The organism is Salmonella sp. 2020_1459 (assembly GCF_043847915.1).
Lineage (GTDB): Bacteria > Pseudomonadota > Gammaproteobacteria > Enterobacterales > Enterobacteriaceae > Salmonella > Salmonella enterica.
In genome coordinates, this window is sequence record NZ_JBCMFA010000007.1 from 1 (window position 1) to 115343 (window position 115343).

General features: G+C 51.3%; 104 protein-coding genes, 1 tRNA gene, 7 pseudogenes and 1 riboswitch (1 of these 113 running past the window's edge). Of the genes and pseudogenes, 65 read left to right on the forward strand and 47 right to left on the reverse strand.

What is annotated here, in order from left to right; genetic code table 11:
- A pseudogene (locus ACH0VJ_RS17315) lies at positions 1–106 on the forward strand (hypothetical protein); the annotation flags it as partial.
- A 43-nt stretch (positions 107–149) separates the two neighbouring features.
- Here the strand turns inward: ACH0VJ_RS17315 and narP are convergent.
- On the reverse strand, positions 150–797 hold the full coding sequence (gene narP / locus ACH0VJ_RS17320; protein WP_001115498.1) for a nitrate/nitrite response regulator protein NarP: 648 nt from the start codon (positions 795–797) through the stop codon (positions 150–152).
- A 729-nt stretch (positions 798–1526) separates the two neighbouring features.
- Between narP and pagL the strand changes: the two are divergent.
- Positions 1527–2090 (forward strand): annotated as a pseudogene (gene pagL, locus ACH0VJ_RS17325) (lipid A 3-O-deacylase PagL).
- 191 nt (positions 2091–2281) lie between these two features.
- Here pagL and ACH0VJ_RS17330 read toward each other — a convergent pair.
- Positions 2282–2485, reverse strand: a complete 204-nt coding sequence (locus ACH0VJ_RS17330; RefSeq protein ID WP_001653202.1) for a virulence protein MsgA — start codon at positions 2483–2485, stop codon at positions 2282–2284.
- Between the two features lie 146 nt (positions 2486–2631).
- Here ACH0VJ_RS17330 and ACH0VJ_RS17335 point away from each other — a divergent pair.
- The 3 genes and pseudogenes from ACH0VJ_RS17335 to ACH0VJ_RS17345 form a co-directional block, all read left to right on the forward strand.
- Positions 2632–3291: pseudogene (locus tag ACH0VJ_RS17335) on the forward strand (phage tail protein); the annotation flags it as partial.
- A gap of 956 nt (positions 3292–4247) precedes the next feature.
- Positions 4248–6614, forward strand: coding sequence for an SPI-2 type III secretion system effector E3 ubiquitin transferase SspH2 (gene sspH2 / locus ACH0VJ_RS17340; RefSeq protein ID WP_001536360.1), 2367 nt, complete (start codon positions 4248–4250; stop codon positions 6612–6614).
- An 87-nt stretch (positions 6615–6701) separates the two neighbouring features.
- Positions 6702–6924: pseudogene (locus ACH0VJ_RS17345) on the forward strand (DUF4113 domain-containing protein); the annotation flags it as partial.
- Between the two features lie 310 nt (positions 6925–7234).
- Here ACH0VJ_RS17345 and ACH0VJ_RS17350 read toward each other — a convergent pair.
- The 3 genes from ACH0VJ_RS17350 to ACH0VJ_RS17360 form a co-directional block, all read right to left on the reverse strand.
- Positions 7235–7311: transfer RNA gene (locus tag ACH0VJ_RS17350), tRNA-Pro, on the reverse strand.
- 73 nt (positions 7312–7384) lie between these two features.
- Entirely contained in the window at positions 7385–9145 is a 1761-nt protein-coding gene (gene yejM / locus ACH0VJ_RS17355; protein WP_000256151.1) for an LPS biosynthesis-modulating metalloenzyme YejM, read from the reverse strand.
- A gap of 31 nt (positions 9146–9176) precedes the next feature.
- Positions 9177–9404, reverse strand: a complete 228-nt coding sequence (locus ACH0VJ_RS17360) for a YejL family protein (protein ID WP_001135904.1) — start codon at positions 9402–9404, stop codon at positions 9177–9179.
- A gap of 179 nt (positions 9405–9583) precedes the next feature.
- Here ACH0VJ_RS17360 and yejK point away from each other — a divergent pair, with 179 nt between their 5' ends.
- Both yejK and ACH0VJ_RS17370 read left to right on the forward strand, forming a co-directional pair.
- A complete protein-coding gene (gene yejK / locus ACH0VJ_RS17365; protein WP_000050805.1) occupies positions 9584–10591 on the forward strand; it encodes a nucleoid-associated protein YejK in 1008 nt (335 codons plus the stop codon).
- Between the two features lie 27 nt (positions 10592–10618).
- Complete coding sequence (locus tag ACH0VJ_RS17370; protein ID WP_000033427.1) at positions 10619–11239, forward strand: hypothetical protein; 621 nt, start codon at positions 10619–10621, stop codon at positions 11237–11239.
- Between the two features lie 108 nt (positions 11240–11347).
- Here the strand turns inward: ACH0VJ_RS17370 and rplY are convergent, their stop codons facing one another.
- Complete coding sequence (gene rplY, locus ACH0VJ_RS17375; RefSeq protein ID WP_000494192.1) at positions 11348–11632, reverse strand: 50S ribosomal protein L25; 285 nt, start codon at positions 11630–11632, stop codon at positions 11348–11350.
- Positions 11633–11756: 124 nt separating this feature from the next.
- The gene (locus ACH0VJ_RS17380; RefSeq protein ID WP_000578121.1) at positions 11757–13517 is read right to left on the reverse strand and encodes a DEAD/DEAH box helicase; all 1761 of its coding nucleotides are present in this window, start codon (positions 13515–13517) and stop codon (positions 11757–11759) included.
- A gap of 151 nt (positions 13518–13668) precedes the next feature.
- Here ACH0VJ_RS17380 and rsuA point away from each other — a divergent pair, with 151 nt between their 5' ends.
- The 3 genes from rsuA to ACH0VJ_RS17395 all read left to right on the forward strand — a co-directional run bounded on the left by rsuA (position 13669) and on the right by ACH0VJ_RS17395 (position 16317).
- Complete coding sequence (rsuA, locus tag ACH0VJ_RS17385; RefSeq protein WP_023196637.1) at positions 13669–14364, forward strand: 16S rRNA pseudouridine(516) synthase RsuA; 696 nt, start codon at positions 13669–13671, stop codon at positions 14362–14364.
- A 27-nt stretch (positions 14365–14391) separates the two neighbouring features.
- The gene (locus ACH0VJ_RS17390; RefSeq protein ID WP_000213349.1) at positions 14392–15582 is read left to right on the forward strand and encodes a Bcr/CflA family multidrug efflux MFS transporter; all 1191 of its coding nucleotides are present in this window, start codon (positions 14392–14394) and stop codon (positions 15580–15582) included.
- A gap of 390 nt (positions 15583–15972) precedes the next feature.
- On the forward strand, positions 15973–16317 hold the full coding sequence (locus tag ACH0VJ_RS17395) for a YejG family protein (RefSeq protein ID WP_001094639.1): 345 nt from the start codon (positions 15973–15975) through the stop codon (positions 16315–16317).
- A 3-nt stretch (positions 16318–16320) separates the two neighbouring features.
- Here ACH0VJ_RS17395 and yejF read toward each other — a convergent pair whose 3' ends face one another.
- The 9 genes from yejF to yeiP all read right to left on the reverse strand — a co-directional run bounded on the left by yejF (position 16321) and on the right by yeiP (position 27340).
- The gene (yejF, locus tag ACH0VJ_RS17400) at positions 16321–17910 is read right to left on the reverse strand and encodes a microcin C ABC transporter ATP-binding protein YejF (RefSeq protein ID WP_000203619.1); all 1590 of its coding nucleotides are present in this window, start codon (positions 17908–17910) and stop codon (positions 16321–16323) included.
- Between the two features lies 1 nt (position 17911).
- On the reverse strand, positions 17912–18937 hold the full coding sequence (locus ACH0VJ_RS17405; protein ID WP_001137761.1) for an ABC transporter permease: 1026 nt from the start codon (positions 18935–18937) through the stop codon (positions 17912–17914).
- Positions 18937–20031, reverse strand: coding sequence for a microcin C ABC transporter permease YejB (locus ACH0VJ_RS17410; RefSeq protein WP_000501623.1), 1095 nt, complete (start codon positions 20029–20031; stop codon positions 18937–18939). Before ACH0VJ_RS17410 ends, ACH0VJ_RS17405 begins: the two co-directional genes overlap by 1 nt.
- A gap of 9 nt (positions 20032–20040) precedes the next feature.
- On the reverse strand, positions 20041–21846 hold the full coding sequence (locus ACH0VJ_RS17415) for an extracellular solute-binding protein (RefSeq protein ID WP_000561742.1): 1806 nt from the start codon (positions 21844–21846) through the stop codon (positions 20041–20043).
- A 106-nt stretch (positions 21847–21952) separates the two neighbouring features.
- The gene (locus ACH0VJ_RS17420; protein ID WP_000957763.1) at positions 21953–23509 is read right to left on the reverse strand and encodes a cyclic di-GMP phosphodiesterase; all 1557 of its coding nucleotides are present in this window, start codon (positions 23507–23509) and stop codon (positions 21953–21955) included.
- Between the two features lie 325 nt (positions 23510–23834).
- Entirely contained in the window at positions 23835–24407 is a 573-nt protein-coding gene (mepS, locus tag ACH0VJ_RS17425) for a bifunctional murein DD-endopeptidase/murein LD-carboxypeptidase (RefSeq protein ID WP_000241015.1), read from the reverse strand.
- Between the two features lie 413 nt (positions 24408–24820).
- Complete coding sequence (locus ACH0VJ_RS17430; RefSeq protein WP_000178091.1) at positions 24821–25540, reverse strand: phosphatase PAP2 family protein; 720 nt, start codon at positions 25538–25540, stop codon at positions 24821–24823.
- Positions 25541–25569: 29 nt separating this feature from the next.
- A complete protein-coding gene (locus ACH0VJ_RS17435) occupies positions 25570–26556 on the reverse strand; it encodes a GTP-binding protein (RefSeq protein ID WP_000169350.1) in 987 nt (328 codons plus the stop codon).
- A 211-nt stretch (positions 26557–26767) separates the two neighbouring features.
- Entirely contained in the window at positions 26768–27340 is a 573-nt protein-coding gene (gene yeiP / locus ACH0VJ_RS17440; protein WP_001136822.1) for an elongation factor P-like protein YeiP, read from the reverse strand.
- A gap of 323 nt (positions 27341–27663) precedes the next feature.
- On the opposite strand from yeiP, the gene ACH0VJ_RS17445 reads away from it, so the two are divergent.
- The 3 genes from ACH0VJ_RS17445 to ACH0VJ_RS17455 all read left to right on the forward strand — a co-directional run bounded on the left by ACH0VJ_RS17445 (position 27664) and on the right by ACH0VJ_RS17455 (position 29095).
- Positions 27664–27918 carry a YkgJ family cysteine cluster protein gene (locus ACH0VJ_RS17445; protein ID WP_001523448.1) on the forward strand — a complete coding sequence of 85 codons (255 nt, stop codon included), beginning with the start codon at positions 27664–27666 and terminating at the stop codon, positions 27916–27918.
- Positions 27919–28305: 387 nt separating this feature from the next.
- Entirely contained in the window at positions 28306–28428 is a 123-nt protein-coding gene (locus tag ACH0VJ_RS17450) for a membrane protein (RefSeq protein ID WP_001519564.1), read from the forward strand.
- A 1-nt stretch (position 28429) separates the two neighbouring features.
- On the forward strand, positions 28430–29095 hold the full coding sequence (locus ACH0VJ_RS17455) for a GNVR domain-containing protein (RefSeq protein WP_001213897.1): 666 nt from the start codon (positions 28430–28432) through the stop codon (positions 29093–29095).
- Positions 29096–29158: 63 nt separating this feature from the next.
- Here the strand turns inward: ACH0VJ_RS17455 and setB are convergent, their stop codons facing one another.
- Entirely contained in the window at positions 29159–30340 is a 1182-nt protein-coding gene (gene setB, locus ACH0VJ_RS17460; RefSeq protein WP_000551937.1) for a sugar efflux transporter SetB, read from the reverse strand.
- A gap of 367 nt (positions 30341–30707) precedes the next feature.
- Between setB and fruB the strand changes: the two genes are divergently transcribed.
- From fruB to fruA, 3 genes are read left to right on the forward strand one after another with little or no spacing between them, the layout of a single operon-like run.
- A complete protein-coding gene (gene fruB, locus ACH0VJ_RS17465; protein ID WP_000487287.1) occupies positions 30708–31838 on the forward strand; it encodes a fused PTS fructose transporter subunit IIA/HPr protein in 1131 nt (376 codons plus the stop codon).
- Entirely contained in the window at positions 31838–32776 is a 939-nt protein-coding gene (gene fruK / locus ACH0VJ_RS17470) for a 1-phosphofructokinase (RefSeq protein ID WP_000091252.1), read from the forward strand. The genes fruB and fruK overlap by 1 nt, the downstream gene beginning before the upstream one ends.
- Before the next feature lie 16 nt (positions 32777–32792).
- Entirely contained in the window at positions 32793–34481 is a 1689-nt protein-coding gene (gene fruA / locus ACH0VJ_RS17475; protein ID WP_000854417.1) for a PTS fructose transporter subunit IIBC, read from the forward strand.
- Between the two features lie 64 nt (positions 34482–34545).
- Here the strand turns inward: fruA and nfo are convergent, their stop codons facing one another.
- Positions 34546–35403: a deoxyribonuclease IV gene (gene nfo, locus ACH0VJ_RS17480; RefSeq protein WP_000873905.1), complete on the reverse strand. Its 858-nt coding sequence runs from the start codon at positions 35401–35403 to the stop codon at positions 34546–34548.
- Positions 35404–35481: 78 nt separating this feature from the next.
- Positions 35482–36531 (reverse strand): YeiH family protein, encoded by a 1050-nt coding sequence (locus tag ACH0VJ_RS17485; RefSeq protein ID WP_000137961.1) that lies wholly within the window; start codon positions 36529–36531, stop codon positions 35482–35484.
- Between the two features lie 120 nt (positions 36532–36651).
- Here ACH0VJ_RS17485 and yieE point away from each other — a divergent pair, with 120 nt between their 5' ends.
- The 3 genes from yieE (at position 36652) to cirA (ending at position 41511) form a co-directional block, all read left to right on the forward strand.
- The gene (gene yieE, locus ACH0VJ_RS17490; protein WP_000548315.1) at positions 36652–37515 is read left to right on the forward strand and encodes a DNA-binding transcriptional regulator YeiE; all 864 of its coding nucleotides are present in this window, start codon (positions 36652–36654) and stop codon (positions 37513–37515) included.
- A gap of 189 nt (positions 37516–37704) precedes the next feature.
- A complete protein-coding gene (lysP, locus tag ACH0VJ_RS17495; RefSeq protein ID WP_000535000.1) occupies positions 37705–39174 on the forward strand; it encodes a lysine-specific permease in 1470 nt (489 codons plus the stop codon).
- Positions 39175–39519: 345 nt separating this feature from the next.
- Positions 39520–41511: a catecholate siderophore receptor CirA gene (gene cirA / locus ACH0VJ_RS17500; protein WP_086048298.1), complete on the forward strand. Its 1992-nt coding sequence runs from the start codon at positions 39520–39522 to the stop codon at positions 41509–41511.
- Between the two features lie 43 nt (positions 41512–41554).
- Here the strand turns inward: cirA and ACH0VJ_RS17505 are convergent, their stop codons facing one another.
- Both ACH0VJ_RS17505 and serB read right to left on the reverse strand, forming a co-directional pair.
- On the reverse strand, positions 41555–42877 hold the full coding sequence (locus ACH0VJ_RS17505; protein ID WP_000023813.1) for an MFS transporter: 1323 nt from the start codon (positions 42875–42877) through the stop codon (positions 41555–41557).
- A 32-nt stretch (positions 42878–42909) separates the two neighbouring features.
- Complete coding sequence (gene serB, locus ACH0VJ_RS17510; protein WP_000022926.1) at positions 42910–43797, reverse strand: phosphoserine phosphatase SerB; 888 nt, start codon at positions 43795–43797, stop codon at positions 42910–42912.
- A gap of 216 nt (positions 43798–44013) precedes the next feature.
- Here serB and ACH0VJ_RS17515 point away from each other — a divergent pair, with 216 nt between their 5' ends.
- Both ACH0VJ_RS17515 and ACH0VJ_RS17520 read left to right on the forward strand, forming a co-directional pair.
- Positions 44014–45381 (forward strand): L-serine ammonia-lyase, encoded by a 1368-nt coding sequence (locus ACH0VJ_RS17515; RefSeq protein ID WP_001536597.1) that lies wholly within the window; start codon positions 44014–44016, stop codon positions 45379–45381.
- 4 nt (positions 45382–45385) lie between these two features.
- Positions 45386–45775 carry a helix-turn-helix domain-containing protein gene (locus ACH0VJ_RS17520; RefSeq protein ID WP_000876817.1) on the forward strand — a complete coding sequence of 130 codons (390 nt, stop codon included), beginning with the start codon at positions 45386–45388 and terminating at the stop codon, positions 45773–45775.
- On the opposite strand, the gene fghA is transcribed toward ACH0VJ_RS17520, so the two are convergent.
- Positions 45764–46621 carry an S-formylglutathione hydrolase gene (gene fghA, locus ACH0VJ_RS17525; RefSeq protein WP_000425488.1) on the reverse strand — a complete coding sequence of 286 codons (858 nt, stop codon included), beginning with the start codon at positions 46619–46621 and terminating at the stop codon, positions 45764–45766. The two genes, ACH0VJ_RS17520 and fghA, sit on opposite strands and share 12 nt — an antisense overlap.
- Positions 46622–46950: 329 nt before the next feature.
- On the opposite strand from fghA, the gene folE reads away from it, so the two are divergent.
- The 6 genes from folE (at position 46951) to mglC (ending at position 54125) form a co-directional block, all read left to right on the forward strand.
- On the forward strand, positions 46951–47619 hold the full coding sequence (gene folE, locus ACH0VJ_RS17530; protein ID WP_001139611.1) for a GTP cyclohydrolase I FolE: 669 nt from the start codon (positions 46951–46953) through the stop codon (positions 47617–47619).
- A gap of 14 nt (positions 47620–47633) precedes the next feature.
- Positions 47634–48776: a DUF418 domain-containing protein YeiB gene (gene yeiB, locus ACH0VJ_RS17535; RefSeq protein ID WP_001520237.1), complete on the forward strand. Its 1143-nt coding sequence runs from the start codon at positions 47634–47636 to the stop codon at positions 48774–48776.
- A 149-nt stretch (positions 48777–48925) separates the two neighbouring features.
- Complete coding sequence (gene galS, locus ACH0VJ_RS17540; protein WP_000628631.1) at positions 48926–49948, forward strand: HTH-type transcriptional regulator GalS; 1023 nt, start codon at positions 48926–48928, stop codon at positions 49946–49948.
- 498 nt (positions 49949–50446) lie between these two features.
- A complete protein-coding gene (gene mglB / locus ACH0VJ_RS17545; protein WP_001036944.1) occupies positions 50447–51445 on the forward strand; it encodes a galactose/glucose ABC transporter substrate-binding protein MglB in 999 nt (332 codons plus the stop codon).
- Positions 51446–51578: 133 nt separating this feature from the next.
- A complete protein-coding gene (gene mglA / locus ACH0VJ_RS17550) occupies positions 51579–53099 on the forward strand; it encodes a galactose/methyl galactoside ABC transporter ATP-binding protein MglA (protein ID WP_000535908.1) in 1521 nt (506 codons plus the stop codon).
- A 15-nt stretch (positions 53100–53114) separates the two neighbouring features.
- Entirely contained in the window at positions 53115–54125 is a 1011-nt protein-coding gene (gene mglC / locus ACH0VJ_RS17555) for a galactose/methyl galactoside ABC transporter permease MglC (protein ID WP_001275101.1), read from the forward strand.
- A 74-nt stretch (positions 54126–54199) separates the two neighbouring features.
- Here mglC and preA read toward each other — a convergent pair whose 3' ends face one another.
- From preA to ACH0VJ_RS17595, 8 genes are all read right to left on the reverse strand, one after another.
- Positions 54200–55435 (reverse strand): NAD-dependent dihydropyrimidine dehydrogenase subunit PreA, encoded by a 1236-nt coding sequence (gene preA / locus ACH0VJ_RS17560; protein ID WP_000956097.1) that lies wholly within the window; start codon positions 55433–55435, stop codon positions 54200–54202.
- Positions 55429–56670, reverse strand: a complete 1242-nt coding sequence (locus ACH0VJ_RS17565; RefSeq protein ID WP_001136420.1) for an NAD(P)-dependent oxidoreductase — start codon at positions 56668–56670, stop codon at positions 55429–55431. The genes preA and ACH0VJ_RS17565 overlap by 7 nt, the downstream gene beginning before the upstream one ends.
- A 204-nt stretch (positions 56671–56874) precedes the next feature.
- Positions 56875–57120, reverse strand: a complete 246-nt coding sequence (locus ACH0VJ_RS17570) for a DUF2542 family protein (protein WP_000605187.1) — start codon at positions 57118–57120, stop codon at positions 56875–56877.
- Complete coding sequence (gene sanA / locus ACH0VJ_RS17575; RefSeq protein ID WP_000920081.1) at positions 57117–57836, reverse strand: outer membrane permeability protein SanA; 720 nt, start codon at positions 57834–57836, stop codon at positions 57117–57119. Before sanA ends, ACH0VJ_RS17570 begins: the two co-directional genes overlap by 4 nt.
- Positions 57837–58012: 176 nt before the next feature.
- On the reverse strand, positions 58013–58897 hold the full coding sequence (cdd, locus tag ACH0VJ_RS17580; protein ID WP_000553526.1) for a cytidine deaminase: 885 nt from the start codon (positions 58895–58897) through the stop codon (positions 58013–58015).
- 153 nt (positions 58898–59050) lie between these two features.
- Positions 59051–59746 carry a CidB/LrgB family autolysis modulator gene (locus tag ACH0VJ_RS17585; protein WP_000989296.1) on the reverse strand — a complete coding sequence of 232 codons (696 nt, stop codon included), beginning with the start codon at positions 59744–59746 and terminating at the stop codon, positions 59051–59053.
- Positions 59743–60141: a CidA/LrgA family protein gene (locus ACH0VJ_RS17590; protein WP_000045719.1), complete on the reverse strand. Its 399-nt coding sequence runs from the start codon at positions 60139–60141 to the stop codon at positions 59743–59745. Before ACH0VJ_RS17590 ends, ACH0VJ_RS17585 begins: the two co-directional genes overlap by 4 nt.
- 131 nt (positions 60142–60272) lie before the next feature.
- Complete coding sequence (locus ACH0VJ_RS17595; protein ID WP_000024658.1) at positions 60273–61181, reverse strand: LysR substrate-binding domain-containing protein; 909 nt, start codon at positions 61179–61181, stop codon at positions 60273–60275.
- Between the two features lie 125 nt (positions 61182–61306).
- On the opposite strand from ACH0VJ_RS17595, the gene ACH0VJ_RS17600 reads away from it, so the two are divergent.
- From ACH0VJ_RS17600 to dusC, 6 genes are all read left to right on the forward strand, one after another.
- Positions 61307–62665 carry an aromatic acid/H+ symport family MFS transporter gene (locus ACH0VJ_RS17600; RefSeq protein WP_000194218.1) on the forward strand — a complete coding sequence of 453 codons (1359 nt, stop codon included), beginning with the start codon at positions 61307–61309 and terminating at the stop codon, positions 62663–62665.
- An 11-nt stretch (positions 62666–62676) separates the two neighbouring features.
- Positions 62677–63714 (forward strand): gentisate 1,2-dioxygenase, encoded by a 1038-nt coding sequence (gene gtdA / locus ACH0VJ_RS17605; RefSeq protein ID WP_001289850.1) that lies wholly within the window; start codon positions 62677–62679, stop codon positions 63712–63714.
- Positions 63715–63729: 15 nt separating this feature from the next.
- Positions 63730–64431: a fumarylacetoacetate hydrolase family protein gene (locus ACH0VJ_RS17610; RefSeq protein WP_000170621.1), complete on the forward strand. Its 702-nt coding sequence runs from the start codon at positions 63730–63732 to the stop codon at positions 64429–64431.
- 8 nt (positions 64432–64439) lie between these two features.
- Entirely contained in the window at positions 64440–65084 is a 645-nt protein-coding gene (maiA, locus tag ACH0VJ_RS17615) for a maleylacetoacetate isomerase (RefSeq protein WP_000781183.1), read from the forward strand.
- 14 nt (positions 65085–65098) lie between these two features.
- Complete coding sequence (locus ACH0VJ_RS17620) at positions 65099–66292, forward strand: 3-hydroxybenzoate 6-monooxygenase (protein WP_000150113.1); 1194 nt, start codon at positions 65099–65101, stop codon at positions 66290–66292.
- A gap of 108 nt (positions 66293–66400) precedes the next feature.
- Positions 66401–67339, forward strand: coding sequence for a tRNA dihydrouridine(16) synthase DusC (dusC, locus tag ACH0VJ_RS17625; RefSeq protein WP_001264840.1), 939 nt, complete (start codon positions 66401–66403; stop codon positions 67337–67339).
- 57 nt (positions 67340–67396) lie between these two features.
- Here dusC and yohP read toward each other — a convergent pair whose 3' ends face one another.
- Positions 67397–67480 carry a small membrane protein YohP gene (gene yohP / locus ACH0VJ_RS17630; RefSeq protein WP_000698460.1) on the reverse strand — a complete coding sequence of 28 codons (84 nt, stop codon included), beginning with the start codon at positions 67478–67480 and terminating at the stop codon, positions 67397–67399.
- A gap of 317 nt (positions 67481–67797) precedes the next feature.
- Here yohP and mdtQ point away from each other — a divergent pair, with 317 nt between their 5' ends.
- Together mdtQ and ACH0VJ_RS17640 are read left to right on the forward strand one after the other, a co-directional pair.
- Positions 67798–69234 carry a multidrug resistance outer membrane protein MdtQ gene (gene mdtQ, locus ACH0VJ_RS17635; RefSeq protein ID WP_001081457.1) on the forward strand — a complete coding sequence of 479 codons (1437 nt, stop codon included), beginning with the start codon at positions 67798–67800 and terminating at the stop codon, positions 69232–69234.
- A 65-nt stretch (positions 69235–69299) separates the two neighbouring features.
- Entirely contained in the window at positions 69300–70061 is a 762-nt protein-coding gene (locus ACH0VJ_RS17640) for an SDR family oxidoreductase (RefSeq protein WP_000169608.1), read from the forward strand.
- A gap of 47 nt (positions 70062–70108) precedes the next feature.
- Here the strand turns inward: ACH0VJ_RS17640 and ACH0VJ_RS17645 are convergent, their stop codons facing one another.
- Positions 70109–70678 carry a DedA family protein gene (locus ACH0VJ_RS17645; RefSeq protein ID WP_001523476.1) on the reverse strand — a complete coding sequence of 190 codons (570 nt, stop codon included), beginning with the start codon at positions 70676–70678 and terminating at the stop codon, positions 70109–70111.
- 158 nt (positions 70679–70836) lie between these two features.
- Between ACH0VJ_RS17645 and ACH0VJ_RS17650 the strand changes: the two genes are divergently transcribed.
- On the forward strand, positions 70837–71424 hold the full coding sequence (locus ACH0VJ_RS17650; RefSeq protein WP_001017057.1) for a Yip1 family protein: 588 nt from the start codon (positions 70837–70839) through the stop codon (positions 71422–71424).
- A gap of 165 nt (positions 71425–71589) precedes the next feature.
- A complete protein-coding gene (gene pbpG / locus ACH0VJ_RS17655; RefSeq protein ID WP_000911555.1) occupies positions 71590–72537 on the forward strand; it encodes a D-alanyl-D-alanine endopeptidase in 948 nt (315 codons plus the stop codon).
- 58 nt (positions 72538–72595) lie between these two features.
- On the opposite strand, the gene dld is transcribed toward pbpG, so the two are convergent.
- Entirely contained in the window at positions 72596–74326 is a 1731-nt protein-coding gene (gene dld, locus ACH0VJ_RS17660; RefSeq protein ID WP_000095234.1) for a D-lactate dehydrogenase, read from the reverse strand.
- Between the two features lie 266 nt (positions 74327–74592).
- On the opposite strand from dld, the gene bglX reads away from it, so the two are divergent.
- From bglX to ACH0VJ_RS17685, 5 genes are all read left to right on the forward strand, one after another.
- The gene (gene bglX / locus ACH0VJ_RS17665) at positions 74593–76890 is read left to right on the forward strand and encodes a beta-glucosidase BglX (protein WP_000871559.1); all 2298 of its coding nucleotides are present in this window, start codon (positions 74593–74595) and stop codon (positions 76888–76890) included.
- Between the two features lie 180 nt (positions 76891–77070).
- Positions 77071–77988 (forward strand): ABC transporter substrate-binding protein, encoded by a 918-nt coding sequence (locus ACH0VJ_RS17670; RefSeq protein ID WP_000155876.1) that lies wholly within the window; start codon positions 77071–77073, stop codon positions 77986–77988.
- 3 nt (positions 77989–77991) lie between these two features.
- Positions 77992–79161, forward strand: coding sequence for an ABC transporter permease (locus ACH0VJ_RS17675; RefSeq protein WP_001278120.1), 1170 nt, complete (start codon positions 77992–77994; stop codon positions 79159–79161).
- Positions 79154–80101, forward strand: a complete 948-nt coding sequence (locus ACH0VJ_RS17680) for an ABC transporter ATP-binding protein (RefSeq protein ID WP_000569166.1) — start codon at positions 79154–79156, stop codon at positions 80099–80101. The genes ACH0VJ_RS17675 and ACH0VJ_RS17680 overlap by 8 nt, the downstream gene beginning before the upstream one ends.
- On the forward strand, positions 80085–80816 hold the full coding sequence (locus tag ACH0VJ_RS17685; protein ID WP_000824854.1) for an ABC transporter permease: 732 nt from the start codon (positions 80085–80087) through the stop codon (positions 80814–80816). The genes ACH0VJ_RS17680 and ACH0VJ_RS17685 overlap by 17 nt, the downstream gene beginning before the upstream one ends.
- On the opposite strand, the gene ACH0VJ_RS17690 is transcribed toward ACH0VJ_RS17685, so the two are convergent.
- Both ACH0VJ_RS17690 and mlrA read right to left on the reverse strand, forming a co-directional pair.
- Positions 80797–80904, reverse strand: a complete 108-nt coding sequence (locus tag ACH0VJ_RS17690; RefSeq protein WP_001216964.1) for a protein YohO — start codon at positions 80902–80904, stop codon at positions 80797–80799. The two genes, ACH0VJ_RS17685 and ACH0VJ_RS17690, sit on opposite strands and share 20 nt — an antisense overlap.
- A 59-nt stretch (positions 80905–80963) precedes the next feature.
- Positions 80964–81695 carry an HTH-type transcriptional regulator MlrA gene (gene mlrA / locus ACH0VJ_RS17695; protein ID WP_001240418.1) on the reverse strand — a complete coding sequence of 244 codons (732 nt, stop codon included), beginning with the start codon at positions 81693–81695 and terminating at the stop codon, positions 80964–80966.
- A gap of 222 nt (positions 81696–81917) precedes the next feature.
- Here mlrA and ACH0VJ_RS17700 point away from each other — a divergent pair, with 222 nt between their 5' ends.
- Genes ACH0VJ_RS17700 through ACH0VJ_RS17710 form a run of 3 tightly spaced genes read left to right on the forward strand, consistent with a single transcriptional unit; the run spans position 81918 to position 84833 of the window.
- Positions 81918–83603 carry a sensor histidine kinase gene (locus ACH0VJ_RS17700; protein ID WP_000272850.1) on the forward strand — a complete coding sequence of 562 codons (1686 nt, stop codon included), beginning with the start codon at positions 81918–81920 and terminating at the stop codon, positions 83601–83603.
- Positions 83600–84319 carry a two-component system response regulator BtsR gene (gene btsR, locus ACH0VJ_RS17705; protein WP_000598637.1) on the forward strand — a complete coding sequence of 240 codons (720 nt, stop codon included), beginning with the start codon at positions 83600–83602 and terminating at the stop codon, positions 84317–84319. The genes ACH0VJ_RS17700 and btsR overlap by 4 nt, the downstream gene beginning before the upstream one ends.
- Positions 84320–84365: 46 nt before the next feature.
- Positions 84366–84833: a DUF1456 family protein gene (locus ACH0VJ_RS17710; protein WP_086048299.1), complete on the forward strand. Its 468-nt coding sequence runs from the start codon at positions 84366–84368 to the stop codon at positions 84831–84833.
- A gap of 56 nt (positions 84834–84889) precedes the next feature.
- Here the strand turns inward: ACH0VJ_RS17710 and ACH0VJ_RS17715 are convergent, their stop codons facing one another.
- The 3 genes from ACH0VJ_RS17715 to metG form a co-directional block, all read right to left on the reverse strand.
- Positions 84890–85420, reverse strand: coding sequence for a YehR family lipoprotein (locus tag ACH0VJ_RS17715; protein WP_001265356.1), 531 nt, complete (start codon positions 85418–85420; stop codon positions 84890–84892).
- A gap of 171 nt (positions 85421–85591) precedes the next feature.
- Complete coding sequence (locus ACH0VJ_RS17720; RefSeq protein WP_000703137.1) at positions 85592–86050, reverse strand: YehR family lipoprotein; 459 nt, start codon at positions 86048–86050, stop codon at positions 85592–85594.
- Between the two features lie 240 nt (positions 86051–86290).
- Entirely contained in the window at positions 86291–88324 is a 2034-nt protein-coding gene (gene metG, locus ACH0VJ_RS17725; protein ID WP_000195334.1) for a methionine--tRNA ligase, read from the reverse strand.
- Between the two features lie 164 nt (positions 88325–88488).
- Between metG and apbC the strand changes: the two genes are divergently transcribed.
- The 6 genes from apbC to ACH0VJ_RS17755 all read left to right on the forward strand — a co-directional run bounded on the left by apbC (position 88489) and on the right by ACH0VJ_RS17755 (position 95231).
- Positions 88489–89598 (forward strand): iron-sulfur cluster carrier protein ApbC, encoded by a 1110-nt coding sequence (gene apbC / locus ACH0VJ_RS17730; RefSeq protein WP_001005424.1) that lies wholly within the window; start codon positions 88489–88491, stop codon positions 89596–89598.
- A gap of 277 nt (positions 89599–89875) precedes the next feature.
- Positions 89876–90157: a YehE family protein gene (locus tag ACH0VJ_RS17735; protein WP_000760404.1), complete on the forward strand. Its 282-nt coding sequence runs from the start codon at positions 89876–89878 to the stop codon at positions 90155–90157.
- 278 nt (positions 90158–90435) lie between these two features.
- Positions 90436–90966: a fimbrial protein YehD gene (gene yehD / locus ACH0VJ_RS17740; protein ID WP_000830693.1), complete on the forward strand. Its 531-nt coding sequence runs from the start codon at positions 90436–90438 to the stop codon at positions 90964–90966.
- Positions 90967–91021: 55 nt separating this feature from the next.
- Entirely contained in the window at positions 91022–91705 is a 684-nt protein-coding gene (gene stcB / locus ACH0VJ_RS17745; RefSeq protein WP_000698775.1) for a fimbrial biogenesis chaperone StcB, read from the forward strand.
- A gap of 13 nt (positions 91706–91718) precedes the next feature.
- Positions 91719–94208, forward strand: a complete 2490-nt coding sequence (locus ACH0VJ_RS17750; protein WP_000945367.1) for a fimbrial biogenesis outer membrane usher protein — start codon at positions 91719–91721, stop codon at positions 94206–94208.
- A 15-nt stretch (positions 94209–94223) separates the two neighbouring features.
- A complete protein-coding gene (locus tag ACH0VJ_RS17755; protein ID WP_000765280.1) occupies positions 94224–95231 on the forward strand; it encodes a putative fimbrial-like adhesin protein in 1008 nt (335 codons plus the stop codon).
- A gap of 261 nt (positions 95232–95492) precedes the next feature.
- Here ACH0VJ_RS17755 and rcnB read toward each other — a convergent pair whose 3' ends face one another.
- Positions 95493–95807 carry a Ni(II)/Co(II) efflux transporter accessory subunit RcnB gene (rcnB, locus tag ACH0VJ_RS17760; RefSeq protein WP_000837534.1) on the reverse strand — a complete coding sequence of 105 codons (315 nt, stop codon included), beginning with the start codon at positions 95805–95807 and terminating at the stop codon, positions 95493–95495.
- 281 nt (positions 95808–96088) lie between these two features.
- A riboswitch (TPP riboswitch) is annotated at positions 96089–96185 on the forward strand.
- 31 nt (positions 96186–96216) lie between these two features.
- Between rcnB and thiM the strand changes: the two genes are divergently transcribed.
- From thiM to ACH0VJ_RS17775, 3 genes are read left to right on the forward strand one after another with little or no spacing between them, the layout of a single operon-like run.
- Positions 96217–97014, forward strand: coding sequence for a hydroxyethylthiazole kinase (thiM, locus tag ACH0VJ_RS17765; protein ID WP_001182156.1), 798 nt, complete (start codon positions 96217–96219; stop codon positions 97012–97014).
- Complete coding sequence (gene thiD, locus ACH0VJ_RS17770; protein ID WP_001188957.1) at positions 97001–97801, forward strand: bifunctional hydroxymethylpyrimidine kinase/phosphomethylpyrimidine kinase; 801 nt, start codon at positions 97001–97003, stop codon at positions 97799–97801. Before thiM ends, thiD begins: the two co-directional genes overlap by 14 nt.
- 35 nt (positions 97802–97836) lie before the next feature.
- Entirely contained in the window at positions 97837–98583 is a 747-nt protein-coding gene (locus ACH0VJ_RS17775; RefSeq protein ID WP_000434065.1) for a GntR family transcriptional regulator, read from the forward strand.
- Here ACH0VJ_RS17775 and ACH0VJ_RS17780 read toward each other — a convergent pair.
- Genes ACH0VJ_RS17780 through ACH0VJ_RS17790 form a run of 3 tightly spaced genes read right to left on the reverse strand, consistent with a single transcriptional unit; the run spans position 98557 to position 101791 of the window.
- Entirely contained in the window at positions 98557–99522 is a 966-nt protein-coding gene (locus ACH0VJ_RS17780; protein WP_001012659.1) for a PfkB family carbohydrate kinase, read from the reverse strand. The two genes, ACH0VJ_RS17775 and ACH0VJ_RS17780, sit on opposite strands and share 27 nt — an antisense overlap.
- Complete coding sequence (locus tag ACH0VJ_RS17785) at positions 99519–100523, reverse strand: ADP-ribosylglycohydrolase family protein (protein ID WP_000642798.1); 1005 nt, start codon at positions 100521–100523, stop codon at positions 99519–99521. Before ACH0VJ_RS17785 ends, ACH0VJ_RS17780 begins: the two co-directional genes overlap by 4 nt.
- Positions 100520–101791 carry a nucleoside permease gene (locus ACH0VJ_RS17790; protein WP_086048301.1) on the reverse strand — a complete coding sequence of 424 codons (1272 nt, stop codon included), beginning with the start codon at positions 101789–101791 and terminating at the stop codon, positions 100520–100522. The genes ACH0VJ_RS17785 and ACH0VJ_RS17790 overlap by 4 nt, the downstream gene beginning before the upstream one ends.
- 253 nt (positions 101792–102044) lie before the next feature.
- Here ACH0VJ_RS17790 and fbaB point away from each other — a divergent pair, with 253 nt between their 5' ends.
- Complete coding sequence (fbaB, locus tag ACH0VJ_RS17795; RefSeq protein ID WP_000129590.1) at positions 102045–103097, forward strand: class I fructose-bisphosphate aldolase; 1053 nt, start codon at positions 102045–102047, stop codon at positions 103095–103097.
- Between the two features lie 52 nt (positions 103098–103149).
- Here fbaB and yegS read toward each other — a convergent pair whose 3' ends face one another.
- A complete protein-coding gene (gene yegS, locus ACH0VJ_RS17800) occupies positions 103150–104049 on the reverse strand; it encodes a lipid kinase YegS (protein ID WP_001273384.1) in 900 nt (299 codons plus the stop codon).
- Positions 104050–104610: 561 nt separating this feature from the next.
- Here yegS and steD point away from each other — a divergent pair.
- Together steD and ACH0VJ_RS17810 are read left to right on the forward strand one after the other, a co-directional pair.
- Complete coding sequence (steD, locus tag ACH0VJ_RS17805; protein WP_001533113.1) at positions 104611–104946, forward strand: type III secretion system effector SteD; 336 nt, start codon at positions 104611–104613, stop codon at positions 104944–104946.
- Positions 104947–105067: 121 nt separating this feature from the next.
- Positions 105068–105484: a CesT family type III secretion system chaperone gene (locus tag ACH0VJ_RS17810; protein WP_001540404.1), complete on the forward strand. Its 417-nt coding sequence runs from the start codon at positions 105068–105070 to the stop codon at positions 105482–105484.
- Between the two features lie 9 nt (positions 105485–105493).
- On the opposite strand, the pseudogene ACH0VJ_RS17815 reads toward ACH0VJ_RS17810, so the two are convergent.
- Both ACH0VJ_RS17815 and yegQ read right to left on the reverse strand, forming a co-directional pair.
- Positions 105494–105673: pseudogene (locus ACH0VJ_RS17815) on the reverse strand (non-LEE encoded effector protein NleB); the annotation flags it as partial.
- A 451-nt stretch (positions 105674–106124) separates the two neighbouring features.
- Positions 106125–107486: a tRNA 5-hydroxyuridine modification protein YegQ gene (gene yegQ, locus ACH0VJ_RS17820; protein ID WP_001517981.1), complete on the reverse strand. Its 1362-nt coding sequence runs from the start codon at positions 107484–107486 to the stop codon at positions 106125–106127.
- Between the two features lie 163 nt (positions 107487–107649).
- Here yegQ and ACH0VJ_RS17825 point away from each other — a divergent pair, with 163 nt between their 5' ends.
- The 8 genes and pseudogenes from ACH0VJ_RS17825 (at position 107650) to ACH0VJ_RS17860 (ending at position 112680) form a co-directional block, all read left to right on the forward strand.
- On the forward strand, positions 107650–108267 hold the full coding sequence (locus ACH0VJ_RS17825) for a hypothetical protein (RefSeq protein ID WP_000977165.1): 618 nt from the start codon (positions 107650–107652) through the stop codon (positions 108265–108267).
- Between the two features lie 24 nt (positions 108268–108291).
- Positions 108292–108489, forward strand: a pseudogene (locus tag ACH0VJ_RS17830) (hypothetical protein).
- A 432-nt stretch (positions 108490–108921) separates the two neighbouring features.
- A complete protein-coding gene (locus ACH0VJ_RS17835) occupies positions 108922–109341 on the forward strand; it encodes a hypothetical protein (protein WP_000502181.1) in 420 nt (139 codons plus the stop codon).
- A 322-nt stretch (positions 109342–109663) separates the two neighbouring features.
- A complete protein-coding gene (locus tag ACH0VJ_RS17840; protein WP_001044083.1) occupies positions 109664–110098 on the forward strand; it encodes a hypothetical protein in 435 nt (144 codons plus the stop codon).
- A 390-nt stretch (positions 110099–110488) separates the two neighbouring features.
- A pseudogene (locus ACH0VJ_RS17845) lies at positions 110489–110775 on the forward strand (ISAs1 family transposase); the annotation flags it as partial.
- A 23-nt stretch (positions 110776–110798) separates the two neighbouring features.
- Positions 110799–110954 carry a hypothetical protein gene (locus ACH0VJ_RS17850; RefSeq protein ID WP_001536589.1) on the forward strand — a complete coding sequence of 52 codons (156 nt, stop codon included), beginning with the start codon at positions 110799–110801 and terminating at the stop codon, positions 110952–110954.
- Positions 110955–110971: 17 nt separating this feature from the next.
- Positions 110972–111904 carry a hypothetical protein gene (locus ACH0VJ_RS17855; protein WP_000092683.1) on the forward strand — a complete coding sequence of 311 codons (933 nt, stop codon included), beginning with the start codon at positions 110972–110974 and terminating at the stop codon, positions 111902–111904.
- Positions 111905–111951: 47 nt separating this feature from the next.
- On the forward strand, positions 111952–112680 hold the full coding sequence (locus ACH0VJ_RS17860) for a hypothetical protein (RefSeq protein ID WP_001089886.1): 729 nt from the start codon (positions 111952–111954) through the stop codon (positions 112678–112680).
- A gap of 130 nt (positions 112681–112810) precedes the next feature.
- Here the strand turns inward: ACH0VJ_RS17860 and ACH0VJ_RS17865 are convergent, their stop codons facing one another.
- Both ACH0VJ_RS17865 and ACH0VJ_RS17870 read right to left on the reverse strand, forming a co-directional pair.
- Positions 112811–113530: a tetratricopeptide repeat protein gene (locus ACH0VJ_RS17865; protein WP_000586679.1), complete on the reverse strand. Its 720-nt coding sequence runs from the start codon at positions 113528–113530 to the stop codon at positions 112811–112813.
- Between the two features lie 4 nt (positions 113531–113534).
- On the reverse strand, positions 113535–115343 hold the 3' portion of the coding sequence (locus tag ACH0VJ_RS17870; protein ID WP_000434244.1) for a DUF4034 domain-containing protein. Its footprint extends 303 nt past the window's final position; the window shows 1809 of its 2112 coding nt (coding positions 304–2112); its start codon lies beyond the right edge, outside the window; the stop codon is at positions 113535–113537.

Genomic DNA, 115343 nt, shown 5'->3' on the forward strand with positions numbered 1-115343 from the left:
TGGCGAGGCGGTGGCGGCCTGGGAGATGATGCTGAAACTGTTGCCGGCAGACGATACCCGGCGGGCGGTGATAGAGCGCAGTATCCGGCTGGCGCAGGAGAAATAAGACCCTGACGGCCCGGTGGCGCGGCGCCACCGGGCCTGGCTTGTTACTGCATTCCGCGTGTTTGTAAAAATAGAATGGTCGCCGCGACGCGCGAGCGCACGTTTAGCTTGCGAAGTAGATTACGAATGTGCACCTTAACCGTCTGCTCAGAAATATTCAGTACTGACGCAATTTGTTTGTTAGAAAGCCCCTGCGCCAGCTCATGCAAGACATCTAACTCTCGTTCGGTCAGGATACTAAAGGGATCTTCCTGCGCGCCAAACCGTTCGCGCTCACGCAGATATTCATTGACCCGATCGCTAAAGACTTTACCGCCGTTAGCGCCTTTGCGAATGGCCTCCAGCAGCACTTCCGGATCGCTATCTTTGAGCAGATAACCGTCGGCGCCGGCGTCGATCAGCGCGTAGATGTCGCTGGCGGAATCCGAGACGGTAAGAATAATAATTTGCGCCGTCACACCATCCCGGCGTAGCGCGTTCAGGGTATCTAACCCGCTCAGACCTTTCATATTCAGATCCAGCAGGATCAGATCGGGCTCAATGCGATTCGCCAGATCGATCGCACTCGCCCCGTCACCCGCTTCGGCAACGACATGAAAAGCCGGGTCCAGTTCCAGTAATTGACGAATACCTCGCCGCATAAGTGGATGGTCGTCCACAATAAGCACCTGAAAAGGTGTTACTTCAGGCATGCTGTATCTCCTGAGTTTTATTAGAATGATTATTGTTTTCAGCGCGGAAATCGTCCAGATTTGCCACATTGTCAAGCGCGTAAATTTTACCCTAATTAGTGCATGGGTAAGTAGTAAAACCTGTGACAGGCGAGTAATTAGCTGAACGATAGAAAGGATAAAACAACCCGTTGTGAGAGAAAACAGAATACTCCCTGAAGTTGAATACTGGTCTGGACGCTTTTTTCGGACAATGTGACATAACAGAAGTGTGGCATATGTTGCTGCGCCCTTGCACCCGTAAGTCCAGACTATCTTTACTGGCAGGAAATTTCTTATTAAAAGTCATAGCGTCTAAAGCTTGTCATTATTAACAAATTATTTTAACTGAATTTATTTATGGTTTTATTAATGTCAATGAAATACATCTGAGCAGAACGAATAAACCGCGACATCTGTTAAATTAAATATTAAGTCAATAGCAGAGGTATTTTTATGCGATAAAGAGATTCTGACGATATTCTTATCATAAATGAAAATGTGGTCAGAAATGAGTGTCATTCACTTATAACTTATCCTGGATGTGCCTGAACAACACTCGCGGCGTTTTGAGCACCCGTTGGGGCGACTCAAGGGGAGAACGTAGTGTGGATGCTATATCAGCCGTTTCTGTGAGCGTAAGCGTGGCGTAGAAAATTTTAAATATGTTAGCCGGTTAAAAATAACTATTGACATTGAAATGGTGGTGGAGTGTATATGAAGAGAATATTTATATATCTATTATTACCTTGTGCATTCGCATGTTCTGCTAATGATAATGTTTTTTTTGGCAAGGGCAACAAGCATCAGATCTCTTTTGCTGCGGGAGAAAGTATAAGAAGAGGAGGGGTTGAGCACTTATATACGGCTTTTCTGACATACAGTGAACCCAGCGATTTTTTCTTTTTACAGGCAAGAAATAATCTGGAGTTAGGAGGATTTAAGGCTAAGGGTAGCGATGATTGCAGTAAACATTCTGGCAGCGTTCCCTGTAATAAATATAACTAGGGCGTATTGGGTATCTCGAAGGATGTGGCGCTGGTTCATTTCGCTGGTATCTATACCGGTATTGGTCTGGGGGCTTATATAAAATCTAAGTCGCGAGATGATATGCGTGTCAATTCTGCATTTACCTTTGGAGAAAAAGCGTTTCTTGGCTGGAACTTTGGGGCTTTTTCTACAGAAGCTTATATCCGGCATTTCTCGAATGGATCACTTACGGATAAAAATTCAGGGCATAATTTTGTAGGTGCTTCAATTAGTTATAATTTCTGAAGTTGAATAACAATTAGCGAGTTGCTGGCTGAAGGAGTAATTAATCACCGTACGTTGTCTACAAAACGTGTTGTGAATAGCCGATCGTTATCGACCCTATGGCGACAGGGAGGCTAATTGTTAGCGACAAAGGCGTGGTAGGCCGTTTACCTTACCAGAACGTTTTATTATTGCTGCGACAGATTGCTTACTCATTTACCTGCCACTGCAAACATTTTTTCCAGTATAGGGTGTAGATGCGCTTTTTCTGTTTTAGTACAAACATGGTTTACGTTAGTTGCCTGCATTGACTTTACTGTGACCACTGCACAGGAAAGATGTCCAATCAGTTCATGCAAAATCAGTTCATGCAAAATAACGTCTCTGGCATCAGCTAACTTTTTAATTGTAGGCATAAAAAAACCAGCCCTGACAGGCTGGTTTTCAAGGGGAATTTTGGTCGGCAGCTTCATCCGCAGCATCTGCGGAGAGCAGCGCAGGTACGGCGACCACAAAAGCCGGGGAGGCATCAGCCAGCGCGGCGTCGGCTGACACAGCCAGAACGGCGGCAGCCGCCTAGTCATCAGCATCGGAGGCATCCACCCACGCCGCCGCATCTGATACCAGCGCATCACTGGCAGCGCAAAGCAGAGCTGCAGCCGGAGAATTGGCAACCTGAGCCGAAGAGGCCGCGAAACGGGCCGAGGATATCGCAGACGTGATTTCCCTGGAAGATGCAAGCCTGACGAAAAAAGGTATCGTTAAATTAAGCAGTGCCACGGACAGTGACAGCGAAGCGCTGGCGGCCACACCAAAGGCGGTAAAAACCGTTATGGGTGAGGTACGGACCAAAGCGCCGCTGGACAGCCCGGCATTCACTGGAACGCCGACCACACCGACGCCGCCAGGCGATGCTAAAGGGCTTCAGACAACAAACGCGGAGTTTGTCCGCAAACTGATTGCCGCGCTGGTTGGTTCCGTACTGGAGCCACTGGACACCCTGCAGGAACTGGCTGACGCGTTGGGAAATGATCCGAACTTTGCCACCACGGTACTGAATAAACTGGCGGGCAAGCAGCCGCTGGACGAAACCCTGACGGCGCTGTCAGGAAAAAGTGTTGACGGTCTTATCGAATACGTTGGTTTGCGAGAAACCATAAGTCGTGCCGCCGATGCATTACAAAAATCACAGAATGGCGGCGATATTCCGGACAAGGATTTGTTTGTGCGTCGTATCGGTGCCGCGCGAGCGTTTGATGGCGCAGTTATTATCGGCTGTGATGATAATCCGTGGACGACGGCGGAGTTTATCGTCTGGCTGGAGTCTCAGGGCGCATTCAATCACCCTTACTGGATGTGTCGTGGCTCTTGGTCTTACGCTTATAACAAAATCATCACGGATACTGGCTGCGGTAATATCTGTCTCGCTGGCGCAGTGATTGAGGTAATGGGAGTGCGTGGCGCGATGACTATTCGGGTGACAACGTCCCATTCAGTATCTGGTTGGTGATACGTGGGTGACAGCCCCAAGTGTATAAGAAGGAATAATTATGACAGCGGAAAAAAAATAAAAAGAACAAACAGTTTTTAAATATTAAAAATTTCATTCCGTATGCACCGGAACCAGATGACACATTATTCGCCGATGCGGCGTATCTTAAATCAGAGGATGGTCAGGACTGGTATGGGTGCCAGCAATTATTTTCAGCAGACACGCTGAAAATTACCTACGACGATAACGATGTTATTACGTGTATTACGCGTGATGTTTCCGGGCTGTGGCCTGCTGGCCAGAGCGTTGCAGAGTTGCCTGATACGGATGAAAACCGTCGCGCTGATATTCATGCTGCTGGCAGTTTAAAGACGGTAAAGTCGTTCAAAGGGTTTATTCGCCGGAAGAGCTGCGCAGGCAGGCAGAATCGAAAATTGAACGCCCGGGCGTTGATACCGGATGATCTGGTCATCGTGGAAAGCGACCCTGAAAAAATCGACACTTTAGCTGTAAAATGACAGTCCCGCCATCCGGTCATCATAACGGATTTTTCTTCTGCACCTTCTGAAGCCCGCCATGTCAGGACGACCATGAATCCGCCGATAACCTTATTGTGAAATTAAGACCAGGAAGAGATGATGTCTGCCGGACAGATACTATATGTAAATTTATAAAGGTTTTTTGTTATGCCCTTTCATATTGGAAGCGGATGTCTTCCCGCCACCATCAGTAATCGCCGCATTTATCGTATTGCCTGGTCTGATACCCCCCCTGAAATGAGTTCCTGGGAAAAAATGAAGGAATTTTTTTGCTCAACGCACCAGACTGAAGCGCTGGAGTGCATCTGGACGATTTGTCACCCGCCGGCCGGAACGACGCGGGAGGATGTGATCAACAGATTTGAACTGCTCAGGACGCTCGCGTATGCCGGATGGGAGGAAAGCATTCATTCCGGCCAGCACGGGGAAAATTACTTCTGTATTCTGGATGAAGACAGTCAGGAGATATTGTCAGTCACCCTTGATGATGCCGGGAACTATACCGTAAATTGCCAGGGGTACAGTGAAACACATCGCCTCACCCTGGACACAGCACAGGGTGAGGAGGGCACAGGACACGCGGAAGGGGCATCCGGGACATTCAGGACATCCTTCCTCCCTGCCACAACGGCTCCACAGACGCCAGCAGAGTATGATGCTGTCTGGTCAGCGTGGAGAAGGGCTGCACCCGCAGAAGAGTCACGCGGCCGTGCAGCAGTGGTACAGAAAATGCGTGCCTGCCTGAATAATGGCAATGCAGTGCTTAACGTGGGAGAATCAGGTCTTACCACCTTGCCAGACTGTTTACCCGCGCATATTACCACACTGGTTATTCCTGATAATAATCTGACCAGCCTGCCGGCGCTGCCGCCAGAACTGCGGACGCTGGAGGTCTCTGGTAACCAGCTGACTAGCCTGCCGGTGCTGCCGCCAGGACTACTGGAACTGTCGATCTTTAGTAACCCGCTGACCCACCTGCCGGCGCTGCCGTCAGGACTATGTAAGCTGTGGATCTTTGGTAATCAACTGACCAGCCTGCCGGTGTTGCCGCCAGGGCTACAGGAGCTGTCGGTATCTGATAACCAACTGGCCAGCCTGCCGGCGCTGCCGTCAGAATTATGTAAGCTGTGGGCCTATAATAACCAGCTGACCAGCCTGCCGACGTTGCCGTCAGGGCTACAGGAGCTGTCGGTATCTGATAACCAACTGGCCAGCCTGCCGACGCTGCCGTCAGAATTATATAAGCTGTGGGCCTATAATAATCGGCTGACCAGCCTGCCGGCGTTGCCGTCAGGACTGAAGGAGCTGATTGTATCTGGTAACCGGCTGACCAGTCTGCCGGTGCTGCCGTCAGAACTGAAGGAGCTGATGGTATCTGGTAACCGGCTGACCAGCCTGCCGATGCTGCCGTCAGGACTACTGTCGCTGTCGGTCTATCGTAACCAGCTGACCCGCCTGCCGGAAAGTCTCATTCATCTGTCTTCAGAGACAACCGTAAATCTGGAAGGGAACCCACTGTCTGAACGTACTTTGCAGGCGCTGCGGGAGATCACCAGCGCGCCTGGCTATTCAGGCCCCATAATACAATTCGATATGGCGGGAGCCTCCGCCCCCCGGGAAACTCGGGCACTGCACCTGGCGGCCGCTGACTGGCTGGTGCCTGCCCGGGAGGGGGAACCGGCTCCTGCAGACAGATGGCATATGTTCGGACAGGAAGATAACGCCGACGCCTTCAGCCTCTTCCTGGACAGACTGAGTGAGACGGAAAACTTCATAAAGGACGCGGGGTTTAAGGCACAGATATCGTCCTGGCTGGCACAACTGGCTGAAGATGAGGCGTTGAGAGCAAACACCTTTGCTATGGCAACAGAGGCAACCTCAAGCTGCGAGGACCGGGTCACATTTTTTTTGCACCAGATGAAGAACGTACAGCTGGTACATAATGCAGAAAAAGGGCAATACGATAACGATCTCGCGGCGCTGGTTGCCATGGGGCGTGAGATGTTCCGTCTGGGAAAACTGGAACAGATTGCCCGGGAAAAGGTCAGAACGCTGGCTCTCGTTGATGAAATTGAGGTCTGGCTGGCGTATCAGAATAAGCTGAAGAAATCACTCGGGCTGACCAGCGTGACGGCAGAAATGCGTTTCTTTGACGTATCCGGCGTGACGGTTACAGACCTTCAGGACGCGGAGCTTCAGGTGAAAGCCGCTGAAAAAAGCGAGTTCAGGGAGTGGATACTGCAGTGGGGGCCGTTACACAGAGTGCTGGAGCGCAAAGCGCCGGAACGCGTTAACGCGCTTCGTGAAAAGCAAATATCGGATTATGAGGAAACGTACCGGATGCTGTCTGACACAGAGCTGAGACCGTCTGGGCTGGTCGGTAATACCGATGCAGAGCGCACTATCGGAGCAAGAGCGATGGAGAGCGCGAAAAAGACATTTTTGGATGGCCTGCGACCTCTTGTAGAGGAGATGCTGGGGAGCTATCTGAACGTTCAGTGGCGTCGTAACTGATGCACCAGGTGAATGAGGTGCGGTGCGACAAAGATATTCCCGGACGAACAACATCAGACAGTACGGATGATGTACAGGTGAAATAGGGGAGACTTCTTCAGTCAGGGCGCGGCGAAACTTTTTCGATGATAACGCGCCGCGCGCCGGTAGCGAGAAGCCGATGGAAGTACTGGATCACCTGAATGCAAAGAAGGGCTGGGGAAAGCTGTACTTTGCCGGGGAGGGTATCCAGCAACAGTAGGCTATGAAGAGAAACATACTGTCATCCCGATATACCACCCGCTATGAAGACCTGCTTCAGGTTAAGTGACAGGTTTACCCTGATTTTCAAATTTCTGATGTGATGGTGTGCCGCAGCCACATTGTATGCAAGAACGGGCTGCGGCAAACTGGCGATCGTTCGATAGTGCGTGTATTGAATAGTTACCAGTCGTGGCGGATTCTACTGGTTAAGGATGACTAATCAATGTATTTAAGTCATCTGTTCAACTTTTCGCGTTGGAGGGAGCTTGAAGTCAATTTGCAGTGACCTTCGATAGCTATTTCACCATCATTTCACCATTTGCAAATTGGATATATAAAAAAACCAGCCCTGGCAGGCTGGCTTTTAAGGGGAATTTTGGTCGGCACGAGAGGATTTGAACCTCCGACCCCCGACACCCCATGACGGTGCGCTACCAGGCTGCGCTACGTGCCGACTTGTGGGTGCTAATACTACCTTTTTCCAACGCGAATGCAAGGGGAAACGGTGCTAACTGATTTATAATTAATCAGTTAGCGATAAAACGTTTCTCTTCTGTTAGCACTTGCAGCAGCAGACTGAGCTGCGGCTTCTGATCTTTGATCTTCTCGCCGTGTAAGTCATAGGTCTGATAATGACCGTTATTATTGAGCACCAGGGTCATTTGCGGCGTCGTGATAGCCAGCGTACTGCCGTCTGCCGCCGTTACCCAGTTATGACGACGTGGAACGGTAAAGATGTCCTGGCCCTGTGAATATTCGTTCGCTGGCGTGCTGACATGTAACAGGCGTTGCATCAACGTGGTCATCACATCGGTATGATCGGTAAGCACATTAATACGCTGCGCAGGCGTCCCCGGCCAGTGGATCACCAGCGGTACTTGCAGATGACCTTGCGACCAGTCGAAGCGATTTTCTTCCGGCGTCAACGGTATGCCGCGTCCTGCGGTAATGATCACGACAGTATTCTCGAATTTACCGGCCTCTCGCAGCGCGTTCAGAACCCGATTGATTTGCGTATCCACGTCGCTGGCGGCACTGGCGTAACGCTTAACAAAATTTTTCTGGTTACTGTCATCAATATTAGTACCGTTAAACGATATCCATGAGAACCAGCGGTTATCTTCCTGTGCGTAGCGCCCAAGCCAGTCTATCCACTGGCTGGCCGTTTGCGCATCAGACTGCGTTTGCGCTGCCGGCATCGAGAAATCGGACAGTAATGCCTGACGATAAAGCGGGCTGGCGAAGCCATCCGAAGAAAACAGTCCCAGTTGGTAGCCTTGCTGATTCAACGCGGTAATGAGCGCCGCAGGCGTTCTGGTGGATAACACGCCATCCATATAGCCTGGCGATATGCCATAGAACAGGCCGAAAATACCGTTATCAGTGGTATTCCCTGAACTCATATGACGGGTGAAGTCGATGTTTTGCTCGGCAAATGTAGCCAGCTCCGGCATCTGCTTCTCAAAGCGAGAATAGTTCAGGCCGTCTACGGTAATGAGCAGCACATTCTGACCGGTGCCCATATCGCGATAGTGCAAATTGCTGAGCGGGTACTGTACGGAGACCGCTTCCGGATTGCCTTGCTCTACCAGACGGCGCTGATATTCCTGCGCATCCAGCAGACCGTGTTTTTCAAGAAAACGTCGCGCCGTCATCGGATAAGAGAGCGGCAGGTTTGCCCGCTGCATGGTAATCGGCCGGTAAAAATTAGCATCTGCCCAGATGTAGATAAGATGCGATGCGATAAAGGAGACGAAAAAGAATGCCGCAAGCGGCCTTGCGAAATGGCGACGGCGCGTGAGACTGCGCAGCTTTTGCCAACTCCATGTCGCAAATAGCATCTCAATCAATAAGATAACCGGCACGCTAATAAACATAAGCTGCCAGTCGCGCGCCATTTCGTTCTGGTCAGGGTTGATGACCAGCTCCCAGACAATGGGATTAAGATGCAGGTGGAAACGGGTAAAGACTTCGCTGTCGATAAGCAACAACGTCATACCCGCGGTCGCCAGAATGGCTGATAAAAACCGCATCAGCCGCTGGGACATCACGATAAACGTGAGCGGAAAAAGAATAAGCAAATAGGTGGCGAACACCAGAAAGCTAAAGTGCCCGACAATGCTCAGGTAGGAGTATATGCGACCCGCAAGCGTTGTCGGCCAGTCGGCGACAAACAGGTAACGGCTGCCGAGCAACGTAGCCAACAGTATATTGAACAGAGCGAACCAGTGCCCCCAGCTAACCATCTGGGAGACCTTTTCACGGTAGCGCTGACGATGAGTTACCATACCTGTCGCTTGTTTCTCCGGAGTCGGCTTTTTAGTGCGCGTTGTCTTCGCTAATCGAAGACTGCAAGGCGCGGGCAAAAGAGTTCGCAATCGCCTGGCGTTGAGCCGGCGCCACGCTGGTGTTGATAAGGTTGGTGACCATATTTCCCAGTACCATCAGGGAAAGATCGGTCGGCGCCTTATGTTTTTCCAGTACACTGAGCAGTTCGCTCAGCAGTTGTTCAACATGTTCATCACTATAGCGGGAGAGTTGTGGCATAAATCAAAATCTGTTTGTTCATGAAAGGGCAACATATTACCGTAGCAACAGTTTTTTTTCTGCATTTTTATCCCCTAAATCATTCGCGTTACGGATAACGCCTGAAATGACAGGGCGATTGCTTGCGTCTTCCGGCAGGCGGTGGTTGAATACCGCCCGGTCTTAAAGGAGAGTTTATCATGAGTCTGGATATCAACCAGATTGCCCTGCACCAGCTTATCAAGCGCGATGAGCAAAATCTTGAGCTGGTCTTGCGCGATTCATTGCTGGAGCCGACAACCACCGTTGTCGAGATGGTGGCTGAACTGCATCGGGTCTATAGCGCCAAGAATAAGGCGTATGGCCTGTTTAATGAAGAGAGTGAACTGGCGCAAGCGCTGCGGTTGCAACGTCAGGGGGAAGAAGATTTTCTTGCCTTTAGCCGGGCGGCGACCGGACGCCTGCGTGACGAACTGGCGAAATACCCCTTTGCGGACGGCGGCATTGTATTGTTCTGCCATTATCGCTACCTGGCGGTGGAGTATCTGCTGGTTACGGTACTGAACAACCTGAGCAGTATGCGGGTCAATGAAAATCTGGACATTAACCCGACGCATTATCTTGATATCAATCATGCGGATATCGTGGCGCGTATCGATCTTACCGAGTGGGAAACTAATCCGCAATCGACCCGCTATCTGACGTTCCTGAAAGGTCGGGTAGGGCGCAAGGTTGCTGACTTCTTTATGGATTTCCTCGGCGCCAGCGAAGGGTTGAACGCCAAAGCGCAGAATCGCGGCCTGTTGCAGGCAGTGGATGATTTCACCGCAGAAGCGCAGTTGGATAAAGCGGAACGTCAGAACGTGCGTCAGCAGGTGTACAGCTACTGCAACGAGCAGTTACAAGCCGGGGAAGAGATTGAGCTGGAATCGCTGTCTAAAGAGCTTTCCGGCGTCAGTGAAGTCAGCTTCAGCGAATTTACCGCCGAAAAAGGCTATGAGCTGGAAGAGAGCTTTCCGGCAGATCGCAGTACGCTGCGCCAGTTAACCAAATATGCCGGCAGTGGCGGCGGGTTAACCATTAACTTCGACGCTATGTTATTGGGTGAACGTATTTTCTGGGACCCAGCGACCGATACGCTGACTATCAAAGGAACGCCGCCGAATTTGCGTGATCAGTTGCAACGACGCACGTTGGGCGGGAAATAAAGGCATACTACATAAAAGGACGCCGTAGTGAGTAAAGGAATACGTCAGAAGCCGCCTGTTAATTTCAGTTTATTTCGGCAGGTTTTGTATGCGCACATTGTCGCATTTTTGATGATGTTGATGCTCGGCATGGTGTTCACCGTTCTCTCGTTGGTACTGTTTTATACTTATGGCACCAACTGGTTACTGAGCTTGTTCATATGCCCGCTGTTCTTGTTAAGTGGTTTATTCATTACTGGATTTGCTTTTAAATCAACCTGGTCCAGCATACGTTACTATTACGACAAGGGGCAGTTGAAACGGTATGGACTCAATCTTGATGCAACTTTGACGCATAAAGAGAAGGTGGAAATACGCATCGATAATGCAAAGCGTCAAGTGCGTGTAGATGAACTGGAACTCCATGTCTTATTTGATTTTCAGTTTGATAGCAAGACATGGAGCTGCGGCGACTTACTGACCAATGAAAAGGTATTTGATGCGTTGAATGACGGGCAAACGATACCAATACGAATTCTGCCATGGAAACCGGAAAGTGCCAGCGTTCGTCAACGGGCATTATTCAATCGGCTTAAAGGTATGAATACCGCGTCGGAAACTACAGATCCTCGATTAGGGGAGGCGCTAATTGAATGTGGCGAGGTGTAAGAAAGCAGAAAAGCAAAGTGGGTTCTCGTTGCTCTGCATGTCGTCAAATTCAATTAAACGCATAAAAAAACCCCGCCGGGGCGGGGTTTTTCTTCAACTTCCAGGCGATTACGCGCGAACGAAGTCGATGTGAGTCAGCTTCGGTTTGTAAGCGTGACGCTGTACAGCCTGAGCTTTAACTTTTACTTCTTTACCGTCAACCACGAGGGTCAGAACTTCGCTGTAGAATTCAGCTTTAGCTTGCATGTTCATCACCTGGTCGTGGTCCAGTTCGATAGCAATCGGGGCTTCAGAACCGCCGTAGATGATTGCCGGGAACTTGTTAGCGGCGCGCAGGCGGCGGCTCGCACCCTTACCCTGCTCTTTACGTACTTCTGCGTTGATAGTAAACATTTAAATCTCTCTTTAATAATTCCTGCTACAGGCGACCCAGCAACAGGTAAGTGATCTGCTTTGCGTATGCAAAGGCGGGCGGGATTCTATACTCAAATCGCCGTTACATCAATGAAAAGTACAATTAACCACGTAATTCGTGCGCCCGGCGGAAGCGGCCTTCATAGTCGAACACTTTTTCACGCACCTGCCAGTACTGGCCTTTCATCCGCGCGACCACAAAATCGGGATGCCGCAACAGCGCCTGCTGCGCGACAATATCCGCCGCCGTGATCCAGCGTAAAGGAACGCCAGGCGTGCGCGTATGCGGGCGAATAAATAGCTGTTCGAAAGCGGTACGCTGGGCGGGCGTGTGCAAGCGGAAGCGCTCACTGACATCCGCGCCGTCCTCGTCATAGTAAGTGATTTTCAGCCATTCGCCTTTCTCATCCTGCCCATGCTGCATCGTCATTCCGCTACAGCGCAGGACTAACGCATCCTTGAGCCTGAGCGCCGCTTTTAACATATCGTCCGGGTCGACCAGAATGGCGTCACATTCCCGGCAGCGTCGGGCGGCAATATCGTTTTCGGCATTACACTGCGGGCAGTTTTTGAAGCGAAAGCGAAAATCGCACTGCTCGCGATGGCCGTCGTCATCCTCAAACCAGCCCTGGCAGCGACGGCCAAAGTGTTCAATCAGCGTGCCGTCGGCAGTGGTTTTCCCCCAGAAGGTGTTGGCAAAGCCGCAGGCCGGGCAAAATACCTGGACAGGGACGTTATCGCTTTTTCCCTTCGGGCTACCGACCTCCGGGGCATACAGGTCGTGCGGGTTGCCTGCGTAATCAAGAATCAGGCAATCGGTCTTTCCCGGCGCAAGGCGCAGACCACGCCCGACAATTTGTTGGTAAAGACTAACTGACTCCGTGGGACGTAGAATCGCGATGAGATCAACGTGTGGGGCGTCAAAGCCGGTGGTCAGCACCGAGACGTTAACCAGATAGCGAAAACGCTGCGCCTTGAAATTATCAATCAGCGCGTCGCGCTCGGGCCCTGGCGTATCGCCGGTAATCAGCGCCGCGTCGTCCGCCGGAAGCAGACCGACAATCTCTTTCGCATGTTCGACCGTGGCGGCGAAAATCATCACGCCTTTGCGCGTTTGCGCAAATTCCATAATCTGGCTGATGATGTGCGGCGTAATCCGCTGCTGCTTTTTCAGCTCGCGGTTCAGGTCGGCTTCGCTGAACAGCCCATTGCTTTGGGCCTGCAGGCGGCTGAAATCGTATTGGACCACTGGCATATCAAGCCGCTCAGGCGGCGTCAGATAGCCGTGTTTAATCATATAGCGCAGCGGCAGTTCATAAATACAGTCGCGAAACAGAGCGTTGTCGTTGCCGCGCACCATACCGTGATAATGAAATTGATAAATCCAGCCTTTTCCGAGGCGAAAAGGCGTGGCGGTGAGTCCAAGCAGACGTAAGTGAGGATTAACTTTACTCAGGTGAGTGAGGATTTGCTGATACTGACTGTCTTCATCGTCACCGATGCGGTGGCATTCATCGACAATCAACAGCGAAAACTCCTCCTGGAAGGCGTCAAGATTACGCGCCACCGACTGTACGCTGCCGAACACGACTTTGCCCTGACTCTCTTTACGTTTGAGTCCGGCGGCGAAAATATCTGCTTCCAGCCCCAGCGCGCAATATTTGGCGTGGTTCTGCGCGACCAGCTCTTTCACATGCGCCAGCACCAGTACCCGTCCGCGGGCGACGCGCGCCAGTTCGGCGATCACCAGGCTTTTACCTGCGCCGGTCGGCAGAACAATCACGGCGGGCGTACGGTGGCGGCGAAAGTGGCTGAGCGTGGCGTCTACGGCTTCTTGCTGGTAGGGGCGGAGTGTAAAAATCATGGTCTCACTACGTTAAACGGTTCCGGGAATAGTATGCCATGAATCATTTCCCTTGAGGGATATAGTTAGCCCGCTATACTGAGCGGATAGCAATTCCCTTTTTTCGGGTAGAATGCCCGATTTCCGTATTATTACAGGCTAAATCACACACATGCGACTTGATAAATTTATCGCTCAGCAGCTTGGCGTCAGCCGCGCTATTGCCGGGCGTGAAATTCGTGGTAACCGCGTTACCGTCGATGGCGACATCATTAAAAATGCGGCCTTCAAACTGCTCCCGGAACATGCGGTTGCGTATGACGGCAATCCCTTAGCGCTGCAACACGGGCCACGCTATTTTATGCTTAACAAGCCGCAGGGATACGTTTGTTCAACCGATGATCCCGATCATCCAACGGTACTGTATTTCCTGGATGAGCCGGTGGCGTATAAGCTGCATGCCGCAGGACGTCTGGATATCGATACTACCGGTCTGGTGTTAATGACAGATGACGGTCAGTGGTCGCACCGCATTACGTCGCCGCGCCATCACTGTGAAAAAACCTATCTGGTGACCCTGGAGTCGCCGGTGGCCGACGATACGGCAGCGCAATTTGCGAAAGGCGTGCAGTTGCATAATGAAAAAGATCTCACTAAACCCGCTACGCTGGAGGTGATAACACCTGTGCAGGTCCGTCTGACCATCAGCGAAGGCCGTTATCATCAGGTGAAGCGGATGTTTGCCGCAGTAGGCAATCGCGTTGTGGAACTGCACCGCGAACGGATTGGCGCCATTACGCTGGATGAGAATCTGGCTCCCGGCGAGTACCGCCCGTTGACTGAAGAAGAAATCGCCAGCGTCGGCTAACTATCTCGTTAAATTCAGGAGTTCGATGTGACCACCCGGCAGCACTCTTCCTTTGCCATTGTCTTTATTCTTGGCCTGTTGGCCATGTTAATGCCGCTGTCAATTGATATGTATCTTCCAGCGCTGCCGGTGATTTCTGCGCAATTCGGCGTGCCTGCCGGTAGCGCGCAGATGACGCTCAGCACCTATATTTTGGGGTTTGCGCTGGGTCAGCTTATCTATGGACCGATGGCGGATAGCCTCGGGCGTAAGCCGGTCATCCTGGGCGGGACGCTGGTATTTGCCGCTGCGGCGGTCGCCTGTGCGTTGGCGCAGACTATCGATCAACTGATCGTGATGCGTTTCTTTCACGGTTTGGCGGCCGCGGCGGCAAGCGTCGTCATCAATGCGCTGATGCGGGATATTTATCCAAAGGAAGAGTTTTCGCGCATGATGTCATTTGTCATGCTGGTCACTACGATAGCGCCGTTAATGGCGCCCATTGTCGGCGGCTGGGTGTTGGTATGGTTAAGCTGGCACTATATCTTCTGGATACTGGCCATTGCGGCGATTCTGGCGTCAGTCATGATCTTTGCTCTGATTAAAGAGACGCTGCCCGTTGAGCGGCGTCAGCCTTTTCATATTCGTACCACAATAGGTAACTTTGCCGCGTTGTTTCGCCACAAACGCGTACTGAGCTATATGCTGGCGAGCGGGTTTAGTTTTGCCGGTATGTTCTCTTTTTTGAGCGCGGGGCCGTTTGTCTATATCGAAATTAATCATGTTCCGCCGCAGGATTTCGGCTACTACTTCGCGTTGAACATCGTATTTCTGTTTGTGATGACGATTATCAACAGCCGTTTTGTCAGACGGGTAGGGGCGCTAAACATGTTTCGGGCCGGGCTATGGATTCAGTTTGCGATGGCGGTGTGGATGGTTTTCAGCGCGCTGATGGGCATTGGATTCTGGGCGCTGGTGGTCGGCGTTGCGGCGTTTGTCGGCTGTGTGTCGATGGTTTCGTCCAATGCGATGGCGGTCATTTTGGATGAGTTTCCGCATATGGCCGGAACGGCGTCTTCGTTGGCGGGCACTTTCCGCTTTGGTATTGGCGCTATCGTCGGCGCGTTGCTGTCGCTGGCTACCTTTACCAGTGCGTGGCCGATGATTTGGTCGATTGCGCTTTGCGCCGCCTGTTCCATTCTGTTTTATCTCTACGCCAGCCGTCCCAAAAAACGGTGACGGGCGCGCTGTCCCTCAATGGCGCCGAAGAATGCGCAGGCGGCGTTGGGGGACGCTATCCGCTACACGATGGCAAAGCCAAACGGCTTTCATAGTTGATGTATATCAATTACCAATTCATCATTTTCCTCCTTTATGTTTATTTTATGTAAAATCCATTTATGTAAAAAGTCACATCATTGTAGTTAAAAAGGTTGAGTTAGATCGCAGAAACGGGTACATATAGCCCGCCGCTATCTCCGCGTCGGTAAAACTATTTTAACTCCCGCTTGCTGTAGAGCCACTGACGGAGAGAAGGGCGTTAGCAATCTGTTTAAGGACGGGTTGTCAATGATGTGTTAATATAAATGTAAGTAAATTGTGAAGTAATTGTGCTTCCGGGGAAAGAAAGTGAATACATTACAGCTCTCAATTGTTCACCGTCTGCCGCAAAACTATCGCTGGTCGGCGGGTTTTGCGGGGTCAAAGGTTGAACCGATTCCGCAAAACGGGCAGAGCACCGAGAATAGTCTGGTGGCGCTTAAACTGTTGAGTCCGGCAGGCGATAGCGCGTGGTCAGTGATGCATAAGCTCAGCCAGGCGCTAAGCGATATTGAAGTTCCTTGCTCCGTGCTGGAGTGCGAAGGGGAACCGTGCCTGTTCGTTAATCGTCAGGATGAGTTTGCCGCCACCTGTCGGCTGAAAAATTTCGGCGTGGCGATAGCGGAACCTTTTTCTAACAATAATCCTTTTTAGGCGTCAGCTTAACGCGAGTAGCTGACGCGTATAGGCCTGTTGCGGTGCGGTAAACACGCGCTCGCATTGCCCCTGTTCAACCACCTCCCCCTGCCGCAGCACGATAACCTGATGGCACAGCGCGCGTACTACATGCAGATCGTGGCTAATGAAGATATAGGCCAGACGGTGCTTTTGCTGGAGCGATTTCAGGAGGGCAAGAATCTGCGCCTGAACGGTTTTATCCAGCGATGAGGTCGGTTCATCCAGAATAATAAGCGACGGTTTTAAAATCAGTGCCCTGGCGACGGCGATACGTTGACGCTGGCCGCCGGAAAACTCAGCGGGGTAACGATGCCGCGTTTCCGGGTCCAGGCCGACTTCCATCATGACCGCTTTCACCTGCTGTTCGCGCTGCGCGCCTGAAAGCGTAGGCTGGTGGACGCGCAGGCCTTCTTCGATAATTTGCAATACGTTTAAACGCGGGTTTAGCGATGAGTTCGGGTCCTGGAATACGACCTGGATACGGTGGCGAACAGGTAAAAGCTGGCGGCGGTTTAACGTATCCAGCGATTGACCGTCAAACACGATGCGGCCTTCGGAGCGGATAAGCCGTAACAGCGCCAGACCGGTGGTGCTTTTTCCCGATCCTGACTCGCCGACCAGACCCAGCGTTTCGCCTGGATGCAGGGTGAAACTGATATTGTTAACCACCACATTATGATCCACGACGCGCTTCAGAATGCCTTTGCGGATCGGGAAGGCGACGCGCAGCCTGTCCACCTCCAGCAACGGCGTCTGCCCGGCGGGGAGCGGAACCGGATCGCCTGTGGGTTCGCTGTTGAGTAGTTTTTGCGTGTACGGATGGGTCGGCGCGGAGAGCAGCGTGTCGGCGCGTTGGTTCTCTACGCACTTGCCGTGTTGCATTACCGCTACTGAATCCGCCAGTTTTTTTACAATGCTGAGGTTATGGGTGATAAACAGTAATCCCATATTAAGCTCGCGCTGGAGTTCCCGTAGTAGAGATAAAATCTGCGCCTGTACGGAGACGTCGAGGGCGGTGGTCGGCTCATCGGCGATCAGTAATTCCGGCCGTGTTAACAGCGCCATGGCTATCATGACGCGCTGGCGTTCGCCGCCGGAAAGCTGATGAGGGTAATCGCGCAGACGCTGGCTCGCCTGGCGGATACCGACCCGATCCAGACAACCGATCATCTCCGCTCTTGCCGCCTCCCGACGCATTCCCCGATGGAGCGACAGCACTTCATAGAGCTGTTTTTCCAGCGTATGCAGTGGGTTAAGTGAAACCATCGGTTCCTGAAAAATCATGGCGATTTTATTGCCGCGCACGCCGCGTAGCGTCTGCTCGCTGGCATGAAGCAATGATTCGCCGTGAAAGCGAATATCGCCGGAGAGGTAGACGGCGGGAGGGGTAGGCAAAAGACGCAGAATGGAAAGCGCCGTCACGCTTTTCCCTGACCCGGACTCGCCGACCAGCGCCAGCGTTTCCCCGGCGTTCACCTGTAACGAAATGGCGTTAACGACAGGACGCACGTGCTGTTGCTGACGGAAACCTACCGATAAATTTTCAATCGCAAGCAATGGAGATGTCATCTTATACCGCCTTAGCAGGATCAAAGGCGTCGCGTACCGCTTCGCCGATAAAAATCAGCAGCGATAGCAGAATGGCGACAGACAGAAAGGCGGCGATCCCCAGCCAGGGAGCCTGTAAGTTGTTTTTCCCCTGTAAAAGAAGTTCGCCGAGAGAAGGGGAGCCAAGCGGCAGACCGAATCCCAGAAAATCCAGCGACGTCAGGGTGGTGATGGAGCTACATAAAATGAACGGTAAAAATGTCAGGGTAGCGACCATCGCATTAGGCAACATATGGCGCAGGATAATGTCCCGATCGCTGACGCCAAGCGCCTGCGCGGCGCGGATATAGTCAAAATTGCGGGTCCGTAAAAACTCGGCGCGCACCACGCCCACCAGACTCATCCAGCCAAACAGTACGGTTATGGCCAGCAGCCACCAGAAGTTAGGCTGCACTACGCTGGAAAGTAAAATAATCAGAAACAGGGTCGGCATCCCCGACCAGACTTCGATGAGACGTTGCCCCCATAAATCGACTTTGCCGCCATAATAGCCCTGTAGCGCGCCCGCCAGTACGCCCATGACGCTGGAGCAAATCGTTAACATCAGGCCGAATAAAATAGAAATGCGGGTGCCGTACAGGATGCGGGCGAAAACGTCGCCGCCATTCGCATCGGTGCCCAGCCAGTTTTTCGCCGAAGGCGGGGAGGGGAAAGGCTGCGTGGTGGCAAAATTAATGGTATTGGCGCCAAAGCGTACGGGGGCCCACAACACCCAGCCCCGATTCTCAAGCTGCCGTTGTAGCCAGGGGTCCTGATAATCTGCCGTTGTCGCCAGCGGGCCGCCGAAATCGCGCTCGCTGTAATTTTTTACCAGCGGAAAATACCACTGGCCTTCATAGCGCACCAGCAATGGCTTATCGTTAGCAATCAGTTCCGCGCATAAGCTCAGGCTGAACACGACCAGGAAAATCCATAGTGACCAGTAGCCCCGGCGATTATGGCGGAAACGCGCCCAGCGGGCCTGATTGACCGGGCTTAATCGCGGCATTATCGTCCCTCAAAATCAATGCGTGGATCGACCAGCGTATAGCTGATATCGCTCAGGATATTCAGTAATAAGCCAATCAGGGTAAAGATATAAAGCGTACCGAACATCACCGGATAGTCGCGCGAAACGGTTGCTTCATAACCCAGCAGCCCCAGGCCGTTGAGCGAGAACATGACTTCAATTAGCAGCGAGCCGGTGAAAAACATACTGATAAAAGTGGCGGGAAACCCGGCGATCACCAGCAGCATGGCGTTACGAAAAACATGTTTCCAGAGAATGTTTTTTTCACTCACGCCTTTAGCGCGAGCGGTAACGACATACTGTTTACGCACCTCGTCGAGAAACGAATTTTTCGTCAGCATCGTCAGGGCGGCAAAACCGCCGATGACGGTCGCCAACACCGGTAGCGTAATATGCCACAAATAATCGGTGATTTTCTGGTACCACGGTAACGTGTCAAAGTTGGCGGAGACCAGGCCACGTAGCGGAAAGATATCGTAGTAGCTGCCGCCGGCAAAAAAGACGATTAATAAAATAGCGAACAGAAAGGCGGGGATCGCATAACCAATAATGATAAACGCGCTGCTCCACACATCAAAGCGACTGCCGTTATGGACGGCTTTGCGAATCCCCAGCGGGATAGACACCAGATAAATAATCAGCGTGCTCCATAATCCCAGGGTAATGGAGACGGGAAGGCTATCTTTGATCAGCGTTAGTACGGATGCGCTGCGAAACAGACTGTCGCCGAAGTCAAAAGAGAGATAGTCCCGTAGCATCTTGAAATAACGCTCATGCAGTGGTTTGTCGAAACCGTAGCGATGGGTGATCTCCGCGATCACCTCCGGATCGAGTCCCCGGCCGCCGCGATAATGGCTGTCGCTGATATTGCCGACGCCGGTTTGCGCATGACTGGCGCGAACGCCTTCGCCGCTGGCGCCGGGCAACGCGCCGCCCTGGCCAAATTCAATCGCGGCAATAGCCTGATCGACAGGGCCGCCGGGAGCGATCTGCACGATAAAAAAGTTAATGGTAATAATGGCCCATAGCGTGGGGATCACCAGTAACAGACGGCGGATAAGATAGGCGCCCATTGATTCTTACTACCTCCTGGCTGCCGGTAGTTTGGCGGCTTTGTTGACATCATACCACCAGGTATCTAACCCGATGGTATATACCGGGCGAATCGCCGGATGGGAGAATTTATCCCACCAGGCGAGCCTGTCTTGCGCCATATACCACATCGGCAGCATGTAATAGTTCCAGGTCAGCACGCGATCCAGCGCCCGTCCCAGTGGCACCAGTTTCGCTTTATCACCCTGCGCTGCGATAATTTGCGCGATCAGTTTATCCACCACCGGGCTTTGTACGCCGGGAGCGTTATAACTGGAGTCAATGTATTCCGACGCCCATGAGATTTGTAGATCGGAGCTGGGCCAGGGCATCGCCCGCCATAGCCTCGGCATCATGTCATAGTCGCGGCTGCGCATCCGGTTGGTGAGCTGAGAATTATCAACCTGACGGATAGTCATCGTAATGCCCAGACGCTGAAGATTATGCTGGAAGGGCAGAACCCACTGGCTATTACTGCTGGCAGGAAGGAGAAGTTCAAACGTCAGAGGCTTACCGGTGACGCTATTGACCCGTTGCTGTCCGTTGATCACCCATCCGGCCTGCGTCAACAAGGCGTCAGCTTTAAGAAGATTTTCGCGATCGTAGCCGTCGCCGTTAGAGACCGGCGGCTGATAGATCTGAGTGAAGACTTCAGGAGGAAGATCTTTTTTCATCGGCGCGAGTAATACCAGCTCATCGGCGTCAGGGTAATTTCTGGCGGCGTACTCGGTATTCTGGAAGTAACTGTTGGTTCGGCTCCAGGCATTATAGAACAGCGCTTTATTCATCCACTCAAAATCGAAGGCCAGGGTGACAGCTTCACGTACCCGCCGGTCTTTAAATACCGGGCGCTGAATATTAAAGGCCAGCCAGCGTGTGTCCTGCGCCGACTCGTTTTTCTGCTCTTCTTTAATGATGTAATGATTATCGAAATTTTTACCGATATAGCGCGTTGCCCAGTTTTTAGCGTCGTTTTCCAGCCGTAGATCAAATGCGCCCGCTTTAAACGCCTCGAAAGCGACATTGTCATCAAGGTAGTAATCGTAGCGGATAGTGTCGAGGTTAAAACGTCCACGATTGACCGGCAGATTAGCCGCCCAGTAGTTTTTGACGCGTGAATAGACAATGTACTGGCCCATTTTCCACTGAGTAATCCGGTATGGGCCGCTGGCTAAGGGCGGCGTTGAAAGCGGATCGCTGAGCTTGTGATTTTTCCAGAATTTTTCGGGCATGATCGGTAATGAAAACAGACTAAGCATGTCTTCTTTACCAGGCTTCGCCAGCTCAATTCGCACGGTTAAAGGCGCAATCGCCTTCACGGTAGTACCTTTATAGACCAGACGGAACTGCGGTACGCCTTCGGTCATAAACTTATGAAAGGTAAAGGCCACATCGCGGGCGGTAATGGGCGTGCCATCGTGAAAACGAGCGCGGGGATTAATCGAGATTTCCACCCAGGAATAGTCGGCGGCATAGCGGGCATGGTCGGCAATCAGCGGGTAATAGCTTCCGGGTTCATCATCCGAAGTGGTAAAAAGCGTATCGTAAAGGGCTTCGGTACGTACGCCGGGATTGCCGCGCAGCGAATAGCGATTGAAATTATCGAACGTACCAATGGCGGAAAGCGTCATCTGACCGCCTTTCGGCGCAGCAGGATTCACATAATCAAAGTGATCAAAGTTAAAAGCATACTTAGGTTCGCCGAGTACGGCGAAAGCGTAGCTTTCTTTGATTTCCTGGGCCTGGGCGCCAGCGCTAACCAGTGCGACAAGCAGAAGCATTACGCGCGCAATCATCTGAAGGCGGTTTCCTTATCGTATTGCCCGCTGCAAACCGGCAGGCGTTTCGCTGAATAATAAGTGACGTTGCGTCTGATGTGAATCCGTTAAAACCGTAAGGGGGCTACCATTCAGGCACAGAAGGCGCCGACATCCACAGCACGAAATCTTTTAGGGGTAAAGGACGGCTAATCCAGTATCCCTGCAAGTAATTAACACCGTGATCGCGTAGCCAACGGGCCTGCTCCGGCGTTTCAACGCCCTCGGCCACCGTCAGCATATTCAGGCGTCTGGAGAGCGTCAGCACGGTATCCAGAACCGGAGACGTGACGGTTTCCGTGCCGATCGCCTGGATAAAGCCGCGATCGATTTTCAGATAATCTAAAGTAAATCGCTCCAGATAAATCAGGGCGCTATGGCCTGTACCGAAATCATCTATAGCGATTTCAAACCCGGCGGAATGCAGCCATTCGAACAGTTTGGCCGCTTCATACTGCTGAAGCATATCGCGTTCAGTGATTTCCAGCACGATATGAAAATGGTGCGCGGGCAGGGCGTCCCTGAGCCGGTGCATATCCTCTTTAAAACTGTCGCTGTGCAGATGTTCCGGCGCGATGTTAATGCCAAATTTGGCACCGACGGGCATCACCTTCTGTAGCGTGGGCGCGTCGCGGGCGATCAGCTCGAACAGATGCTGCGTTAACGGTACGATAAGTTGCTGCGCTTCGGCATAGTGGATAAAGGCATCCGGCGGAATCTCTCCTGCCGTAGGGTGACGCCAGCGCAGTAAGACTTCAAGCCCGGTGACGCTCAGCGTACGAGTATCGACGACGGGCTGATAAACCACATAAAACTGCTCGTGTTTGATTGCCGTTAAAATCTCTTTGCCCGGTCGCGTCCGGAGGGCATAGATAAAGTAACAGATAAACCCTGCTACGATGCCGCTAATGCAGCCCAGCATCAACGCATACCACAAGTCATTGTAGGTCCAGCTATCGGCATAAAGCTGTATTTTAAGCGGCAGACCGTTGATAGTTGCCTGTCGTGATGGCGTGCCCGGCAGCTCCGCGACGGTCAGCAGACGCGAAGAAAAGGTCGACAGCGCGGTATTGCCGACAATCAGCGCGATGCCGTTAAAATCGTCCTGGCGCGTGGTATAGAGTAAGTAGGGCGTCAGGTTAATATTCAGCGATGTGAATACGCCGCTGTCATTTAATAATGGGTTTCGATACCAAATCACCATTGTCGGTTTGTTGGGCATCATTGGCGTGCCGGGCAGAATCGCCATAGCAACGTCTTTGCGGATATCTATATCCGGTACCAGTTGCTGAAGCGGCATATTCATGGCGCCAGTGGCGGAAGAGCAGAACACTTTTTTATCTTTAATCAATAAGAAGGCGCGGACATTAAGGCTAAAAGCGGCTCTTGAGGTGAGTTCTGCGCCAACCTGCTGACAGGTGTTGATCGTCAACGGTTGAAGAATATCGGTGGTGGCTTTCAGGTCGGCGAAATAGCTGGCCAGGTAGTGTTGTACATCAGAAAGGAGCGTATTGTATTTAACATCCCGTTTATGCCACGACAGGAAAAATTGCAGGCTACCAATAAGTAATGCTGCCGCCATCCCCGTAATGATACAGGTAAGCAGGATTTTCCGACCGGAAGAGGAGTCGCGTGTAAGCATAATTCCTGGTGTGACCTGAAAAGGCGGATGCCGGTTAAACTGGTTGATTTATAAGACTATAGCCTGGATTACCCCGGATAGTCATGCTTTTCTGTGATGCGCAGGAAAGCGTACTGTCGCAGTAGGCGTTGGGGGAAACGACCTGAATGCCTGATGGCGCTATGTTTATCAGGCCTACGTTCGTGTGTTGTAGGCTGGATAAGAGGCGACACGTCGCCATTCGGCAAAACGGGTTCAGAAGGGATAATAAGCAAAAGCACTGCCGAAGCAGTGCTTTTTATGTCGTCTCATCAGGTAAGCCAAGGGAGGTGCTGCCTGATGAAGATTAACTGCGGCTCAGAACTCGACGCGCTTCATTGTAGCGTTTTTTCCAGTACGGTTCGTTCATACTGGAGATAATGACGCCGCTACTGGTAGACGCATGGACAAACTGGTTATTGCCGATATAAATACCGACATGGCGACCAGTGGAACCGGCGCGGAACAGAACCAGATCGCCCGTACGCAGGTTATTGCGTGAAACTGCTTTGCCCATTTCCTGCTGTTCATAGGTTGAACGCGGAAGCTCTAAACCAAACTGTTCACGGAAGGTGCGCTGTACAAAGCTGGAACAGTCGACGCCTTTCTTAGTGCTGCCGCCCAGGCGGTAACGCACGCCTTTCCAGTCAGCATACTGATCCATAATCCGCGACTTAACGTCAAGGTTACGCACCATATTTTCAAATTCATCCTGAGAGGCTTGCAGTGAAGAGCTATCGCTATTGCCCACAGCATGCGTCTCAGAATGCATATTCTTTGCGGTATTGGTGGTTGTGCTACAAGCAGAAAGCAGAACCGCAACTGCAATCGCAGGAATCCCGCGCAAAATATATCTCAAAATCGGTTGAGATTTGACCATGTTGTTTGTTTTCCCTTGAAGTCCTTAACGATAAATATCGTTATAAAAATGCCAAACGTGATGAGACTAATTACCTGCACAGCTTGAGACAATTCTTTGTGCACAAATCTGTGGCGGAACGCACAAATTTATTCGCAATGAGAATAATTATCTGGCGAGGCAAAACGAGTTTGAGATTACCCGATTGTTGCTGTCATTGCGAGCGATTTCGCGTGATTTTTTATAAGAATTTATGATACGAAAAGTGAACTTTCAGCACGGGTCAAATCAAGCGCAAATCGTTTAAAAATCGTGCAACCTGTTCATTTTGCAGAGGAATAATATGACCGAAAAATGATGGGCTGGGGGAATATCATCATAAATTACCTTCAACGATGTAAAACTATCGCTGAAGGTAATGTTAATTACATGGGTTATTTGTTTAAAATTTGTTTATTCCCGCCCGGGAGATAATTCTCAAAAAGCGCTATCGCCCGGTCGCTGAGCGGGGTCATCAGCCACCAGGGGAGGCCAATCAAAATAACCGTGAGCGACCCGACCACAATATCGGTGAACCAGTGAGCGCCAATCATAACGCGCGGAAACGCGAAAACCACAAATATAATAAGGGCGATAATCCCCGCCGTTTTGCCGAAATAACGCAGCATAAAGGCGGAAAATATCAGCAGCATCATACCGTGATCGCCTGGGAAACTGTCTTTTGACGCGTCTTTTGTCGGGATATGCAGCAACTCGCTGACGCGATAAATATGCTCAAAAGAGAGCGTTGGGCTGGCGCGCTTGACGGGGATCAGCGCCTGACCGAGTTGGTTAAGCACCACCGCTGTTAGCAGCATGACCAATCCGATTATCACAATGCGCCGCCGGCCCGACGCGTCTTCTTTTAGCCAGAAACTGAGCATCAGTCCGCCCATCGCCAGCAGCGAACAGCCGTCAAACGCCCGATTATTGGTAATAGCGACCCACCAGAGGAACGCGTGGCTTTCCACCAGTTTCTGGTTAAAGAAGTGGAATATGCCGGAATCAATGGTGAACCAGAAACCGTGATTGACGGGAAGATACCATGACAAAAACAGCGCCAGACCGGCGGCATTAAGCAGAATTATCAAGGAATAGCGGGTTTTCATCGTCATTTCGCCATAGTTTTTAAACGGTGGCAACCTTACGCGTGCGTCGCTAAACGAAGCTTCAACAAGGCCGTCTGTAACGTATTCCAGTCGGTTTCTGTGTTTGAGATAAGTTCAACCCGGCTATCCGGCGGCGCGACACTCTGTGTTTCGATGTGCAGGTCATCGCCCTGGCGATTGATGCGTACCAGCCCCTCTTGTATGCGCATAACGCCTTTCACCCGGCCCACCGGCGCCAGACGCGCCCATTCAAGGAGGCCAATGGTGTCAAACACGGTATCGGCATCGAAAATCCAGCCGCAGGCCTGATGACCCTGTCCGCTATTGAGGCTGCGTCGCCAGCGCTGCTGGGCGGGCAGATTTAGCGCGGCGAGTCCTTTTTTACTGGCATGAGTGTGAGAATGCGCGGCGCTGGCCGGCAGTTCCGCCAGATTTTGTCGCGGTAAATCCAGAAGCTTACCGTCTATCTGTCCATGTTCGGCATGAATCAGTTGACGATCGCCGCCGTACTGTCGCCACCACTGTTGCAGGGCGGCATCGCTCTGCGCCGTGGCGCGATCGGTCTTATTGGCGATGATAATATCGGCTGAGGCGAGCTGATCGCGGAAATTTTCATTGGCGACGCTCTGTTGGTCCAGTAGCAGGCGAGGGTCAAGGATGCAGAGCGTAGCGCGTAAATCAATCCACGGCTCATAAACCGGCGCAGTTAATAAATCCAGAATCTGTTTTGGGTGCCCCAGTCCGGTTGGTTCAATCAGCAACCGGTCAGGTTTGCCCTGGCGCAGCAGCGTATTGAGCCCTACCTGCATAGGCAATCCGTTGACGCAGCACATGCAGCCGCCGGGGATCTCTTTTAGCAGTGCGCCGCTGTCGGCAAGCAGCGCGCCGTCAATACCCACTTCGCCAAATTCATTGACCAGGACGGCCCATTTTTCAGCCGGATCTTTATGAGCTAATAAATGAAGGATAGAGGTGGTTTTTCCGCTACCGAGAAATCCAGTAATAAGATTGGTTTTGGTCACGTCAGCTCCAGAATATTGATACAACATAACAACTTTAATAATCCTGGCGAATAAACGTGAAAAAGAGAAGGGCTGAGTTGACGAAGTCGTGCTTCTGCCATCTTAAGAGCAGAAAATGTTAAATTTTTAACGTTTCTCTTTCCTGGTGCAGAACAGTCAATAAAGAAAAGGGTCAGACTGCGCCCTGGGGCGCAGCCGAAAAATGCGAAACTTAATCCGCGCGCCCCATATAACGGCGCTCTTCGATATGAATGCGGATTTTCTCACCTGCGCTCAGGTATTCGGGAACCTGAATCACCAGACCGGTGCTTAATGTCGCGGGTTTGTTACGTGCGCTGGCGGACGCTCCTTTAATACCCGGCGCGGTTTCGACGATTTCAAGATCCACGGTCTGCGGAAGCTCTAGCGCCAGCAGTTGGCCGTCCCAGGTCAGAACCTGCATATCCGGCATTCCGCCTTCAGGCATAAACAGCAACTCTTCTTCAATCTGATCTTTGGTGAAGGTATACGGCGTATAGTCTTCTTTATCCATGAACACATATTCGTTGCCATCGACATAAGAAAAGTCAACGCCGCGACGGCTCAGGGTGACGGTATCAACGATATCGTCGCCTTTGAAACGTTCTTCCACTTTCAGACCGGTGCGGACATCGGAAAAACGCATTTTATACAGTGTGGCGGCGCCACGGGCGGTAGGCGATTGAATGTCGATATCTTTCACAATCAGCAATTTGCCGTTGTAGTTCAGTACCATACCTTTTTTGATTTCGTTCGCTCTTGGCATCGAGGAGATCCTGTTGTAGAGATTATCTAAAATATCGCGTAAAACTACTCGCGGCGGGCCGTCCAGGCAAGTGGAATTGTCACTTTTGCTGGTGCAAAAAAGGTGATACTGTTCGCCCGCTTTCCGCTCCGCGTTCAACGAGAATAGGCGATGGCATGTCGCCCGGAGGGGGGAAGTGTGCTGTGTTGTCCCTTCTGTTTCCAGCCTTGTCTTCGGAATGTCTGAGGGCAGGCCTGATCATGATGACGTCCACATTTTAAATCTGGATTTTTCTTTGGACAAATTCTGTTATCTTTCATTTGGTTATAAATAGAGGGCTGAGCATGGACTGTCGTAGCGGTTGTGGCGCTTGCTGTATTGCGCCTTCAATTTCGTCGCCGATACCCGGAATGCCGAATGGCAAGCCGATGAATACCAGATGCGTGCAGCTTTCGGAAGATAACTTGTGCCTTATCTTTGGCTCGCCTTTACGCCCAAAAGTGTGCTCTGGTTTGCAACCGACAGGGGACATGTGTTTAACGACCCGGGAAGAGGCCATTATTTATTTGCTGGAACTCGAACAGAAAACCTTACCATGAGCTAAGCCGCTTTTGATAAATGTGCAGGGGCTTACGTTATATCCCGAAATAGTCTGCAAAAGCTGCGCATCAAATTACCTCCTTTTACCATTAAATAGCGTAATACATGCTTCCCTTATTTCGTGGCTTCTGAAGCGGTAGATGTCGCCGCTCAACCCCGTTGGTGCCTGAACGTGTACCGAATAAACCGTCACATAAAACAAAAACGATCAATTTTATTTATATGATAGTTTTTATCTATTAAAAAGAGGAATTTTGATCGATTTTAATTATTTATAACGATCGATATCATGAATTTGATAGTTTATATCTATCATTGATGTATTTACCGATCGATATAACCAGTGTGAATGTGTTGTTATTTTCCTTTAAAATACTCGAATTCTTATGTGTGGGTTTTATCTTATGAAGAAATATACGTTCGCAGCCAGGGCGTTTATTTTTACGCTGGTGTTGCTTTTTGTTATTTCAGTATTCGGGTTGACTATTAGCGTTTTAAAAGGGATGTGAAATGCGGGGAGAAAATAGTGAAATTGATTTAGTCGACGTTTCCTTATTCCTTATAAGAAAATGGCTAAGTATCGTGATCGTTACCTTTATTTTTGTCGCCATTGGCTATGTTTTTGTGAGCGTGCAGCATGATACAAAGGTTGTGAGTATTACAATCAAACCTAATCTGGATACGCCTGCTACCTATGCGTTATGTGGCTATACTAATGATATTCAATGTAAAACAACGGTTATCCTTAACCAGTTTAGCCGTTTCTTGCCTGCGGAATATAAAAATAAAATAAGTTTTGACGCGAAAAATCAGCTTGTTCTTTTTAAGGCGCAGGGGAGGGAAGAAAGCGTCAATAATATTATTTCCACCCTGAAAAATAGTGTCGATAAAATGGCGGCATGGTATATCGATGATGGTGACATTAAACGTTATAGCGTGCATAAAAATATGTTACAAACGGAAACATATGCAAAGCTATCCTTGTTGTCGGAGGCGGTTAAAAATAATGCTAACATTGAAGTGATAGATGTTGCTGTCACACCAAAATATAAGATGCGGCTGGTGTTGGTTCTTTGCGGACTGATGGGCGTAATTTTCTCAATAACCGGTCTTTTATGTAGGAGGGCGCTTACAGAATATCGTTTTGAGAAAAAGACAATGAATGACCGCGCATGAACATTGCGCAGAGATAAACTCTGCGCTGAATGTGTCGAAGAGTAAAAGTATCAGGCTTGCAAGTTAAACATCTTTAATACGCGCCAGGCAGAACATGGTGGCGACAATCATGACTAACGCAAACCAGAAGACCGCATGATAATTCCAGATTTCTGCGGCGATTCCCGCCAGCGAACCGGCAATGATCCAGCCGACGCGAATGGTATTGGTATACAGCGTGGTGGCTGAACCCGCCTGGCCTGGCATGAGATCCTGAAAATAGAGCATGCCAATCCCGCCAAGAATGCCGATGTAAATCGCGTTCAGCAACTGCAAGCCGAGTAACGTTGCCGGTGCGTGCGCCAGCAACATACCCACATAAAAGCACAGTCCGGCGACAACGGCGATGCACATTAACAGGCGTTTTCCCAACCGTTTGGCGAAGTAACCTGCAATCAGCATTGTGGGAATCTCCAGCCCGGCGGCGGTGCCCATCATCACGCCTGCAAGTTTTTCCGGAAGATGCAGCTCATTGATGATAAACAGCGGCATATTAATGATATACAGGCTGTTAGTCCCCCACATTAACGTACAGATGACAAACAGCAACAGAGTATCGCGGCGATTACGACGCGGTGCTTCCAGCGTGCCGGTTGCCAGCGGCGCATCTTTGCGCATTGACGGTAAAAAGAACCACACCATGACGCCGCAGACGATAAAAGCTACCGCCGCGCTCAAATACATCACCGTAAAGCTAAAACCCATCGCCAGCGCATAGGCCAGCGGCGGCCCAATGACCCAGGCCAACGAGACCTGGGCGCGGAGGATTGAGCTGAACATCACCGCTTCACGACCTGTACGATCGGCATGTTCTCGGGCCAGCGCAAACATCTGCGGGTTGGCGGTAGAGCCGAAGCTACTGAGAAAGACGCCGATGAACAGCAAAATAAAGTAGTTGCGGTTCCAGGCAAACAGCACGCAGGCCAACATGCCCAGCACGCAACAGAAAACGATCAGTTTTTTGCGATCGCCTTTTTTATCTGAGCGACCCGCCAGAAACTGGCTCACGATAATGCCGATAACCGCGCTGCCGGTAAAAAAGAATCCCACCATGCCGGGGCGGGCGTGAACCTCATCCGTCAGAAAAATACTGAGCGTCGGCGTCTGTAACGCACCGGCAATACCGGTGAGAAAAGCGACGATCAAAAAGGCGGTAGACGTCAGGTCAAACGATTTGGGCGCAGCGGCGGCGGGACTGTTGTGCATGTTTCTATATCAGTGGTGTGAAGAGAGGCGGAGTTTACGCTGCCCGTCAGAAAATAAACAGGCGTCTGAATCAAAATCGACACGAAAAATCAAAATAGCATTCCAGTTTGTTACCAGGGCGTGCTGACGCAAGCTGAAAGAAAAAGCTGAAGCCTTTTATGCGTCAGCTATTGAGGGACTGTTGGAGAAAAAATGTGCTTCACCTCAAAAAATTGCTACAAAACCGGTAACTTTTCTTGCGTGCTGAAGCAGAAAGATCCAGACTTCTTGAAACGTTTCAGCGCGATCTGGTTTTTTTGATAACTCAGATTGGCGCTTTTTTTCTCATAGTGGCTGAATCGTTTCAATTCAGCAGGAGAGGAGACACATGTTCCAGTTATCGGTTCAGGACATTCATCCGGGCGAGCAGGCCGGAAATAAAGAAGAGGCCATTCGGCAAATCGCCGCCGCGTTAGCGCAGGCCGGGAATGTGGCGGGCGGCTATGTTGACGGTATGCTGGCGCGCGAACAGCAAACCTCGACCTTTCTTGGCAATGGTATTGCGATTCCCCATGGCACAACAGACACGCGCGATCAGGTGCTGAAAACCGGCGTCCAGGTCTTTCAATTTCCGCAGGGCGTTACCTGGGGAGAAGGCCAGGTCGCCTACGTGGCGATTGGTATTGCCGCCAGTTCGGACGAACACCTTGGCCTGCTGCGTCAGCTGACGCATGTGCTGAGCGATGACTCCGTGGCTGAACAGCTGAAATCCGCGACAACGGCGGAAGAGCTGCGCGCATTGCTGATGGGCGAGAAGCAAAGTGAACAATTAAAACTTGATAATGAGACGATGACGCTGGATGTCATCGCCAGCTCGCTGGTCACATTGCAGGCGCTAAATGCGGCGCGTCTGAAAGAGGCGGGAGCGGTTGATGCGGCGTTCGTCGCAAAAACGATTAACGATAGTCCGATGAATCTGGGACAAGGCATCTGGCTGAACGACAGCGCGGAAGGCAATTTGCGCAGCGCTGTTGCGGTAAGCCGTGCGACCCAGGCGTTTGACGTAGAGGGTGAAAAAGCAGCCTTATTAGTCACTGTCGCGATGAACGACGAGCAGCCGATTGCCGTGCTAAAACGCCTCGGCGACCTGTTGCTGAACAATAAAGCCGATCGTCTGCTGAGCGCTGACGCCGCGACGCTGCTGGCGTTGCTGACCAGTGATGATGCGCTGACGGATGACGTACTGAGCGCGGAATTTGTAGTGCGTAATGAGCATGGTCTCCATGCCCGTCCGGGCACCATGCTGGTGAATACGATTAAACAATTTAACAGTGAAATTACCGTGACAAACCTTGATGGAACCGGCAAACCGGCAAACGGACGTAGTCTGATGAAAGTGGTGGCGTTAGGCGTGAAGAAAGGCCATCGTCTGCGCTTTACCGCGCAGGGTGAAGATGCTGAACAGGCGCTGAAAGCGATTGGCGATGCGATCGCCGCCGGTCTCGGGGAGGGCGCATAATGAGCAGGCGTGTTGCCACCATTACCCTTAATCCGGCTTACGATCTGGTTGGGTTTTGCCCTGAAATCGAACGCGGCGAAGTGAACCTGGTGAAAACCACGGGTCTGCACGCGGCGGGCAAAGGCATTAACGTTGCCAAGGTGCTAAAAGACTTAGGCATCGACGTCACCGTCGGCGGTTTTCTCGGTAAAGATAACCAGGACGGTTTTCAGCAATTGTTCAGCGAACTGGGCATCGCTAACCGCTTTCAGGTGGTTCAGGGCCGGACCCGCATCAACGTGAAGCTGACGGAAAAAGATGGCGAAGTGACCGACTTCAACTTTTCCGGCTTTGACGTGACCCCCGCAGACTGGGAACGCTTTGTTAACGACTCCCTGAGCTGGCTGGGCCAGTTCGATATGGTCTGCGTCAGCGGTAGCTTACCGGCCGGCGTGAGCCCGGAAGCGTTCACCGACTGGATGACGCGTCTGCGCAGCCAGTGTCCATGCATTATCTTTGATAGTAGCCGTGAAGCGTTAGTCGCCGGTCTTAAATCTGCGCCGTGGCTGGTGAAACCGAATCGCCGCGAACTGGAAATTTGGGCGGGTCGTAAGCTCCCGGAAATGAAAGATGTGATTGATGCGGCGCACGCGTTACGCGAACAGGGTATCGCCCATGTGGTGATTTCGCTGGGGGCGGAAGGCGCGCTGTGGGTTAACGCCTCAGGAGAATGGATCGCTAAACCACCGGCGGTTGACGTGGTAAGTACCGTCGGCGCAGGCGATTCCATGGTTGGCGGATTGATTTACGGCCTGCTGATGCGCGAGTCCAGCGAACATACGCTGCGTCTGGCGACGGCGGTTGCCGCGCTGGCGGTCAGCCAGAGCAATGTGGGTATTACCGATCGTCCTCAGTTGGCCGCAATGATGGCGCGTGTCGACTTACAACCGTTTAACTGACAGCAGGAGAGGCATAATGAAAACGCTGCTGATAATTGACGCTAATCTCGGCCAGGCTCGCGCTTACATGGCGAAAACCCTGCTTGGAGCGGCGGCGCATAAAGCAAATCTGGAAATTATCGACAATCCGAATGATGCTGAGCTCGCGATCGTGCTGGGCGAATCTCTGCCGAACGACAATGCTCTGAACGGCAAAAAGGTTTGGCTGGGGGATATTGGTCGCGCCGTCGCGCATCCGGAACTGTTTCTGAGTGAAGCCAAAAGCCATGCGACCCCTTACAGCGCTCCTGCTGCGGTTGCTCCTGCGGCGAGCGGCGGTCCGAAACGCGTGGTCGCGGTAACGGCCTGCCCGACCGGCGTCGCCCATACTTTTATGGCGGCTGAAGCCATTGAAACAGAAGCGAAAAAACGCGGCTGGTGGGTAAAAGTCGAAACGCGCGGCTCCGTGGGGGCCGGCAATGCCATCACCCCGGAAGAGGTGGCGGAAGCGGATTTAGTCATTGTGGCGGCGGATATCGAAGTGGATCTGGCGAAGTTTGCCGGTCTCCCGATGTACCGCACGTCGACCGGCCTGGCGCTGAAAAAGACGGCGCAGGAGCTGGATAAAGCCGTAGCGGAAGCAACGCCGTATCAACCGGCGGGTAAGGCATCGCAAGCGGCGACCGAAGGGAAGAAAGAGAGCGCTGGCGCATATCGGCATCTGTTGACGGGCGTTTCTTACATGCTGCCTATGGTGGTTGCCGGGGGACTGTGTATTGCACTTTCCTTCGCCTTTGGTATTGAAGCCTTTAAGGTGCCGGACACGCTGGCGGCGGCGCTGATGCAGATTGGCGGCGGTTCGGCGTTTGCGCTGATGGTGCCGGTACTGGCGGGTTATATCGCTTTCTCCATCGCGGATCGCCCAGGCCTTACGCCAGGTCTGATTGGCGGTATGCTGGCGGTTAGCACCGGTTCCGGTTTTATCGGCGGGATCATTGCCGGCTTCCTTGCCGGGTATATGGCGAAGCTTATCAGTACCAAACTGAAACTTCCGCAAAGTATGGAAGCGCTGAAGCCAATCCTGATCATCCCGTTAATTTCCAGTCTGGTGGTGGGGCTGGCAATGATTTACCTGATCGGTAAACCGGTTGCCGGGATTCTGGAAGGGCTCACTCACTGGCTGCAAACCATGGGAACCGCAAACGCAGTGCTGTTGGGCGCGATTCTCGGCGGGATGATGTGTACCGACATGGGCGGCCCGGTGAACAAAGCGGCGTATGCGTTTGGCGTTGGTCTGCTGAGTACGCAAACTTACGCGCCGATGGCGGCGATCATGGCCGCAGGTATGGTACCGCCGTTAGCGCTGGGTCTGGCGACGATGGTGGCGCGTCGTAAGTTCGACAAAGCGCAGCAGGAAGGTGGTAAAGCGGCGTTGGTGCTGGGGCTGTGCTTTATCACTGAAGGCGCTATTCCGTTTGCGGCACGCGACCCGATGCGTGTACTGCCGTGCTGTATCGTTGGCGGCGCGTTGACCGGGGCTATTTCTATGGCGGTAGGCGCAAAATTGATGGCGCCGCATGGCGGTCTGTTTGTTCTGCTTATCCCAGGCGCAATTACGCCGGTATTGGGATACCTGCTGGCAATTGTGGCCGGTACGCTGGTGGCAGGGCTGGCTTATGCCGTCCTGAAACGTCCGGAGACGGAAGTCGCGGCAAAAGCGGCGTAAGAGAAACACGCTAAAAAAGGCAGAGCGCGCTCTGCCTTTTTTATTGCCTGAAGAACATTGAGCGTCAGGCCATCGCTTCGGCAATTTGCTGGGCTTTTAACCACGCAATCTCTTCCGCCCAGATATCAGGATTGATGGTCTCCAGTATCAGCGGAATACCGTCAAAACGCGCATCCTGCATAATCCAACGAAACGCATCGTGGCCGATATTGCCTTCACCCAGGCTGTGATGGCGGTCAACGCGGCTACCGAAGGCGCTTTTGGCGTCGTTAAGGTGCATTCCGCGCAAATACTGAAATCCGACAATTTTCCCGAATTCGGCGAACGTTTTTTCGCACGCCTCTGGCGTACGCAGATCGTATCCGGCGGCAAAGGCATGGCAGGTATCGATACAGACGCCAACGCGCGACTTATCTTCCACGCCGTCGATGATGGCGGCTAACTGTTCAAACTCAAACCCCAGATTACTGCCCTGACCGGCTGTATTTTCGATAACCGCCGTAACGCCCTCGGTCTGCGCGAGGGCAATATTGATGGATTCCGCGATCCGCGCCAGGCAATCCTCCTGTGCAATCTGCATCAGATGGCTACCGGGATGAAAATTAAGCAAGGTTAAGCCGAGTTGTTCACAGCGTTGCATTTCATCGAGAAAGGCATCGCGTGATTTTTCCAGCGCTTCACTGACCGGATGGCCCAGATTAATCAGGTAACTATCGTGGGGAAGGATTTGCGCCGCTGAAAAATGATACTTTTCACAGGCGATTTTAAAGTCATCAATGACCTGGGGAGTAAGGGGGGCGGCACGCCACTGACGCTGGTTTTTTGTGAAAAGCGCAAAGGCCGTTGCGCCAATTTCAGCCGCGCGGGCAGGGGCGTTAGCCAGACCGCCAGCAGCGCTGACGTGCGCTCCGATGTATTTCATAAAAGACTCCTGTTAAACCCGCTAACGGTTCATTACGAACGCTATGATAACGGGTTAACAGGCGTGAAACGTAATAATTTATGCGATAAGGCTATGGATTAGGACGTTAATGGCGCCACCGCCAATAATCAGCCAGGCGAATAATGCCAGCGCCATCAGCAGCGGTTTCGCCCCCGCTTTTTTCAATGCGCTAACGTGAGTGGTCAGACCCAACGCCGCCATCGCCATCGCCAGCAGCACCGTGTCCAGCGTTACCAGCATATCCACCACGGCTTTCGGCAGCAGGTGGAAAGAGTTGAAGATCGCCACTACGATGAAGAAAATAGCAAACCACGGAATGGTAATTTTGCTTTTTTCCGCGCCGGTCGCCGGTGAAAGCTGTTTAACGCGTGCCGCCAGAATGATCAGGAACGGCGCCAGCATCATGACACGCAGCATCTTAGCGATAACCGCCGCATTTTCCGCATCCGGGCTAACGGCATGACCCGCTGCGACCACTTGCGCGACTTCATGCATGGTTGAGCCGATATAGATGCCGTAAGTTTCCGGGCTGAACCAGTGTGCCAGCAGCGGATACATTGCCGGGTAAAGGAAAATGGCGATGGTGCCGAAAATAACGACAGTCGCGACGGCTACAGTAACCTTACTGGCTTCCGCTTTTACTACCGGTTCTGTCGCCAGTACCGCCGCCGCGCCGCAGATACTGCTACCGGCGCCAATCAGCCAGCTGGTGTGCCTGTCCAGACCAAAGACTTTTTGGCCTAAGAAGCAGGCCAGCATGAACGTGCTGGAAAGCGTTAATACGTCAATCACAATACCGCTAATGCCCACATCGGCGATTTGTGAAAAGGTAAGGCGGAAGCCGTAAAGGATAATCCCTAAACGCAGCAAATGTTGTTTTGCAAACAGCACGCCGCCGTCGCATTGTTTCCATATTTGTGGATAGATGGTATTCCCGATAACCATACCCAGCAGGATAGCCAGGGTCAGGGCGCTGAACCCCGCGCCTGCAACGGCAGGGATAGCGCCGCCCCACAGGGCGACTCCTGTAATGACGGCGCTCAGAGCGAGCCCCGGTATAAAATGCCACATTGTACGACGATGATTCTGCAAGGTGAGTTCTGTCATAACCTTCTCCTGTATATGGACAATAAGGTTACGGTGATCTGGTTTAAAAATAAAATTGATTATATATTTATAATTAATCTTTATAAGTGGTAAGTGAAACGCTATCGGTGGGATACGACTATGCATATTACGCTACGACAACTTGAAGTGTTTGCTGAAGTACTGAAAAGCGGTTCAACAACCCAGGCGTCGGTCATGCTGTCATTATCGCAGTCCGCCGTTAGCGCCGCGCTCACCGATCTGGAAGGTCAGCTCGGCGTACAGTTGTTTGATCGGGTGGGGAAACGGCTGGTGGTCAACGAACATGGGCGCTTGTTATATCCGCGCGCGCTGGCATTGCTGGAGCAAGCGGTAGAAATTGAGCAGCTATTTCGTGAAGATAACGGCGCGATACGGGTTTATGCCAGTAGCACCATCGGCAATTACATTTTACCCGCCATGATTGCCCGCTATCGCCAGCATTATCCGGCCTTGCCGCTGGAACTCAGCGTGGGAAACAGCCAGGACGTGATTAACGCGGTGCTGGATTTTCGGGTTGATATCGGCCTGATTGAAGGACCATGTCACAGTACAGAGATTATTTCTGAGCCGTGGCTGGAAGATGAGCTGGTGGTCTTTGCCGCGCCGTCCTCGCCGCTGACGCAGGGGCCGGTGACGCTGGAACAGCTTGCGGCATCCCCATGGATTTTACGCGAGCGCGGTTCCGGTACGCGGGAAATTGTCGATTATTTGCTGTTGTCGCATTTGCCGCGCTTTCATATGGCGATGGAGTTGGGGAATTCAGAAGCGATCAAACATGCGGTGCGTCATGGACTGGGGATAAGCTGTTTATCGCGCCGGGTGATTGCTGAACAACTCCAGGCGGGAAGCCTGGGCGAAGTCGCGGTGCCGTTACCGCGCCTGGTGCGCACGTTGTGGCGTGTTCATCATCGGCAGAAACATCTTTCTAACGCGTTGCAGCGTTTTTTGAGTTACTGTGAATAAAGGTGAAGAGGAGGGCTGCCCCGGCGGCATCGCCATTTTTAGTATCCGCTTACGTATACGTTATTCTCTGCTTTACTTATAATCCGTGGCCGGTCATGAAGGTCTCTTATAACCGCGCATTTGTGTCGGAAGGATAGTATTTCGTCTGTTACAATCGCGCCTCATTTTTTGGATGGATAGCATTTTCACATGGGTTCCAAAACTAAAACCACAGAAGCGCCCGCGCTACGTCGCGAATTAAAGGCGCGTCACCTGACGATGATTGCCATTGGCGGCTCCATCGGGACAGGTCTTTTCGTTGCATCTGGTGCGACAATTTCTCAGGCGGGGCCAGGCGGCGCGCTGTTTTCTTATATTCTGATTGGTTTGATGGTCTACTTCCTGATGACCAGTCTTGGCGAGCTGGCGGCCTATATGCCGGTATCTGGCTCGTTTGCGACATATGGTCAGAACTATGTGGAAGAAGGCTTTGGTTTCGCGCTGGGCTGGAACTACTGGTACAACTGGGCGGTGACTATCGCTGTTGACCTGGTTGCCGCGCAATTGGTGATGGGCTGGTGGTTCCCGGACACGCCGGGCTGGATCTGGAGCGCGCTATTCCTCTGCGTCATTTTCTTGCTGAACTACATTTCCGTGCGCGGTTTTGGCGAAGCGGAGTACTGGTTCTCGTTAATTAAAGTCGCGACCGTTATTATCTTCATCATCGTTGGCGTAGCGATGATTATCGGTATCTTTAAAGGTGTTGAGCCGGTCGGCTGGAGCAACTGGACGACGGGCGATGCGCCTTTTGCTGGCGGTTTTGCGGCAATGATTGGCGTCGCGATGATCGTGGGCTTCTCTTTCCAGGGAACTGAGCTGATTGGTATTGCCGCCGGGGAATCTGAAAACCCGGAGAAGAATATTCCGCGCGCGGTGCGTCAGGTGTTCTGGCGTATTCTGCTGTTTTATGTTTTCGCGATTTTGATTATCAGCCTGATCATTCCTTATACCGATCCAAACCTGCTGCGTAACGACGTCAAAGACATTAGCGTCAGTCCGTTTACCTTAGTGTTCCAGCATGCGGGCTTGTTGTCTGCGGCGGCGATAATGAATGCGGTTATCCTGACGGCGGTACTGTCTGCGGGTAACTCCGGGATGTATGCCTCGACCCGTATGCTCTACACCCTGGCCTGTGACGGTAAGGCCCCGCGTATTTTTGCGAAATTGTCCCGCGGCGGCGTACCGCGCAATGCGCTTTATGCCACCACCGTGATTGCCGGTCTTTGCTTTTTGACCTCAATGTTTGGCAACCAGACGGTCTATCTGTGGCTGTTGAACACCTCCGGTATGACGGGCTTCATCGCCTGGCTGGGGATTGCCATTAGCCATTATCGCTTCCGTCGCGGTTACGTGTTACAAGGGTATGATGTGAATGATTTGCCGTACCGTTCCGGGTTCTTCCCGCTGGGGCCGATTTTCGCCTTTGTACTGTGCCTGATTATTACGTTGGGGCAGAACTATGAAGCGTTCCTGAAAGATACCATCGACTGGGGCGGCGTCGCGGCGACCTATATCGGTATTCCGCTGTTTCTGCTTATCTGGTTCGGCTACAAGCTGATAAAAGGTACGCATTTCGTGCGCTATAGCGAAATGCACTTCCCGGAACGCGTTAAAAAGTAACGTAGTATTCTCGTCATAGGCCGGATAAGGCTTTATGCCGCCATCCGGCACGGACTGCCTGAACCTGACCCTTCTAACCCTCTCATTCGAGAGGGTTTTTTGTTTTTTCTTTATGATTGGTTCAAATGACATAATTATTAACAATTAAATTGATAATTATTATCGTTTGCTTTATCGTTACGCTCGAAATCAGAAAGGATGAAGATTCGGGCGCGACCGTCACTCATGAGCCCGACTCGCCTGCATAAAAAGAGTTCGCCGTGATAACCGTTATCGCAGGCGAAACGTAATGCGTTGTGAGCGATAACCGATTTTTTTGTCGTATTTACCTCATGGAGAAATGGAATGTTTAGGTTTAACCCTTTCGTTCGGGTAGGGCTTTGTATGTCCGCAGTTACGTTGGCCTGGCCGGTTGCCGCGGCAACGGATGATGGTGAAACCATGGTCGTTACCGCGTCCGCCATCGAACAAAATCTGAAAGATGCGCCAGCAAGTATCAGCGTCATTACCCAGCAAGATTTACAGCGCAGGCCCGTGCAAAACCTGAAAGATGTCCTGAAAGAGGTGCCGGGCGTACAGCTCACTAACGAAGGGGATAACCGTAAAGGCGTGAGTATTCGTGGTCTGGACAGCAGTTATACGCTGATCCTGATCGACGGTAAGCGCGTTAACTCCCGTAACGCGGTCTTCCGCCATAATGATTTTGATCTGAACTGGATACCGGTTGACGCTATCGAACGTATTGAAGTGGTGCGTGGCCCCATGTCCTCGCTGTATGGCTCCGATGCGCTGGGCGGCGTGGTCAACATTATCACCAAAAAAATTGGTCAGAAATGGCACGGCAGCGTCACGGTTGACTCCACTATTCAGGAACATCGCGACCGTGGCGATATTTATAACGGTCAGTTCTTTACCAGCGGTCCGCTGATCGACGGCGTGCTGGGAATGAAAGCCTACGGTAGCCTGGCGAAACGCGAAAAAGACGAGCAGCAGAGTTCCGCTACCACCGCTACGGGTGAAACGCCGCGCATTGAAGGATTTACCAGCCGGGATGGAAACGTCGAGTTTGCCTGGACACCAAACGAAAATCATGACGTTACCGCAGGCTACGGTTTTGATCGCCAGGACCGGGACTCCGACTCGCTGGATAAAAACCGTCTGGAACGGCAAAACTATGCGTTGAGCCATAACGGACGTTGGGATCTCGGCAATAGTGAGCTCAAATTCTACGGCGAAAAAGTGGAAAACAAAAACCCCGGCAACAGTAGCCCTATCACGTCAGAAAGCAATTCGATTGACGGGAAATACGTTCTGCCGTTAGCGGCTGTCAACCAGTTCCTCACCTTCGGCGGCGAATGGCGTCACGATAAACTGAGCGATGCGGTGAACCTGACCGGCGGTTCCAGTACTAAAACCTCCGCCAGCCAGTATGCTCTGTTCCTTGAAGATGAGTGGCGTATCTTCGAACCGCTGGCGCTGACCACCGGTATTCGTATGGATGACCATGAAACCTATGGCGATCACTGGAGCCCGCGTGCTTATCTGGTCTATAACGCAACGGATACCCTGACGGTGAAAGGTGGGTGGGCCACGGCCTTTAAAGCGCCGTCGCTATTGCAATTAAGTCCGGACTGGGCGACCAACTCCTGCCGTGGCGGATGCCGCATTGTCGGTAGCCCGGATCTGAAACCTGAAACCAGTGAAAGCTGGGAGCTCGGCCTTTATTACCGGGGCGAAGAAGGCATACTGGAGGGCGTGGAAGCGAGCGTTACCACGTTCCGTAACGATGTGGACAATCGCATCAGCATTAGCCGTACCCCTGACGTTAACGCCGCGCCCGGCTATTCCAACTTTGTCGGTTTCGAAACCAACAGTCGGGGACAGCGCGTTCCGGTCTTCCGTTATTACAACGTGAATAAAGCGCGTATTCAGGGCGTGGAAACCGAGTTGAAAGTTCCGTTTAACGAGGCGTGGAAACTGTCGTTGAATTACACCTATAACGACGGACGCGACGTCAGTAATGGCGGGAACAAGCCGCTTTCCGATCTGCCGTTCCACACCGCGAACGGTACGCTGGACTGGAAACCGGTGCAGCTCGAAGACTGGTCATTCTACGTATCAGGGAATTATACCAGGCGTAAGCGGGCCGACAGCGCAACAGCGAAAACGCCGGGCGGGTACGTGGTCTGGGATACCGGCGCGGCATGGCAGGCGACGAAAAACGTTAAACTGCGTGCGGGCGTTCTGAACGTAGGCGATAAAGATCTCAAACGCGACGACTACGGTTATACCGAAGACGGACGTCGTTACTTTATGGCGGTGGATTACCGTTTCTGACAGAGACTGGCGACAGCCGCGTTTTGCCGCTGTCGCCAGAATGTTATAACCGATGCAGCCTGGAGAGCAGCGCCAGCGACAGAGTCGTTAGCAGAATGGCGATTAACGCATAGATATAAACGCCCGACCACGCCCAGCTATTTTTCACCATAATTACCGGCACACCGGCCATTGCCGCGCCGACATAGCTGAACAATCCCCGAAAGCCGGTAATCGATCCCGCCGCATCCTTATGGGTCACATCCAGACAGCCGACGGCAAAAAGCATATGCGGTCCGTATAAGGCGAAGCCCATGATGGTGAACAGAATCGCGGTGAGGGTGTAAGAGGTATCCTGAACCAGCGGCACCAGCACGATGCATATGCACAGCGCTAACGCGAAGATTAATCCGGTCATCCAGCGGTTACTTTTGAACATAAAGTCAGACAAGTAGCCTGCCAGCAACCCACCTGCCAGTCCGCCCGCCTCAAACCAGGAAATAATCGAGTTCGCTTTTATCAGACTCCAGCCGTGAACCTGCGAATAGTAAATCTGCGGCCAGTCGTTAAGAATAGTGCGCGCAATATAAACTGACATATCGCCGATAATAATGATCCATACCAGTGGATTGGTCAGGATATATTTCACAAAAATCTGCCAGAAGCTCAGGTTGACCGGGCTGGCCTTGACCTGGGCCAGTTCCGTCGGGTCGTTACGCCACTGCCCCACGTTGGGCAAACCTAACGTACCGGGACGATCTTTAATGGTAAATAGCGCCACTATCCCCATCAGCAGCGAAATGGCGCCGGGAACATAAAACCCCATTTTCCAGCTACCGCTAAAGGCGATAGCAAAACTGGTCAGCAGCGGCGCGAGGCTGCCGCCGATATTGTGCGCCGCTTCAACGATAGCCCACCAGCGTCCCCGTTCGTTTTTCGAAAACCACGAGGCCATAATTTTCGCCATCGGCGGAAAGCTGGTGCCTTGTAATATCGCGTTGAGACTGTACAACACGTAGAATGCCGCCACGCTATCGGAAAAGCCGAACAGAATATTTACAATCCCTACGCCAATCAGCACCGGGCCGGTCATGGCTTTCGGGTTAATTTTATCGACCAGCATCCCGCCGACAAACTTCATCGCGCCATAAAGAATGTAAAAAATAGAAGACATAATGGCGAAGTCTTCTGCGGTCAGCGACGTTTCCGTCAGCATGGCCGGCATCGCGGCGGAGAAGTTTTTACGGGTAAGATAAAAGACGGCATAAGAGATAAAGACTGAGGCGATAATCTCAATACGAAATTTTTTATAGGTCTGGTCTATCTCTTTTTTCTCTTTTACAATCGGCTTATCGGGCTGGCTGAAAATAAATGTTTTTATACTCATTTTAAAATTCCCTTCCGGCGAGGTGAGTCGCGTTATAATTCATCTTCAATAAGAAAAAGAAGCAATTCGAAACCGTGATAATTAATCTGATGGTGGATTTTTTCCCGTACAACCGGCTTCGCTTTCCAGGCAATACCGGTGCCAGCATGTTCTAACATCGGCAGATCGTTGGCGCCATCACCGCAGGCAATAATATTCTCCGTGGCAATATTTAACCGGGCAGCCAGGTCAACCAGCGTCTGTTTTTTGTTTGCGGCATTCATAATCGGCAAGGTAATGTTATCCGTCAGAACGTTATCGCGTATTTCAACCGTATTCGAAAAGGCATAATCCAGTTGATACCGTTCTTTTAGACGCTGGGTGAATATATCCAGTCCCCCGGAGATAATCGCGGTTTTAAATCCTTTGGCCTTGATGACTGGCAGAATAGTTAACAGGCCTGGCGAAAGGGTCATGCGATCGCATACGGCGTTCAGCACTGCTTTCGGTGTGCCTTTCAACATTCCGATACGTCGGGTAAAACTGGCGTTAAAATCAAGCTTGCCCTCCATCGCCTGTTGGGTAATGGCGGTGATTTGCGTCGACATGCCAAGCTCGCGGGCAATTTCATCCACGCCTTCTTCCGCAATAAATGTCGAGTCCATATCAAACGCGATAATACCGTTAGCAGGCAGTGGCTGCGGCTTAATAAAAAAATCAAACTGCCATTGCAATGAGAGTTCGCGTAAATAGCGATAAAATTCAGGCGTCAGACATTCCGCTGGCAGCGTAAGCTTTAAATAAGCGGTATTGATAAGCGCGGTATAACGTTTGTTAAATAATAGCGGAAACGGCATGGTGACGGCATTCAATAACGTTTCCTGTAATTTTTTCTGAAACGTATCGATATCCTGTGTAGTAATAAAATAAATAATGCTCATATGATAACTCCCTTAATTTACGGGTATTATAATGGCTCTTTTGCGGCGTGGAATCTCGTGCTATCACAGATATCACAGCCAGAAAAGGGCTAAAAAAGCGTTGTTTTTGATACCAGGTAAAGTTCAGACACAAAAGGTATCACTTTTGATATGCCAACTGTGCGAGGATGTTATTTATTACTGAACGCGAATGAGACTGAAAGGATTGATATAACGATGGAGAGTTGCCTTGATATATTCAAAATAGTAATAGGTCCATCCAGCTCACGTACCGTAGGGCCGATGCGCGCCGCCTGTCACTTTATTTCATTGCTCAGAGAACAAGAGACGTTACCGCTAATTCGGGAAATTGAAATCGAGCTGTATGGCGCGTTATCGTTAAGCCGCAAGTGCCACAATGTGGATACCGCCCTGTATCTTGGGCTGCTGGGTTGCCAGCCGGAGAATGTCGATCTCCGTTCGCATATGGCGGTGATTAAGCGTGCGGAAAATGAAAACAAAATCGAACTCCCGCTCTCCGACGCGGGCGGAATCACGATAAAAGTCAAGATTATCGCCAATCACCAGGCGCATCCAGGCCATCCTTATGCCATGACGTTTCGCGCCAGAGATGATTATTTTACGGTGTATGAAGAGACCTGGTTTTCGACCGGCGCCGGACAGGTTCGCAAACATGGCGAGCCGCTGACGCCATCGCTTCCTTTGCGTACAGTGTCGCCCTTTGAATTTAGTCATGCCGCGCAGTTGCTGGCGCTGTGTCGGCGTAACGGCCTGTCCGTAGGGGCGCTGATGATGAAAAATGAGCTGTGCCGCCACTCGCCACAGACGTTGCAGAATTATCTGGCGCAAATATGGGACGTGATGCAGCAGGCGGTTTATCGCGGCCTGCATACTGAGGGGGTATTACCCGGCCCCTATCAGGTACCGCGGCGCGCCTGTGCGTTACATAAGACGTTACAGGCTAACCGCTCCGCCAGCGATTTTTTAACCGCGCTGAACTGGGTCAATGCCTTCGCGATTGCGGTAAGCGAAGAAAATGCCAGCGGCGGACAGATTGTTACCGCGCCAACCAATGGCGCGTGCGGCATTATTCCGGCAGCGCTCTGCTGGTATGATAAATTTGTCACGCCGCTGGAATCCGGTGCTCTGACCCGTTTCTTCCTGACCGCCGCCGCTATCGCGATATTGTTTAAACAAAACGCCTCTATTCTGGGATCTGAAGTTGGCTGTCAGGGGGAAGTCGGCGTGGCGTGCTCAATGGCGGCGGCGGGCCTGGCTGAACTGATGGGCGCATCCGTGGAGCAAACGCTGAGCGCCGCTGAAATTGCCATGGAACATCATCTGGGATTGACCTGCGATCCGCTGGGCGGGCAGGTACAAATTCCCTGCATAGAGAGAAACGCCATCTCTGCCGTGAAAGCGATAAACGCGGCGACGATGGCGATGAGTCGCGTAAGCGAGCCCTGTATCTCGCTCGATGAGATCATTGCTGCGATGTACGAGACCGGTAAAGACATGAGCGCTAAATACCGTGAAACGTATCATGGTTCGCTGGGGAAAATTCAGCCGCGCAAGAGAGGGTAACAGCGTGAAATACAATACGATGAATAACGACGAGATTATCCTGTCGTTGTGCGCCCGCTTAAAGGAGACGCGTCTGTCTCTTTCGATGACCCAGCAGCAGCTTGCCGATCGCGCGCACGTTGGCATCGCTACCATCAAGCGTATCGAGAAGGGGGGAGGGCTCAATCTTGATACGTTAATTTCTCTCCTGCGGGCGCTGGATAAGTTGCATAATCTCGATGCGGTGCTGTTTGAATCCGAGCTGCGTAATTTTCACGAAAGTTATGAAGGCGGAGAGGGGAGCGGCCGCCTTCAGGTACGCCAGCAGGCCGCGGATTTAAATAATAAATCTTCCGCGCCGCAGTCGGAGGAGGTGAATTACAGCGCGGCGCTGGAAAATTCATTATGTTGGTGACGTCTCACGCTCGTCCCGTAAATACCGGGCATGAAAGCGCAGATGGTCCTCGATGAAGGACGCAATAAAATAATAGCTATGATCGTAGCCAGGCTGGATTCGTAGCGTCATCGGCCAGGCGGTTTGCCGCGCGGCTTCCGCCAGTACGGCGGGCTGAAGCTGATCGGCGAGGAATTGATCGCTGTCGCCCTGATCGATGAGCACAGGAATGGCGTCCTGCGGCTGGCTGGCCAGCATTAATTCGCAGCTATCCCACTCAGTCCAGGCTGATTCATCTTCGCCGAGATAAGCGGTAAGCGCTTTGATTCCCCACGGCACGCGGCTGGGGTTGACGATAGGCGCAAAAGCAGAGACGCTGGTGTATTTGCCCGGATTTTTCAGCGCCATGATTAATGCGCCGTGGCCGCCCATCGAGTGCCCGCTGATGGCGCAACGGTCGCTGACGTTAAACTGTGTCTGGATAAGCGCCGGAAGCTCATCGCGCAGGTAATCGTACATGCGATAATGGCTGGCCCAGGGCGGCTGTGTGGCATTGAGATAAAACCCGGCGCCGTGGCCTAAATCGTATCCGCTATCGTCGGCGACCTGTTCACCGCGTGGACTGGTATCCGGCATCACCAATACAATGCCCAGTTCTGCTGCGATACGCTGCGCGCCTGCTTTGGTGGTAAAGTTCTCATCATTGCAGGTCAACCCGGACAACCAGTACAGTACCGGAGGCGGTTCATTATCCTGAGTCGGCGGAAGAAAAATGCTGAATGTCATGGCGCAGTTTAGCGTGGCGGCATGATGACGCCAGCGCTGCTGCCAGCCGCCAAAACATCGGTGCTCTTCGAGCATTTCCATGCGGGGGCTCCTTTTATAGTGAACCTGATAAGGTATGCAGATTCTTCATAATACAGATTATTCACCGCGTTGTGAGTAACTTTCACTTCCGTAATACATAAACATGCTTCATCATTTAAATAACGTTGCGTTAACAAATATGCCCTTTGTCCTGCCATCATTCTCGCACCGGAAAAGATGTCATGAAAGGCAGCGACAATTTCAACAATTATGGGCGTGAATACTGGATTATGTGCGCTACCTCACGCACAATAATCACACTGTCACAATATTGACAAACTTTGCCCCATGCAGGGCAGAGGCGCCACACCTGCAGGAGAACACGATTAATGCCATCACTCAGTAAAGAAGCGGCCCTGGTTCATGACGCGCTGGTTGCCCGGGGGCTGGAAACGCCGCTGCGCCCGCCTATGGATGAACTGGATAATGAAACGCGAAAAAGCCTTATCGCAGGGCATATGACTGAGATTATGCAGTTGCTGAATCTCGATTTGAGCGATGACAGTCTGATGGAAACGCCGCATCGTATCGCTAAGATGTACGTTGACGAGATTTTCGCCGGCCTCGACTATGCCAATTTCCCGAAAATTACCCTCATTGAAAATAAAATGAAGGTGGATGAAATGGTCACCGTCCGCGATATCACGCTGACCAGCACCTGTGAACATCACTTCGTGACCATTGATGGCAAAGCGACCGTCGCGTATATCCCCAAAGATTCCGTGATCGGCCTGTCGAAAATTAACCGCATCGTGCAATTCTTCGCCCAGCGTCCGCAGGTTCAGGAACGTTTGACCCAACAAATTCTGACGGCGCTGCAAACCTTGCTCGGCACCAATAATGTAGCGGTATCGATTGATGCGGTGCATTACTGCGTGAAAGCGCGCGGTATTCGTGACGCAACCAGCGCCACGACGACGACGTCGCTGGGCGGATTGTTTAAGTCCAGCCAGAATACGCGCCAGGAGTTTCTGCGTGCCGTTCGCCATCATCCATGATTAAGGCGGAGACGATGGAACGTAATGTCACGCTGGATTTTGTACGTGGCGTCGCTATCCTCGGTATCCTGCTTCTTAACATTAGCGCCTTTGGATTGCCGAAGGCGGCTTATCTCAATCCCGCCTGGTACGGCGCGATCGTTCCCGAAGACGCCTGGTCCTGGGCGATTCTCGATATTGTGGCGCAGGCTAAGTTTCTTACTCTGTTCGCGTTGTTGTTTGGCGCGGGGCTACAAATGCTGCTTCCGCGTGGTAAACAGTGGATTCAGTCGCGCTTAACGCTATTGGTACTGTTAGGTTTTATCCATGCGTTATTCTTTTGGGACGGCGACATTCTGCTGGCCTACGGTCTGGTCGGGTTAATTTGCTGGCGACTGGTACGCGACGCGCCTTCGGTAAAAAGCCTGTTCAATACTGGCATACTCCTTTATCTGGTCGGGATTGGCGTGCTACTGCTGCTGGGCGTGGTATCGAGTAGCGAAACCAGCCGCGCCTGGACGCCGGATGCGTCGGCAATATTGTATGAAAAATACTGGAAGCTGAATGGCGGCATGGAGGCTATCAGCAACCGGGCAGAGATGCTGTCGAATAGTTTACTGGCGCTCGGCGCGCAGTATGGCTGGCAACTGGCGGGTATGATGCTGCTGGGCGCTGCGCTAATGCGTAGCGGCTGGCTGAAAGGTCAGTACAGTCTGCGGCACTATCGCCGTACCGGGGCTCTGCTGGTGGCGTTAGGGCTAATGATCAACCTGCCTGCGGTCATTTTACAATGGCGGCTGGACTGGGCGTACCGCTGGTGCGCCTTCTTATTGCAGGCGCCGCGCGAACTGAGCGCGCCGTTGCAAACGCTGGGCTATGCCGCGCTGATGTTTGGCTTCTGGCCGCAGCTTAGCCGATGCAGACTGACGCTTGCCATTGCCTGCGTAGGGCGAATGGCGCTGACCAATTATCTGCTGCAGACGATCATCTGTACCACGCTGTTTTATCAGTTTGGCTTATTTATGAAATTCAATCGACTGGAACTCTTGTTCTTTGTCGTTCCGGTATGGGCAATAAACCTTCTCTTTTCCGTCATCTGGCTACGTTTCTGGCGACAGGGACCGGTCGAGTGGTTATGGCGTCAACTTACGTTGCGCGCGTCAGGATCGCTCAGATAACGATCTGGATCACATTCATTAACAAAATGGCTGTAACCGTTTCCATCCCTGTGATGTTTCTCACGCAGCCCTGGGCAGGGTGCTGACAAAATAGCCGCCTGCTAACGGGGCATTTGTGAGCATTTTTGAACTCAAACAGGGCAGTGAATATGATCACCATTCGTGATGTAGCGCGCCAGGCTGGCGTGTCTGTAGCGACCGTTTCCCGCGTACTGAATAACAGCGCGTTGGTCAGTCCCGACACCCGTGACGCCGTTATGCAGGCCGTCACCCTGCTGGGATATCGACCAAATGCGAATGCGCAAGCGCTGGCCACCCAGGTGAGCGACACCATCGGCGTCGTGGTCATGGATGTTTCCGATGCCTTTTTCGGCGCTCTGGTGAAAGCCGTAGATCTGGTCGCGCAGCAGCACCAGAAATATGTTCTCATTGGCAACAGTTATCATGAGGCGGAAAAAGAGCGCCATGCGATTGAAGTCTTGATCCGTCAGCGTTGTAACGCATTGATTGTTCACTCAAAAGCCTTAACCGATCGCGAGCTGAGCGACTTTATGGATCAGATCCCCGGTATGGTGCTGATTAACCGTATCGTGCCGGGTTATGCGCATCGTTGTGTCTGTCTCGACAATGTGAGCGGTGCCAGAATGGCGACCCGAATGTTGCTGAATAATGGACATCAACGCATCGGCTACCTGGCCTCCAGCCACCGTATTGAAGATGACGCGATGCGCAGAGAAGGGTGGTTACACGCGCTGCAAGAGCAGGGGATTGCTGCGTCGGAGAGCTGGATAGGCACCGGCACGCCGGACATGCAGGGCGGCGAGTCGGCAATGGTTGAGTTGCTGGGACGCAATCTGCAACTGACGGCGGTATTTGCCTATAACGATAACATGGCGGCGGGCGCGCTGACGGCGTTAAAAGATAACGGCATCGCCATTCCCTTGCATCTGTCTGTCATCGGTTTCGATGATATCCCTATTGCTCGTTATACCGATCCTCAGTTGACTACCGTGCGCTATCCTATTGCTTCTATGGCGAAAATCGCGACCGAGCTGGCGTTACAGGGGGCTGCAGGTACGCTGGATATCACGGCGACGCACTGCTTTATGCCGACCCTGGTGCGGCGCCATTCGGTGGCGTGGCGACAGAATGCGGTACTGATCACTAACTGATTACGCCCCGCATGTAACCGTTTTCAATCTGTGAGTAAATTCACAGTTTATTAACATTGTGATAGCTATGATGACAACGTTTGTCGCACTGTAACTAATGTGTAACAGTTAGTTGTCAGTTTTGCTGGGGTATTTCGCTTATAAAAACCGTTATCACAATATCCCGCGACTACCGGACAAAAATAAAGAGTTGAATAAGAGCTTATCCCATTAGGGCTATTTTACTTGCCATTTTGGACCTGGGCAGTGCTCGCCAAAACGCGTTAGCGTTTTGAACGCCCCTTGCGGCGGCCCGAAGGGCGAGCGTAGCGAGTCAAACCTCACGTACTACGTGTACGCTCCGGTTTTTGCGCGCTGTCCGTGTCCAAACTGGCTGCGCCAATAACGCCTGGTGGGATAGGCTCTAAATACGCTTCGGCGTTCAGTAACACGCGTTAACGTGCTGAACAGCCGGGCATTTTTTTACGCTATACCCTACATAATAAAACCGGAGCTACCATGAATAAGAAGGTACTGACCCTTTCTGCCGTGATGGCAAGTCTGTTATTCGGCGCGCACGCGCACGCGGCTGATACTCGTATTGGCGTGACGATTTATAAATATGACGATAACTTTATGTCCGTGGTGCGTAAGGCTATTGAAAAAGATGGCAAATCCGCGCCGGATGTTCAGCTACTGATGAATGACTCGCAAAACGATCAATCTAAACAGAATGATCAAATTGACGTTTTATTGGCGAAAGGGGTTAAAGCTCTGGCGATTAACCTGGTCGACCCGGCAGCCGCCGGTACGGTGATTGAGAAAGCGCGCGGGCAAAATGTGCCGGTGGTGTTCTTTAACAAAGAGCCTTCCCGCAAAGCGCTGGACAGCTATGACAAGGCGTATTATGTCGGGACTGACTCTAAAGAATCCGGTGTGATTCAGGGCGACTTGATTGCCAAACACTGGCAGGCGAATCAGGGTTGGGATCTGAATAAAGACGGTAAAATTCAGTATGTTCTGCTGAAAGGCGAGCCGGGGCACCCGGATGCTGAAGCCCGTACGACGTATGTGGTGAAAGAGTTAAATGATAAAGGTATTCAGACCGAGCAACTGGCGTTAGACACCGCCATGTGGGATACCGCGCAGGCAAAAGATAAGATGGATGCCTGGCTGTCTGGCCCGAACGCTAACAAGATTGAAGTGGTTATCGCGAATAACGATGCGATGGCGATGGGCGCGGTAGAGGCGCTGAAAGCGCATAATAAATCGTCGATTCCGGTCTTTGGCGTCGATGCGTTACCGGAAGCTTTGGCGCTGGTGAAATCGGGCGCGATGGCCGGTACGGTACTGAATGACGCCAACAATCAGGCGAAAGCGACATTCGATCTGGCGAAAAACCTCGCCGAAGGCAAGGGCGTGGCTGACGGCACCAGCTGGAAGATTGAGAACAAAATCGTGCGCGTGCCTTATGTCGGCGTGGACAAAGACAATCTGAGCGAATTTACCCAAAAATAACTTTTCCGTCTGTGGGCGCAATTTTGTTGCGCCCTGAAACCGTGGAAGGGTGACGCGCCGCAGACCGGATAACGTATTTCTTTTGCCATCCGGCGCGGATAGTCATAATTAAAAAGGCCGACAGGGTATCATTATGGGCAGCACGATTTCTCCGCCGTCGGGTGAATATTTGTTGGAAATGCGTGGCATTAACAAATCATTTCCCGGCGTGAAAGCGCTTGATAATGTCAACTTAAACGTTCGTCCGCACTCTATTCATGCATTAATGGGCGAAAACGGCGCAGGCAAATCAACATTATTAAAATGTCTTTTCGGTATTTATCAAAAAGACTCCGGCAGCATTGTATTTCAGGGAAAAGAAGTGGACTTCCATTCGGCGAAAGAAGCGCTGGAGAATGGGATTTCGATGGTACACCAGGAGTTAAACCTGGTATTACAACGTTCGGTCATGGATAACATGTGGCTGGGGCGTTATCCCACCAAAGGTATGTTTGTCGACCAGGATAAAATGTACCAGGATACCAAAGCGATATTTGATGAGCTGGATATCGATATTGACCCGCGCGCGCGCGTGGGAACGTTATCCGTTTCGCAAATGCAGATGATCGAAATTGCGAAGGCGTTTTCCTATAACGCTAAGATCGTTATTATGGATGAACCGACCTCATCGTTAACTGAGAAAGAGGTTAATCATCTGTTCACCATTATTCGCAAGCTGAAAGAACGCGGCTGCGGTATTGTTTATATCTCGCATAAAATGGAAGAAATTTTTCAATTGTGCGATGAAATTACTATTTTGCGCGACGGTCAGTGGATTGCCACCCAGCCGCTGGAAGGGCTGGATATGGATAAGATCATTGCGATGATGGTCGGGCGTTCCCTGAACCAGCGCTTCCCGGATAAAGAAAATAAGCCGGGCGACGTGATTCTGGAGGTACGTAACCTGACCTCGCTGCGCCAGCCTTCCATTCGCGATGTCTCCTTTGATTTGCACAAGGGCGAAATTCTGGGCATTGCCGGTCTGGTTGGGGCAAAGCGTACCGATATCGTCGAAACGCTGTTTGGCATTCGTGAGAAGTCGTCCGGGACAATCACTTTACATGGCAAGAAAATTAATAATCACACTGCGAACGAAGCGATTAACCACGGTTTTGCGCTGGTGACGGAAGAGCGTCGTTCCACCGGAATTTATGCCTATCTGGATATCGGATTTAACTCATTAATTTCGAATATCCGTAATTATAAAAATAAAGTGGGGTTACTGGATAATTCCCGGATGAAAAGCGACACCCAATGGGTTATTGATTCCATGCGGGTAAAAACGCCGGGGCATCGCACGCAAATTGGTTCACTTTCCGGCGGCAATCAGCAAAAGGTGATCATTGGTCGCTGGCTATTAACGCAGCCGGAAATATTAATGCTGGACGAACCGACCCGCGGCATTGATGTCGGCGCAAAGTTTGAAATTTATCAGCTTATTGCGGAACTGGCGAAAAAAGGCAAGGGGATCATCATTATCTCTTCTGAAATGCCGGAGCTGTTAGGGATTACCGATCGTATCCTAGTGATGAGTAACGGTCTCGTTTCCGGCATTGTCGATACTAAAACAACAACGCAAAATGAAATTTTGCGTCTTGCTTCTTTGCACCTTTAAGATCAGGGGCTCCTTATGAGTGCGTTAAACAAGAAAAGCTTTTTGACCTGGCTGAAAGAGGGCGGAATTTACGTCGTTCTTTTAGTGTTGCTGGCGATTATTATTTTCCAGGACCCGACTTTTTTAAGTTTGCTGAATTTAAGTAATATTCTGACGCAATCTTCGGTACGTATTATTATCGCGCTGGGCGTGGCGGGACTCATCGTCACCCAAGGGACAGACCTGTCGGCGGGGCGTCAGGTAGGGCTGGCGGCGGTTGTGGCGGCAACATTACTGCAATCAATGGAAAACGCCAACAAAGTGTTTCCGGAAATGGCGACCATGCCGATTGCGCTGGTCATCCTGATTGTCTGCGCGATTGGCGCGGTGATTGGCCTGGTGAACGGTATCATCATTGCTTACCTGAACGTGACGCCGTTTATTACCACGCTTGGCACGATGATTATCGTTTATGGGATCAACTCCCTTTACTATGACTTTGTCGGCGCTTCGCCCATTTCCGGCTTTGACAGCGGCTTTTCCACCTTTGCGCAGGGCTTTGTGGCGATGGGCAGTTTCCGGCTCTCATACATCACCTTTTACGCTCTGATTGCGGTAGCGTTTGTCTGGGTGCTGTGGAATAAGACCCGTTTTGGTAAAAACATTTTTGCTATTGGCGGCAACCCGGAAGCGGCGAAAGTTTCCGGAGTAAACGTGGCGTTGAACCTGCTGATGATTTATGCGCTCTCCGGCGTGTTTTATGCCTTCGGCGGCTTACTGGAAGCAGGGCGTATTGGTTCTGCCACCAATAACCTCGGCTTTATGTATGAACTGGATGCGATTGCCGCGTGCGTTGTCGGGGGCGTATCGTTTAGCGGCGGAGTGGGGACGGTCTTCGGCGTGGTGACCGGCGTCATTATCTTTACCGTCATCAACTATGGCCTGACCTATATCGGGGTAAACCCGTACTGGCAGTACATTATCAAAGGCGGCATTATCATTTTCGCCGTGGCGCTGGACTCGCTGAAATACGCGCGTAAGAAGTAGTTATCCAGACCTATTACTTTGCTTATCAGATAACCCGGCGCAGCGAAACTGCGCGCCGGGCTTCATACCGCGAGCTACAGCGTTAACGCGTGCTCTTTTTCGCCTTTTTTAAATTTGACCTCGCCTAAATCAATACAGGCGACCGGGCAGACATGACCGCACAGCAGACAACCGACGCATTTTTCCGTATTGCAATGCGGCGTGCGGCTGTGTTCATCCCACTCCATCGCCTGATGGCCGCCGTCATAGCAGGAGATATAGCAACGTCCGCAGCCGACGCATTTCTCCTGATTAATCCGCGGATAGACGATATAGCTGCGATCCAGCTCTTCCGCCGGGATAATATTGCCATTCGCCAGCCCGATCATCTCCTGTAATGAGGCAAATCCCTGATCGGCCAGATAGTGGCTGAGGCCGCTCGCCATATCTTCTACAATGCGGTAACCGTATTGCATAATGCCTGTCGTCACCTGTAGGGTCGCCGCGCCCAGCAGCAGAAATTCGGCAGCGTCTTCCCAGGTTTCAATGCCGCCGATACCGCTAATCGGGAAATCGCGCAGTTCAGGGTGCATTCGCAACTGCTGGATAAAACGCAGCGCAATGGGTTTCACCGCTTTTCCTGAATAACCGGAGATACTGGATTTACCGTTAACCACCGGCATCCCGATTTTGCGGTTCAGGTCGATGTTAGTAATGGATTTCACGGTGTTGATGGTGGCGATACCGTCGGCTCCGCCGCGTTTGGCGGCCAGCGCGACTTCACACATATCGCCAATATTCGGCGTCATTTTCGCCAGCATTGGCAAAGATGAACCGCGTTTTACGGCGCGGCAGTATTTTTCAACCAGCTCCGGGCTTTGCCCTACATCGCTTCCCATGGCGTGCGAGGTCATCTGCGGGCAAGAGAAGTTACACTCAATCATATCCGCGCCGGCTTCTTCAACCAGACGCGCCAGTTCTTGCCACTGCTGCTCATTTTCCCCCATGATGGAAGCAATCAGCACCTTATCCGGATAATCCTGTTTTAGCCGTCGAATGGCGGCCAGATTCTCTTCCAGCGGATGCTCAGCAATTTGCTCCATGTTTTTGAAACCAATAAAACCGGTATCTTCTTTCGTCAGGTGATCAAAACGTGGAGAGACTTCGTTGGCAATAAAAAAACCAATGGTTTTAAAAACGATCCCGCCCCAGCCGGTATCATAGGCTTTGGCGCACATCTCATAACAATTGCCTACCGGAGAAGAAGAGAGACAAAACGGATTGGGAAACTTAACGCCGCAAAAGGTAACAGACAAATCTTTTGTTAACATGAGCAGGCCTCCTCTAAATAATGATGAATAGCCTGAGCGGCTTCTTTTCCGGTTTTTACCGCATAAACGACGGTCTTATCACCTTTAACAATATCGCCAGCGGCAAAGATCGCCGGATCGTCGGTTTGATAATTATGCGTGTCGATAATATTATGCTGCGCTTTTATCTCCGCAAAGGTATCCAGTCGCGCGTGCTGCCCCACGGCCAGAATAATATTTTCCGCTTCCAGCGTCAGTTCTCCTGAGTGGCGTACATGGTGGAAGGTCACTTTATTTCCGCTGACGGCGACAGGCGTAAAACCATCAATAATCGATACGCCTAATGCCTGCGTGCTGGTAAATTCTTTTTCGCTGGCGGGAAATTGGGCTAATTCTTCCCGCGCCACGCAGGTGACGGAAGGGCAGCCGAGAATTTTTAACGTACTGGCGACATCCATCGCTACGTCGCCGCCGCCAATAATTAATGCACTACGCGGAACGCTAATATCGCCGTCGGCCTGACGGGCGCGCTGTAAAAAATCAACGGCAATCTCTACGTGACTGGCTTGCTCAAATAACGGTAAATCAGAGCCACAGGACATCCCGACGGTCATCAGCACGGCGCGATATTCGGCTTTGAGTTGCGCAAGCGATAGCGACCCGCCCACGTCACAATTACATTTAATATTGACGCCCATTTCTACAATGCGGGCAATTTCCTGATCGAGTACACTTTGCGGCAGACGAAATGCCGGGATGCCGTGACGCAGCCATCCGCCGGGCTGCGGCTGTTTTTCGTAAATGGTGACGTCATAGCCTAAATGTGTGAGCGTCACGCTTGCCTGCAAACCTGCCGGACCCGCGCCAATAATCGCGACTTTTCCGCGTGTTTTACTCCCGGGCTGATAAATCTGCATGGCAGTCTGCTGTTCAAAATCGGTAATAAAACGTTGCAGGCGTGCAATATCAATAGGTTTATCTATTCCGGAACGTGTACATCCGCGCTGGCATAATTTTTCCGTCGGACAGACTCTGGCGCAGACAGCGCCAAGCGCGTTATTTTCCCGGATAGTTTCCGCTGCACCTTTAAAATTGCGAAAGTAAATAGAACGAATAAATTTCCCCGGATCGGTTTGCGCCGGGCAATCCTGACTACAGGGCGCATCGTGACATAATAAACAACGTGAAGCCTCTTTTATTGCCAGTAATGGCGTAAAACCAGGCGTGAGTTCATCCAGATAATTTTGTTGCGGCATATAATCTTCCTTAATGCTTGAATAAATTAAGGCGAAACGCAAATAACGCGTTTTAATGATCCAAAATCTACCGCCAGCCTAAGCATTGAAAGAAGGGTATTCTGTGAAAGAATTCACAAAAAAATGAAACCAGAATGCAAAACAGCATTTGTTCCTTATATCATAATAATAACTATTCTCAATTTTAAAGGGATAATAAATAGATTAACGATAAAAAAGAAGATAAATAATCATTCCAGTAAATAAAAAACCGCAACCGGTATAAAGAAAAAGATAAGACCAATATTGTACGGGATCGGCATGGCGATAGACATAAACCGGTTTTCGCGCATTTTTGACAACTTTATCTACAGCGCCGGTTCGCCAGCCTTTCCAGGCCTCACGGAAGCAAAAAAGCGGGAGTAGCAGAAAGGCTAATATGACAAATATCGTCTGTACATCCATGATCATTTCCCTTTTTTCTTTTCCAGTTCAAGCAATTGTTCCGGTGTAACTGCCGGATACCCCTGGGCGTCATTCGGCACCTGATGCTGCGTGGGAATAGGTACCAGCGGGCCTAAAAAACGCGGTTCGCGTTTAAAAATATAGAGATCCGCCAGCGCGCTAAAGCGGGCGCCAAATTCGCGCAAGCGTACTGTCAGCATATTTTTGGGTGAAGGTACCGCGTAACACTGCGCCTGAATGCCCATATGCAACGCAATAAACAAGGCGCGTTCGCAGTGGAAGCGCTGAGTGATGATAATAAAGTCGTTGGTATCAAACACTTTGCGGGTACGCACAATGGAGTCAAGCGTACGGAAGCCAGCGTAATCAAGCACAATGTCCGCAGGATCGACGCCCGCCGCGATAAGGTCTTTGCGCATGGTCATCGGTTCGTTATAGCTTTGCAGGGCATTGTCGCCGCTGAGCAGCAGGTAATTGACTTTACCGCTATTGTAAGCGTTTAACGCGCCCTGGATACGATAACGATAGTACTGATTAATGACACCCTTGCGATAGTATTTGGCTGTCCCTAACACGACGCCAACCTGGCGGTAGGGGAGATCCTGTAGCTCGTCATAGATATAGGGCGCTGTTTTCCAGCTCATCCACCGATCGAGGCCAAGCACCGTCAACAGCAGCAAGCCTACCAGGACCAACAGGCTGTAAAACACGCGCTTTAACATGCAGGAAACTCGATACCAGGATGAAAGTACGATCAGGCTACTGTACCCGAAGACGTAGCGCAAGAAACCGCCGTCTGATTGCGGAGATTTTCAGCATGATTTCCCTTGTATCGGGTCGCGGAAGAGGAGAGTCAGGCCGGATAAGACGCCAGTGCGTCGCTATCCGGCACATTTGCTTAGCCGAGAAGCACGCGGTCAATATTATGGCAACCTAACGCTTTCAGCGTTGCGGCGGTGGCATCCCATTGAATTAATGCTGCATCGCCTTTTTCCGCCAGAATCGCGCGCTGAATATCCGCATAGTCATAGCCATTGAGACTCAGCAGGTTTAGCGCGCCTTGCAGCGGGGGAAGCGTAGGGTTAAAGGCGGCGTTTTCCGCATAGCTGCCGGTGAAAATACGGCCATCTTTACATTCCAGCGCCACGCCGCTCGGTGAGTGGCTATAAGGCATATGGCTCTTATTGGCTGCCGTTATCGCCGCTTGCGTTAGCGTATCGCCCGTTAACGTAAAGCCATGATCCTGCTCGTCCATCAGTAGCGTTTTGATCTCCAGATCTTTTGGCCCGAAAGCGTCAGGCAGATAATCGCGTAACGTATGCGGCGCGCGGCCCGGCAGATGAATGCGCAGATCCAGACCGCTGTTCAGCTCGTTCATAAACTGGCGACAGTGGCCGCAAGGCGTGTAGTTAACGGTGACGGCGGCGAGCCCTTTTTCGCCGCGTAGCCAGGCGTGGCTAATCGCGCTTTGTTCAGCATGCACAGTTTGTTGCATGGTGGCGCCCAGGAACTCCATATTCGCGCCGAAATACCAGTTGCCGCTAACGCCGCGCGCAATCGCGCCGACGTTAAAATGGGACAAATCGGTACGGGCGCAGGCCGCCGCCAGAGGTAACAGTGCGAAAGCCAGCGCGTCTTCGTCCAGTCCCGCCGTATTTTTAAGCGTCGAGACCTGCTCTGCGGTCAGCATGGCGGGAAAATGGTGGTCCGCCAGGATAGGGGCCAGCGCTGATTGCAAATTATCCGCAAGCTGGGCAAAAGCAGTTTGAAAACGTGGATGCATGGCGTTGCCTCATAACAATGTAATGGAACCGTAGTTTACGGGCCTGCTATGTCTTAATATGTGATCTAAATCTCATTGCTTATGCAACTTGTGAAACTTAAATGAAAAATGCGCGACGTATCGCAAATTTTAACCCGGTCTTTTGTCCCGTCGTTAGCGCATTACCGCCAGAATGAGCGGAAACAAAAAGGGCGCTACCAGCGAGGTAATAATGCCGCAGATCACCAGCGCCAGGGAGCTAAACGCGCCTTCCTGGTAATCCAGCTCGGCGCAGCGCGCAGTACCGAGCGCATGTGAGGCGGTCCCCATTGCCAGCCCGCGTGCGGCCTTAGTACGGATGTGCATCGCGTTTAACAGCGTGTGGCCAAACACCGCGCCCAGAATACCGACAAAAATTACGCATACCGCGCTGATCGCAGGGATGCCGCCGATGCTGCCGCCCACCGCCATCGCGATAGGCGTAGTCACGGATTTAGGCAGTACCGATGCCGCGATTTCAGGCGTTGCGCCCATCAGCAAGGCAACGGATGTCCCGGTAATCATCGCTACCAGACTGCCGACAAAACAGATGCTAATAATGGATTTCCAACGCGCGCGAATCTGGTGCAATTGTTCATAAAGGGGATAGGCCAGTGCCACTACCGCCGGTTGCAGCAGATCGTTAAGTACTTCGCTGCCTTTGAAGTAGTGCTCGTAGGGAATACCGGTCAGCAACAGAAAAGGAATAATGACTACCATTGCCACCAGCAGCGGATTCAGCAACGGCATTTTAAAATGCGCCGCCAGTCTGCGGGCGGCGAAAAATACCGCCAGCGTCAGCGGTAACGACCACCAGATATATGTCATCATTTTTTCGTTCCCTTCTGCCCAACCACTTTACGCTCACCGTGTATCAGATGTGAACTCCAGCTTACGACCACAAAAACGACCAGCGTACTGATAGCGCAAGAGACCACCACCGGGCCGAATTGCGCGCGCAGTAAATCAAAATATTGCATGACCCCGACGCCAATCGGCACAAACAGCAACGCCATATAACGAATCAGCACATAACAGCCGGGGTTAACCCACTTTGCCGGCAGAATTTGCAGCGCCAGCAATACAAACAGAATTAACATCCCGATAATGCTGCCGGGAATAGTGATAGGAAGCAGTGATGCAAGAAAAATGCCTGCGTACAAACAGGCATAAATCAATACAAAAGCGCGTATATATTGCCAGATAATATTCAGTGACTTACTCATGTTTAAAGCCCTTGATGAGATGGATTCATCATACAATTAAACGTTAAAACGTGCTACCGATCACATCATGAATTCTTAGCATAGTGGGTATAGACAGCAGGAACATCGGGCAATGCCCCTGGTCGGCGGCGCTAAACCTGGGCTAAAAAATACAAAAAGCGACTCAGGGCCAAAGACGGCGTCTCATTCTTACGCCAGAACATCCCTACGCTGCCTTTTTGCTCAATTTTTGGCAAGTTTAAAATCGCCAGTTGCCCCTGGCTGGCATAGCGTTGCGCCAGCCGTAAAGAAAGAATAGAGATCATATCGCTGCTTTGCAGCAAATTGGTGCTGACGTTCATTGACGCCGATTCAATGGTGTTTTCCGGGAGCATGACGCCATTATCGACGAGGGCGTTATCAATACTGATGCGAATAGGGGTGCCGGTTGGCCAGACTATCCACCGCCAGTGCGCCAGATCGCTCCAGGCGATCTGCGCTCGCGCGGCCAGCGGATGGTGCGGACGCGCCACAAAGCAGACCGGCTCGGTATAAAGTACCTGATAATTAAGCGGCAGTTGCAGGGCGCGGCCGCCGACACGCCCTACCACCACATCCACCTGACCGGCAAGCAAATCGTGCAGCAGCGGCGTCATTACCTTCTCTTCAATATTCAGATGCAGCGTCGGCATTTCGTTAAGCAGGCTCAGAATCGCCTGTGATACGCAGTCAGTCGCCACGGGCGAACAGCCGATCTTCAGGCTGCCAACCAGGCCGCCCTGCTTGAAACGGGCGATTTCATACTGTGAACGCTCCAGATCGTTAATTAGGCGCTGGGCGTGCTGGAGCAGTAATTTACCGCCTTCCGAGGGCCGTAGCCCTTTACTGTGGCGCTCAAAAAGCGTGATGCCTATCTCATCTTCGAGTTGAGATAACCACTTCGATAGCGCCGGCTGGGAGATATTCATCATCCGGGCGACGTGCGTCAGGTTGCCCTGTTCGCCCAGCGCAACCAGCGTTTGCAGGTGATGTAATTTCAATTTCTGCGCCCAGTTCGCCATTCGCTATAACCTCCAGGTTATGTCTCTGCCTGAAAAGCCATTGTACATTTTATCGCTCACTCTACAAACTCGTAACATAGCAAACATAAAAACAACATCTATCTCCCTGCACTGAGGCATTAGCTATGACTCAACGACGTGATCTACAAGCCCTTATTGATGCCGCGCCCGTCGGCAAAATGCAGTGGCGCGTTATCATCTGCTGTTTTCTGGTGGTTATGCTCGACGGTTTCGACACCGCTGCGATTGGCTTCATCGCCCCGGATATTCGTACCCACTGGCAGCTAAGCGCCAGCGAACTTGCGCCGCTGTTTGGCGCAGGGCTGCTGGGGCTTACGGCCGGTGCGCTGCTATGCGGGCCGCTGGCGGATCGCTTTGGCCGCAAGCGGGTCATTGAGCTTTGCGTGGCGCTATTCGGCGCATTGAGTCTGCTTTCCGCTTTCTCGCCGGATATAGAAACCCTGGTGTTGCTGCGCTTCTTAACCGGTCTGGGACTGGGCGGAGCGATGCCGAATACCATCACCATGACGTCGGAATACCTTCCCGCTCGTCGACGCGGAGCGCTGGTCACGCTGATGTTCTGCGGTTTTACCCTGGGGTCGGCGATGGGCGGGATTGTGAGCGCGCAACTGGTGCCGCTGATTGGCTGGCACGGAATTCTGGCGCTAGGCGGCATCTTGCCTTTGATGCTGTTTTTCGGCCTGCTGTTCGCGCTGCCGGAATCTCCCCGCTGGCAGGTACGTCGCCAACTACCGCAAGCCGTTGTCGCCCGGACGGTCAGCGCCATTACCGGCGAGCGCTATCACGATACGCAATTCTTTCTGCATGAGACGGCAGCCATCGCCAAAGGCAGTATTCGCCAGCTTTTTGCCGGGCGACAACTTGTCATTACCCTGATGTTATGGGTGGTGTTCTTTATGAGCCTGCTCATTATCTATCTGCTTTCCAGCTGGATGCCGACGTTACTTAACCATCGCGGTATTGATCTGCAACAGGCGTCGTGGGTGACTGCCGCATTCCAGGTTGGCGGCACGCTTGGCGCGCTGTTACTCGGCGTGTTGATGGACCGGCTTAACCCGTTCCGGGTACTGGCGGTGAGCTATGCGCTGGGCGCGGTTTGCATTGTCATGATAGGTCTGAGCGAAAACGGCCTTTGGCTGATGGCGCTGGCGATTTTTGGTACCGGCATCGGTATTAGCGGTTCCCAGGTAGGGCTTAATGCTCTGACGGCGACGCTGTACCCCACCCAAAGCCGGGCGACGGGCGTGAGCTGGTCGAACGCCATTGGACGCTGCGGGGCGATTGTCGGTTCGCTCTCCGGCGGCATGATGATGGCCCTCAATTTCTCTTTCGATACGTTGTTTTTTGTCATTGCTATTCCGGCGGCTATCAGCGCGGTAATGCTTACCCTGCTGACGGTGGTTGTCCGCCTTTCGATTTCTGTACCTGACGACCTGCCGCGTGCCAGCGTCGTAAACGAATAAGGAGAATCTCCATGTCTGAAATAAATCAGAACGTAAAAGATAGCCGTCAACAGTATTACCAGCATATTTCCGGGCAGAATCTGACGCCGCTGTGGGAATCGTTACATCACCTGGTACCGCAGACGCCAAACGCCAACTGCGCGCCGGCCTACTGGAATTATCAGGAAATTCGTCCGCTACTGATGGAAAGCGGCAATGTCATTGGCGCGAAAGAGGCGATCCGCCGGGTGCTGGTGCTGGAAAATCCGGCATTGCGCGGTCAGTCGTCGATCACGGCGACCTTATATGCTGGTTTACAGCTGATCCTGCCCGGCGAAGTCGCGCCGAGTCATCGCCATAACCAGTCGGCGCTGCGTTTTATCGTCGAAGGTAAAGGCGCATTTACCGCGGTGGACGGCGAGCGCACGCCAATGCATACCGGCGATTTTATCCTGACGCCGCAGTGGCGCTGGCACGATCATGGTAATCCGGGATCAGAGCCGGTGGTATGGCTGGATGGTCTGGATCTGCCGTTAGTCAACCTCCTGGGCTGTGGTTTTGCGGAAGACTATCCCGAAGATCAGCAGCCGGTGACGCGAAAAGAGGGCGATTATCTGCCGCGCTATGCAGCGAATATGCTGCCGCTGCGCCACCAGTGCGGGAACTCGTCGCCGATTTTCAACTACCGTTACGACCGCAGCCGCGAGGCGCTGCACGATCTGACCCGTATGGGCGATCCGGATGAGTGGGAAGGTTACAAGCTGCGTTACGTTAATCCCGTCACCGGCGGTTATCCGATGCCGTCAATGGGCGCGTTCCTGCAACTGCTGCCAAAAGGCTTTGCCTCGCGTGTGGCGCGGAGCACCGACAGCACTATCTACCACGTCGTTGAAGGGGCAGGGCAGGTCACTATCGGCAACGAAACTTTTCATTTTTCCGCAAAAGACATTTTTGTGGCGCCGACCTGGCATGAGGTGTCGTTTCGCAGCAGCGAAGACACGGTGTTATTCAGTTTTTCGGACAAGCCGGTTCAGGAAGCCCTGGGGCTGTTCCGCGAAGCACGTTATTAATTAGGGAGAGAGAACATGACCAAATATGTATTCCAGCCGCAGGCCCCGGTAACAGTACCCGTGGCGGGCAGTGATGAGCAGTTTCCGGTACGTCGCGTTTACTGCGTGGGTCGCAACTATGCCGCCCATGCCCGTGAAATGGGCTTTGATCCCGATCGCGAACCGCCGTTCTTCTTTTGTAAACCAGCGGACGCTGTCGTCCCGGTAGCGGCGGGGGATACCCTGGAACTGCCGTATCCGGCGCAGACTGATAACTACCATTATGAAATTGAGCTGGTGGTGGCGATTGGTAAAAAAGGGAGCGATATTCCGCTGGAAAAAGCCCATGAATATGTCTGGGGATACGCCACCGGTCTGGACATGACGCGTCGCGATCGTCAGATGGAAATGCGTCAGATGGGACGCCCGTGGGAAATCGGCAAAGCGTTCGATCTCTCCGCGCCCATTGCGCCATTACACAAAGCCGCTGAAACGCATAATGTGGATAACGCCCCTATTTGGCTACAGGTTAACGGCGAAGACCATCAGCGCAGCGATATTCGTCATCTGATTTGGTCGGTGAATGAAACCATCAGCTATTTGTCCGGCTTTTTTGAATTGCAGCCAGGCGATTTGATTTTCACCGGTACGCCAGAGGGGGTGGGCGCCGTGGTGAAAGGGGATGTCATCACCGGGAACGTAGAAGGTCTGACGCCGATTGCTGTGAAAATTGTCTGAGGTGAACGATGAAGCTGTACAGTTTCTTTAATAGTTCGGCGTCTTATCGTGTACGTATTGCGCTGGCGTTAAAGGGGATTGATTACCAGACGGTGGGCGTCAATATTCGTATCGGCCAGCAGAATGCGCTGGCCTACCGACGGATGAATCCGGTAGGCCTGGTGCCGACGCTGGTCACTGATGACGGCGAATCGTTGGGGCAATCGCTGGCCATCGTCGACTGGCTGGACCGACATTTTCCGCAAACGCCGCTGCTGCCGACGAGCGACCCGGCGCGCAGCCAGGCGCTGGAAATTGTCTACGCTATCGCCTGCGATATACACCCAATCAATAACATGCGCGTGTTGCGCTACCTGACCGATGAGCTGAAGGTTAGCGAAGAGGATAAAAAACGCTGGTACGCCCACTGGATACAGCAAGGGTTAAGCGCGGTAGAGCAGCTATTGCGTAAAAGTCAGTCCGGACGATTCTGCGTGGGCGACGCGCCAGGCCTTGCGGACTGCTGCCTGATTCCTCAGTGGGCGAATGCGCTCAGGATGGGCTGCGATTTATCAGGCTATCCGCGCTGTAAAGCCGTTTATGACGCCTGCGTACAGCTACCGGCGTTTATTGCCGCCGCGCCGGAAAATCAACAAGATAAAATCCCGGCCTGAAAAGGAGAATGACCATGACTCACGTGACAAGCGCAATTATTGTAGGTGGCGGAATCGGCGGCGCGGCGACCGCGCTGTCGCTGGCGCGCCAGGGAATAAAAGTCATGCTGCTGGAAAAAGCGCACGAAATTGGCGAGATTGGCGCGGGTATTCAGCTTGGGCCGAACGCTTTTTCGGCGCTGGATAGTCTCGGTGTGGGCGATGTTGCCCGCCAGCGTGCGGTGTTTACCGATCACATTACCATGATGGATGCCGTGAATGCCGAAGAAGTGGTACGCATTGAAACCGGACAGGCGTTCCGCGACCATTTTGGCGGGCCGTATGCGGTAATTCACCGGGTAGATATTCATGCAACGGTATGGGAAGCGGTGCTGACGCACCCTGGCGTGGAGTATCGTACCTCGACCCATATTGTCGATATCCGCCAGACGCCGGATGACGTTACGGTGTTTGATGAGCAGGGAAATAGCTGGACGGCGGATATTCTCGTGGGCTGCGACGGCGTTAAATCGGTCGTGCGGCAAAGTTTACTCGGCGACGCGCCGCGCGTAACGGGGCATGTAGTCTATCGGGCGGTGATTGATTGCGACGATATGCCGGACGATTTACGTATTAATGCGCCGGTGCTGTGGGCAGGCCCGCATTGTCACCTGGTCCATTATCCGCTACGCGGAGGTCAACAGTACAATCTGGTGGTGACATTCCACAGCCGCCAGCAAGAAGAGTGGGGCGTGAAAGACGGCAGTAAAGAAGAGGTGCTCTCTTATTTTGCCGGCATTCATCCCCGCCCGCGCCAGATGCTGGATAAGCCGACCTCCTGGCGCCGCTGGTCGACCGCCGATCGCGAGCCGGTCGCGAAATGGGGAACCGAGCGTATCACTCTGGTGGGCGACGCCGCGCATCCGGTGGCGCAATATATGGCCCAGGGCGCCTGTATGGCGCTGGAAGACGCCGTCACGCTAGGCAAAGCGCTGGAACGCTGCGACGGCGACGCGCAGCAGGCATTTGCGCTGTATGAGTCGGTGCGTATTCCCCGCACGGCGCGTATCGTCTGGTCTACCCGCGAGATGGGGCGTCTCTATCACGCCGCCGGGGTGGAGCGTCAGGTGCGTAATCTGTTGTGGAAAGGGAAATCGCAGGAGGCGTTTTATCGCGGTATCGAATGGCTGTACGGCTGGAAAGAAGATAACTGTCTTGAGCCGCGTTGAGCGCCTTACGTGACGTAGCGTAGCGTTTGCGCCGCCACCCGGCAAAAAGTTTTGCTCATCGCAGAGAGGCGTTATGATAGCGCCTCTTTTTTTGCTGTGGATACCGATATGCGTGTTTTACTGGCGCCGATGGAAGGCGTGCTCGACGCGTTAGTGCGCGAGCTGCTGACCGAAGTGAATGATTACGATCTCTGCATCACCGAATTTGTGCGCGTGGTGGATCAGCTGCTGCCGGTAAAAGTGTTTCATCGCATCTGCCCGGAGTTGCATCACGCCAGCCGCACGCCGTCCGGTACGCCGGTGCGTATTCAGCTTCTGGGCCAGCATCCGCAGTGGCTGGCGGAAAACGCCGCGCGGGCGACGGCGTTGGGATCGTATGGCGTGGACCTGAACTGCGGCTGTCCGTCAAAAGTGGTGAACGGCAGCGGCGGCGGCGCGACATTGCTCAAAGATCCCGAACTCATCTATCAGGGCGCGAAAGCGATGCGGGCCGCGGTACCGTCGCATCTGCCGGTGACGGTAAAAGTGCGTCTCGGCTGGGATAGCGGCGATAGAAAATTTGAAATCGCCGATGCGGTGCAGCAGGCTGGCGCCAGTGAACTGGTGGTGCATGGTCGTACCAAAGCGCAGGGCTACCGCGCCGAGCATATCGACTGGCAGGCGATCGGCGAAATACGCCAGCGTCTGACTATTCCGGTTATCGCTAATGGCGAAATCTGGGACTGGCAGAGCGCGCAGGCATGTATGGCGACCAGCGGCTGCGATGCGGTGATGATCGGCCGTGGGGCGTTAAATATTCCTAACCTGAGCCGGGTGGTGAAGTATAACGAGCCGCGTATGCCGTGGCCGGAAGTGGTGACGTTATTACAAAAATATACCCGACTGGAAAAGCAGGGCGATACCGGTTTATATCATGTCGCGCGTATTAAACAGTGGTTGGGATATTTACGTAAGGAATATATTGAGGCGACGGAACTCTTTCAGTCGATTCGGGCGTTAAACCGTTCATCCGAGATTGCGCGGGCGATTCAGGCTATTAAAACCTAATCTCTACAGCGTCCAGAACGTGTGCCGGGCAGACATTATCGCTGCCCGGCGCAGGAATCAGAAAATCATCTTAAACACGCCCGTTACCACCAACAACCCAATCAGAAAAATAATTAAGATTGCCCATAGAAGAATTTTCATTGTTTGTCCCTTTATTGGTAAATACAAACAAAGTATAGGAAAGTATTAAGCCATCTGCTGCTTTGTTGGGCGCGGCGACGTTTAACTCATGAAGGCTGCTGGCGCGTATTGCAGCAAAATCGTTCATTTATTAACGGGTTAATGGGGCTTTACATTGAATCATTACATCAAAAAATGTATCAGATGAAATTATTTGCTAATCATATAAATTTCAAAATATGTCTTTTGTTGTCTGATGATGTATTGCCACGCGTAACTAAAAAATAGATCGCCGTAAGACGTACTCTCTGCGCACCTTTTTTTATCAGAACACCTCCATGAATCGTAATTCTTTCCTTGCCGCGACAGCGAGCTTACCGCTTTTTATTTTGCTGGCGGGCTGCGCCCCTATGCACGATACCCGCCAGTCGCTGACCCAGCAGACGCCCTCTTCTCATGTTGATTCCAGCCTGCCGGCGGCATTGAAAAACGGTTGGCCGGATAGCCAGTGGTGGAAGGCGTATCACGATGCGCAGCTTGACGCGCTGATTGATAATGCCATACAGCATTCGCCGGATATGCAGGTGGCTGAACAGCGTATTCAACTGGCGGAAGCGCAGGCGAAAGCGGTTGAGGCGCAGGACGGCCCGCAGCTCGACTTTTCTGCCGACATTGAGCGCCAGCGAATGTCCGCGGAAGGGCTGATGGGGCCATTCGCGATTACCGACCCTGCGGCGGGAACGACCGGGCCGTGGTATACCAACGGTACATTCGGCCTGACGGCGGGCTGGGATCTGGATTTATGGGGGAAAAACCGCGCTGAAGTTACTGCGCGGATCGGGGCGGTCAAAGCGCGCGAAGCGGAGCAGGAGCAGACCCGACAATTGCTGGCAAGCGGCGTGGCGCGACTCTACTGGGAGTGGCAGACGCAGGCGGCGCTGAAAAATGTGCTGATGCAAATCGAGCATGAGCAGCAAAACGTGGTGACGGTAAACCGGGAGCTGTATCAACACGGCATTACTTCTTCTGTTGAAGGGGTCGAGACCGATATCGACGCCAGCAAAACCCAGCAGCAGTTGAATGACGTTAACGGTAAAATGAAGGTTATTGAAGCGCGGCTCAGCGCGTTAACCAATACGCAATCGGCGGCGCTCAAGCTGCGTCAGGTGAGTCTCCCCGCCGTTGAAAGCCAGTTACCGTCGCAACTGGGCTATTCGTTGCTGGCGCGCCGGGCGGATCTACAGGCCGCGCACTGGTACATTGAATCCTCGTTGAGCAGCATTGACGCCGCGAAGGCCGCGTTTTATCCCGATATCAATCTGATGGCTTTTTTACAGCAGGATGCGTTACATCTGAGCGATCTGTTCCGCCATTCCGCACAGCAATATGGCATTACCGGCGGGCTGACGCTGCCGATTTTCGACAGCGGCAGGCTGAATGCCAACCTCGATATCGCCAAAGCGCAAAGCAACCTTTCTATCGCCAACTACAACAAAGCGGTGGTAGATGCGGTTAATGATGTGGCGCGCGCCGCCAGTCAGGTAGAGACGCTGGCGCAGAAAAATCAGCATCAGCAGCAGATTGAGCATGACGCGCAGCGTGTGGTCGGTCTGGCGCAAGCGCGCTTTAATGCCGGTATTATTGCGGGTTCCCGCGTGAGCGAGGCCAAAATCCCGGCACTGCGCGAGCAGTGTAACGGCTTGCTGTTGCAGGGCCAGTGGCTGGATGCCTCTATTCAGCTTACCAGCGCGCTGGGCGGCGGTTATCATTCCTGATTTTTCCGGATGATTCAGACAGGGTTCCTATACATAGGCTGTGTATGATTCATCCGGAGAGGAATATGACCAAAGTCGCAATTGTAACGGCATCAGATTCGGGAATTGGCAAAGCGTGTGCGTTGTTATTAGCACAAAACGGTTTTGATATTGGTATCACCTGGCATTCCGATGAACGCGGCGCGCAGGAGACGGCAAAAAAAGCGGCGCAGTTTGGTGTGCGGGCAGAGACCATTCATCTTGACCTGAGCCAGTTACCCGAGGGCGCGCAGGCCATTGAACATCTTATTCAGCGCCTGGGGCGCGTTGACGTGCTGGTCAATAATGCCGGGGCGATGACCAAATCCGCGTTTATTGATATGCCGTTTACGCAGTGGCGGCAAATTTTTACCGTGGACGTCGATGGCGCGTTTCTCTGCGCGCAGATCGCCGCCCGGCATATGATTAAACAAGGAGAGGGAGGGCGCATTATCAACATCACCTCCGTCCATGAGCATACGCCGCTTCCGCAAGCCAGCGCCTATACCGCGGCGAAACATGCGTTGGGGGGATTGACTAAATCCATGGCGCTGGAACTGATTGAGCATCATATTTTGGTCAACGCCGTCGCGCCAGGCGCTATCGCCACGCCGATGAATGATATGGATGACAGCGACATTGAGCCGGGATCGGAACCCTCGATCCCTATCGCCCGACCGGGTTCTACGCATGAAATAGCCAGCCTCGTCGCCTGGCTGTGTTCGGAAGGCGCAAGCTATACCACCGGTCAGTCGCTGATTGTCGACGGCGGGTTTATGCTGGCGAATCCGCAATTCAACGCAAAATAAACGCCGGGGCCGGATGGCGGCGTTATGCCATCCGGATACCATCGGGTTTAACGGGCCTCCGCTTTGCCGCGTCTTTTCAGCCACCAGCGCACGCCCACCACCAGGACGATGGCCAGAATCAGCCAGACTCCGTGCCTGAGATGCTGATCGAGGTCGTGCAGCCATGGCGCGATCACCTCGCCGCCAAGATATCCCAGCGTGGTAAACAGCAGCGCCCAGATCAGCGCGCCTACAATATTCAGCGGCAGAAAAATTTTAGGCGGCAGGCGGCTGGCGCCAATCAGCAGCGGGCCAACCACCCGGAAGCCATACATAAAACGCGTGCCGATCACAAACAGATACGGATGGCGTTGGATCATTTTCTGCGCGCGACGAATCTTCGTATGATAACGCGGGAAACGACGCAGGATCTTCCCGCCATAGCATCGTCCTAACAGGTAAAGTAGCTGATCGCCCATCATCCCTCCCAGCGCGACGGCCGCCGCCACCAGCGGAAACTTGAGTAATCCCTGATGCGCCGCGACGCCCCCCAACAGGGTAACGGTTTCACCTTCGGCCATACTGCCGATAACCAGCGCCGCATAGCCATAATGCGTAATAAGCGTGTTGATATCCATGCGTAAACCACCTCCGGCATTAAGCATACACCCTGGCAAGAGGCGTGCGCGGCAAAGCCGACGTTTTGCCGGAGACTATTTTGCCATTGCTCATAAAATAACCAGAAACTGAATTATACTTGAACATACTGGCATCTGAGGCAGCAGAAGGGGGCAGTATGAACCATGTATGGGGGCTTTTTTCCCATCCCGATCGGGAAATGCAGGTGATCAAAAGCGAAAACGAAACCGTTTCGCATCACTATACGCACCATGTTTTGCTGATGGCGGCGATTCCCGTCGTCTGCGCCTTTATCGGCACGACGCAAATCGGCTGGAATTTTGGCGACGGCAACGTGTTACAACTCTCGCTGTTTACCGCTTTTGCGCTGGCGGTCTTGTTCTACGGCGTGATGCTGGCGGGCGTCGCGGTGATGGGACGCGTCATCTGGTGGATGGCGCGAAACTATCCGCAACGGCCATCGCTTGCGCGCTGTATGGTTTTTGCCGGCTATGTCGCGACGCCGCTGTTTTTAAGTGGTCTGGTGGCGCTCTATCCCCTGGTATGGCTATGCGCTTTGGTCGGCGCTGTCGCGCTTTTTTACACCGGCTATTTGTTGTATTTGGGTATTCCGACTTTCCTTAACATTAATAGAGAGGAAGGATTAAGCTTCTCCAGTTCGACGCTCGCTATCGGCGTACTGGTCCTGGAGGTGCTACTGGCGATCACCGTGATCCTGTGGGGATACGGCTACCGCCTGTTCTGATGCGAAAAAGGGCTGGCGCAAAAGCCAGCAATGCAGCATTTGCTGACGATTCTTCTGTAGCGGCAACGCTGGCGTGCCGCTATGATGCCACTGCTAGCTTGAGTATAATCTTAGCTCAGGCGGTGTGCGTTACGACGCGCGTGAATCATTATCAGAAATCTCATCATGCTGAAATTCCGAGCTTCATTCCTGAGCCTTGCTCTGATGTTGGCCGTTCCTTTTGCCCCGCAGGCTGTGGCGAAAACGGCAGCGACAACCGCGGCGTCTCAACCTGAGATTGCCTCCGGTAGCGCAATGATTGTTGATCTCAACACCAATAAAGTGATCTATTCGAACCACCCGGATCTGGTGCGTCCGATTGCCTCGATAACCAAATTAATGACAGCGATGGTCGTGCTCGACGCGCGATTGCCGCTGGATGAAATACTGAAGGTCGATATCAGCCAGACGCCGGAAATGAAAGGGGTTTACTCCCGCGTGCGCCTGAACAGCGAAATTAGCCGCAAAAATATGTTGCTGCTGGCGTTGATGTCATCCGAAAACCGTGCGGCGGCAAGCCTGGCGCACTATTATCCTGGCGGTTATAACGCGTTTATTAAAGCAATGAATGCGAAGGCGAAAGCGCTGGGCATGACGCATACCCGCTTCGTTGAGCCGACGGGGCTGTCGATTCATAACGTCTCGACCGCGCGGGATTTAACAAAATTGCTGATTGCCACGAAGCAATACCCGCTGATTGGCCAGCTAAGCACCACGCGCGAAGATATGGCGACATTCTCGCATCCTGCGTATACGCTGCCGTTTCGCAATACCAACCATTTGGTCTATCGTGATAACTGGAATATCCAGTTAACGAAAACCGGCTTTACCAATGCGGCGGGGCATTGCCTGGTGATGCGTACCGTGATCAATAACAAACCGGTCGCGCTGGTGGTCATGGACGCGTTCGGCAAATATACCCACTTTGCGGACGCCAGTCGCCTGCGTACATGGATTGAAACCGGTAAAGTCATGCCCGTTCCGGCTGCCGCGCTGAGCTATAAAAAGCAAAAAGCCGCGCAAATGGCGGCAGCCAGCGCCAGCGCCGGAGCGCAAACCGCACAGAACGATTAAGTCGCCGCAGGCCCGGCAGGCATCGCGCCGCCGGGCATTCACGGTAAACCACTCGGTGTTAATGCGTTTCGTCGGGCGTATTTTCCTGCCAGAATTTCCGCTTACTCGTTTTGCCGATACCGGGGTTCATACTGTTGGTTGGGTCATTTTGCCGATAAAAACGCGTCAGCGTTTCCGGCGCTTTATACAGATGTCCAACGTTGTGCTCCGCCGGGTATTGTGCCCCGCGCGCCTGCAACAGCTCCAGCATTTGCGCTTTCAGCGCGTGGACGTCGACGCCTTTCTTCACGATATAGTCCTGATGAAAAACGTGGCACATAAAGTGACCGTAATAGAGTTTATGTACCAGTTGGCTGTCGATTTCCGGCGGCAGATGCTCGAACCAGTCGGTATCGTTGCGGCGCAGAGCGATATCCAGCGCCAGGATATCTTCCACTTCATCAGCGTGTACGGCCTGGTAACGAATCGCTGCGCCAGCAGCGGCGAAGCGGTGCAGGAAGGCTTTGCTGCCTTCTTCCGGCGTACAGGTAAAGAAACCGCCCTCAGCGGATTTAAAAAATTCATTCAGCCAGCGTTGCGCTTCTGCGACGCCGTCTCCCGCCATTTTTAACAGCAGATGATGCTCATATTTATCGCGCCAGTTTTTCATTCGCGGTGGCAGATGGCTGGGAAACAGGTGGCCGAATTTCTGCATCGCGCGGTCGGTGAAATGCGGTCGGAAAAATTTTACTTTTTCCAGCATCGCATCGGTTCGGCCTTTTAGCGTGAAAAAGAATGGCATCTTGTCGGTGCCGAGTTTATCGATCATCAGAAAGGTATCTTTACCGTACTGCTCCGCAATATCGTAGATATCGCGATGCATATATTCTCCCGCCACTGGCAGATTGTCGAAGTTCGCCAGAATATGCCGACGGATTTCAGTCAGTACCGCGGGCTGATTGGTGCCGATATAAAAAACCTGCTGATTTTTTTCCGCTGCAAAGGTATCAAGGCGAACGGCAAAAACCGCCAGTTTTCCGGCGCAGCCGGAAGATTCAAACAAACGGTCCGGGTCGGCGTTATAGCGGGCGGGCGTATCGGCGTTGATATCTCGTACCCGCGTCACGTAGTCGTGATCGTGCGCATGACGACCATCGTGGCGCACATCCTCATCTTTAATCCGTTCGTCATCCAGCTTGCTCAGGATCTGCTCCGGCGTATGCCCAAGATCGATACCCAGATGATTGACCAGTTGCAGTTTGCCTTGCTCGTCAATACGGGCAAAGAGCGACATCTCGGTATAGGCCGGGCCGCGCTGCACCAGCGAGCCGCCGGAGTTATTACAGATGCCGCCGATGACCGACGCGCCGATACACGACGAACCAATCACCGAGTGCGGTTCACGGCCCAGCGGTTTAAGCGCTTTTTCCAGCGCATAGAGCGTCGTACCGGGCCAGGCCAGAACCTGTTGGCCGTTATCCAGTAAGTGCAGCTTATCCAGCCGCTGGGTGCTGATAATCACAATATCGCGATCGTAGTCGTTGCCGTTCGGCGTGGAGCCTTCCGTCAGACCGGTGTTGGCGGCCTGCATCAGAATAATTTTGTCAGCGTTAACGCAGGCGTTGAGCACACGCCACAGTTCCAGTAATGAACCCGGGAAAACAACGGCCAGCGCGTCGCCCTGACCGGAACGGAAACCCTTGCGATAGCGGGCGGTTTTGGCGGGGTCTGTCAGCAGGTGAGAATGGCCTACCAGGCGGGCCAGCTCATTCAGGAACGTTTTATTATCAGTCATTGTTATGGAAGACATTCTCCACTCCTTGTGGTGGGACAAAATATCAGCGTTAAGCATAGCGCTTTGTATGACAATACGCTTTCTCATTCAAATTGTTTCTGTGTTGGTGGTATTCATTTGCCGCCTTGATACCATTTGCTGGCGGTTGTGTATTCGACTGTGCGGAAAATTAGGAGAATAACCTTCGCTTTCTTCTCCTCTCGCGTTTAGGCTTATGGCAAACTGCGGTTTTTATTCTGTTTTTACCGCCTCGTCGGGATAAAGATAAAGAGAGACTCAACATGAAATGGTTATGTTCAGTAGGTGTTGCTGTAAGTCTGGCGATGCAGCCAGCATTGGCGGAAAACCTGTTTGGCAATCACCCGCTGACGCCCGAAGCGCGCGACGCGTTCGTCACGGATTTACTCAAGAAAATGACTGTCGATGAAAAAATTGGTCAGTTACGTCTGATTAGCGTCGGCCCTGATAACCCGAAAGAAGCGATTCGCGAGATGATCAAAGACGGGCAGGTAGGGGCGATTTTCAATACCGTCACCCGCCAGGATATCCGTCAAATGCAGGATCAGGTGATGGCGTTGAGCCGCCTGAAAATTCCTCTCTTTTTTGCTTATGACGTGGTACACGGCCAGCGAACCGTCTTCCCGATAAGCCTCGGTCTGGCTTCTTCTTTTAATCTGGATGCGGTAAGAACCGTAGGACGCGTATCGGCGTATGAAGCGGCGGACGACGGTCTGAATATGACCTGGGCGCCGATGGTGGATGTCTCCCGCGATCCGCGTTGGGGACGCGCCTCCGAAGGCTTTGGCGAAGATACATATTTAACCTCCATCATGGGCGAAACCATGGTGAAAGCGATGCAGGGCAAAAGTCCGGCGGATCGCTACTCGGTGATGACCAGCGTGAAACATTTTGCCGCCTATGGCGCCGTTGAAGGCGGTAAAGAATACAACACCGTGGATATGAGTTCCCAGCGTCTGTTTAATGATTACATGCCGCCGTACAAAGCGGGGCTGGATGCGGGGAGCGGCGCGGTGATGGTAGCGCTGAATTCGCTGAACGGCACGCCTGCGACGTCAGATTCCTGGTTATTGAAAGATGTCCTGCGCGATGAGTGGGGCTTTAAGGGAATTACCGTTTCCGACCACGGCGCTATTAAAGAACTGATTAAACACGGTACCGCGGCCGACCCGGAAGATGCGGTGCGCGTGGCGCTAAAGGCAGGGGTGGATATGAGCATGGCGGATGAGTATTACAGCAAATATCTGCCGGGTCTGATTAAGTCGGGCAAAGTGACGATGGCGGAACTGGACGACGCGACGCGCCATGTGCTCAACGTAAAATATGACATGGGATTGTTTAACGACCCCTATAGCCATCTGGGACCGAAAGAGAGCGACCCGGTGGACACCAATGCCGAAAGCCGCCTGCATCGTAAAGAGGCACGGGAAGTGGCGCGGGAAAGTGTGGTACTGCTGAAAAACCGGCTGGAAACGCTGCCGCTGAAAAAATCGGGCACCATTGCCGTTGTTGGGCCGCTGGCCGACAGTCAACGTGATGTAATGGGAAGCTGGTCTGCTGCTGGGGTCGCGAATCAGTCAGTGACGGTGCTGGCGGGTATTCAAAATGCCGTCGGCGACGGGGCGAAGATCCTCTATGCCAAAGGGGCGAATATCACTAATGATAAAGGCATCGTCGATTTCTTAAACCTGTATGAAGAGGCAGTGAAAATCGATCCGCGCTCACCGCAGGCGATGATTGATGAGGCGGTGCAGGCGGCGAAACAGGCCGATGTAGTGGTCGCAGTGGTAGGCGAGTCGCAGGGGATGGCGCATGAAGCCTCCAGCCGTACCGATATCACTATTCCACAGAGTCAGCGCGACTTAATCACCGCTCTGAAAGCCACCGGTAAGCCGCTGGTACTGGTATTAATGAACGGCAGACCGCTGGCGCTGGTAAAAGAAGATCAACAGGCCGATGCGATTCTGGAGACCTGGTTTGCCGGGACGGAAGGCGGCAACGCCATTGCCGATGTGCTGTTTGGCGATTACAACCCGTCAGGCAAACTGCCGATCTCCTTCCCGCGTTCGGTGGGACAAATTCCGGTCTATTACAGCCATCTCAATACGGGACGCCCGTATAATCCTGAAAAGCCAAACAAATACACCTCACGTTATTTTGACGAAGCGAATGGCCCGCTCTATCCGTTTGGTTACGGTCTGAGCTACACCACATTTACGGTGTCTGACGTCACGCTCTCCTCACCGACAATGCAACGCGACGGCAAAGTCACGGCCAGCGTAGAGGTCACGAACACCGGTAAACGCGAAGGGGCTACGGTCATCCAGATGTACTTACAGGATGTCACGGCGTCAATGAGCCGCCCGGTGAAGCAATTAAAAGGCTTTGAAAAACTCACCCTCAAGCCCGGCGAAAGTAAAACCGTGAGTTTCCCGATTGATATCGAGGCGTTGAAGTTCTGGAATCAGCAGATGAAATATGACGCGGAACCCGGCAAGTTCAACGTCTTTATCGGCGTGGATTCCGCTCGCGTTAAACAAGGATCGTTCGAGCTACTGTAAGCCTGCCGTCAACAGGGCGCGATAGCAGCGCCCTGTCTGGCAATGACTTTTCCTGTCCCCCCTTTTATTGCCTGCCACGTCACTTAAACTGCCGGAAAATCCCAGGTTAAACGCAGACTTTTCAACTATGCTTTTTTCTCAAGTCTCTGAAAAAGGCCGTAAAAGGATGAGGAAAGCATCATGACGATCTCAAAGCTATGGGTAAGTTCGCTGGCGTTGCTGGCGACGGTGAGTTTACCTCTACAGGCGGCATCGCCCGTGACGGTCGGGTCAAAGATTGATACCGAAGGCGCACTGCTCGGCAACATGATTTTGCAGGTACTGGAAAGCCACGGCGTTAAAACGGTCAATAAAATTCAGCTCGGGACGACGCCAGTCGTTCGTGGCGCGATTACCGCCGGAGAGCTGGATATCTATCCGGAATACACCGGTAACGGGGCGTTCTTTTTTAAAGATGAAAACGATCCGGCATGGAAAAATGCAAAGCAAGGCTTTGAGAAAGTCAAAAAACTGGATGCGGAGCAGAATAAGCTGGTCTGGTTGACGCCTGCGCCGGCAAATAACACCTGGACCATCGCGGTACGCCAGGACATCGCTGAAAAAAATAAACTCTCCTCGCTTGCCGATCTCAGCCGTTATCTGAAAGAGGGCGGCACTTTTAAACTGGCGGCGTCTGCGGAATTTATCGAACGGGCGGATGCGCTGCCGGCATTTGAAAAAGCCTATGATTTTACCTTGAATCAGAACCAGCTCTTGTCGCTGGCGGGCGGCGATACGGCGGTCACGATCAAAGCCGCCGCGCAACAAACATCCGGCGTTAACGCCGCGATGGCGTATGGCACCGACGGCCCGGTCGCCGCGCTGGGTCTGCAAACCCTGAGCGACCCGAAAGGCGTCCAGCCTATCTATGCCCCCGCGCCGGTAGTGCGTGAATCGGTGTTACAGGCCTATCCGCAGATAGCCGACTGGCTGCAGCCCGTTTTCGCCAGCCTTGATGAGAAAACGCTGCAACAGTTGAACGCCAGAATCGCCGTAGAAGGGCTGGATGCGAAAAAAGTCGCCGCAGATTACCTCCGACAAAAAGGGTGGGTGAAGTAATCTGTGAGTGATGCTGCCAAAAAAATTACGGTTAATCGTGTGCTGTTGCTGTTGGTTGTTCTGACCCTGCTTGCTGTCGCGCTACCTTTCATTAATTACGCCCCGAATCGTCTGGTGAGCGGCGAGGGGCGCCAGTTATGGGAGATCTGGCCGGCGACCATCTGGATGCTGACTGGCGCGGGATGCGCGCTGTTTACGTTGTGCTTTGTACCCGGTAAACGCGGTAGCGTACTGACGCTGATGATGGCGCAGACGCTTTTTATTGTCATGCTGTGGGGAGTCGGCAGGGCGGCGACCCAGTTGGCGCAGGAGGGCAGCCCGCTGGCGCGTACCAGTCTGGGAAGTGGATTGTGGCTGGGCCTCGGTCTGATGCTGCTGGCCTGTAGCGATGCGATCCGCCGTATTACCGTTGGGCCGCTGTGGCGCTGGTTGCTGCACGCGCAAATTGTCATTGTCCCGCTGGCGCTGCTGTTTTCAGGCACGTTCGACAACCTCTCGCTTCTGAAAGAGTATACCAACCGCCAGGATGTTTTCGATGCCGCGCTGGTGCAACATTTAATGTTACTGGCGGGCACGGTGCTGCCGGCGCTGGCGATCGGACTACCGTTGGGCGTCTGGTGTTATTTTTCCGCCTCACGCCAGGGGCCGGTGTTTACCGTACTGAATGTGATCCAGACTATTCCTTCCGTCGCGCTGTTTGGCCTGCTGATCGCGCCGTTGGCCGGGCTGGTGAAACAGTTTCCGTGGCTTGCCGAATTCGGCGTCGCGGGAACCGGCATGACGCCTGCGCTGATAGCGCTGGTGCTCTATGCGTTATTGCCGCTGGTGCGCGGCGTGGTCGCCGGGCTCAATCAGGTGCCGCGCGATGTGCTGGAGAGCGCAAGAGCAATGGGAATGAGTAGCGGCCAGCGCTTCAGGCATGTGCAACTGCCGCTGGCGCTGCCGGTCTTTTTACGTAGCCTGCGGGTAGTAATGGTCCAGACAGTGGGAATGGCCGTCGTCGCCGCGCTGATTGGCGCGGGAGGTTTCGGCGCGCTGGTGTTTCAGGGGCTATTGAGCAGCGCCATTGATTTAGTCCTGTTGGGCGTCATTCCGGTGATTGCGCTGGCGGTAGTGATCGACGCGCTGTTTGATTTATGGATCGCGTTTTTGAAGGGAGCAACCGATGATTGAATTTAACCATGTTAGTAAAACCTTCGGCGATCAACAGGCTGTTAGCGACCTCAATTTGCACTTTAGCGAAGGCAGCTTTTCGGTGTTAATTGGCACCTCCGGCTCGGGAAAATCGACCACTCTGAAGATGATTAACCGGCTGGTAGAGCATGATAGCGGAACGATCCGTTTTGCCGGGGAAGAGATCCGCAGCCTGCCGGTGCTTGAACTGCGCCGTCGCATGGGCTATGCCATTCAGTCTATCGGTCTTTTTCCCCACTGGACGGTGGCGCAAAATATCGCCACCGTACCGCAACTACAAAAGTGGTCGCGTGCGCGGATTAACGATCGTATTGATGAACTGATGGCATTATTGGGTCTGGAAAGCGCGCTGCGCGATCGTTATCCGCATCAGCTTTCCGGCGGGCAACAGCAGCGGGTCGGCGTTGCGCGGGCGCTGGCTGCCGATCCGCAGGTATTGCTGATGGACGAGCCTTTCGGCGCGCTTGATCCGGTAACGCGCGGCGCATTGCAGCAGGAGATGACCCGCATTCATCAGCTGCTGGGGCGCACCATCGTACTGGTGACGCACGACATCGACGAGGCGCTACGCCTCGCCGACCATCTGGTGCTGATGGACGGGGGCCACGTTATCCAACAGGGATCGCCGCTTTCTATGCTGACCTCGCCGGAAAATGATTTCGTGCAGGCGTTTTTTGGCCGCAGCGAGCTGGGCGTAAGGCTGCTTTCGTTACGTAGCGTAGGCGATTATGTACGCCGGCATGAACAGCTCAGCGGCGACGCGCTGGTGGAAGAGATGACGCTACGCGATGCACTATCGATGTTTGTCGCCCGTCGGTGCGACGTCCTGCCGGTGGCGAATCAGCAAGGTGAGCCCTGCGGTACGCTCCATTTCCGCGATCTGCTTTCGGAGACGTCCCCTCGTGAAACGACTGTGTGATCCGCTTCTCTGGCTTATTGTTCTGTTCTTGCTTCTGCTGTTTGGATTGCCTTATAGCCAGCCGTTCTTCGCCGCGCTGTTTCCCGATTTACCGCGCCCGGTCTACCAACAGGAGAGTTTTGCCGCCCTCGCGCTCGCCCATTTCTGGTTGGTGGGCATCTCAAGTTTGTTTGCCGTCGTGGTGGGCGTCGGCGCAGGGATTGCGGTCACGCGAGAAAGTGGGAAAGAGTTTCGTCCCCTGGTGGAGACTATCGCCGCCGTCGGGCAGACCTTTCCGCCGGTCGCGGTACTGGCGATCGCGGTACCCGTCATGGGTTTTGGTCAGCAACCGGCCATTATCGCCTTGATCCTGTATGGGGTGTTGCCCATCCTGCAGGCGACCCTGGCCGGGCTGGGCGCGGTGCCTGCCAGCGTGATGAGCGTTGCCAGCGGTATGGGAATGAGCCGTCGCCAACAGTTGTATCAGGTTGAGCTGCCGCTGGCCGCGCCGGTGATTCTGGCGGGCATCCGAACCTCGGTGATTATCAATATTGGTACGGCGACCATCGCTTCAACGGTGGGGGCCAGTACGTTAGGCACGCCGATCATTATCGGGCTTAGCGGCTTTAATACGGCCTATGTTATCCAGGGGGCGCTGCTGGTGGCGCTGGCGGCGATCATTATCGATCGCCTGTTTGAAAGGCTGACGCGCGCGCTTACCCGGCACGCAAAATAAAACTGTAACCTGCCAGCATCACGCCGCCGATACCGCCAATAGCCATCAGCAGGAAAAGGGCGATCACCCCGATTTTCGCTATGCGCATTATGTACTCCTTATGTTAATAAAAGGAGTATACATTAAAGCGAATTTGTTAGCTGCTGTTTAAACGCCAAGGGGATGAATGTCGCGTCCCTGGGCGCGCCATGCCAGGAGTTGCTGCTGCTGCGCCAGCGTCTGGTTTTCTCCGCACCATACCAGTAACGTCTTGCCGTCAAACAGTTCCGGGCGGAACTGGCTAAGCGAATGCGCCAACACGTCGATTCGCCATCCCTGTTGGCTGGCGACCCAACCTTCCAGCCACAGGCGGGTGGTATCATGGATATTCCAGCCGATCACCAACGCATCTTTTCCCTGTTTCTTACGCGCAGACGCCAGGCAGAGCGCAATATAGTTGATTAGGATACCGTCAAGAATGCCGAGCAGCGCCTGAAGGGCGGGTTGTTGGCACTGTAACCGTCGTCGCAGCGGGACGAACAGGTTAGTGGTCAATGTTTGGGCTGGATAATCCTGACCGCGTTCTTTGACCCATAACCGTAAACTGTGCAGATTACTGCTTTGCAGGTAGTGCAGCAGGATCTCCTGTTGTTCGCGCCAGCCGTTAGGTTGTTCGCTACTGTCGCTACTGAGCAGCACTTTGACTTTGCTGACCTGGACGCCGTTATCTATCCAGCGCTTGATTTCGCGGATTCTGTCGATATCGGCATCGTTAAACAGACGATGACCGCCATCCGTTCGCTGTGGTTTTAAAAGTCCATAACGTCTCTGCCACGCGCGCAACGTGACAGGATTGATATCACAAAGCAAAGCCACTTCACCAATTGTGTAAAGCGCCATCGTTTCACCCTTGCTCGCGAGGTCCCGGTTTAACTTTAGACGCTCTTTTAGGAACCAGGAAGTTTTGCCTGTTTTTTATGCATTAAAACGCGAAGTAGCGGGTTGCGGCGCGGCGTTTAAGTGATCGTATTCACGAATTCATATTTTTATGCAACAGTTCAAAGAAAGTTAATCGTACTCAATGTATGTTACGCGCTTTTAATTGAAGTGTGGTTTGCGGGTATGTACGAGTTTAATCTGGTGTTGCTGCTGCTTCAGCAGATGTGCGTGTTTCTGGTCATTGCGTGGCTAATGAGTAAAACGCGCCTGTTCATCCCGCTTATGCAGGTCACGGTTCGTCTGCCGCACAAGCTTCTGTGTTACGTCACGTTTTCTATCTTCTGCATTATGGGCACTTATTTTGGGCTGCATATCGAAGATTCGATTGCCAATACCCGCGCGATTGGCGCGGTGATGGGTGGCCTACTCGGCGGGCCGGTCGTCGGCGGGCTGGTCGGTCTGACCGGTGGGTTACATCGGTATTCTATGGGCGGCATGACGGCGCTGAGCTGTATGATTTCCACCATCGTCGAAGGGCTGCTGGGCGGGTTGGTACACAGCGTTCTCATACGTCGCGGACGCCCGGACAAAGTGTTTAGCCCGCTGACGGCGGGAGCAATTACGTGTGTTGCCGAACTGGTGCAGATGCTGATCATTTTACTGATAGCCAGGCCGTTTGACGATGCCCTGCATCTGGTCAGTAATATTGCCGCGCCGATGATGGTGACGAATACCGTTGGCGCCGCGCTGTTTATGCGTATTTTGCTCGATAAGCGCGCCATGTTCGAAAAATATACCTCGGCATTTTCTGCTACCGCGCTGAAGGTCGCCGCGTCAACGGAGGGGATTCTGCGCCAGGGATTTAACGAAGTGAACAGTATGAAGGTGGCGCAGGTGTTATATCAGGAGCTGGATATCGGCGCCGTCGCCATCACCGATCGTGAAAAACTGCTGGCTTTTACTGGTATTGGCGACGATCACCATCTACCGGGCAAACCCATTTCATCAGGTTATACGCTGAAAGCAATTGAAACCGGAGAGGTGGTTTATGCCGATGGCAACGAAGTGCCGTATCGTTGTTCGCTCCACCCGCAGTGTAAACTCGGTTCGACGCTGGTGATCCCGCTGCGTGGCGAAAATCAGCGAGTCATGGGCACCATTAAACTGTACGAAGCGAAAAACCGACTGTTCAGCTCAATTAATCGCACCCTGGGAGAGGGGATTGCGCAGCTTTTATCCGCGCAGATCCTGGCCGGGCAGTATGAACGGCAGAAGGCGTTGCTGACGCAGTCAGAGATCAAGCTGTTGCACGCGCAGGTGAATCCGCATTTTCTGTTTAACGCGCTCAATACCATTAAAGCGGTGATTCGTCGCGACAGCGAACAGGCCAGCCAACTGGTGCAGTACTTGTCGACCTTTTTTCGCAAAAATTTAAAACGCCCGTCGGAAATCGTCACGCTGGCGGATGAGATTGAACACGTGAACGCTTATCTGCAAATTGAAAAAGCGCGTTTTCAGTCGCGTCTGCAGGTACAGCTTGATGTTCCATCGACGCTTTCACGTCAGAAATTGCCTGCGTTTACATTACAGCCGATTGTTGAGAACGCCATTAAACATGGCACGTCGCAACTGCTTGATACCGGCAACGTCGCTATTCGCGCCCGGCGCGAAGGGCAGCATTTGATGTTAGATATTGAAGATAATGCGGGACTGTATCAGCCTTCCGCCGGCAGTAGCGGGCTGGGGATGAGTCTGGTTGATAAACGTCTGCGCGAACACTTTGGCGATGATTATGGTATTAGCGTGGCCTGCGAGCCGGACTGTTTTACCCGAATTACATTACGACTTCCACTGGAGGAGGACGCATGATTAAAGTGCTGATTGTGGATGATGAGCCGTTAGCGCGGGAAAATCTGCGGATTTTGCTCCAGGGGCAGGATGACATTGAGATTGTGGGAGAGTGCGCGAACGCGGTAGAAGCGATTGGCGCGGTACATAAGCTGCGACCTGATGTGCTGTTTCTGGATATTCAGATGCCGCGTATCAGTGGACTGGAGATGGTAGGAATGCTTGACCCGGAACACCGCCCGTATATCGTTTTTTTAACCGCGTTTGACGAATACGCCATCAAAGCCTTTGAAGAACACGCTTTTGATTATCTGCTCAAGCCGATAGAGGAGAAACGGCTGGAGAAAACGTTACATCGTCTGCGTCAGGAGCGCAGTAAACAGGATGTTTCGTTGTTGCCGGAAAACCAGCAGGCGCTTAAATTCATTCCCTGTACCGGACACAGCCGGATCTATTTGTTGCAAATGGATGATGTCGCCTTTGTCAGTAGCCGTATGAGCGGCGTTTATGTGACCAGCAGTGAAGGTAAAGAGGGGTTTACCGAGCTGACGCTGCGCACGCTGGAAAGCCGGACGCCGCTACTGCGTTGTCATCGTCAGTTTCTGGTGAATATGGCCCATTTGCAGGAAATTCGGCTGGAGGATAATGGGCAGGCAGAGCTGATTTTACGCAACGGCCTGACGGTGCCGGTAAGCCGTCGCTATCTGAAAAGTTTAAAAGAGGCGATTGGCCTGTAAAAGACTGTTAGAATATCGTTTTGCCATAGAAACGACCGAAGGCCTCATGCTGAGTAACGATATTCTGCGTAGCGTGCGCTACATTTTAAAAGCTAATAATACCGATCTGGCGCGTATCCTGGCGCTGGGTAACGTTAATGCTACGCCGGAGCAGATAGCAATCTGGTTGCGCAAAGAAGAGGAAGAGGGGGTTCAGAGTTGCCCGGATATCGTGTTGTCCTCATTTCTCAATGGCCTCATTTATGAAAAACGCGGCAAAGATGAGGCGGCGCCTGCATTGACGGCGGAACGTCGTATCAACAACAATATTGTGCTGAAAAAGCTGCGTATTGCCTTTTCGCTAAAAACAGATGATATCCTGGCGATACTTACCGGTCAGTTGTTTCGTGTCTCAATGCCAGAGATCACCGCGATGATGCGCGCGCCGGACCATAAGAACTTCCGCGAATGCGGCGATCAGTTTATGCGTTATTTTCTGCGCGGTCTGGCGGCCCGTGAACACGCGGCGAAGTAATTCTGCGGTATTGTTCCCGGCAGCGTCCTGTCTGACCGGGAAAACGCATTATTATACTAATTGATTCTATGATACCCGCTCTCTTCCAACAGTTTCTGCGAGCGAATCATTGACAGATAGTACGCGGAACAGTTGTCAATTGATGATCCTGGCAATTTACAGAGGTCGCTTATTTTTGCCTGGGTAAAATCAATATCCACATATTCCGTAGCATAGCTATCATAATAGTCGATTCGTTCAGTCAAACCCGGCATACCCTGATAAGCTTTGCCGACTTGACTCAGCATTTTTTGTGCTTCTTCTTTATTATTGGCTTTCAGGGTTTTATAAAGTATTTTATGTTCAGATATTTGACGTAAAACGATATCCCCTTTGTAGTAATAGGTTAACTTGATTTCAATACCGTTGAGATTACCTACATAGCGTTGTGTTTCCTTTGACTCTTTGTTAGCGGCTATCTTCTTGATAAACGCTGTCATGTTATTTTGCTTTTCCTGGGGAGTATCGTTTTTCTGATCGCAGCCAGTTATGCTAACCGATAGAGAGAGCGCGAATAGTGGCAGTGCCATAAGGCGTAGAACCCGCATAACAATTCCTTGTCGTTAAGTATTGGTGTGGCCAGGAATTCAGGGATTATAGGCTTTGGCGAGGGGACTTACAGCGAGGCTGTCTTTTTTCGGAATTCATAAAGAAAAGACGCTGCCGAAGCAGCGCCCTGAGCGACTTTACCAGTCGATGCAATACATTATGCCTGCCAGTTATTTCGCTTCTTTAAAACCAGCAGCTTCCAGCAGCGTCTGGGTTTGTTTCATGCTGATACCTTTGCTGGTATCGCCGGACACCATCGTCCCTGAGATTTGCTGTAACGCTTTAAAGTCCACTTTTTCCATATCCACAGAGACGTTTTCCTGGGCATAGGTATCTTCATAGGTTAATTTTTCTTCCACTCCGGCGATATTTTTATATTTCGCGCTCAGCGGATCGAGAATTTTGGCGGCATCTTCTTTCGTTTTAGCGCCTACAGTGGCATAGCTGATTTTACTTTCAGACGTCTGCTTAATGATTTTGTCACCTTTATAGGTGTAAGTAATTGAAATTTCTGTCCCCGCCAGGTTTGCGTTAAAGGTCTTTGATTCTTCTTTATCGCCACAGCCAGCAAGAGAGAACACCAGTACGGAAGCCAAAGCCGCGGACAATAACTTGCCAGAAATTTTCATCTAAAACTCCATTTTATATAATGATTGGGCTTTTAAAATAATTTCAATGAATTAATTTAACCCAGTAATAGCAATGTATCAGGGAGAGATAGAATATGACTTTTAGCCGTTATTTAGCAGTCCGGATATGGAGTCTTAGCGCTATTGCTTATTAAGGAAAAAGTTAAAACGCGCGGATGGGGCGATATGCCAGTCAGGATTAAGCGGTTAAAAAAGCCGGAGCATGCTCCGGCTTGTTGCTTATTTCACCTGTTGGCCAGGCTTCGCGCCGTCATCAGGGCTTAACAGGAAGATATCTTTCCCGCCAGGTCCTGCGGCCATCACCATTCCCTCGGAGACGCCAAAGCGCATTTTGCGCGGCGCGAGGTTGGCGACCATTACCGTCTGGCGGCCTATCAGCGCCTGCGGGTCCGGATAGGCGGAACGAATGCCGGAGAAGACGTTACGCTTCTCGCCGCCCAGATCCAGCGTCAGGCGCAGCAATTTGTCAGAACCGTCTACGAACTCAGCGTTTTCAATCAATGCTACGCGCAGGTCAATTTTGGCGAAATCGTCAAAGGTGATGGTTTCCTGAATCGGGAAGTCGGCTAACGGGCCGGTAACCGGCGCGGCTGCGGCTTTCACCTCTTCTTTAGACGCTTCAACCAGCGCTTCAACTTGCTTCATGTCGATGCGATTGTAGAGCGCCTTAAAGGTGTTGACCTTGTGACCGAGCAACGGCTGTTCAATAGCATCCCAGTTCAGTTCGCTGTTCAGGAAGGCTTCAACGCGTTCAGAAAGCGTCGGCAGTACCGGTTTCAGATACGTCATCAGCACGCGGAACAGGTTGATGCCCATCGAGCAAATGGCCTGCAGGTCCGCGTCGCGGCCTTCTTGTTTAGCCACCACCCACGGCGCTTGCTCGTCAACATAACGGTTAGCGACGTCGGCCAGCGCCATAATCTCACGGATAGCTTTACCGAATTCACGGCTTTCCCATGCTTCGCCAATCACCGCAGCGGCGTCAGTAAAGGTTTTGTACAATTGCGGATCAGCCAGTTCAGCCGCCAGCACGCCGTCGAAACGCTTATTGATAAAACCAGCGTTACGGGATGCCAGGTTGACTACTTTATTGACGATATCGGCATTGACGCGCTGGACAAAGTCTTCCAGGTTCAGGTCGATGTCATCAATGCGTGAAGAAAGCTTCGCGGTGTAGTAGTAGCGCAGGCTGTCGGCGTCAAAGTGTTTCAGCCAGGTGCTGGCCTTAATAAAGGTGCCGCGCGACTTAGACATCTTCGCGCCGTTCACCGTCACGTAACCGTGAACGAACAGGTTGGTCGGCTTACGGAAGTGGCTGCCTTCCAGCATGGCAGGCCAGAACAGGCTGTGGAAATAGACGATGTCTTTGCCGATAAAGTGGTACAGCTCGGCGTCGGAGTCTTTTTTCCAGTACTCATCAAAACTGGTCGTGTCACCGCGCTTATCGCACAGATTTTTGAAGGAGCCCATATAGCCAATCGGCGCGTCCAGCCAGACGTAGAAATATTTGCCCGGCGCGTTCGGGATTTCGAAACCAAAATACGGCGCGTCGCGGGAAATGTCCCACTGTTGCAGGCCGGATTCAAACCACTCCTGCATTTTGTTCGCCACCTGCTCCTGCAGCGCGCCGCTGCGGGTCCACGCCTGCAGCATTTCGCTGAATGACGGCAGATCAAAGAAAAAGTGCTCGGAGTCACGCATTACCGGCGTCGCGCCGGACACCACGGATTTCGGTTCGATAAGTTCGGTCGGGCTGTAAGTTGCGCCGCAGACTTCGCAGTTATCGCCGTACTGGTCTGCGGATTTACATTTCGGGCAGGTGCCTTTCACAAATCGGTCCGGCAGGAACATGCCTTTTTCCGGATCGTAGAGTTGAGAGATGGTGCGGTTCTTAATAAAACCGTTCTCTTTCAGGCGCGTATAAATCAGCTCGGACAGCTCGCGATTCTCGTCGCTGTGCGTTGAGTGGTAGTTGTCGTAGCTAATATTAAAACCGGCGAAATCGGTCTGGTGCTCCTGGCTCATTTCACCGATCATTTGCTCCGGCGTAATACCAAGCTGCTGCGCTTTCAGCATGATCGGCGTGCCATGAGCGTCATCGGCACAGATGAAGTTAACCTCATGGCCGCGCATTCGCTGGTAACGGACCCAGACATCAGCCTGGATGTGCTCCAGCATATGGCCGAGGTGGATAGAGCCGTTGGCGTACGGCAGCGCGCACGTTACCAGAATTTTCTTCGCGACTTGAGTCATAGTGGGTATTACTTCTTCTGTTGTAAAAAAGGGCTTTGATAGTACCAAAATGGTAATTACTGCGCCAATCGATAAGGGCATTTATCCGTAAATGAATAATTGTTACCGCTGGAGTAAACTACAAAGTTACAATCGTACTTTTCAGAACTACAAAAGGAGTCGGGATGAACGAACAATCCCAGGCCAAATCACCAGATACCCTGCGAGCGATGGTCGCCGGGACGCTGGCGAATTTTCAGCACCCAACCCTGAAGCATAACCTCACCACGCTTAAGGCGTTGCACCACGTCGCCTGGATGGATGATACGCTGCACGTTGAGCTGGTCATGCCGTTCGTCTGGAACAGCGCGTTTGAGGTCTTAAAAGAGCAATGCAGCGCCGATCTGTTACGTATTACAGGCGCAAAAGCGATCGACTGGAAACTGTCGTACAACATTGCGACGCTGAAACGCGTCAAAAATCAGCCTGGCATTAATGGCGTGAAAAACATCATTGCCGTGAGCTCCGGTAAAGGCGGGGTGGGTAAATCGTCCACGGCGGTAAACCTGGCGCTGGCGTTAGCGGCTGAAGGCGCAAAGGTCGGGGTTCTCGATGCCGATATTTACGGTCCGTCGATCCCAACCATGCTTGGCGCAGAAGATCAGCGCCCGACATCGCCAGACGGTACGCATATGGCGCCGATTATGTCTCACGGCCTGGCGACCAACTCGATCGGCTATCTAGTGACTGACGATAACGCGATGGTATGGCGCGGCCCAATGGCCAGTAAGGCGCTGATGCAGATGTTACAGGAGACGCTGTGGCCGGATCTGGATTATCTGGTACTGGATATGCCGCCGGGAACCGGGGATATTCAGCTAACGCTGGCGCAGAACATTCCTGTTACCGGCGCGGTGGTGGTGACTACGCCGCAGGATATCGCGCTAATCGACGCCAAAAAAGGTATCGTGATGTTCGAGAAGGTGGAAGTGCCGGTGCTCGGCATTGTGGAAAATATGAGTATGCATATTTGTAGCAACTGCGGCCATCACGAACCGATCTTCGGCACGGGCGGCGCGCAGAAGCTGGCGGAAAAATACCATACTCAGCTTCTGGGTCAGATGCCGCTGCATATTAGTCTGCGCGAAGATCTCGATCGTGGTACGCCGACGGTGGTTAGCCGTCCGGAGAGCGAGTTTACCGCGATCTATCGCGAACTGGCCGATCGCGTTGCGGCACAGCTTTACTGGCAGGGTGAAGTGATTCCGGGTGAAATCGCCTTCCGCGCGGTGTAATCCTCCTGACGTATTCCAAAGAGAATATGACATTCACTGCATTAATATATATTGATGTAGTGAATGTATTAATAAAATAATAGCCCCCGCATTGTTAATTCCTGCTTAAACAGACAGGTGTTTATCTGAAATAATCGGCAAAAACATTATTTGAATTGATCATACCTATCCTACTGATTTATTTTTTCAATTGGTTTTAAGGTATCGATACGTTCATACTGCACATCAGGACGGCCTGCATACTGTTTGACGTTCACCAGAGGAACAATTACTCACTATGAAAAAATATTTGCTGATGGGAATTATAGTTTCGGCTTATGGGATAAGCGTACCTGTTTTTGCCTCCGACACCGCAACATTAACCATCAGTGGAAAAGTGACCGCGCCAACGTGCAGTACAGAAGTGGTAAACGCACAGTTGCAGCAGCGTTGCGGCAACACTATCCACGTTTCAACTCTGCAAACACCCGCCGCTACGCCGATGAGAGGTGTGACAACGCAGCTATACACGGTGCCTGGTGATAGCACCCGACAGATTGTTGTTAATCATTACGACTAATTCTTATTAATTCCGCAGGCCCATATCATTTATATCAATGATATGGGCTTTTTTATTTGTTGTATTTATATTTAAGGGCAGTAAATTTCGGAAATTAATAAGTTTACAAAATAATGATAAGCAATGATTATTTGTTGCAATTATATTGCAATCTGTAAATTGTTTTAAATCAACAAAACATCGTGTTTACATTGCGATAACCTCCTGTCTATGAGAATTTTCTTTGCAAGGGTTAATAACTCTTAACAAATAGAAATTACTTCATTAAGGAAGAGATTATGAAACGTTCACTTATTGCTGCTTCTGTATTGTCTGCTGTATTTATGAGCGCTGGGGTTTTTGCTGCTGATGAGTATGATTCAGGCGTTCTGAATATTAACGGAAAGGTGGTTGGTACTACCTGTCAATTTTTGGGTACGAACACCGCTGAAATTAGACTGAATGAAATTGGTGCGGATAAAATAATTAATTTAACCCCGGGTCAGATTTATGACGCAGTAACTAATCAAACTCAGATGCCGTTGAAAATAAAATGTCAACAGGGTGTAGCGCCGCGTATTACCTTCTCTTCAACGCAATTTGACAGCCACGATATCACATTTAATAACGGGTCTGCCAAAGGTGTCGGTTTTGCGGTTTACTACGGAAGTACGGATAATCAGATTGATCCAGAGACGGGGGTGACACTAGCTCCAAATAGCAGCGGTGAATACGACCTGACTTTTTTAGCACGCTATGCGCGTTTAGACGGTGATGTTGCTTCTGGTGATGTTAGCTCAACACTGACTTTAACGGTTGTTACTGACTAATTTATTCAACCGGCGGCGTTCGTCGCCGGTTTTTTATAAGCAAGGCCGTGTAAATATGAAAATATTATCTGCAGTATTATTATCTGCCATAATTTTGCCTGCGCATGCTGGTATTGTTATTTATGGTACGCGTGTGATTTACCCGGCAGAGAAGAAAGAAGTCGTTGTACAATTGGTGAATCAGGGCGAGCAAGCTTCGCTGGTACAGTCCTGGATTGATGACGGTAACACTTCATTACCGCCAGAAAAAATTCAGGTGCCATTTATGCTGACGCCGCCAGTGGCGCGCGTTGCCGCTGAGTCTGGTCAGCAGATCAAAATCAAGAAAATGCCTAATAGCTTACCGGACAACAAAGAAAGTCTGTTTTATCTGAATGTGCTTGATATTCCACCAAACAGCCAGGAAAACGCCGGTAAAAATGTGCTTAAATTCGCAATGCAGAATCGAATAAAATTAATATGGCGCCCCAGTCGAATTGCCGCCGTAACCAAAGACAGTTTTCAGCGGATTGGTTTATTTCGCAGTAATAAAACTGTCATCATGAAAAATGATACTGCAAACTGGATTACCGTGACGGATGTAAAAGCAGGAAATACTAAGATTAATGATCAAACTATCATGCTGCCACCGCTATCGACGCAAAATATTAACATGAAATATGCGTCAACAAGCCAGTATGAAGTAACAATTATTGATGATAATGGTAACTATATTAGTAGCAAAATCAATGTAAAATAAACAGGAGTTCATCATGCTAAGGATGACGCCCATCGCTTCGCTTGTTTTATTGACTCTGTTTACCTGGCAAACGCAGGCTATCGCGACGGAAACGTTTGATACCCATTTTATGGTGGGGGGAATGAGAGATCAAAAAATAACAAATTTCCATCTGGATGAGAATAAGCCAATTCCGGGACAGTACGAACTGGATATTTATGTCAACAATCAATGGCGAGGTAAATACGATATCATTGTTGCCGATGAACCCGGTAGCACGTGTATTTCAACTGAGTTGTTGAAAAATATTGGAGTGATAAGCGATGGTCTGCAACCGCAGGGAGCAACGGATTGTATTGCGTTAAAAGATGTCGTGAGAAGCGGTGGCTATACTTTTAATATTGGCGTTTTTCGGCTGGATTTGAGCGTTCCCCAGGCCTATGTAAATGAGGTCGAGGCGGGTTATGTATTGCCTGAAAACTGGGATCGCGGCATCAATGCATTTTATACTTCTTACTATGCCAGCCAGTATTACAGTGACTATAAGAATTCTGGCAGTAGTGAAAGTACTTACGTTCGGTTCAATAGCGGTTTCAATCTGTTGGGCTGGCAAGCGCATGCGGATACCACATTTAATAAAACCGATGGCAGCAGCGGTGAGTGGAAAAGCAACACATTGTATCTGGAGCGCGGTATCGCTGAGCTCCTCGGCACATTACGCGCCGGGGATCAGTATACCTCGTCAGAGATTTTTGATTCTGTGAGATTTACCGGCGTTCGCCTGTTTCGCGATATGCAAATGTTGCCAAACTCGAAACAGAATTTTACGCCGTTGGTGCAGGGGATTGCACAGACTAACGCTTTGGTAACCATCGAACAGAACGGATTCGTTGTTTATCAGAAAGAGGTTCCTCCTGGCCCCTTTTCCATTGCGGATCTGCAACTCGCGGGCGGTGGCGCGGATCTTGATGTCACCGTGCGTGAGGCGGATGGTTCGATAAATACCTGGCTGGTGCCTTACGCTTCCGTACCGAACATGTTGCAGCCTGGCGTCTCTAAGTATGATTTTTCCGCCGGCCGTAGTCATATTGAAGGCGCCGATAATCAGGCCGATTTTACACAAATCAGTTATCAGTATGGCCTTAATAACCTGTTGACGCTTTATGGCGGTACGATGCTATCGAACCATTATAATGCGTTTACCCTCGGCACGGGGTGGAATACCCGGATTGGCGCCATTTCGCTTGACGCTACGCGAGCGCACAGTAAACAGGATAATGGCGATGTATTTGATGGTCAGAGTTATCAGATTGCTTATAATAAATACCTGACCCAAACATTAACTCGGTTTGGTCTGGCTGCGTATCGGTATTCATCACAGGATTACCGCACATTTAACGATCATGTCTGGGCCAATAATAAAAATAACTATCGTCGCGATAAGAATGATGTATACGATATTGCTGATTATTATCAAAACGATTTTGGGCGTAAAAATACGTTTTCAGCTAATGTGAGCCAATCCTTGCCAGAAGGATGGGGCGCAGTATCACTGAGTGCATTATGGCGTGATTACTGGGGTCGTAGCGGCACCAGTAAAGATTATCAAATAAGCTATTCCAATACGTTCCAGAAAATTAATTATACGTTATCCGCCAGTCAGACTTACGACGAGGATCATAATGAAGATAAACGTTTTAACCTGTTTATTTCAATTCCCTTTGACTGGGGGGACGGTATTACTACCCCGCGGCGTCATCTGAATGTGTCGAACTCGACGACCTTTGATGATGATGGATTTACCTCAAACAATATTGGTTTAACCGGTACGGCAGGCAGTCGCGATCAATTTAATTACGGCGTGAATGTTAGTCATCAGCGACACGATAGTGAGACCACTGCGGGGACGAATTTAACCTGGAATACGCCCGTTGCAACGCTTAATGGTAGTTACAGCCAGTCGTCCAATTATACTCAGACCGGCGGAAGTATTTCCGGTGGGGTTGTAGCCTGGAGTGGCGGGTTGAATTTATCCAGCCGGCTTTCAGATACCTTTGCGATTATGCAGGCTCCGGGACTTGAAGGAGCCTACGTTAACGGCCAAAAATATCGGACCACCAATAAAAAAGGAACGGTGGTTTATGACAACCTTACGCCATATCGCGAAAACCATCTTATGCTTGATGTGTCGCAAAGTAGCAGTGAAACGGAATTACGCGGTAACCGTAAAGTTGCCGCCCCGTACCGAGGGGCCGTCGTGCTAGTGAATTTTGATACCGACCAGCGTAAACCATGGTTTATTAAAGCGCAGCGTCCTGATGGCTCGCCTCTTATTTTTGGTTATGATGTAGTAGATCATCATGGTCATAATGTGGGCATTGTTGGACAAGGTAGTCAGCTATTTATTCGAACGAATGATATTCCGCCCGAAGTCAGTGTACCAGTAGATAAAGAGCAGGGGCTTTCATGTTCAATCACCTTTGGTAAAACGGTTGATGAAAGTAAAGTTTATATTTGTCGGTAGTGGTGAGGTGGTGAAATGAAACTCTTTCTTTTTATCGTGATGTTATTGATTTTACCTGAAACATACGCAGCCTGTACGGGAGAAATTACTTATCAGGATAATTTAATTATTCGTGAGGATTTTACGATTAACCCTAATCAGTCCGCAACTTATAGCCATAATTTTAACGATACAACTTGTTCAGGGACTTATAAGATAACGCGTATGGATCCTTCCGATATCATCGTGGGATTATACAATGATACAGTAAAACTGAAGTTAAAAATCGCCTGGGCAGATAATAATACTCTCACAATGCCGTTTACAACGGGCTATACGGTAACGGTTGAACCCGCTTCCTCTGGGGCGAATGTAAATATTTCTGCCGGTAGTGGGAACAGTGTCCTAATCAACGGGGTGGTATCAATAACAAGCGCTTCTTCTGCAACTCAGTTTACGGCCAGTTTGCGGTTTTTAGGGTGCCTGCTAGCAGGAAGAGGCTGGAATGCCTGTGCCGCAGATTATAATAGTTATCTTAGAGGTGCAGGGTTATATTCATTTGATCTGTTTGTGTCCTACGATCGCAAGCAGACAACCTGCAAACCTGAAGATCTGACGATCACGCTACCGAATATTGCGCTTTCTGAATTATATAACACAGGCAAGGTCAGCAACAAAAATGCCGCGGATAATATTCGACTCCAGTGTGATAATCTTTTTGGTAATGCTAAACAAACATCGCGTAAAATGACGGTTTATCTCTCCAGCAGTGATTTAATACCAGATAGCTATTCTGTGTTGCGTGGTGCTGTGAATAATGGCGTCGGATTTATACTGGAGAGCGGTGGAAAAACGGTGAATATTTCAAATACAGCAGAGCAAGGTAATGCTTCAACGTTATGGAAAGTGGATCAAGTAGGCACGCCGCTCAACAGTGATATGATAACAATCCCTATTATCGCCAGTTATTATGTTTATGACCGAGACAATATAAAGCCAGGCGATCTAAAAGCGACTGCGCTGATCTATGTGAAATACGATTAATGTATATGAAAAACATTTAAAATATATGGCGCGATAGGTGAATGAACTTCCGGTCACTTACAATAATAAGTGACCGGGATGACAATTTTTCTGCAATAAATTTTAATGTGGTATGCGGTAGTTTCAAAAGGGCGAGATCCAGAGCGAATCGGGTAGTGAAGGCAGTCAACAAAAAGGCAGTTTGAAGGGGATAGAGTGATTAAGGGCTAATAAAAAAGTAACATGGGGCTGTATTTCCCCCTCTGGATGAGGGGGCTTTTTTTATCGATGATAAAAAATCTCGCCATCATAGGCTTTGATAATTTTTCCATCGGTATCGTTAATCAGTACATACGCGCCGCCCATATAGGTCCAGTGAGTACCGGCATCTGGCGCGGGCAGATTACGTAATTTCCACTGTTTAATATTATACTCATCGGTGCGGTACATTTGCGGAACGGTATCGCCGGGCTTGAAGTGGGTGAAGTCGGCGATAAAGCTTTTTAACTCATATTGATCAATGCCCGTTGTCGCGGGGGCGGCCCATGCAAAACTGGTTGCAAGCAACAGCGCGCAAGGCAGCAACTTACTTTTCATACTTTTACCCTCCACATATGCGGGTCAGTTAACATCGTGTGTATCATTTCTGCTGGTGGCGTATCTGACAAGCGCTATTTTGTTATCTCACGCCCCTTTTCGTAAAAAGTGTAAACGAAAGCGTCGTGCAGCAACATATCCGCCAGCAAGTTTGCCAGAACCGAATAGGTTTTGAGAACTATCTGATAACGCTGAAATTATCGTCCGCGGCTGGCTGTAAATTTACATTGTCTGGCGCAGACAGTATGCTTAATAGCGAAACCCCGCTTAACACGGTGGGGCTTGACGACTCGGGGTGCCCTTCTTTGTGAAGGCTGAGAAATACCCGTACCACCTGATCTGGATAATGCCAGCGTAGGGAAGTCTGACACTGCTCGTGTCCCTTCTTCACGCGGGCAGGAGCTGAACTATGCAGCCTGACCTGCACTGCCGCACGCTTGCGGCGCATACGTTAAAACACTTTCGCGCGCTCTCCCCGCTTACGCACTGTATGACGAATGACGTCGTACAAACGTTTACCGCCAATACGCTGCTGGCGCTGGGCGCTTCACCCGCCATGGTGATTGATCCCGTCGAGGCCAGACCGTTTGCCGCCATCGCCAACGCCTTGCTGATTAATGTCGGAACATTAACTGCCTCACGCGCTGACGCGATGCGTGCGGCGGTAGAAAGCGCTTATGATGCCAAAACGCCGTGGACGCTTGATCCTGTCGCGGTGGGCGCACTGGAATTTCGTCGGCGATTTTGCCTGGATCTCTTGTCCCTGCGCCCGGCGGCAATACGCGGCAACGCCTCGGAAATCCTGGCGTTATCCGGCATGGCGCTGGGCGGACGCGGCGTAGATACCACCGAGGCGGCGTTGGCCGCACTGCCTGCGGCGCAGGCGCTGGCGCGTCAGATAGACTGCATCGTTGTGGTTACCGGAGAGATAGATTACGTTACTAATGGTCAGCGCACGCTGAGCATTCCCGGCGGCGATCCGTTAATGACTCGCATTGTAGGCACTGGCTGCGCGTTGTCGGCGGTCGTCGCCGCCAGTTGCGCGTTACCGGGCGCCGCGCTGGACAATGTCGCGTCGGCCTGCTGCTGGATGAAACTGGCTGGACAGGCCGCGGCAGAGCGTAGCGAAGGACCGGGTAGCTTCATCCCGGCTTTTCTTGATGCGCTCTATCATCTGGATGTGGAGGCGGCCAATGCAACGAATTAACGCGCTGACGATTGCCGGCACCGATCCCAGCGGCGGGGCCGGTATCCAGGCGGATCTCAAGACCTTTTCCGCGCTGGGCGCATATGGCTGTTCGGTCATCACTGCGCTGGTGGCGCAAAATACCTGTGGCGTACAGTCGGTGTACCGGATAGAGCCGGACTTTGTCGCCGCTCAACTTGATTCCGTGTTCAGCGATGTGCGCATTGATACCACGAAAATCGGGATGCTGGCGGAAACCGATATTGTCGAGGCCGTGGCGGAACGGTTACAGCGCCATCATGTACGTAATGTGGTGCTGGATACGGTGATGCTGGCGAAAAGCGGCGATCCGCTGCTCTCGCCCTCTGCGATAGAAACATTACGCGTCCGGCTGTTGCCGCAGGTATCGCTGATTACGCCTAATTTGCCGGAAGCCGCAGCGTTGCTGGATGCGCCCCATGCGCGTACGGAACAGGAGATGCTGGCGCAGGGGCGGGCGTTACTGGCGATGGGGTGTGAAGCGGTATTAATGAAAGGCGGGCATTTAGAGGATGCGCAAAGCCCGGACTGGCTCTTTACCCGTGAGGGCGAGCAACGTTTTAGCGCGCCGCGTGTGAACACCAAAAATACGCATGGGACGGGCTGTACGCTGTCGGCGGCGCTGGCGGCGTTACGGCCCCGGCATCGCAGTTGGGGAGAGACGGTAAACGAGGCGAAGGCATGGCTTTCGGCGGCGCTGGCGCAGGCGGACACGCTGGAAGTGGGGAAGGGCATTGGTCCGGTACATCATTTCCACGCGTGGTGGTAGTATACTGCCTACAAACCCGTCGTCAGGAAAGATAAATGGAACAAGCGCATACCCGGCTCATCGCGCAACTGAATGAACGAATTTCAGCGTCGGATAATACGCCGCTATACATGAAATTCGCCCAGACGGTAAAGGATGCCGTGCGCAGCGGTATTCTTGAGCACGGTAATATTTTGCCTGGCGAACGCGATCTCAGCCAGCTTACCGGCGTCTCGCGCATCACGGTACGAAAAGCGATGCAGGCGCTGGAAGAAGAGGGTGTCGTCACGCGCGCCCGCGGCTACGGTACGCAAATCAATAATATCTTTGAATATTCCCTGAAAGAGGCGCGGGGATTTTCTCAGCAGGTTGTCTTGCGCGGCAAAAAACCGGATACGCTATGGGTTAACAAACGCGTGGTAAGTTGTCCGGATGAGGTCGCGCAGCACCTGGCGATCCCCGCAGGCAGCGACGTCTTTTTACTCAAACGCATTCGTTATGTTGATGAGGACGCGGTATCGATTGAAGAGTCCTGGGTGCCTGCGCATCTGATTCATGATGTCGACGCGATTGGCATTTCGTTGTATGACTATTTTCGTCGCCAGCACATTTACCCTCAGCGTACCCGATCCCGCGTCAGCGCCCGGATGCCGGATGATGAGTTTCAGTCGCATATTCAAATGGATGGTAAAGTGCCGGTGCTGGTGATTAAGCAGGTGGCGCTCGATCAGCAGCAGCGGCCTATTGAATACAGCATCAGTTATTGTCGTAGCGACCTATACGTTTTTGTGTGCGAGGAGTAGCGCCTCGCGCGTGGGCGCGCAGTCGCCGCCGCGATGCCCGACCACCCAGCTCGCCACCGCATTTCCCAGCAGTACGGCATCCGCGAGCGACCAGCCTGACGCCAGTCCTGCCAGCACGCCGCCAGCATGGCTGTCGCCCGCGCCGATGGTATCCACTACGGTTGCCGGAAACGCGGGCACAACGCCGGAAGATTGCGCGCTAAAATACCACGCTCCGTCTTTATCGTGGCGCACCACCAGCGACGCGGAAAAGCGGTTTACCCATGCTTCGCCGAAAGTGCGGGTATCGGTCGCAAGCCCGGCGCGTTCCGCGGCGATGATGGCTTCCTGGCGATTGAGGGATACGATGGGCCGGCAGGCCATAATGCGCGCCATTGCATCGTCTGTAATATCACCGATTCGTGGGCCAAAATCGATAAAAGGCGTTACATCGTCGACGGTTTCCAGCCACTGGATCAGTGGTTCGCCACAGGAAGAGGCCAGTTGATAGCCGGACAGGTAGACAAGACTGCCCCGCGGTGTCCTGAGCTGCGACAGCCAGTCCGCATTCCACTGGTTTTCCACGCCGCTAAAAGACATAAACGTGCGTTCGCCATCCGGTTCGACTAACGCCAGACACCAGCCGTTATCTCCTTCAACCGCGTCAATCACGCTGGATAATCCCTCTTTTGCCAGACGGCGGCGAATCCTCTCCGCCCACACGCCCTGGCCCAGCGGCAGCGCATTGCTGGCGTCAATCCCCAGTCGTTTCAACGCCACGGCAATATTCAGCGCACAGCCGCCGACATTGACGCTCTGTTGTTGCAGTTCAATATCGCCTCCGCGACGCGGCAACGTCCAGGCGTCGGCAATGATATCGATCACTGCCGCGCCGATAACGGTGAGCGGACGCCGGGTATGCAGGGTCGGTAATAATGTCAGCAACCGTGCGCCGTTCATAGTGCCTCCCGCCGTTGACGATAACTCGCCAGCGCAACGGCATAGCGCGCAAAATCCAGCTGATTAACCTCGTCCAGCGTTTGCTTTAACTGGGGGTTAATGGCGCTTACCCCGTGCAACGCGCCGCAAATGGCGGTGGCCATCGCGCCGATAGTGTCGGTATCGCCGCCGAGGTTAGCGCACAGCACGGCACAGCGGTTAGGATCGGTATTCGCCAGTTCCACCATGGCGATAGCGCAGGGAACCGATTCAATGGTGCTGGTTCCCGCGCCGATGATCTGATAGAGCTGTTCGCTGGCAGATTCGACGCCGTCGGCGCGGCGGACAATGTTTAGCGCCAGTTCCAGACGTGCCGATAGCGAGGCGCTAAATGTGGTAATACGCGCTGTCTGCGCCTGATGAGCGACGGCGGGGAGCGAGTCGGCAATACTTTGCCACGCGTCGCCGTTAACCGCTCGCGAGACGGCCCAGGCGACAACCACGGCGCCAGCCACCGCCAGATCGGATTTATGCGTCGGGCTGGAGGCTAACGCTACTTCTGCTATAAAGGCTGTCAGGTTAGTTGGCGGTAACAGGCAGCCCAACGGCGAAACGCGCATGGCCGCGCCGTTAGTCACGCCGTTATTTTCCAGCGCCGCGATGGGTTTGCCGTCGCGAATCGCATTCAGCGCAATTTTTGACGTCGGGCCGAGTACATTTTTATTGAACGCATCAAAGCGTTCCGCCCAGGCGAGGATGTTACGTCCAATAATCTCGGGATCAATGCTGCCTTCGCATTCGAGTAGCGCGTCGGCCAGGCAGAGCGCCATTGCGGTATCATCCGTAAACTCCGCGCGATTAAAATAGCAGGCGGCATTATTCTCTTTTGGGCCGGGCAGAAAGCGGTCAATCCAGCCGAAATGCGCTTTGACGCGCGTTCTCGGCCACAGCTCAGAGGGCATTCCCATCGCATCCCCTAACGCTTGCCCGTAAAGAGCACCGAGAATACGTTCTGCTTTCATTTTACTTCCCCTTGTGTCAACGCAATATCGCGATCGTCAATAGCAGTGATCTCTTTGTCCGATTCGCGAAAGAAAATCATAAACAGTAGCGCGATGACGGCAATCATCACTGCGCCAAACGTCCACATGCCCGCCCAGTTGAATGTCAGACCGTTAACCGGTTGCGGATAAGCAAACATTTTTTCCATCATCACACCGCCGAGACGATAGCCCAGCAGGCTGCCGAATCCCTGACAGCAGAGGGTGATAAGCCCTTGCGCAGCGGTACGCATATGAACCGGCGCTTTTTTATCGACATAAATGTAGGCGGTGACGTAGTAGAAATCGTAACTTACGCCGTGCAGCAAAATACCGAGGAACAGCAGGGCGTAAGTGAAGTACGTTTCCGCGCCGCCATAGACAAAAAAGCCGTAGCGGATCGCAGCGGTAACAAGACCAAGTAATAATACCTTTTTAATACCAAAGCGCTTAGTGAAAAAGGGCAGCGCCAGCATAAAGAAGATTTCAGAGAACTGGCCGAGCGTCATCCAGCCGGTGGCGTTCTTCATTCCCACTTCCGTCAGATAGCCGTTAGCGAAGATGTAGTAGAAGGCCAGCGGCATCGCAAACAGGAAGGAACAGAAGAAGAAAACGAGAAAGTTTTTATCGCGCAGCAGGACCAGCGCATCCAGCCCCAGCATCACTTTAATATCCATCTTGCCGGTGCTTTTTGGCGGCGTGTCTGGCAGACAGAACGCAAAGACGCCCAGCAACGCTGAACTTGCGGCGGTTATGAGCAGTGGAATGTTGGTGGGGGAAATATCGTTATAGCCTAACATTTGCGGCAGGAATCCACAGGCGAGGCCGGAGGCAATCCACCCAATGGTTCCCATAACGCGAATGCGTGGAAAATCGCGTTCAACGTCCGGTACGTTAGCGAAGGCAATGCTGTTTGTCAGCGCGATGGTCGGCATATAGGTCAATGAATAGGCCAGAAGCAGCGGAAAGAATCCGACAAAGGTGGTTTGCTGCGCCGCTAAATACATCAGCACGGCGCCTGCAAACATCAGTACCGCCAGGACTTTTTGCGCCGAGAAAAAACGGTCGGTAACGGAGCCGATCAGAATCGGCGACAGGATCGCCGCAATGGCGGTACAGGCATAAGACCAGCCTATTTCACCGGCGGAAAACCCGCTTTTATTTAGCCATAGCCACAGGGGGACGAACCAGGCGCCCCAGATAAACCACTCCACGAACATCATGAACGACAGTTTAAAGGTCGTTTTCATTTTTGAATCCTTCATGACAGGTAAGGTACGCCATGACAATACCATTTAATAATACCTTTTAAATACCATTGAGCGTTAATTTTGACCGATCTAACACTTTTTCGGACGTGAATCGAGTCAGCAGATAGCGCCGAAAAAATGCGCTAAAGTTGGCAAAAATGGTCGGTCAGTACCAGGCTTATTGCGACCCGCAATCTGCGGGGCAGGACTATTCACCTTCCGATACCCTATCGGAACTTACGGGAGCATAGCTATGACTGATATTGCGCAGTTGCTTGGCAAAGACGCCGACAGCCTTTTACAGCATCGTTGTATGACCATTCCTTCCGATCAGCTTTATCTACCCGGCAAGGATTATGTTGACCGGGTGATGATTGACAATAATCGTCCACCAGCCGTTCTGCGTAATATGCAGACGCTCTATAATACTGGACGCCTGGCGGGAACAGGATACCTTTCGATACTGCCCGTCGATCAGGGGGTGGAGCACTCCGCCGGCGCCTCTTTTGCGGCTAACCCGCGCTACTTTGACCCAAAAAACATTGTTGAATTGGCGATTGAGGCCGGCTGTAACTGCGTGGCCTCTACCTACGGCGTACTGGCCTCGGTTTCACGGCGCTATGCGCACCGTATTCCGTTTTTGGTCAAACTGAATCACAACGAAACATTGAGCTATCCGACAGAGTACGATCAGACCCTGTACGCCAGCGTTGAGCAGGCGTTCAATATGGGTGCCGTGGCGGTAGGCGCGACGATCTATTTCGGTTCGGAACAGTCTCGTCGCCAGATTGAAGAGATCTCCGCCGCTTTTGAGCGTGCGCATGAGCTGGGTATGGTGACCGTATTGTGGGCTTACCTGCGTAATTCTTCCTTTAAAAAAGACGGCGTTGATTACCATGTATCCGCTGACCTGACGGGGCAAGCCAACCATCTGGCCGCTACGATTGGCGCGGATATTGTGAAACAGAAAATGGCCGAGAATAATGGCGGTTATAAAGCGGTCAACTTCGGCTATACCGACGATCGCGTGTACAGCAAACTGACCAGCGATAACCCGATTGATTTGGTACGTTACCAGTTGGCGAACTGCTATATGGGACGCGCCGGGCTTATCAACTCCGGCGGCGCGGACGGCGGCGACACTGACCTCGGCGACGCGGTTCGTACCGCGGTGATCAACAAACGAGCCGGTGGAATGGGGCTAATTCTGGGACGTAAAGCCTTTAAGAAATCGATGGCTGATGGCGTGAAGTTGATTAACGCCGTACAGGATGTCTATCTGGATAGCAAAGTCACCATCGCCTGAGTTCAACGAAGAAAAGCCGGATGTGAACGCATCCGGCCAGCGACAGGTGTTATTAACGTAGCAACGGGCAGTCCGGCGGCAGCCGACAGCGTAATGCGCCAGGCAGCACCTCAATATGAAATTCTTGTCCGCTGAGTGGTTCGCCATCCAGATTGAACGTGATTTCATGCGGCGCATGAATATCAAACCACGCTGAGGCGCCGTCAATAATATTCGGATTGTCATCTGACTGCGTGAGCGTGGAAAACAGCGCCGGCAACAGCTCTTCGCCGGTAAAAATCCGTAGCTGTAACAGTCCGTCGTTAATCAGCGCGGTGGGACATAATTGCTGCCCGCCGCCGGCCTGACGACCGTTGCCGATGCCGATCACCAGCGCATCTCCCTGCCAGTGAAAGTTTTCGCCACGTATTTCGCAGCGGTCAGGGGTCAGCGTATCCATTCTCATCAGACCGTGAATAAGATAGGAGACGCCGCCCAATGCGGCTTTAAGTTTTTCCGGCGTTTCGGTGGTAATGCGGGTGCCAAAACCGCCCGTCGCCATATTGATAAAACAGGTTTTATCATTGACCCTGGCCATATCAATTTCCATCGCGTTTCCGGCAATCGCCAGTTTCAGCGCTTTGTCCAGCGCTTCAGGAATACCGGCGCTGGTGGCAAAATCGTTGGCAGTGCCGAGCGGCAAAAGGCCCAGTGCAGGGGCTACGCCGTCGCGGATCTGGATGAGCGCGGTCGACACTTCATTAATGGTACCGTCTCCGCCGCCGGCAATCACCGTTTCAACGCCCAGTTTACGGGCTTCATCAACGTAACGCTGCGCGTCGCCTTTTTCCCAGGTTACCCGAACGTGAATCTGTATACCTTCGTCGCGAAGTAGAGTAATGGCCTCACGTAGCGGCTGGTTATCAGCGCTTTTGCCATTGAGGATCAGTAAGCTGGCGGGAAAGTTAGCCATCCGTTATGCCTTAATAGGTTGAACAACAATCTCCAGAAAGTGTATAGCAGAAATGAAAAAGCGAGGTCAGAACAGGATGAAAATTGAAATGTTGCGCACTTATTGCTTTACCGTTTTTCTTCCTGCTGTACGCAGCGGTAAGTGAAGCATGGTTTAAGGCAAATGGCGACAAGAGAGATGCCGGTATGCGCATTGAGTAGCGCTTGTGAGAGTGCAAGGAAATCACAAGGGGTAGTCAGACGCTTTCCGATATAGCGCCTTTGATAACGAAACGGAGAATTAACAAGACGAACATACGTCAGTTATCAGTATTAATTTCAAACACCATAATATCAGATAAAAACCTGATATTTATTACCAAACATACTTTTTAATAGCATAAAATCGAAATGTTCTTTAGACTCTTTAGCAGAAACACGGCGCACTATTAGAAGCACGCTACTATATATCAAATAAAACCTATTTAGATGATGGCTTAGCGCGGTGTCCTATAGTCGTACCGTTGCCTGATGTATCGCTTTTCTCATAAACATAAACAGGCATGTGCATGAAGAGGTTTATATGAATGTCACTTCAGGCGTGAATGCGCAAACGCCATTGCTCCCTCCTTCTGAACGGGGTAATGACGAAAAACCGGTAGCTGAAATCGTTGATTTTAACGCTTATGGCAATAAACCCAGATGTTTAATGTGCCTGGGAACCACGGCATTGTTTACAGGTGTTTTCAGTGGGGTATGCTCAGGGGCTGTCGCCAGTGTCAGTAGTGGTACTGCATATACTACCGCCCTGACGGTTTTAGGCGCATCGTTTGGCATGGGGGGAATTGGTATGATGGGAATATGCGCCGGACTATACCTTAGCGCAAATGGCATCAGAACCCGGCCAGCCTGGCCATAAATGAGCAAACACAGCAAGTCATAGGGAAAAGACGAATTCCGACGATGACACGGGGTGTTAAGCGTCCAGACCAGAGGCTTATGACTTATATAGGAACGCTTTAGATAGAGTATGGGGTGTTATGTATTCAAGAGCCGATCGCTTATTAAGACAGTTTTCACTAAAATTAAATACCGATTCAATTGTCTTTGACGAAAACAGATTATGCTCATTTATTATAGATAACCGTTACCGTATCTTACTAACAAGCACTAACAGCGAGTATATAATGATATACGGTTTTTGTGGAAGACCTCCGGATAATAATAATCTTGCTTTTGAATTTCTCAATGCTAATTTATGGTTTGCAGAGAATAATGGACCACATTTGTGTTATGATAATAACTCACAATCATTATTACTGGCTCTCAACTTCTCACTCAATGAAAGTTCTGTAGAGAAACTTGAATGTGAAATTGAGGTAGTTATTAGATCAATGGAGAATCTGTATCACATTTTACAGGATAAAGGAATAACTCTGGATACCGATTATACGTGACGGTGGGAAGGGAATTTGGTGATCTGGTGGCAATAGAGGATAATCAACCCCAGCAAAACTTACATGGCCTGATGAAGGTGGACTGAGCGTAGGTGCGATGGTTTGAGTATTACTTTGACATGAAATCAAACCTCTAATCCGGGAAAACATTATTTTAATCCTTGTAAAAGCGGCATTAAAACGTGCCATAACTTTACACGCTTAAATTATCAGTTTTTAACCTTAATTTAATAACATGGAAACTTTTTGTGTAAGTCCGCACAAAGCAGTTCTTGATTTAATTCACTGATTTTAAACGTAAACGTCAGAATGCTAAGTCCTGAGTCTGACCGGATGCGGGGAGGATTGTGACTTGCTGGCTGGCAATGAATAGGGGAGGTCTCTAAACCTAAGCGCCCATTTGCGCTTTGGTTAGTGTGGTCAATTTTGGGATATGGCGGGAAGTACCACTTTTTTATTGATTATACGCAAAAAATAAGCCTGCGTAAGGGAGATTACGCAGGCCAAGGAGGTGGTTCCTGGTACAGCTAGCATTTATGGGTTATGTTTTTCAGCGCGTTGAATAATACCCGCATTGAGCGAAGCGGTATGTGATCAATTTCTAAGAATCTTCCCGCCATGAAAAAATAACCGCAATTAACTACTTAGCATGGGGGTTACGCGTTGATTCGCCTGAGAAATTACGCATCAATAGTGCGTAATCCAGCGTAACGTCCTGCGGGACGGGCATCCAGACGGTATAGCCATCGCCAGGCGCCACCGGCATAGCGTCGCCTTTGGCGTTCTCCATCTGTTCCAGGGTGAAATTGATATTTCCCTGCGGTGTCATCAGCTCCAGACTATCGCCAACGGAGAATTTATTCTTCACCGCCACGGCCGCCAGTTGGCCTTTACGCTCGCCGGTGAACTCGCCGACAAATTGCTGGCGTTCGGAAACGGAGTACCCGTACTCGTAATTCTGGTAATCGTCGTGCGTATGGCGACGCAGGAAACCTTCGGTATAGCCGCGATGAGCCAGACCTTCCAGCGTTTCCAGCAGCGTAGGGTCGAAGGGTTTACCCGCGGCGGCGTCGTCGATGGCCTTACGGTAGACCTGCGCGGTACGGGCGCAGTAATAAAAGGATTTGGTGCGGCCTTCGATTTTCAGCGAGTGGACGCCCATTTTCGTCAGGCGCTCCACGTGGGCGATAGCGCGCAAATCTTTTGAGTTCATGATATAGGTGCCATGCTCGTCTTCGAACGCGGTCATGTATTCGCCCGGTCTTTGGGCCTCTTCTATCATAAAAACTTTATCCGTCGGCGCGCCGATACCAAGCGTCGGCTCAACGTTCTGTACCGGAATCGGTTCGTGCTTATGCACGATGTTGCCGACAACGTCTTCTTTTCCTTCCTGCACGTTATATTCCCAACGGCAGGCATTGGTGCAGGTGCCCTGATTCGGATCGCGTTTATTGATGTAGCCGGAAAGCAGGCAGCGGCCGGAATAGGCCATGCATAGCGCGCCGTGGACGAAAATTTCTATTTCCATATCCGGCACCTGCTGGCGAATTTCCTCAATCTCTTCCAGTGACAGCTCGCGGGAGAGAATCACACGGGTCAGCCCCATCTGCTGCCAGAATTTTACCGTCGCCCAGTTTACGGCATTAGCCTGTACCGACAGGTGAATCGGCATTGCCGGGAAGTGCTCGCGTACCAGCATAATCAACCCTGGATCGGACATGATCAGCGCATCCGGGCCCATCTCGACGACGGGTTTCAGGTCACGGATAAAGGTTTTGAGCTTGGCGTTATGCGGGGCGATGTTCACCACCACGTAGAATTTTTTTCCGAGCGCGTGGGCTTCGTTGATGCCAAGCTGCAAATTTTCGTGATTGAATTCGTTATTACGCACGCGTAAAGAGTAGCGTGGTTGGCCCGCATAGACGGCATCGGCACCGTAAGCGAAAGCGTAACGCATATTTTTCAGCGTTCCCGCCGGCGAAAGAAGTTCTGGTTTAAACATCATTTTCTCGTTCTGATGACAGGTCAGATCCGCCTCACCTGATGAGGCGGCTTGAGGAGAGTCCTCACTTTAAGGGCGGGCATTGTACGCTTACGGACAGGCCGAGTAAATATTGCGAGAGTATATTGGCGCTAATAGAACACCGGATGTTAATGGAGAGCCAATGATGAAAATGAGCCGCACGGCCATCGCGTTGAGTCTGCTGGGAATGGTCGCGCATCCCGTTTGTGCCGCTCCGTCGTTTGAAGAGACGGCAAGACAGGTGATTATCGCTTTTCAGCAGCGAGACAACGCGAAAATTAATGCCCTGATTGATAAAAAAGTTGGGATGTATGTGCTGTACCGAATTGGGGCTGGGCATGATTATGAGTGGATGAAAAGTTTTGATATTAATAAGCCGATACCCGGTTTTAACTACCTGTTGGGGCAGGTAGGTTGGTTTTCAGAGCATATTCCTGTGGATAAGGAATTTGATCACCACACGGAGGCTGAGTACGTTTGTGAAAAGGGATGGGATCACGCCGGTTTTTTTGTCAGCTATACCGGTACTAATAATGCGCTGCTGACGTTTAGCATGGTGAATGGAGCGGATAGTGGGGATCAGGCGTCGGATACCCGTATAGCAAACGCCAGGCGGCTTGAGCTGCAATCAGAGCGAGTGGTGGCAGTGCCGAAAAAATGGGGTGATGGTTTGATTTTTCATCTGAGCGAACTTCATGGCTTGGGCAAAGGGTGGAGTTTAACGCTGCTGGATTTGGTCACGGAAGATTGTAGTGCGTGAGGCATATATGTTTAATCAGGGTAAATAGCTGCTTATTTATATCTTTCTGCTATCAGGATGTTATGACACTGCCCCCAATATTCAGGATTTAAATAAAGCATTTCTTGAATATTAAACTAATTCACTAAAAATAAACTTGAAATTACCTCGGCAACATGCATTAAAGAAAATACTAAAGGTCATTTGACTTATTATAGCGTCAGTGATTACGTCTTTAACTAATTTGGCCACGTTATGTATCCACTATGGGGAATCTTTATATATTCCGAAAAAAAACACAATGATATTCTTAATGCAGATAAGAGAGTAATCTTAGGGGGTGCAGGTTTGTAAACCAGGGTATGGCGGTAGCGTTATTTTTTAACGAGATATCATCAGATGTAGAATTAACGATCGCAGACGATACTCAGTACTAAGAGGAAATCAGGTTGAAGTTGAACAGAAAATGATAATTACGTATTGATAAGATGGAATCCATTGAATCTACTTATTAGTAGATTTTATTATGAAAATATATTTTTCTTGATATTTTTTACGCATTGCGCAATAGCAAATCCTTGCCGCCTTGATGCAACTTGAGTGATTTTGTGTATAGTGTGGCAATGCTGAATACTGAATTGATACCTTCTACATATTAAATCAGGGGTTAGTGGTATGGGCGATTTTATAAAGTATCTATTTATTTTTTCTTGCTTATGGAGCGCAAATACTTTTGCGATTACTCAAACTCAATGGGATGGTAACTTTAGAGTCGAGGAACTTGGCGAGCAGTTAAATGATGGGAGTCAGGTTTTTTTACAATATAATTTAAAGATAGATAGTAAAAATAATCGTGCTTCTTTATCCATGACAACCTGGCATGCGGGGATAACATGCATTGGTGACTACTCTTTAAAAATCAATTCTGATGTTTTGGCATTATACTATAACGGCGACGAGGAAAATGCATGTCCATATCCATCACCGCAATTTGAGATAAGCAATAAAGGAAAAGCATATTATATAAAAGGAAAAATGTTTTCATATTCTCAGCCTGGTAAGTGGTTGCCACTCAAACGTATCACACTAAAATAATTCTATATTTCATAAATTATGATAATGAAGTTGATGATGGTATTAAATATTAATTGGATATGTCGTGAACATATTTTTGTTATATGTTTTCAATGTGTATGACAAGAAAATTTGCATGAAAACATTATATGAGACGGCTTGAAAAATGAATGAAGTCCACATAAAAGCAAGGTCATTCTGAAACGAATTTGTCAAATTTACTGAATTGTATATCAATAATTCCTGACTATCGACAATAATGTTAAATCGAGTACAAACTCACGGATTCTCTTTTGCTGATGATTTGTGCGGTAATTGGTAGGGCGGAAGGTTAGGGGAATATATGAACAAAACAATATTGTCTTTTGTTCTGTGCTTTTTTGTGAATTTTTCTCTTGCAGATATGCGTATTCTAAAGATAAATAAATCACACTATATAGATGCTGCTAACAGTGAGCGTGGTGATGCTACTTTATGTAGTAAATGGACGTTAAATTCCAGACAGATAGAAAAAATATTTTTGTTAAGTGATAAATATAAGGAAATGAGTGATACCATGACTGGATTTTGGCTCTGGTTTCCTTGTGAAATAACGGGTGAGTTGATTTATAATAAGAAAAAGTGGCATTTTTCTATTAATGCTGCTGCCACGGCAGAATGGTCCGATGGTAAGGAAACGATATACTGGGGGTGTTCCAGGGAAAAATGTGATGACATGTTTATACTTCCATATCCAGGCCGGAGTTATATAGGTGGTGGTGGCAAATTGATTTGGTGACGAAGTAGATCTTCATCCTGGTTTTAGCCTTTTAAAATGAATTAAATTTAACCTTCAGCATCATGACGAGAGTATGAAATTATATTTTTGTACACACCGGGATAAAGAATAAAATAACCAGGAGTCGTATATTTATCACGTTAAATACAACTTTTTAAATACAAGTCAGTGCTGGATTTTACAGATCAATGTTGCGTTATTACTAAATTCATAAATTAATGTTTGAGTTATGGTTGTTATGATCTTTCCCTGATAGATCAGTGCTTTCAGGCAGAGGTGGCATTACCACCAACAAAAATAATGTTCATTTTTATGGGCGTAGGGGATTCACCCTTATTTAAAGATTACAAAGAGATATATTTCTCATTGAATGTTAAATAACATGTGACTCATATTGTCAGTGATGTTCCGGATGAGCTAATTTCTTTTACATTTGAATGGAAGGGTTAAAAAACTATGTGTGACGGTATCTTTTCGTTCAGAGAAACATAGCGGAAAGAAAGAACCGGAAATGTTGGGTGAGATATTATATAAGTTCAGCGGATTTAACAGCAGAAAAATTTGCTAATGCGATGAGAAGTCATTGGGATGTGGAAAATAAATTGCACTGGCGTTTGGATGTGGCGATGGACAGAGAGTACCTCGCGTCAGTCCTTGCGGGGGGCGGGGTTTCGTAATCTTGCCCTGTAAGGAGGGGGTTGTGTCCGGGCAGGATATTGATGAAAACTACAGATTAGTCTCGAATGATGCCTGTCCTGAAGGAATGCCCTCACTTTCGTTTTTTTTAGTGATGAAAGAGTGGGGCAAACAGTTAAAAAAATTTTTGGTGTGGATATTCCAGTCCATCCAGATGTGAAAAAATAAGGGCGCTACATGAGCAGATATAATGAGATATCTCAGTATTTTAATAGTGATAACTCTGCAAGTATGGATGTGGAACGATATACTCATATTACAGAAAGAACTATTTCCACTGACCTTAAAATAATAGGTAAGTATGGTGAGGAAGAAATATTATCCTCTTTCAATCTATTTTTCCTTAATAATTCAAGGACTTTTCTTTACCTTTACGCTTGGAATGTCTATTTTAAAAATAAAATAAAAAATAATTTACTATGTGCTTCTGTTGCATTTGATGCGATGGGATTGTTTTGTGGCTATTTTGAACAACCAGATAAAGTATTTGTTTCTGATGAACTGCTATATAATCAGGGAATTCCCTTACTTCTTCAGATTGCTACCAATAAAATTGATGTTGCCCGTCGCTTCTATCCTCTTTTTATTAAAGGATTAAAGAACTTTGAAGCAGAACGAGCGAGAAATCTATTGCCTCAAAAGACCATTGTTCTGGCAATTGAAATGCTAGCCAGTGAACATAAGCAGACGGTTGACTGGCAGTCGCATGGTATTCCGGTTGAGCGTTTCTATTATGATTTTGTGAAAGAAGCTCTTTACTCACAGGATGAAGCGGTACTAAAAGAGTGGTTGGCTGAGCTTTGTGACTGCCATCTGAAATGGTCTGCGCGTACAGAGACTACAGAAAATGAATATGCTCTTAACGGTTATGAAATAGAGCCACAGGAACTTTTGCTCTGGCCTTTTGAATATCAGGCAGTGAAAAAATTTCGTGCAGCACATGGTCTTACCACGCCAGAAATTGATCATCCATTATTAAAGACACCATTAGCCATAGAACATCAGGCTGATTTCAGTAAATGGGATGCGCCAGAGTGGTTCTGTCCACTGGTTGACAGGTTGATATCAGCAAATACTGAACTGGCTTTTACCAGAGAACTCTTTAAATAATAAGAGATGAGACAGGATGATGCGTATTACGAAAGTTAAGGCCGACTATGAATAGTTATAGATTAACTTTTTCTTTAAGTTTACTGCGTTCGGCCATATTGTTTGGCATTATTTTAACAAGTGTTGGTTGTAATAATCAAAAGAGTAAAGAATTGGTTCTCCCTGTTGATTCCACGCAGTTTTCGCAATTGGCTTGTTATTATAAGGATATTAATTCCGATGATAATGTAATGGAGTTAAAATTACCAAGTGAATATAAAGAGAAAACTAACTTATTTAATCAACAGGAAATTAAGGTGCCGGTAAAAGGTGAGAATTTTATTTCTCCGTATATTGGTGATGGTGTCCGTTATTATGAATTAGGGTACTTTGGACATGATGGTAATATTTACAAATTGATAATTTATAATAAAATTGGAGAGTCTGATACGTCATTGCTTAATGTGCAAATAAATAGTTACGATGCAAAAGGAAACCTGGTGGATGCTTTATTGCTTAGTAGCTTTTTTGCTTATGAAGATATCGTGCGTTTTTCTGATTTTGTCATCCGTCAGGATTACACAATAAGCATTGATAGTTATGTTATATATAGGTGGTATGAAGACAGCAAAGATGGTCATCTTGTAACTATAAAGTTTAAAGATCAGGCGCCTCAGATTTATATAAAGGAACAATATCAAATGGAAAATGGTCGGTTCAAATTGATATCCAGAAATGCAGTATCACAGGGTGAAAAAAAGAAGCGAGCGTTAAATATACCATGCTTACGACATTAATAATTGTAATGGAGGTGTTAATGTCATATGGATATCAGGAAAGAATGAGGAACGTTATGAGAATTATAAATAGATTGTTAATTTCAACTGATCTCAGGTTAATCATAAAATTTCAGTTTCCGCGCCAGATTTATTCAACGCGCAGATAGTGCCCGTCGGCGCGGACATTTGCGCCAAAACCGCAGTCCACAAACGTATCGGTGCTGGCATCAATGGTTTCAGAAGAAAAAGCCAGCGAAATGTCGCAGTGAATATCATCGCCTTCCCGAAGCGCCACGATGGTTTTATCGTTTTTCAGCGTTACCGTTGCGGAGAACTCGCCGATATTGGGGCCGAAGTAGATCCCCATTAAACCGAACCAGTAACCCTGAAAATTAACCTGATAGCGCGATGGGGTGGGTAATGCCTTCACGCTAAGCACGTTCCAGGAGGCGCGCCCGGCATAGCGCCAGTATTCACCCACTGCGGAAACCGGTGGCGGCAGGGCCGATAGCTTATCTTTGATCAGTTTCAGGTTGTAGATCGACTTGCTATCATTCGGCCTTAGCGTCAGCCAGGCGCGGGCTTTACGCCACTCGCCTTCGCGTATCCAGGTCAGCGCCACGTTGTTGTAGGCCGTCGCGATGGCGCTGTCGTCAAGGGCGCAGCTTTCGCTCCATGCGGCCTGCTGTTCAAAAGCGTCGCGCGCTTTGGCATATTTTTGGGTCTTGTAAAGCTGTTCGCCCTGGCTGGCCAAAACTGGAATTTTTGCGCAGTCGGCCTCGATCTGCTGCTCCGTAATTTCAGCCCTGGCGGTGGCGCAGAGTAGAAGCAGGGCGCAAAGAAATAGAGATTTTCTTTGGATTATCACCACCTTACACCATTGAGTTTACCTGTCCCGGCAGCTCTGAATTCGGGATGCGGACGGTATACCACGCGAAACGGAAGCGTTTCCAGAAAGAATCGAAATGCAGGTGGTCCAGGCAGTCCATAACGATTTCATTATCCGGGTAAAGCGTGAAGGCAAAATGCGCCCAGCGTGCGCTTAGCCTCATATTAAACAGCGTTCGATCGTGTTTATTACCGTGCAGGCGCGATAGGGTCACCATAGCATGTAGCGTGCCTTTGTTGGCCTCTTGTTGCACCAGTTCCAAATGCTTATGCGCCAGCGTAATATCCTTCACTTCAAAAATATTCAGCAGGAACAAGCCCCAGGCCTCTTTATGCCCGAACTGATGCGCCAGCCAGAGATTATCGAGCAGTTCTTTTTCATAAGCGGAACGTTTTTCGGTATCAGGTTCTTGTTTACTCAGACGCTGGTTGCAGACGCCGATGCTGAAATGAATATTTTGCAGGTCATTTTCATAGTCGGTATAGCCTCCGTTATCTATTAATTTGTACGGGGTGCTCTCGCGCAGCGCTAACTGCCGGTGCAAAATCTCCGCCGCGCGCTGAAAATACCCTAACGCGATGGCAGGATCGTAAGGTAGTAGGCCGTTGTTCTCTTTATTATTGTGTTCAAGGCCCAGCAGGTTTAGCGCGGCGGGTATATTTCTTTGTGCGCCCAGCTCTGCCAGCGGCACGAAATGTTCCGGGAGCCCGAACCAGTTGAAATTTTTAATCGCCGCCCGCCAGTTATGGTTATATTGAATGTCGGCGACGCTATCGAGCCAGGCGAGGCCTTGCGCCTCATCCTTTTCGAAACCCAATAACCCGGCGTACTGAAAGTAGCCACGACGGATTTTCGGCACTGCGAATTCCGTTTGCTGCGCATTCTGACAGAGAAAATTATACATCCACCAGGTGTCAGGAAAATCGCGCAGGGCGAACTTTATCGTGTCATCAAAGAAGTAATTGTTGAACTTAACTTTTTCCACGATCGAACGCTGAAGGGTTCGCCAGAGCGCGTCATTATCGTCCAGATCGCTATAGCAGACCCGCAGCCACTTCAGCGCGTTGTGGCGAGATTCCTGGATATGCGCTCGCAGGCTAATCTCTTCGGCTTTGGCGATAATACGTTCCTGTTCTGCCGGGGAGTCAACCTCTTTGATGCGCAGATCGCGGTGATCGTCCCACCAGATCAATAGCTCCAGATGTTCACGTTCTGCGGCAGAAAGGTGATCGCATACGCTTGATTCCAGAAATTCGCGGATTTCCTCGTGAGACCCTCCCCAGCGCGGCATACGAAACGGGATATATTCATCCAGCACGTAAAATGCCGTCGGGAAAATAGCCAGGCAGACGGCGAGCCAGTATTTTTGCCCGGCATCGTCATTGCACTCCGGCAGCACGGACGGGCGCGGCAAATTTGGGCAAACCGCGTCGGCAAACGACAGCCCGGAATGGGCCATCAGCGCATCCACCTCCTGCGGTGAATGGCGATGATATTCAGCCAGATCTTCCATTAATGGCTGCCCGGCAACATCCGCGCCCTCGAGGAACTCAACCAGCCAGGCGGGCTGGCCGAAGACTTTTGAGTTGGTGCTGGTCAGGGCCGCCGCCATCCACTGGCGCGGTTCACAGTCGATAGCATTGAGCACGGCGATGACCATCCGTTCGTTGCAGGCGGCGGCGCAGATCCACATCGCTCGGGTGGTTTCTCTCGCCCAGCCATAGCTGCGGTAAAGCCACGCACGGTGATTCCAGTATTGCGCCTCGGCAAGCCAGGCGTGAGTGGAGCGGGG

Excerpts from the sequence above, each read along its gene's own strand:
- narP (WP_001115498.1), bottom strand. The coding sequence starts at position 797 with ATGCCTGAAGTAACACCTTTTCAGGTGCTTATTGTGGACGACCATCCA.
- ACH0VJ_RS17330 (WP_001653202.1), bottom strand. The coding sequence starts at position 2,485 with ATGCCTACAATTAAAAAGTTAGCTGATGCCAGAGACGTTATTTTGCAT.
- sspH2 (WP_001536360.1), top strand. The coding sequence starts at position 4,248 with ATGCCCTTTCATATTGGAAGCGGATGTCTTCCCGCCACCATCAGTAAT.
- yejM (WP_000256151.1), bottom strand. The coding sequence starts at position 9,145 with ATGGTAACTCATCGTCAGCGCTACCGTGAAAAGGTCTCCCAGATGGTT.
- ACH0VJ_RS17360 (WP_001135904.1), bottom strand. The coding sequence starts at position 9,404 with ATGCCACAACTCTCCCGCTATAGTGATGAACATGTTGAACAACTGCTG.
- yejK (WP_000050805.1), top strand. The coding sequence starts at position 9,584 with ATGAGTCTGGATATCAACCAGATTGCCCTGCACCAGCTTATCAAGCGC.
- rplY (WP_000494192.1), bottom strand. The coding sequence starts at position 11,632 with ATGTTTACTATCAACGCAGAAGTACGTAAAGAGCAGGGTAAGGGTGCG.
- ACH0VJ_RS17380 (WP_000578121.1), bottom strand. The coding sequence starts at position 13,517 with ATGATTTTTACACTCCGCCCCTACCAGCAAGAAGCCGTAGACGCCACG.
- rsuA (WP_023196637.1), top strand. The coding sequence starts at position 13,669 with ATGCGACTTGATAAATTTATCGCTCAGCAGCTTGGCGTCAGCCGCGCT.
- yejF (WP_000203619.1), bottom strand. The coding sequence starts at position 17,910 with ATGACATCTCCATTGCTTGCGATTGAAAATTTATCGGTAGGTTTCCGT.
- ACH0VJ_RS17405 (WP_001137761.1), bottom strand. The coding sequence starts at position 18,937 with ATGCCGCGATTAAGCCCGGTCAATCAGGCCCGCTGGGCGCGTTTCCGC.
- ACH0VJ_RS17410 (WP_000501623.1), bottom strand. The coding sequence starts at position 20,031 with ATGGGCGCCTATCTTATCCGCCGTCTGTTACTGGTGATCCCCACGCTA.
- ACH0VJ_RS17415 (WP_000561742.1), bottom strand. The coding sequence starts at position 21,846 with ATGATTGCGCGCGTAATGCTTCTGCTTGTCGCACTGGTTAGCGCTGGC.
- ACH0VJ_RS17420 (WP_000957763.1), bottom strand. The coding sequence starts at position 23,509 with ATGCTTACACGCGACTCCTCTTCCGGTCGGAAAATCCTGCTTACCTGT.
- mepS (WP_000241015.1), bottom strand. The coding sequence starts at position 24,407 with ATGGTCAAATCTCAACCGATTTTGAGATATATTTTGCGCGGGATTCCT.
- ACH0VJ_RS17430 (WP_000178091.1), bottom strand. The coding sequence starts at position 25,540 with ATGACGATGAAAACCCGCTATTCCTTGATAATTCTGCTTAATGCCGCC.
- yeiP (WP_001136822.1), bottom strand. The coding sequence starts at position 27,340 with ATGCCAAGAGCGAACGAAATCAAAAAAGGTATGGTACTGAACTACAAC.
- ACH0VJ_RS17445 (WP_001523448.1), top strand. The coding sequence starts at position 27,664 with ATGGACTGTCGTAGCGGTTGTGGCGCTTGCTGTATTGCGCCTTCAATT.
- ACH0VJ_RS17450 (WP_001519564.1), top strand. The coding sequence starts at position 28,306 with ATGTGTGGGTTTTATCTTATGAAGAAATATACGTTCGCAGCCAGGGCG.
- ACH0VJ_RS17455 (WP_001213897.1), top strand. The coding sequence starts at position 28,430 with ATGCGGGGAGAAAATAGTGAAATTGATTTAGTCGACGTTTCCTTATTC.
- setB (WP_000551937.1), bottom strand. The coding sequence starts at position 30,340 with ATGCACAACAGTCCCGCCGCCGCTGCGCCCAAATCGTTTGACCTGACG.
- fruB (WP_000487287.1), top strand. The coding sequence starts at position 30,708 with ATGTTCCAGTTATCGGTTCAGGACATTCATCCGGGCGAGCAGGCCGGA.
- fruK (WP_000091252.1), top strand. The coding sequence starts at position 31,838 with ATGAGCAGGCGTGTTGCCACCATTACCCTTAATCCGGCTTACGATCTG.
- fruA (WP_000854417.1), top strand. The coding sequence starts at position 32,793 with ATGAAAACGCTGCTGATAATTGACGCTAATCTCGGCCAGGCTCGCGCT.
- nfo (WP_000873905.1), bottom strand. The coding sequence starts at position 35,403 with ATGAAATACATCGGAGCGCACGTCAGCGCTGCTGGCGGTCTGGCTAAC.
- ACH0VJ_RS17485 (WP_000137961.1), bottom strand. The coding sequence starts at position 36,531 with ATGACAGAACTCACCTTGCAGAATCATCGTCGTACAATGTGGCATTTT.
- yieE (WP_000548315.1), top strand. The coding sequence starts at position 36,652 with ATGCATATTACGCTACGACAACTTGAAGTGTTTGCTGAAGTACTGAAA.
- lysP (WP_000535000.1), top strand. The coding sequence starts at position 37,705 with ATGGGTTCCAAAACTAAAACCACAGAAGCGCCCGCGCTACGTCGCGAA.
- cirA (WP_086048298.1), top strand. The coding sequence starts at position 39,520 with ATGTTTAGGTTTAACCCTTTCGTTCGGGTAGGGCTTTGTATGTCCGCA.
- ACH0VJ_RS17505 (WP_000023813.1), bottom strand. The coding sequence starts at position 42,877 with ATGAGTATAAAAACATTTATTTTCAGCCAGCCCGATAAGCCGATTGTA.
- serB (WP_000022926.1), bottom strand. The coding sequence starts at position 43,797 with ATGAGCATTATTTATTTTATTACTACACAGGATATCGATACGTTTCAG.
- ACH0VJ_RS17515 (WP_001536597.1), top strand. The coding sequence starts at position 44,014 with ATGGAGAGTTGCCTTGATATATTCAAAATAGTAATAGGTCCATCCAGC.
- fghA (WP_000425488.1), bottom strand. The coding sequence starts at position 46,621 with ATGGAAATGCTCGAAGAGCACCGATGTTTTGGCGGCTGGCAGCAGCGC.
- folE (WP_001139611.1), top strand. The coding sequence starts at position 46,951 with ATGCCATCACTCAGTAAAGAAGCGGCCCTGGTTCATGACGCGCTGGTT.
- yeiB (WP_001520237.1), top strand. The coding sequence starts at position 47,634 with ATGGAACGTAATGTCACGCTGGATTTTGTACGTGGCGTCGCTATCCTC.
- galS (WP_000628631.1), top strand. The coding sequence starts at position 48,926 with ATGATCACCATTCGTGATGTAGCGCGCCAGGCTGGCGTGTCTGTAGCG.
- mglB (WP_001036944.1), top strand. The coding sequence starts at position 50,447 with ATGAATAAGAAGGTACTGACCCTTTCTGCCGTGATGGCAAGTCTGTTA.
- mglA (WP_000535908.1), top strand. The coding sequence starts at position 51,579 with ATGGGCAGCACGATTTCTCCGCCGTCGGGTGAATATTTGTTGGAAATG.
- mglC (WP_001275101.1), top strand. The coding sequence starts at position 53,115 with ATGAGTGCGTTAAACAAGAAAAGCTTTTTGACCTGGCTGAAAGAGGGC.
- preA (WP_000956097.1), bottom strand. The coding sequence starts at position 55,435 with ATGTTAACAAAAGATTTGTCTGTTACCTTTTGCGGCGTTAAGTTTCCC.
- ACH0VJ_RS17565 (WP_001136420.1), bottom strand. The coding sequence starts at position 56,670 with ATGCCGCAACAAAATTATCTGGATGAACTCACGCCTGGTTTTACGCCA.
- ACH0VJ_RS17570 (WP_000605187.1), bottom strand. The coding sequence starts at position 57,120 with ATGATCATGGATGTACAGACGATATTTGTCATATTAGCCTTTCTGCTA.
- sanA (WP_000920081.1), bottom strand. The coding sequence starts at position 57,836 with ATGTTAAAGCGCGTGTTTTACAGCCTGTTGGTCCTGGTAGGCTTGCTG.
- cdd (WP_000553526.1), bottom strand. The coding sequence starts at position 58,897 with ATGCATCCACGTTTTCAAACTGCTTTTGCCCAGCTTGCGGATAATTTG.
- ACH0VJ_RS17585 (WP_000989296.1), bottom strand. The coding sequence starts at position 59,746 with ATGATGACATATATCTGGTGGTCGTTACCGCTGACGCTGGCGGTATTT.
- ACH0VJ_RS17590 (WP_000045719.1), bottom strand. The coding sequence starts at position 60,141 with ATGAGTAAGTCACTGAATATTATCTGGCAATATATACGCGCTTTTGTA.
- ACH0VJ_RS17595 (WP_000024658.1), bottom strand. The coding sequence starts at position 61,181 with ATGGCGAACTGGGCGCAGAAATTGAAATTACATCACCTGCAAACGCTG.
- ACH0VJ_RS17600 (WP_000194218.1), top strand. The coding sequence starts at position 61,307 with ATGACTCAACGACGTGATCTACAAGCCCTTATTGATGCCGCGCCCGTC.
- gtdA (WP_001289850.1), top strand. The coding sequence starts at position 62,677 with ATGTCTGAAATAAATCAGAACGTAAAAGATAGCCGTCAACAGTATTAC.
- ACH0VJ_RS17610 (WP_000170621.1), top strand. The coding sequence starts at position 63,730 with ATGACCAAATATGTATTCCAGCCGCAGGCCCCGGTAACAGTACCCGTG.
- maiA (WP_000781183.1), top strand. The coding sequence starts at position 64,440 with ATGAAGCTGTACAGTTTCTTTAATAGTTCGGCGTCTTATCGTGTACGT.
- ACH0VJ_RS17620 (WP_000150113.1), top strand. The coding sequence starts at position 65,099 with ATGACTCACGTGACAAGCGCAATTATTGTAGGTGGCGGAATCGGCGGC.
- dusC (WP_001264840.1), top strand. The coding sequence starts at position 66,401 with ATGCGTGTTTTACTGGCGCCGATGGAAGGCGTGCTCGACGCGTTAGTG.
- yohP (WP_000698460.1), bottom strand. The coding sequence starts at position 67,480 with ATGAAAATTCTTCTATGGGCAATCTTAATTATTTTTCTGATTGGGTTG.
- mdtQ (WP_001081457.1), top strand. The coding sequence starts at position 67,798 with ATGAATCGTAATTCTTTCCTTGCCGCGACAGCGAGCTTACCGCTTTTT.
- ACH0VJ_RS17640 (WP_000169608.1), top strand. The coding sequence starts at position 69,300 with ATGACCAAAGTCGCAATTGTAACGGCATCAGATTCGGGAATTGGCAAA.
- ACH0VJ_RS17645 (WP_001523476.1), bottom strand. The coding sequence starts at position 70,678 with ATGGATATCAACACGCTTATTACGCATTATGGCTATGCGGCGCTGGTT.
- ACH0VJ_RS17650 (WP_001017057.1), top strand. The coding sequence starts at position 70,837 with ATGAACCATGTATGGGGGCTTTTTTCCCATCCCGATCGGGAAATGCAG.
- pbpG (WP_000911555.1), top strand. The coding sequence starts at position 71,590 with ATGCTGAAATTCCGAGCTTCATTCCTGAGCCTTGCTCTGATGTTGGCC.
- dld (WP_000095234.1), bottom strand. The coding sequence starts at position 74,326 with ATGTCTTCCATAACAATGACTGATAATAAAACGTTCCTGAATGAGCTG.
- bglX (WP_000871559.1), top strand. The coding sequence starts at position 74,593 with ATGAAATGGTTATGTTCAGTAGGTGTTGCTGTAAGTCTGGCGATGCAG.
- ACH0VJ_RS17670 (WP_000155876.1), top strand. The coding sequence starts at position 77,071 with ATGACGATCTCAAAGCTATGGGTAAGTTCGCTGGCGTTGCTGGCGACG.
- ACH0VJ_RS17680 (WP_000569166.1), top strand. The coding sequence starts at position 79,154 with ATGATTGAATTTAACCATGTTAGTAAAACCTTCGGCGATCAACAGGCT.
- ACH0VJ_RS17690 (WP_001216964.1), bottom strand. The coding sequence starts at position 80,904 with ATGCGCATAGCGAAAATCGGGGTGATCGCCCTTTTCCTGCTGATGGCT.
- mlrA (WP_001240418.1), bottom strand. The coding sequence starts at position 81,695 with ATGGCGCTTTACACAATTGGTGAAGTGGCTTTGCTTTGTGATATCAAT.
- ACH0VJ_RS17700 (WP_000272850.1), top strand. The coding sequence starts at position 81,918 with ATGTACGAGTTTAATCTGGTGTTGCTGCTGCTTCAGCAGATGTGCGTG.
- btsR (WP_000598637.1), top strand. The coding sequence starts at position 83,600 with ATGATTAAAGTGCTGATTGTGGATGATGAGCCGTTAGCGCGGGAAAAT.
- ACH0VJ_RS17710 (WP_086048299.1), top strand. The coding sequence starts at position 84,366 with ATGCTGAGTAACGATATTCTGCGTAGCGTGCGCTACATTTTAAAAGCT.
- ACH0VJ_RS17715 (WP_001265356.1), bottom strand. The coding sequence starts at position 85,420 with ATGCGGGTTCTACGCCTTATGGCACTGCCACTATTCGCGCTCTCTCTA.
- ACH0VJ_RS17720 (WP_000703137.1), bottom strand. The coding sequence starts at position 86,050 with ATGAAAATTTCTGGCAAGTTATTGTCCGCGGCTTTGGCTTCCGTACTG.
- metG (WP_000195334.1), bottom strand. The coding sequence starts at position 88,324 with ATGACTCAAGTCGCGAAGAAAATTCTGGTAACGTGCGCGCTGCCGTAC.
- apbC (WP_001005424.1), top strand. The coding sequence starts at position 88,489 with ATGAACGAACAATCCCAGGCCAAATCACCAGATACCCTGCGAGCGATG.
- ACH0VJ_RS17735 (WP_000760404.1), top strand. The coding sequence starts at position 89,876 with ATGAAAAAATATTTGCTGATGGGAATTATAGTTTCGGCTTATGGGATA.
- yehD (WP_000830693.1), top strand. The coding sequence starts at position 90,436 with ATGAAACGTTCACTTATTGCTGCTTCTGTATTGTCTGCTGTATTTATG.
- stcB (WP_000698775.1), top strand. The coding sequence starts at position 91,022 with ATGAAAATATTATCTGCAGTATTATTATCTGCCATAATTTTGCCTGCG.
- ACH0VJ_RS17750 (WP_000945367.1), top strand. The coding sequence starts at position 91,719 with ATGCTAAGGATGACGCCCATCGCTTCGCTTGTTTTATTGACTCTGTTT.
- ACH0VJ_RS17755 (WP_000765280.1), top strand. The coding sequence starts at position 94,224 with ATGAAACTCTTTCTTTTTATCGTGATGTTATTGATTTTACCTGAAACA.
- rcnB (WP_000837534.1), bottom strand. The coding sequence starts at position 95,807 with ATGAAAAGTAAGTTGCTGCCTTGCGCGCTGTTGCTTGCAACCAGTTTT.
- thiM (WP_001182156.1), top strand. The coding sequence starts at position 96,217 with ATGCAGCCTGACCTGCACTGCCGCACGCTTGCGGCGCATACGTTAAAA.
- thiD (WP_001188957.1), top strand. The coding sequence starts at position 97,001 with ATGCAACGAATTAACGCGCTGACGATTGCCGGCACCGATCCCAGCGGC.
- ACH0VJ_RS17775 (WP_000434065.1), top strand. The coding sequence starts at position 97,837 with ATGGAACAAGCGCATACCCGGCTCATCGCGCAACTGAATGAACGAATT.
- ACH0VJ_RS17780 (WP_001012659.1), bottom strand. The coding sequence starts at position 99,522 with ATGAACGGCGCACGGTTGCTGACATTATTACCGACCCTGCATACCCGG.
- ACH0VJ_RS17785 (WP_000642798.1), bottom strand. The coding sequence starts at position 100,523 with ATGAAAGCAGAACGTATTCTCGGTGCTCTTTACGGGCAAGCGTTAGGG.
- ACH0VJ_RS17790 (WP_086048301.1), bottom strand. The coding sequence starts at position 101,791 with ATGAAAACGACCTTTAAACTGTCGTTCATGATGTTCGTGGAGTGGTTT.
- fbaB (WP_000129590.1), top strand. The coding sequence starts at position 102,045 with ATGACTGATATTGCGCAGTTGCTTGGCAAAGACGCCGACAGCCTTTTA.
- yegS (WP_001273384.1), bottom strand. The coding sequence starts at position 104,049 with ATGGCTAACTTTCCCGCCAGCTTACTGATCCTCAATGGCAAAAGCGCT.
- steD (WP_001533113.1), top strand. The coding sequence starts at position 104,611 with ATGAATGTCACTTCAGGCGTGAATGCGCAAACGCCATTGCTCCCTCCT.
- ACH0VJ_RS17810 (WP_001540404.1), top strand. The coding sequence starts at position 105,068 with ATGTATTCAAGAGCCGATCGCTTATTAAGACAGTTTTCACTAAAATTA.
- yegQ (WP_001517981.1), bottom strand. The coding sequence starts at position 107,486 with ATGTTTAAACCAGAACTTCTTTCGCCGGCGGGAACGCTGAAAAATATG.
- ACH0VJ_RS17825 (WP_000977165.1), top strand. The coding sequence starts at position 107,650 with ATGATGAAAATGAGCCGCACGGCCATCGCGTTGAGTCTGCTGGGAATG.
- ACH0VJ_RS17835 (WP_000502181.1), top strand. The coding sequence starts at position 108,922 with ATGGGCGATTTTATAAAGTATCTATTTATTTTTTCTTGCTTATGGAGC.
- ACH0VJ_RS17840 (WP_001044083.1), top strand. The coding sequence starts at position 109,664 with ATGAACAAAACAATATTGTCTTTTGTTCTGTGCTTTTTTGTGAATTTT.
- ACH0VJ_RS17855 (WP_000092683.1), top strand. The coding sequence starts at position 110,972 with ATGAGCAGATATAATGAGATATCTCAGTATTTTAATAGTGATAACTCT.
- ACH0VJ_RS17860 (WP_001089886.1), top strand. The coding sequence starts at position 111,952 with ATGAATAGTTATAGATTAACTTTTTCTTTAAGTTTACTGCGTTCGGCC.